The sequence below is a fragment of the Aliiglaciecola sp. 3_MG-2023 genome (assembly GCF_030548205.1).
GTDB lineage: Bacteria > Pseudomonadota > Gammaproteobacteria > Enterobacterales > Alteromonadaceae > Aliiglaciecola.
The window spans coordinates 230,686-346,028 of the sequence record NZ_JAUORV010000002.1; the positions used below are offsets into that span (position 1 = coordinate 230,686).

Consider the following 115,343-nt stretch of genomic DNA (forward strand, 5'->3'; position numbering starts at 1 on the left):
ATAAGCCTACCGCTTTAGCTAATACATCGGACAATATCGCCATCGCTTCTTTCGCTCCGAAACTTAATTTTGACGTCACTTTATTGCATTTAGAAAATCGAAAAATTGCAAAAGTTGCTGAAGAGTTTATTCCTTATTTAAAAGACACTATTGCCGGGGACTAAACCAATTACCATAGTGAACGTCATTTCCTATGAAAGATTGAGCAAGAATACATGGGTATAACTCAAGGTTATCCCACTAACAAGGATTACTAATATACCTAGTAACAGGCATACCTTATATTTTATTCAGAAATATTTCTGTTAGTTCACACCGCTTAGCGGGAAATAGCTTAACTTTAAATTAGATTTACAGAAGGAATCTGAAGATGTTCAGAAAGCAGAATATTGTTCAGCTAGCGATAAAAAATAACATACTGAATGATGAAGTAACCGCGATCGGCGTAACAGATTTCGAGCGTCTTAGGCAAACCGTTTCAGAACTACACTGCGCGTTTCCGCAACCTTTTATCCACACCTTTGCCGTTAAAGCAAATGCATTGGTCGATGTTTTAAAAGAATTAAAATCGTTGGGCATGGGAGCGGAGGTGGCAAGTCCAGGGGAGTTATTAATTGCCCAAAAAGCCGGTTTTGAGAACAGCGAAACTATTTTTGATTCGCCTGCAAAAACGCTATCTGATCTAACTCAATGTATCGAGCAAGGTATTTCCATAAACATTGATAATCTGCAAGAGCTAGAAAGAGTAGATCATTTAAAAGCAAAAAACCTGAATTCCACATCAATAATAGGATTTAGAATTAATCCTCAAAGCGGTTCCGGAAGCATATCCTCCACCAGTACAGCTACTGCCACATCGAAATTCGGCTACGCCCTTGCAGATGGTGATAATCGTAATCAACTCATTGAAATTTATAAACAACGACCTTGGTTGACGAGCCTGCATACCCACTCGGGTTCACAAGGGTGTGAGCTAGAATTGATGGCATTTGGCATAAAAGAACTACTGTCACTTGCCGAAGATATCAATCGTGAAGTGGGCTACCAGCAAATTCAGCAACTAGACATAGGTGGCGGTTTACCGGTTAATTTCGAAAGTGAAGAAGTCACTCCCAGTTTTCAGCAGTACGCTGATGTTCTAAAACAAACTGTACCTGCATTATTCGATGGAAAATACAGAGTTAAAACCGAATTTGGTCGGGCAATTACCGCTAAAAACGGTTTTATTTTAACACGGGTAGAGTACACCAAGTCTATGGGGGGGCGGCACATAGCCATTACACATGCTGGCGCTCAAATATTAACCAGAACTGCGTTTACCCCTAAATCTTGGCCCCTCAGGGTATCTTGCTTTACGCCTCAAGGAGAAGTGCGAAATGCTGAGAATACAGAAATAGTACAAACAGATGTAGCTGGTCCATGCTGTTTTGCTGGAGATTTAGTATGTAAAGACAAACCTTTACCTAAATTAGAAGCAAACGATTATGTATTAATCCACGATACTGGTGGTTACTATTTCAGTAACCACTTTGACTATAACAGTCTTCCTAGAGTGTCGGTTTATGCCGTAAAAGGTAACGACAATCACATAGATATCTCGTGTATTCGTAAACAAGATACACTAACCGAAGTAATGGCGCGTATGTAAGAGCCTGTATTCCTTTGACGACATATTGATAATACCAATATGTCGTCAATTCATGGCTCTGCTGATTATTAATCCTATGGAATAAGCTCAACTTGTATTTAACGGTGAGGTTATATTTTTCCCATGTAATCTAGGGTTTTATCCAGCGCTTTTTCTAAGATAAAGATTATTTCATCAATTTCACTTTTAGTCGTTATAAGCGGAGGGCAGAACGCTAAGGAGGTACCTCCCACAGCTCTGGTTATCATTCCCAGTTCTTGACAGGTATGCATAGCAAAAGTAACAACTTCACTAGTCTTCGCGGGTGATTCACAGGCTAGCAACTCAACTGCAGCAATCAAACCTTTACCTCTGACCTCGCCCACCAGTGGATGGTCTTGTATCCTTCGCAACTGACTTTGCAAGTAAGCACCAATGTGCCCCGCATGCTCAAAGACCTTATCCCGCTGATAAATTTCAAGGGTTTTTAATGCCACAGCACAACCAACTGGGTGGCCAGAATACGTGTAACCATGACCAAACACCCCGACCTTTTCGCTAGACTCTTTAATCTGGGTATACATATCACCGCTGATAACAGATGCACTAATAGGTATGTAGCCCGATGAGAGTTGTTTAGCGAAGGTAAGAATATCTGGTGATTGAATCCCCATGGCATTACTCCCAAAATCCTCCCCTAACCGACCAAAGCCAGTGATAACTTCATCAGCCCAAAATAAAATATTATATTTACTCAGTATCTGTTGTACTTTTTCATAGTAGCCCTTAGGCGGCACTATCACACCACTTGCGCCCGTCACCGGCTCTGCAATAAACGCTGCGATTGTATCTGGACCTTCTTCAACAATTAACTTTTCAAGATTGCCGGTAATTCGCTCCACAAAATCTGACTCTGATTCTCCGTCAAGTGCTCCATGATAATAGTGTGGTGCGTCGGTTCGCAGAATGCCTAATGCCGAAAAGGGCAGATCAAAATTAGTGTGATTTACCGGTAATCCAGTTAATGATGCGGAGGCAACGGTCACTCCGTGGTACGAGCGTTCTCTGGCAATAATTTTATATTTTTGAGGCTGCCCGATTGCGTTGTAGTAATAACGTAGTAATTTAATATTAGTGTCATTAGCGTCGCTGCCAGAATTTCCAAAAAACACTTTTGCATCTTTGGTTGGCACCATAGCACTTAGTTTTTCAGCCAAATCAATGCCCACCTGATGGGTTTTACCACCAAACATATGTGAGTATGAAAGTTTGCTTAATTGCTCACTCGCCGCATCAATCAACTCTTGATTGTTATAACCTAAGGATGTGCACCAAAGACCAGACATAGCTTCCAGGTATTTTTTACCCTTATTGTCGTATACATACACACCGTCGCCTTTTTCAATAACGAGATTAGGTTGGCTTTTAAGATTGCTGGCTGGATAAATAATACTGGTCATAGTGCCTCAGATTAACGTATTTGCGTTGATTCAAAGGCCTATTGAAACCTATTCATTGGCAATATTAAATATCAAACTTTCAACCCTTTGTTTTAATTTTTTAAAACATTAGGCCTAATCCATCTTGCCATAAGGATCCGCGAAGAATGTCTAAAACCAGTCAAATAGTTGGATAGCGACGAAATGCTTCTATGCATTTTTAGGAGAAAAGTGAATAACGATATAAAAGTAGTCGGAGGGGGGTTGTAGCAAGGAAACACATTATCGTTTCCTTGCTATAAGTTGACTAAGCTGACAACACAAAAATCACAAATTCTCTTCTGCAAATTCGGCTAAACGACTACGTACAACCCCATCCAAATTAATGGTAGCGCTGCCTGAGAAATCTTTAAATTTCTCCACCAAATAGGTTAAGCCAGAGGTCACTGCTGATAAGTAATTACTGTCAATTTGCGCGAGGTTTCCGCCACAAATTAGTTTAGTTCCTTCGCCACAACGAGTAATAATCGTTTTTAATTGGGAAGCCGTAAGATTCTGCGATTCATCTAAAATCACAATGGCATTTTGGATACTACGACCGCGCATAAAGTTAACTGATTTAAACTGTATATTGGCCTTCTCCATGATGTAACTCATAGAACCTTTGACGTTTTCATCGTTTTTATGCAATACCTCTAAAGAATCAGTAATGGCAGCTAACCAAGGTGCCATTTTTTCTTCTTCTGTGCCCGGTAAAAAGCCTATGGATTCGGCTATTTCTGGCGTACTTCTGGTGACGATAATTTTATCGTACATATTTTTTTCAATAACCATTTCCAGCGCCGCTGCCAAAGCAAGCAGGGTTTTACCGCTTCCCGCAGGTCCGGTCAAAATCACCAAATCAATATGTGGGTCAAGGAGTGCATGGAATGCCATTGCTTGGCCAATATTCTTCGGCGATATACCCCAGGCATTGCGCCCCATTAGTCGATCGTAACCTAAATCAAGGACCTCTAGCGTATCTTCTGTAATGTTTTCCACTAACCCGGCGAATTGCTCTTCCCCATCAATTAAAAATTCATTGATATAGGCTTCGGGAAGGGCTTTTTTATCAATAGTGTGAATGGTATCTCGGCCTTCGGTTCGGCTATCCACGGTTTTCACACACTCCCAAAAATCCCCGTTAAAGGTGTGATACCCCTTAGATAAATATTTGATATCACTGATTAATTGGTCTGTTCGATAGTCTTCAACATGGGCTAAGCCGGCTCCTTTTGCCTTCAAGCGCATATTGATATCTTTGGTCACCAAAACAACCTGTCTGGGTAGCTTGATTTTTTGTAAATGCAAAGCGGCATTGATGATGCGGTTGTCGTTATCATTACTGGTGAACACTTGCTGCTCAAAAGGAAGACCGTGATCAGCAAAAATAGATAGCTGGCCAGTAGGGGCTGACTCACCTGAGCCAAGTCCAGTCATTGCAACACCTTCTATCATTTGTTCCGGTGTCGCTTCATGGAGTAAGTCTTCCATTGCACGAATTGAGACTCTCGCATCCCGAGCTACGTCTTTTTTACTGTCTTTAATGTAATCCAGTTCTTCTAGAACCGTCATGGGGACAACTACATCGTGTTCTTTGAAAGAGAGAAAAGCGAGGGGTTCATGTAAGAGGATATTGGTATCGAGCACATAAAGTTTGGTATTCATTTCAGCTTTTTCTGGCATCCGCTACTCCGTTTAACTGCCCACATAGATAACATAGGCCCATGGCATGGTTTTGACTAAATCCATTCTTACCATAAACCACTTTTTCAGCACTTTCATCAACTTTTACAAAAGACTTTTAAAGTTATAAAAAACTCTATAAATATCAAAAGACTGCTTAAAGGCTATGGAATTTCCACAAACAAAATTAGGTCATTAATTAACCGTCACTGAAGGTCACTAGGGTGATTTTCGATTACTCTCTTCGAACCTTCAACTAATTTAATAGGGGGAGTGAGAACACACTGCAAAACTCCATTATAAGCGTTATAATCGCGCTCTTTATGATTTGGCGAAAGCCCTTAATTGGCAACATAGGCATACTTAGATTTGGCCTGTAACGCTCAAGAGATTTTCTACTATGACACAAACAAACAACTTTGCTCTAGGGCAACGTTGGCTTAGCAATACTGAGTCAGAACTTGGCCTGGGCACTATCATTGCCGTGAACAATAGAACGGTTGAAATACTTTTTCCTGCCATCGGTGAAACCCGCACTTATGCGCCGGCCTCAGCACCGCTAACCCGCGTTACATTTGATATAGGCGACAAGGTTACTAGCCATGCTAATTGGCAATTCATAGTAGAGCGCATAAGTGAACAAGCCAGCATGCTAACTTATCACGGTAAGCGCTTAGACACGGGGGAAGATGTTGATTTAAAAGAAACCTTTGTCGATCATCATTTTCAATTGAACCAACCACAGAAAAGACTTTTAGCGGGTCAGGTTGATGAACCTAAATGGTTCGACATTCGAGAAAAGTGTATTACCCAGCAGTACCAACATGATACGTCAGACTTATTAGGTTTCTTAGGTGCTCGTGTGGATATTATCCCTCACCAGTTGCACATTGCTTCAGAAGTAGGACGTCGTCATGCTCCACGGGTTTTATTAGCCGATGAAGTCGGTTTAGGTAAAACCATAGAGGCGGCGTTAATTATCCACCAACAATTGTTAACTGGGCGGGCACAAAGAATATTGATTGTGGTGCCAGATAGCCTTGTTCACCAATGGTTAGTGGAAATGTTAAGACGAGTTAATTTAGCATTTTCGATTTTTGATGAAGAACGCTGCAAGGCCATGGCGGAAGAAAGCGGTAACCCGTTCGAAGCAGAGCAATTAGTACTCTGTAGCCTAGATTTTCTGACTCACAATAGTCGCTATTTCCAACAAGCGTGTGAAGCCCCTTGGGACTTAATGGTCGTAGACGAAGCGCATCACCTAACCTGGTCTGAAGGCCAGCCTTCCCAGGAATATGAGGTGATTGAGCAGTTGGCTCAAGTTACAAAAGGCGTTCTACTATTGACCGCCACCCCTGACCAATTGGGTCACGAAAGTCATTTTGCACGCCTACGCATTTTGGATCCTGCTCGTTTCCATAGTTATCAAGAGTTTGTGCATGAAGAACAACAATATAGCCAGCTAGCCAAAGCCATCGAACCCTTATTAACAATAGCGGATACTAAGGTTACCCTGAGTCAAGAGTCGATACAAAGAATACAAGAGTTTGCCGGTGAAGATTTAGTTGCGAATTTAGACTTAACTGATACAGCTAGCATCGAGAAGCTAATTAACCAACTGCTAGACAGACACGGTACAGGACGAGTACTGTTTAGAAACAGTCGCTCAGGGGTTAGCGGTTTTCCAGCCCGTGAATTACTGTCCTACCCTTTGCAAATGCCCGAAGAGTATGAACATCATCTTGAAATTGAACTTGATTCTAGCCGATTGTTATCACCGGAACGGATCCCTGAATTAGTTGACAGCTGGACAGACTTTGACCCCAGAATAGATTGGTTTATTGACCATTTACAGACACTACGGGGCGAAAAAGTGTTGACCATATGTGCCAAAGCTTCCACAGCATTGATGTTGGCCGAGGCGGTACGCCGTAAGTCGGGTATCAGAGCTGGTGTGTTTCATGAAGGCTTGAGTATTGTTGAACGCGACCGCACAGCCAACTTTTTTGCCCAATCAGAAGACGGCGCTCAGGTGTTAATTTGTAGCGAAATTGGCAGTGAAGGGCGAAATTTCCAATTCGCTCATCATCTGGTGTTATTTGATTTACCACAAGTTCCAGATTTACTCGAACAGCGCATTGGTCGACTTGATCGAATTGGCCAAAAACACGACGTTAAATTGCACGTGCCGTTTTTTGTGAACTCTGCCCAACAAGTTATGTTGGAGTGGTATCACGATGGACTGAATGCTTTTGAACTAACCTGTCCTGCTGGCACTAGTGTCTACGAAGAAGTAGAAGAAATGCTACTCAGTTCACTACAAAATCCCCATGATGAGTTGGCCAAACGCAAACTCATTGAAGACACTCAAAGCATTTATGCCGAACTAAAAAGTAAATTAGAACAAGGCAGAGACAAACTACTAGAAATTAATTCTTCGGGCAAAGGTAAAATTCAACAACTTATTGAAGGTATTGAAGACTCGGATAATTCCCCGAAACTTGAACGCTTTATGACCCAATTGTTCGACACCATAGGTGTTTTACAGGAAGAGACGGACGAAGGCTGCTATTTACTCAAACAGACAGAGTCTATGCACACCCAACTTCCAGGGCTTGAAGAAGAAGGCATGACGATCACTTATGAGCGCGACACTGCCACAAAACTGGAACACGTACACTTTTTTAGTTGGGACCATCCCATGGTGCAACATGCTATGGATACCATTACTACCGATGTGCAAGGTAAAAGTGCCATAGCCATGAACAGAGATAAGTCTCTTCCACCTGGCTATTATTGGTTAGAATGTTTGTTTGTACTGTCAACAAAAGCCGAAAAGCACTTACAAGTTAATCGCTATATGCCTGCCACTCCGATTAAAATTACCGTCGATCCTAAAGGACAGCAAACAGATAGAGTGTTTTATATGCTCGATAGAGTGAAACCTAAAATGTCTGCTCAGTTGATTCATGCACTGCAATCAAAAATTGAAAACGCCATCCAACAAGCCACTGCTATGGCAACCGAAACTGCTGCAGAAATCAAACAACAATGTATCGACAGTATGCAGAATAATTTACAGGAAGAACTGAATCGTCTACAAAGTTTGAGTTTAGTTAATAAGTCCATTCGCGAAGAGGAATTAGACTTTATCCGTAATCAGTTAGATGCCCTAAACAACGCTCTAGAGAATGCGGAAGTGCATTTAGAAGCGGTTAGGTTAGTGGTCAATAATCATTAATGAAAATCATAAAATACAACGGAAATGCAGCTTAAATGGCAATTTTGAATTATGCCCCTAGCCGATATCCCTATTTCGATATCGTTTATCAAGATGAAAACATTTTGGTGTTAAATAAGCCTAGTGGCTTGTTAACTGTGCCAGGAAAGGCACTTGAACATAAGGATAGTTTACAGCTTAGAGTCCAGAGAGCCTTTCCAACGGCCACCATTGTTCACCGCTTAGACATGGCAACGTCGGGACTTATCGTCTTGGCATTGGATATGGATAGCCATCGGAGAATATCCAAAGCATTTGAATTACGTCAAACGGCTAAATCCTATGTTGCCAGAGTATTTGGTAAGCTAAGTGAAGAACAAGGTAGCATCGATTTACCGCTGATTTGTGACTGGCCTAACCGCCCAAAACAAATGGTAGATCACGAACGAGGGAAGAAAGCGCTAACTCACTGGAAGCGATTGGCCTGTGACGATCAAGAATCTCTTGTGGAACTCACACCGGTGACAGGACGCTCTCATCAATTAAGGGTACATATGTTGAGTATTGGACATCCAATATTAGGAGATAGGCTGTACGCCCATGAACAAGCCTTACAAGCTGCTAACCGTTTACAGTTACACGCCAAAACACTTAAATTCAACCACCCGTTATCTGATGAACCCATGGCATTTGAATGCCCAGTGCCGTTTTCATTCAAGTCTTCAAGGGGTCTTACCGATATAGACCATAGTGGGAATTAAATGAATTGTGAGCACTCGTGGTTAAATTATCATTAAGCAGAATACTCAGCTTGGTCATATTCATGATCAGCTATACTGCCCATGGTATACAATCCCCTGAAGCCGCTTTGAGTGATATTCAGCGCAGCCAATTTGACGATCAATTCGATGTCCTTCTGGTAGGTGAAAAACAAATACCGATTGTGATTTCTGAATCAAATACGCCACTGACCCGTGGCGTAGCTGTTATGGTCAGTGAATCAGGAAGAAACCCATTCAGTGTTCAAGGGTTGGCTCAACTTTCGACTTCCCTGAATAACGTTGGCTGGGTAACGATGATAATGCCGGCCCCTACGAGTGGCTTTTGGCCTACTCCCGATGAAAATCCTGTCGTCAACCCAGATGCTAATGCATCAAGCCAGCCCCCTGCTTCCGCTACCGCAGGAACAAACAACAACACCCTAAATAAAGCTGCAATGAGTCAAATAGAACAAAAAGCATTTGATCTTCATGAACAGCAAATTATCCAGCAAATGCAAGCTATCAAAGATAAAACCCGTCAATACAATGGGTTCTTCTTAGTCATAGCTCAGGGCACAAGCGCAGCGTGGCTAACCAAAATATATGCTGAGAAAAAATTAGAATACCCTGATGCTATGGTGTCAATCAGCCTTCAGTGGCCAGACCGTAGTTACAATCAACAGCTGCCTAAGTGGGTAGCAGAAACACCGATGCCTTACCTTGATGTATATTCTGCAGCGGATACATCATGGGCAAAAGCAACCGTGAGTCAACGTAAGATTCAATCAACCAAAACGTTGAAAATGATGTATCGACAAAGGGAACTCACTGGGCAAACGATGGACAGCCAGCAATTCGCCCGTTTAGGAAAAGAAATATATGGCTGGTTAACGTTTATGGGCTGGTAATTAAAGAAGGCTAATTTGGTGAATTAATTCTCCCCGCAACCAGTATTTTATATTTAGTGAATGTCTCAGTATTTCAATCAGATGAAAATTTTATTCGATTTCTTGGGAACATATATCGTATTTGCGGTCTATACTTCTTAGTATTCCACTAACCGGAGTCTCTCAAACTAGCCGTGAATATTAAGAACTTTATAAACAGTAAAGCTGGTCAACTCGCTTTTTTTGTCCGGGGGTATTGGTCCTATAAAATCCCCTATATAGAGTTAGACCTGTATTTTTGGGATACCCTTGAAGAATGGGCCCACGTCAAAAAAAGAGATGATGAACCATACTCCCAGAAAGAACGAGTATTCTGGCATTTGCTGCATCAATTAAACTATTGGCCAGAACAAAAGTTATTACACGATCAATATCTCCGTTCTGAACTAGAGGCCTGTATCAATTATTTAGAGGGTGAAGGACAATACCCCCTCGATTGTATCGGTATCCGACCGTAACTCTTCCAAACTTACCCCCATTGTGCTGCTTAACTAAAATAGATATTGAACTGTCAGGTCATACGTGATCCAATAACGCTTTTCCTAAGCGACTGAATCTCTGTGTCTGAAACCATAAAAAATACTCTTCTTTGTTACAAAGATAAGCGTTTGCTTTTTGTCTTTTTGTTCGGTATCGCCAGTGGTTTTCCTTGGGTGATGATTGGCTCAGCACTATCTGCTTGGCTGCAAGAAAGTGGCCTAAGCCGCTCTTCTATTGGCTTAATTGGCTCAATTACAATCGCTTACTCAATTAACTTTCTATGGTCACCTTTACTGGATAGGGTTCAACCTCCACTGTTAGGGCAACGGCGAGGCTGGATTGTCACTACCCAATTAATGATCATTATTGCTTGTGTGGCTATGGCTGTGGTACCCGCCCAGGAAAACCTGTTGATTATTGGTTTAGTGGGCTTTTCAATTGCCATATTTTCAGCCACCCAAGATATTGCAATTGATGCTTACCGAATCGATATAATTCACCCCCATGAAAAAGATAAACTTGCTGCAGCATCCTCGATGGCAACGGCAGGTTGGTGGACAGGTTACGGTGGCTTAGGTGCAATTCCCTTTTTTATAGCCGACATGGCAGGGTGGCAATGGTCGGATATTTACTTCATTCTTGCCGCTATTATGGCAGGACTCATGCTAATGGTCTTTTTTAGTGATGAGCCTGTCACTAGCCGTATTGAACAACAAGCGGCAGCCAGTGCACGCTACGCCAAAGCCATGGTGGGCGATCTTAAACTAAACGGTTCTCAGCGCTTAATTAACTGGTTGGCAGTAACACTAGTAGAGCCTTTTCGCGACTTTTTTAGTCGCAATAGCGTAAAACTGGCACTTTCCATTTTAGCATTCATCTTTTTATTCAAAATTGGTGAAGCCTTCTTAGGTCGCATGAGTATTGTTTTTTATAAAGAATTAGGTTTTAGCAACAGTGACATTGGCAGCTATTCAAAACTGTTGAACTGGTGGGTAACTATTGTTTTTGCTGTGTTAGGTGGAATGGTAAATGTTCGCTATGGTATATACAGAGGCTTAATGACCGGAGGCGTTGCCATGGCAGCAAGTAACCTCATGTTTGCGCTGATGTCAGTAGTGGGCCCTGATAAGGCACTCTTTGCCGCTACTATTTTTGTAGATGGTTTTACCGCAGCCTGGAGCTCAGTTGCATTGGTGGCGTTTATTTCTCTACTATGTAACCAAGCATTTTCAGCTTCTCAATATGCACTAATGGCTTCCTTAGGCACATTAAGTCGCACCCTTATGGCTTCTGCCAGTGGTTTCTTAGTTGATTGGATGGATGGCAATTGGGCGTTCTTTTTCATCCTCACTGCCATAATGGTGATGCCAAGTTTAGTTATATTATGGCTGATTAAAGATCACATTTATGCGCTAGAAAAACGTGATCAGAGATGAGTTTTTCAACTAAAGATGAAAGATACAAATAATTTTTTGCTAAAACTTGCTGACTCGGTTTCGTCCTTCCTTTTTAGATGTGTACAAAGCTTGGTCGGCTTTTTCTAACCAAGCCATATGATCTTGATAAGTCACTTTAAACTCTGCAATACCAATACTGACACTAAACGGTATTTCATTACCGTCATAAACCGGCAGTAAAGCTTCGCAACTACTCCTTATCCTTTCAGCCACTATCATCGAATTTTCGGCGTTAGTGTCGGGCAATAATATCGCAAACTCTTCTCCACCATAACGCCCAGCAAGATCGGTTTCTCGAATGGATTGTTGCACCACATTAGCCAAGGTTTTTATAATGTGATCGCCGGCAGGGTGACCATAGGTATCGTTCACTTTCTTAAAGTGGTCAATATCTAACATCAACACAGAAGCCGGCAAACCATTACGCACTATCCGTTTGTGTTCAAGGGAGAACTGCTCTTCCCAATAGCGGCGGTTAAATACTCCTGTGAGGCCATCAACTCGGCTAATTTGCTCTAATTGTTGGTTTAGGGCCTTGATGCCATTTTTATTCAATGCTTCATCAGTCACGTCATATACAACGATACAAATCTGCTCAACCACACCTTCTAATGATGTCAGTGGAAACAATGTGACATTTTGATACATAAAGTCTGAGGCTGAGGTTATGGGTCGACTGGTTTCAAATTTAAACAAATACGGTCGTTGTTCCCAAATAATAAACGCAGGGCTTTTAAGGCTAACAACAGGCTCGGTTTTTAATAAAAACCATTCTTTATCTATTTCAGGAAAAAATTCAAAAAGGTTCTTATACTTGATTTGACTAGGCAGAATACCGCTATTGTTTTCCATAAACTGATTCCACACCAGCACATTAAAATCGCGGTCTAGTACGGTGATCCCCACTTCAATTGAGCCAAGTAAATCAAACTGCCAATGCAGTGCATTAATGTCAGAGAAGTCGTCACTCATTATTTATCTGTTACCTTCTACCAGTTTTTCAAACATCAGATCGATTGATTTATCTGGAAATAACAAGAGTAAATCAAAGTTTATAGACTTCGCTTTTATTCCATAGCCGATCTCAATAGCTAACACTTTATTCCATCTCGACACATTATTTTTCAATAGTTCATCTAGACCACAGTGCTGTCCCAAAAGAATCGGGTGATTATGGGTAAAGGTTACATCTAATTGTTCTGACAGTGCCGTCAAACAAGCGCTTACAGCAATATTTGCCACATCCATCAATGCTTCTAACTCGATGGATTCGTTAATTTCAACGTGCTTGTAATTTAATAGCTCTACCATATTTGTGAAGTTTGAATCATTAAACATCATAATGGCTTCGCCATTAATACCCGCACTAATGAAACCTTGAGAAGTGGCCGACACGCTCTCATTATCACTAATTTCAGCGAGTGCCATATGTAACTCTGTAGTGTCAATCAAGTTAACGTTGGGGATGGGCAAATCAATAAACACATTGAGCAATTTGGCCAATTTCTCACCTGCTTGGCCCATTGCCACATTGGCCATTTCTCGATAGACGTCCAATTTTTCGGCCATAGTAAAATGCATAGAATGGGACAAAGTAGGCATTGCAGCTGGATTGATGTCATTGCTAGCCGTAGAGTCTGATTGCAAATCACTTTCTGTATAAAGACCATATTGGGTTAAAATTGTGGTTAGTTTTTCATTATCCACTGGCTTACTAATGAAATCTAACGCCCCCATTTGCTTCATGCGGGCACGGGCTTGAGGTTGCACATCGCCCGAGACCACAATCACAAGCGTGGGTAAGTCCTGTTCTTTGATCAGCTGCATGGTTTGATAACCATCCATAATAGGCATATTTAAATCTAAAAAAACCAAGTCAGCTTTACCAGCCTTGATCATTTCGATACCTTGCTTGCCATTTTCGGCGAAGCTTAAACTGATATCCCAGCCACGAGGTAAAGCACGCGCCATTTGCTTTCGTGCAAAACCAGAATCGTCGCATATCAATATATTAAAAGACACGGAAATTTCTCATCAGATTGCAACCGGCGCTTTGATATGTGGGTAGCATTCATAACCCACTAATTCAAAGTCATCAATCGTGAAATCGAATAGGCTTTTAACATCTGGGTTTAACTTCATTTTAGGCAGTGCTAGAGGCTCCCTGCTAAGTTGCAGTTTAGCTTGCTCTAAATGATTTGTATAAAGGTGAGCATCACCGAACGTGTGGATGAAATCGCCTAGTTCCAAATCACATACTTGTGCAACCATCATAGTTAACAAAGCATAACTGGCAATATTGAATGGCACCCCTAAAAAAATATCGCCACTTCGCTGATACAGTTGGCACGACAACTTATTATCAATAACGTAAAACTGGAACATGGTATGACATGGAGGAAGGGCTTGTTTACCTTGTTTAGCATTTTCTTTTGGCGATAATTTGCTATCGGGTAGCACAGTAGGATTCCATGCACTTAATAATAAGCGGCGAGAGTCAGGGTTGTGTTTTATTTGCTCTAGCAACTCGCTTAACTGATCCACCACAGTGCCATCAGTTCCTTGCCAGCTGCGCCATTGCTTACCGTAGACAGGCCCCAGTTCTCCTTCATCCGTGGCCCATTCGTCCCAGATACTGACGCCATTGTCTTTTAAATACGCAATATTGGTTTCACCTTTAATAAACCACAGTAGTTCGTGAATTATTGAGCGTAAATGGCATTTTTTCGTAGTGATTAACGGAAAACCATCGGCTAAATTGAAACGCATTTGGTATCCAAAGATACTTAATGTGCCCGTTCCTGTGCGATCTTCTTTTTTGCTGCCACTTTCCAATACATGACGCATTAGTGATAAATATTGCTGCATTTAAACTTTCTTACCTTTTTTTAATTTAGTGCTTTGAGGTTGATGTATTTGATTGCGTTTGTAAGCCCAAAAAAGCAATAAAATACCAATGATAATCATCGGTAAAGACAGCATTTGCCCGCGACTGAAGAAGCCTAAATACAAATCTAAATGACTATCCCATTGACGGAAAAATTCCACAAAGAACCTAAAACATCCATAACCTAACAAGAATACGCCACTTACGGCACCGATAGGACGGGGTTTCTTAGAATATAACCACAAAATAATGAACAACAAAACCCCTTCTAAAGCAAATTCGTAAAGCTGCGAAGGGTGGCGCGGTTCACTACCGGCATTCGGGAAAATGATCGCCCAGGGAACGTCGGTTGTACGCCCCCAGAGTTCAGAATTGATAAAGTTACCAATTCGCCCTGCACCTAGCCCAATCGGCACCAAAGGTGCAATAAAATCGCCAACCACTAAAAAAGGGACTTTTAAACGCCGAGCGCTTAGCCATAGCGCAGTTAAAACACCTAGCAATCCGCCATGGAAGGACATCCCACCTTCGTTAATTTTAAACAGGTACAATGGGTTGTCGAGAAATAAGTCAAATTGGTAGAACATTACATAACCGATGCGTCCCCCAAGAATCACCCCCAGAAACCCCCAAAATAACATATCGCTGAGCTGTTCTTTACTCCAGCCCGTGCGAGCTAAGCGACGATTAGCTAACCACCACGCCGCAACAAAACCGACTAAATACATCATTCCATACCATTTAGGACTTAAAAAACCCAAATTGAAAATGGCCGGATCTATTTCCGGAAGGGTGTAATAACTTTGCGACATAATTTCTATTATCCTAAGAACATTTGCAGACTGACTATCACTAAGAAAGCTGCAAATATTTGTTTTAAACGTTGTGTATTTAATCGGTGGCTAATTTTAGCCCCGGTTTGTGCTGTAAATATTGATGTTAAGACGATGCCCAATGCCGCTGGCAAATAAATATAGCCAAAAGAAGCCTCAGGTAAACCTTGTATATTCCAGCCCGCTAAAATAAAACTAAACGAACCAAATATGGCGATAACCATTCCACAGAAAGCGGCACAGCCAATGGCTTGTTTAATATCAACCCGGAACCAAACTAAAGCAGGCACCATAATCGCACCACCACCAATTCCCATAAAAGCTGAAATAACCCCTGTCATGCAGCCAATCGCCATCAACATGGGTTTAGAAATGTGACTTTTGACACTTTTCGGTTTTAGAAAAATCATTTGCAAGGCAATCGCTAAAACCATAAAAGCAAAAATAAGTTTTAAACTTTGTACGGGAATTCTCACAGCGATCTGAGGGCCAAGTAATGCGCCCAGAATAATACCAAGTGCGCACCAGATGACAATCTTTGAATTGATATGGCGTAAGCGAAAATGAGAAAAAGTGGAAGATAGCCCTGTGAGAATGATAGTTGATAACGACGTAGCAATGGCCATGGGTAAAGCGTGCTGTAAAGGCAAGCCCAAATAGCGTTCAAAAACAAACATCAAAACAGGGACAATAATTAAGCCGCCGCCGATTCCCAGCAACCCCGCGAGGAAGCCAACAACCGCTCCTAATAACAAATAAATAGCAAAAAGCATGGGTATTTCAGACAACTAAATACCTGCTCGAACTAATCCGCCCAAGCCAATTGACTCTAGATATTGGTTCACTTGTTCGCGCACTTCCCATGGGTCATCGCAGCTCAGAACACTGTCTAATAACAATTTAGATTGTTTGACGGTGACGCTTCTTACAACCCATTTTATCTTTAATAAGTTGTGGCTATTCATACTAAACTTACTGTATCCCATGGCGAGTAATAATATGATCCCGCCAGGTTCACCGGCCAACTCTCCACAAACGGTAATAGGGACATTATGTTCATTGGCTTGTTCAACAATACTTAATAGTGCCGCTAGCACTGCAGGGTGATAACTGTCGTACAAACCCGAAACGCGCGCGTTATTGCGGTCAACTGCCAGCAAATACTGAGTTAAATCGTTACTCCCGACCGAGAAAAAATCGACTTTTTTGGCCAATTGAGGAATTTGATAAATGACCGCTGGAACTTCCAGCATCACCCCAATTTTCGGCATTTCCAGGATTTTCCCGGTATCAGAAATTTCTTCCGAAACTTCATGATATGCCTGTTTTATTAAGCGTTTAGATTCATTAACCTCAGATACTGATGTCACCATAGGTAACATAATCTGTAAGTTGCCCAAACCGATGTTAGCCCGCAGCATAGCGCGTATCTGAACCAGAAATATTTCTGGATGATCGAGGGTAAGCCTAACTCCACGCCAGCCCAAGAATGGGTTTTCTTCACTAATTGGAAAATATGGCAGTGGTTTATCACCGCCTACATCTAACGTCCGCATGGTAATGGGCTTATGGGGATCAGATTCCAGCATTTCGCGATACAGAGTCATCTGCTCTTGCTCAGAAGGAAAACGTTCCCGGAGCATGAAAGGTACTTCAGTACGATATAGTCCTACGCCCTCACCATGGGTGAAATTGGTGTTCTCCATTTCAGCCGAAAGACCGGCATTAATAAACAGTGACACCGTATAATCGTCTTGTGTTACTGAAGGTAGGTGTGCTTTTTCCAGTATGCGGTCAGAGAGTTCTTGCTCCTCAGTCACGAGTATATTGAATTCTTGTCGCACACTTTCCGAAGGTGAAACAATCACCTCACCCGAATAACCATCAACCAGCAATTTTTTACCATCGAGCAAAGAAAGGGGTGCATCGGATAATCCCATAACTGCAGGCAGCCCCATGGCACGGGCTAAAATCGCGGCGTGTGAGTTACTAGATCCCCGTACGGATATAATTCCGCACAATTTCATAGTAGAAAACTCAGCAAGCATTGGAGCCGTTACTTCTTCAGCAACTAGAATCGCGTTTTGATTCACATCTAACGGGCGCTGATCCGGACTATCTGTGCCCAAAATATTGGCTAATATGCGGTTTGACAGATCTTCAATATCAACAGCCCGCTCTTGCATATATGGGTCACTCATATTGCGAAACTGTTGGATATAATTTTCAATAATATATTTTAATGAACTAGCCGCATCCCAGCCATCTTTTATTCGGCCTTCGACTTCATGACCAAGGCTATTGGCATCCAAAAGGTGGCTGTAAATTTGAAAAATAGCTTGTACATCACTTGGTACTTGCCCTTCAACACGATTAGACAACTCTTCTACTTGACTGCGGGTAATGTTTACCGCTTCGCGATAGCGGGCGATTTCTAGCTCTTTGTTTGCGGAGCGTTTAGCCACATGACTGGCCAAGCTGACTTTAAAATGTGGGACGAAGCCAATTCCCATCCCCAAACCTGCAGATCCCGGTACACCTGATATTTTCCGTTGCCACTTATCTCGATTATTATCGTCAACAAAAGACAAGAAACCCCGGGTTTCCGCGTGCACTATTTCTAAAGCTATTTGGGTAGATAGGGTAACTAAGAAAGCTTCTTCATCTTCACTGAAACGACGCTTTTTTTTCTGCTGTAAGGTTAATACCCCTAACACTTTACGTTGATGTATGATTGGCGTACCTAGAAACGCGTGATACTTTTCTTCTTTAACCTCGGGATAATGTTTGTAGCGGGGGTGAGACTGAGCGTCGAGTATATTTAAAGGTTCTTCGCGCTGACCGATTAAACCAATTAACCCTTCTGAGAAGCCAATGGCGACTTTACCGACAGCGCCAGAATCAAGACCGTCGGTAGCCATAAGCATAAAATGTTGTTTTTCATAATTAGCAAGATAAACCGAGCAAGAGTCTACTCCAATAGCCCCTTTAATACTGCTAGTCAGGTGCTTTAAAGCCTCCTCCAACACGGGGATTTTACTGACTTCCTGAACTATCCGTTTTAAGCTAGTTATCATGGGCCTTTAAAACTATCTCCGTCGTCTACGATTCCGTTGAGACTGATTGTTTTTTGTGTAAATCGGCATGGCAAAAGACACGAATTCTTTCATTACGCGCCGATATACATCACGTTTAAATGACACAACGTTTCTTACTGGATACCAAAAACTGACCCATCGCCAATCATCAAATTCAGGATGCCCGGAACTCAACACATCCACGTCTGACTCTTTGCATTCAAGTTGCAGCAAAAACCACTTCTGCTTTTGTCCAATACAAACTGGATTAGTTCCCTGCCTAATCAATCTTTTGGGTAATTTATATCTGACCCAATTTTTAGTCACTCCAAGAATTTTAACGTTTTCTGGTTTTAATCCAACTTCCTCATTTAACTCACGATACATAGCCTGTTCAGCAGTTTCACCTTGATCTATTCCGCCTTGTGGAAACTGCCATGAATGTTGTCCATAGCGCTTTGCCCAAAATACTTGCCCCATTCTATTGCAAATCACTATACCGACATTCGCGCGGAAACCTTCGGCATCAATCACTTTGACTCCCAGGGGGATTGATTTCTTTAATATTTTGCCATTCTTCCATAAACTAAGGGTCAAGCAAAGCAATATCATCGCCAAACCGGCGTAACAACGAATAAAAAATAGTAAAAAAGGTTAAATTTGATCAAGCCCGCTACCAATCCCCCAAAGACTATTGATGAGCTTGTCACTCGTGCTCAAGCGTTAGCTGGTCTAACGTTAGGCGAATTAGCCAATTGGGCAAATATACAAGTTCCGGCTAATTTTAAACGCGAAAAAGGCTGGACGGGACAGTTATTAGAACTGTTTTTAGGTGCTCAAGCTGGATCTAATCCCGAACAGGATTTTCCCGACTTAGGCGTAGAATTAAAAACCTTACCCATAGATTCACAGGGCTTGCCATTAGAAACAACCTATGTGTGTTTCGCACATTTACTTAACGTTTCTGGCGTTACCTGGGAGACTAGCAATGTTAGAAATAAACTCAATTGTGTTTTGTGGGTGCCTGTAGAAGGTAGCCGTGAACTATTACCAGCACAAAGAAGGATTGCCACACCAGTACTTTGGCAACCCAGTCAAGCTCAACTGGCAGTACTCAAACAAGACTGGGAAGAGTTAATGGACATGATTGTATTAGGTGGGGTAGAACACATCACTGCAAAACATGGGCAGGCATTACAAATTCGTCCTAAAGCGGCCGATGGTAAAGCATTAACGGACGCAATTGGTGCTGATGGACAAAGGGTAAAAACCCGGCCAAGAGGGTTTTATTTACGTAAACAATTTACTCAGCAAATACTCCTAGAGGCTTTTGTTGATTGATGCAGGCTAAAAATTAAAAAAGGGCCTAGCAGGCCCTTTAAATGATTTATTGGTTAAACTACTGCGGCGTTCTTAACACCATTAAGCGCAGTTCTGTCATATCTTCGATAGCATAGCGAATACCTTCACGCCCTAAGCCTGACTCCTTTACGCCACCATAAGGCATATTATCTACACGCCAACTCGGTACATCGCCAATCACAACGCCACCGACATCTAATACATCCCATGCTTTATGAGCTTTATAAATGTCGCGGGTAAACACACCGGCTTGCAAACCAAACTGGCTGTTATTTATTTCCTCAAGGGCATCGTCGTAATCTTGAAAAGGCGCGATAATTGATACTGGACCAAAAGCCTCATCAGCATTGATACTTGCGTCGCTAGGTACGTTTTCCATTACCGTTGCTTGCAGCATTGCGCCATCACGTTTACCACCACATAGAACACTGGCCCCTTTCGATTTAGCTTCAGCAATCCAATCATCAAGACGAGACGCTTCAGATTCGGAAATCATAGGGCCGATAAAAGTGTTTTCACTCAATGGATCGCCATGCACTAAATTCGACACTTTTTCCACATAACGCTGTTTAAATTCAGCATAGATGGATTCATGTATTAATACTCGCTGCACGCTAATACAACTTTGACCAGATTGATAATAAGCACCAAAAACAATACGTTCAATGGCATCATCTAAGTCTGTATCATGGTCAACAATGCAACCTGCATTACCACCAAGCTCTAAAATCACAGGCTTTTTGCCCGCTCGCGCTTTCAGATCCCAGCCCACATCAGGTGAACCAGTAAAGCTTAGTAATTTAAAGCGATCATCTGTGGTAAATAAGTCTGCACCATCACGACTACAGGGTAAAATTGAAAAGGCTCCCTCAGGCAAATCAGTTTCGGCTAAAATTTCACCAATAATTAAGGCTCCCAACGGCGTACGGCTGGCTGGTTTTAGTACAAAAGCACAACCAACGGCTAACGCAGGCGCGACTTTGTGCGCCGCCAAATTCAATGGAAAATTAAAGGGAGAAATAAAGGAACAAGGACCGATAGGTACTTTTTTATACATCCCCTGATAACCTTTGGCACGAGGTGTAATTTCCAAATTCATCACTTCACCGGTGATTCTAACCGACTCTTCAGCAGCAATTTTGAAGGTATCAATTAGGCGGGTCACTTCACCACGAGCATCTTTAATGGGTTTTCCGGCTTCAATACACAAGGCATAAGCTAATTCTTCAAAACGCTCTTCAAAACGTTTTACGCAATGATTTAAGATCTCTTGACGCTCGTAAGGTTTCATTGCTGTGAGCGCCGCTTGGCTTTTTTCTGCAGCGTCAATTGCTTGTTCAATCACGTCAGCTTTAGCCATCGCCACTGTGGTAGCATTCTCGCCAGTATATTTGTTCGTCACGACTAAATCTTGATTGGCATAGACCGCTTTATTCGCTAAGTAATATGGATAAGCTTTCTGTAACATAGTTGCTCCTATAGTTTTTGGCTAAGTTCGCGAATGGTTTTATTTAACGTCTGGTCATTCAAAGAATAATCAACTGGCACATCAATTAGATGCACAGCAGGTTCAGCTAAACAAGCTTCAACTCGTGGTAACAACTCTTCTGCAGAGTTAATTCGCCACCCCTTAGCACCATAACTTTCCGCATACTTAACGAAGTCGGGATTGCCATAATCTAAACCGAAATTATCAAACGACATATGCGCTTGTTTCCATTTAATCATGCCATAGGCGTCATCACGTAAAATAATGACGACTATATGTAAATCAAGACGCACCGCGGTTTCCATTTCTTGGCTGTTCATCATAAATCCGCCATCACCACATACGGTAATAACTGATTTCTCTGGATACACAATTTTAGCAGCCATGGCCGAAGGTAGGCCTGCACCCATGGTCGCTAGGGCGTTATCAAGTAATAGCGTGTTGGGAAGGTAAGCCGGATAATTTCGAGCAAACCAAATCTTATATACGCCGTTATCTAAGGTCACAATGCCATTTTTTGGCATGGCCGTGCGTATGTCTCGCACGAAACGCTCTGGTAAAATAGGAAAGCGATCATCATCTTCTGACACTTTGCGATGGGCAATATAGGCATCATGAACGTCACTGTAAAAATCAAGCTTCCAATTATTAGATGGAGTAATTTTTTGTTTAATTTGCCATATGCTATTGGCAATATCACCTACCACTTCTAATTGCGGGAAGTAAACAGGATCTACCGCAGCGGACGCAAAATTAACATGAATGACTTTTTTGCCATCATTACTCATGAAAAATGGCGGCTTTTCAACTACATCATGGCCCACGTTAATAATTAAATCAGCCCGTGAAATTACTCGGTGTACAAAGTCGCCATCAGACAATGCAGTGTTGCCCATAAATAGCTGACCACTTTCATCTAAAACGCCTTTGCCCATTTGTGTGGTTATGTATGGGATACCGGTCTTTTCAACGAACTCTTTGAGCATTTTTGCAGTCAGTTTGCGATTTGCTGCAGCACCAATAAGTAACACAGGTGATTTTGCTGATTCAATCATATCAACAGCACGATTGATGCTCTTATCTTCTGCAATTGGACGCCTTACTACACTCGCTTCAATTAACTGAGCATTGGTTTTTTCGGCAGCAATATCTTCAGGTAATTCGATGTGCACAGCACCAGGACGTTCTTCGTGGGCCAAACGAAATGCTTCACGAACGATAGAAGGAATCCGGTCACCACTTACTACCTGAGTGGTATATTTAGTTAATGGACGCATCATATCAACCGCATCTATCACTTGAAAACGACCTTGCTTACTCGTTTTAATGGGTTTTTGACCGGTGATCATTAACATCGGCATAGCACCAAGTTGTGCATAAGCTGCTGGGGTAACTAAGTTTGTAGCACCTGGACCAAGAGTCGATAAACAGACGCCAACTTTTCCGGTCAAACGACCATAGGTTGCAGCCATGAAACCAGCCCCTTGTTCATGTCTGGTAAGTATAAGCTTGATAGACGACTTTCTTAAAGACTCTAATAAATCGAGGTTTTCTTCGCCGGGAATACCAAATACATATTCGACTCCTTCGGCTTCTAATGCTTGTACAAATAAATCTGATGCTTTCATATTCTTCCCATTAGATTGTTGGCTAGAACTACTAATATAAACGTTTAAAGATAGTCCATAATTCCCATCAAGCTAAATGTTAAATATATTCTAGTAGAACTCGTTAAATGTTAGCTTTGGTTACCATGTCCAAAAACTAGATTGAGTGTACACAGAGTACCCATTGAATTTAAATGTTTAAAAGTGATTACTTTAATCGTTTAATTATATCAAAGCAGAAAACCGCTAATATAGTTTGCCAAGTTGATTATTTGGCTGTTTTTGGGGAACGCATTTTCACGTCTTCGGTGTTTTTCTTCTTATCTCGTTTACTCATCAAACCAATGTATTTTACAAACACATTGCTTAAGTATTTTTCAGAATTGAATCCTAGGCGTTTAGCTACGCTGGTGACTTTTTGATCCGTACGCATAAGTACTTTTTTAGCATATTCTAGTCGGTAGTGATAAACAAAAGCGCGGAAGTTTCGATTAAGCACAAACCGGGTTGCCAACGCTAGCGCCGCAGGTTCCACATTTGCCGCTTCGGCTACTTGCTTAATTCTAAGTCCTTTGCGTTTATAAGCCTTATGTTGAATGATGGCTTTTTCAGCCTGTTTTAAGGTAAACCTAAGGTGATCTTCGGAGTAGGCTTTTTTATCCATTTGAGCGTAAGCAAATGGCGTCGGAGAATATTTTCGGTTTTGAACTAACAATAAAAGTAAGTACAAAGTACCGGTGGCGTTTAGCATATTGACTAACGTCTGCCATTGCACAACAGCCGGTAACCAATCAAAAACAGCGAGTCCAATGATGCAAATGGATAAAAATGACGTGAACATGAGTACATAGCAGCCGTTGGCGGTGAATCGCATTTCAAAAATATCAATATCCACTACTTGATCAGACAAATAATAATGGTAAGAAGCGAGGTATTCAGCAGCGTGCACCGCAAAACTCAAAGTAACAATGGCGCTAAATAAATAGGTGGCATAATAGGGCCAGTTCACCAAAACGTCCCCAACTGGAGGGGAAAAGAGCATCCCCACCCTAGTGTCACTTGGCGTCAACCAAAGTGGCAATTGACCTGCCAGCAGCACTAAGCAAGGTATAAAAAACAAGACATTATTGTTAGCAAACTTAGTCAGTGTCAGTTTCCTAATGCTGAGCACTAAACAAGCGGCAATGATTGCACTAAAGATCTGCGAAGCGCCGACCAGGAAACTTAACTGGGATTCATAACCGGATAACTTCAGCCACTCATCTAAAAGTAAAAAAGGCCAGAGTAACAGAGCAACTAAAGCCAATTTGGCATGGGGAAATTGCCCATACCTTACCCAGATTAAAATGAGCCCAATGAACCACCCTACCAGCATAGAGCTGATTGCAATTTGATAGAGACTCATTTCATCCATTATGTGTTCACCAATATGTTTCCACTGTGGTTGCTACGCCTTTACTTAACTCTATAACGGACAAAAGACTGTTTTTCTTAACCTCACTCCATTGTAAAAGCTCAGATTTATCATCTACGTCAGAATCCAGTAGCTTAGTTTGAAAGACTTTAAGCTTGCGTAACTCTTGAATCCCCTCCAAAACATCCTGCCATGGATCTAAAAAGGGTTGACGCCGCGGGTTATCTAAACATGACCCAAGCAACAAGTCTGTATTCAAAGCACTGAGTAAATCTTTATACTGTTTTAAGTAATCTTCCATGCTACTCACATTCTCATTAATACTAGAAAACACGGTTTGCCATTTTTGCTGCAAAACCGCAACTGCGTGCTCCTTCAACGGCTTAGTATAGCCGTCGGATTTTTTCCGCCAGGGGCAGGTTACCAAAAGTCGCGATAAGCGCAGTTGCAATATGGAATTATCTTGATGGGTAATCAAATAATGAGGACGAGACAAATTTAGAGTGCCATCTTGCAAGCCCCGTAAATAACTCACCAGTGCATCGTGCTGAGTTAGACGTTTGCTATACATTCCGCGTTTTGAACGCAACGCTCGAATACTCTTGACCTGTTCAATCCAGGCCCATTTGTTTAAGCGTAAATTTAGCCCTCGGCTGACTTCATCCATCGCTTTGCATTTAAGCGGTTTAGAATATAAGCGAACACAATCGCGGGTTAGTCGCAAACCGATGTATATATCAATTAGATCGGCCACTTTTTTAGTTTGCATATAACGATATTCAGCTTGTTGCCAAAACGACAAGGCATACCCCAACCCTTTGATAAAACCAGACTCGCAATTTTCACTGTCCGATAGGCTAACATTGCTGATTTTTTTGGGGTATGGCGCCAGCGCATTGCGAGCGAGGGTAAAGCCCCTACCCGCTTTACTCAAATTACATAATTGGCTAGGGGCTAAGGTTGCCATTTTCTCAGCAATATCGAACAACACTGCAACATCACCATTTTTCAGCTCCAATTCCATTTCACAAATATCAGCACTATTATCTGTAGTACTAACGGCTCCCTTATCTAAAACCAACTCTACGTCAGTACCATCAGATAAGCGCAGGAAGAAAGCTTTCCGTTTAAAGTCCGTGTTAAAAATTGGAATGATCGTTTCTTGTAGTTCTGCCACCGAAATATCTTGCGGCCAAACGCTAGGCTCAAATAATTCCAACGAAGGGGACAATGAGTCTATGGAGACATTATATTCTGGACGTTGATGCAAACCACCAACACTTTTCCCTGCGGTTTTTACAGTCTGTTCAATGCCCTTATCGCTACTTCGAACGCGTAATCCGATGCTATTAGCGCTTAGCAACCAATCCGGCGTATCAAAGTATTGATTAAACAGCGTAAATTCTGACGTTTCAATATTCGCTGAAAATTTTCCTAAGGCGGATAATAAGTCAGATTCGTCAATACCATTGGGTAATAACAACTTTAGTTCAATTTCTTTTTCCATTAAAACTTATGTCCAATGAGAGGATAAATTAGCGGGTAATCAATGGCCTAAACAATACTCCTAAGAACAATCTAAGGCAATCAATCAAAGCTTCACTTGCCTTTGGCAATCCAAGGCCATACCATTTGTCTAAATTTGTATTAACATTGATGAATTATGGGCAAGCTTTCAACCACAATTTTATTTATTTTCGCGTTGGCAATTAGCAACGTAAGTGCACAACAAGAGCCTAATGATGGCTCAGGCGACATTCGTTATATTACCGATGACTTAACTGCTTTTATGCATACAGGTCCGAGTAGGAATTATCGCATCCTTGGCTCAGTTACAGCGGGTACTCGCATTACGGTTTTACAGGAAAACCAGGAAACCGGATTTATCGAGGTCATTGATGATAAGCAACGCACGGGCTGGGTAGAGTCGCAATATGTTAGTCGCGACCAGAGTATTCGCGTGCTCGTTCCGGGACTACAGCAAAGTGTCAAAGAATACAGTTCTCAAATTGCACAGCTGAACAAGTCCAATGATTTATTAAGTCAACAATTATCAGACTTAACCAGTCAAAACAAAGTGTTAGAAAAAGACTTGGAAAGTCAAACCAAGGAAACTCAAAAGCTGCAACGAGAGCTAGATATGCTAGATCAAAGTGCTCAAATGAAGTGGTTTACCCGTGGGGGTATTATTGCTTTAGTGAGTATTCTGCTTGGTGTCATCATTGCCTACTTACCGAAAAAACGTAAACGCAGTGACCAATGGATGTAATCTGACATTTGCGCAATGCACTTCATATATTGAGGTGCATTGCAATCTGAATTCCCCCCCTTGTACCCCTAATATCCTTTTTTCCATTTCTCGTCACTTCTTCTTCCAAACTAGTATAAATAGGTCTACTTTTGGACTGTATTTCTGCTAATTCAATCTATACACTCGCGCAATTAACACTGTCACAATTCTTAACGGAGAAACTGCATGCTATTTGAAGGTAATTTAGTTACTAGTTGTCCAATTCGACAAAAGATAAGAGATTTTTATCGCATTGACGAGAATTTGGCTGTAGACCATATTCTGCCTGATGCAGAAGTCTCTGTTAGTGCTCGAAGTCGAGCGTGGGAGCGAGCCAGAAAAATGGTTTTACGTATCCGTCGTGAACAAGAAGGGCACGGCGGTGTAGATGCGTTATTAAATGAATACTCACTGTCCACCGCAGAAGGCGTGGTATTGATGTGTTTAGCAGAAGCATTGTTGCGGGTACCAGACAAAAAATCACAAGATGCATTGATTCGCGACAAGCTATCTAAAGGGGCTTGGAGTACGCATTTAGGAACCAGTGACTCAATATTTGTCAATGCCTCTTCTTGGGGATTATTGCTCACAGGAAACATGGTTTCCTACACCGACCACCGTAAACGCAATAGTATTGGGCTTTTGAAGAAAACCTTAGGCAAAATGGGTGAACCCGTCATTCGTAAAGCCATGAACATTGCTATGAAAGTAATGGGTAAACAGTTTGTTATGGGTGAAAACATCAATGACGCCTTAGAGCGTGCAGCTGAAAAAGAACAGCAAGGTTATGTTTATTCCTATGACATGCTTGGTGAAGGGGCTCGCAACGCCAATGATGCTCAGGAATATTTCGAAGCATACGAAGAGGCGATTCATGCAATTGGTAAAGCAGCGAATAAAAAAGGGCCTAAGCGTAGCCCAGGTATTTCCGTTAAATTATCAGCTATTCATCCCCGCTATGAATTTACTAACCGCGAAGAAGTGTTGGACGTCATTCCAACGCTGTTAAAACAACTATGTATGTTATGTAAAGAGTATGACATTGGTTTAACGGTAGACGCAGAAGAAGCGGATCGTTTAGATATCTCATTAGATATCATCGAAAAGGTATTTTCCGATCCTGATTTGGGTAATTGGAGTGGCTTCGGTATAGCGGTTCAGGCCTATCAAAAGCGTTCTTTATACGTTCTAGATTGGTTAAGGGATTTAACCTTGAAAACTGAGCGAACCATGATGGTTCGGCTGGTCAAAGGAGCGTATTGGGATACGGAAATTAAGAATGCTCAGCAAGATGGCTTAGAGCACTTCCCGGTATTTACCCGTAAATCTTCCACAGATGTGTCCTATCACGCCTGCGCAAACCGTTTATTAGCCTATAAAGACACCATTTATCCGCAATTTGCCACCCATAACGCCTACACAGCTTCGGTCATTCTAGAATTGGCCGGAGATGACAAAGACGGTTTCGAATTCCAGTGTCTCCATGGCATGGGCGATAGTTTATATGACCAAATTGTAGTTGAAGAAAAAGTCCAATGTCGGGTTTATGCGCCCGTTGGTGAACACGAAGACTTGCTTGCTTATTTGGTGAGAAGATTGTTGGAAAATGGTGCCAACTCATCTTTTGTTAACGCCATTGTTGATGACACTAAACCGGTTGAAGATTTACTCGAAGACCCAGTCGAAAAAACCCAAAGATTAAAATATAAATACAATCAGCAAATACTCAAACCAATCGATTTATATGGCGATGAGCGAGCTAATTCGAAAGGTCTAGACCTAACCGATATTAATCACATTGCGCCACTTAAGCTTGCCCTAGATCGTTGGCAGTCAGAAAATTGCGGTGCCCAGCCGGCGGAAAATGAAAGCATCCATGTGGTACGTAATCCAGCCAATCAAGATGAAGCTATAGGGCATTTAACCTTTGATTCGCCAGCGCAAATAAAACACAAACTTGAGCTAGCAGAGCGTGCGTTCGATCAATGGTCAAACACGTCTGTTGAAGCCCGCGCAGATATATTAAGACATACGGCAGATGCCCTAGAACGCAATTCCGATGAATTAATCGCTTTGTGTTTAAAAGAAGCTGGAAAAATAGCTCAGGATGCCATTGATGAAATCCGTGAAGCGGTTGATTTTTGCCGTTATTATGCAGCAAGAGCCGAAGAATTATCGGAAGACAACCGCCTCAATCCAAGAGGGGTTGTTCTGTGCATTAGCCCGTGGAATTTCCCATTAGCCATTTTCTTAGGCCAAGTCGTTGCAGCACTGGTTACCGGTAACACTGTGCTTGCCAAACCTGCAGAGCAAACAAGTTTAATCGCCATTCGTGCGGTTGAATTGATGGAAAATGTTGGACTGCCAAAGGGCACATTACAGACAGTAGTGAATAGAGGTCCTGTGGTGGGAGATGCCCTATTACCCGATGAGAGAATTAAAGCCGTGATCTTTACCGGCTCAACCCAAACCGGTAGCTTAATTGCCAAAGAATTGGCCAATCGAGGAACGGAGCAAGTCCCCCTTATTGCTGAAACAGGTGGCCAAAACTGCATGATTGTCGATTCGACTGCACTACCTGAGCAAGTTATAGATGACGTCATCGCATCTGGCTTCCAAAGTGCGGGACAACGCTGTTCTGCATTGCGAGTATTGTTTTTACAAGAAGATATTGCCGATACCATTATTGAAATGTTAGTGGGTGCCATGCAGGAACTTAGAGTTGGCGACCCGGCCATGTTATCAACGGATATTGGCCCTGTTATTGACCAAAAAGCCCTTGATAGCTTGCAGCAACATGTCACTGATATGCAAGGCAAAGGCAAATTGTTATATGACGCTCCTGTGCCAGAAGATTGTCAAAATGGATTTTATTTCACACCAAAATTATACGAAATTGACAATATTGACGTATTGACCCGAGAAGTATTCGGTCCCTGTGTGCATATCGTCCGATTTAAGGAAAAAGACACACTTAAAGTGGTAGAACAAATCAACAGCACTGGTTTTGGTCTAACCATGGGCGTTCACTCTAGAATTGATGAAAAAGCCATGGAGCTAGGGCGCTTATCTCGCGCCGGTAATGTCTACATCAACCGCGATATGATTGGCGCAATTGTTGGCGTGCAACCTTTTGGTGGCCGCGGACTATCGGGCACCGGCCCTAAAGCAGGTGGACCTAACTATTTGCCGAGATTAATGATAGAAAAAGCTACGCCATCGAAAAGTCCAGCAAAAGATGAATTGCAAATTCAACAAGTCTTTGAAGCTGCTGGCGTTGATGAAAAAGGCGCGCTAAAGATCATGTCACATGCTGCTGACGCCGAATTTGATTGGCGTTCCACTAACCTTACCTCACGCATATCTTGGGTACGTCAATTACTCGCTAAGCTGGCTAGAGTCGATATTCTTGATGAACTGGCTGAAGATTTAGATCAAACTCTTGCGGTATCTAGAGCGCAGTTGATTAAAATTGAGAGAATGCTCAAAGCCCCTAAAGAATTGCCAGGTCCAACAGGTGAATCCAATACTCTCTATCTCGAGCCAAGGGGTGTTTTATTGTGTTACGCCGATGAACAGGTAACCTTTGAATATTGGGCTCTATCCATTGTAACCGCGTTGGCAACAGGTAATGTGGTTATCGCTGTTGTGTCTGACTTATTTTACGATGAAGCTACTGAGTTCGCGAATAAATGGCGCTCAAATGGAGCACCGGAAGCTGTCCTTCAGGTGGCTAAACTGTCTCATTTACACGCTTTATTAGAAGCCCCCCAACTTGCTGGGGTTGTGGTTGATAGTCAAAGTCACAGTAAAGCTTATTTCGCGAAAAAATTGGCCGAGCGTGAAGGGGCTATTTTGCCCGTTATCACTTCGGAATACTCAGATAACCTGATTCAACGCTTATTAACGGAAAAAACCATTAGTATTGATACCACAGCATCGGGTGGAAATACCAAGTTAATGACCTTAGAAGAGGCAGACGATTAGTTCCATGAGCTAACTCAATTATTCCATTTGTAACAGTACCGGAACCTGTGGGCATAGTCTTACAGGTTTCGAGTTTAAAAGTTTAGACAAATAGATTATTGGGTGAAGAAGAGCTTGCACGCAATCCGCGGCCATTGAGTTGTCGGTTAGTACTGGCTTTGACTGTGGATTCTCGGCATAATATTGTGATTGAAACCGTGGTGAGGGCAGACGAATATGAAATGGATCACATTAATTCTCGTGAGTTTATGCTTCTTGCTGCAATACCGTCTTTGGTTCGGCAAAAACAGTATTCCTGACTATATTGAAATTAAACACCTAGTTGAAGAACAAAAAGCGAGAAATGCGGATTTAATTCAACGCAATAATTTGCTTTTAGCCGATATTCACGACCTAAAAACAGGCGTGGAGGCTATGGAAGAGCGGGCGAGAAATGAGCTTGGATTAATTAAGCAAGGGGAAACCTTTTACCGCATACTGCCAGCACAAGATGAGCCACGTTAATCCGCTGCCCACGATAACAATTTATTGAATATAGACGTTGTTGATTTGAACGTTAAAGAATAGCCTTCAAATTCACGCCCAAAATAACAGCAAACGACCTAGGAATCCATGACTCAAGATACGCAAAGCTTTACCGTCATAGTACCTGCAGCAGGGGTTGGTAAGCGAATGAACGCCGATAGACCTAAGCAGTATCTGAAAATTGGTGATAAAACGGTGTTGGAACACACCGTTGAAAAGCTAATTACGCACCCCAAAATCTCCCATATTGTTATTGCACTTGATCCACAAGATCCATATTTTGAATCTCTGCCATTAAGTCAGGAGAAGTGGATAACCCGAGTAGATGGAGGCTCGCAAAGAGCAGATTCAGTGCTTGCCGGATTAGATACGGTCACCGATTCACATTGGGTTGCGGTCCATGATGCTGCCCGCCCCTGTGTCAACCATCACGATTTGGATCAGTTGTTTAGCTTATGCCATAAGAATAATGGTGGCGGCATACTAGCTATGACCGTTAAAGATACCATGAAGCGTGCTCAGCAAAACACATTGAACCGTGTTGCCAACACCGTTGATAGGGAAGGACTCTGGCATGCCTTAACCCCCCAACTTTTCCCCCTTGAACAGCTCAGAAGCGCACTGCACAAAGCGTTAGCGCAAGGGGTCACTATTACCGACGAAGCGTCGGCAATGGAATGGGCCGGGTGGCCGGTGAATTTAGTGGAAGGTAGTGAACGCAACATTAAGATTACCCGTCCCAATGATTTACCATTGGCGACCTTTTACTTATCTCAGGAAGAATAACAATGCGAATTGGTCATGGTTACGATGTACATAAGTTTGGTGGTGAAGGCCCCATAGTGATATGTGGTGCGCAGATAGAGTATGAATTGGGTTTAATTGCCCATTCAGATGGCGACGTTGCGTTACATGCCTTATGTGACGCATTGCTAGGAGCTTGTGCCTTAGGTGATATTGGTAAGCACTTTCCTGATACAGACTCTGCTTATGCAGGGGCAGATAGCCGACAGTTACTGAAACATGTATACCATTTAGTCCGTCAAAAAGGTTATCAATTAGCTAACTTAGATATGACCATTGTTGCCCAAGCGCCCAAAATGGCTCCGCATATTTCCACCATGAGGCAAAATATCTGTGACGATTTGCAAGTTGATATTGAGCAGGTGAATGTCAAAGCCACGACCACTGAAAAACTGGGCTTTGCCGGTCGAAAAGAAGGGATTGCATGCCATGCAGTCGTGTTACTTCAAGAAGCGAATTCATGATAGCGCTGAGCACCGAACATTGGCTTCACCAACAACCTGCACCCACCTCAACAGGTACGATTAAATCGAGTTATGCAGATTTCATCGTACGTGAAGAGTTAGGATACGAACTTACGGGTGAAGGCGAGCATATTCATTTGTGGATACAAAAAGAAGGGTTGAATACCGCTTTTGTGGCTGAACACTTAGCTAAGTTTTGTGGACTACCATTACGCGCGATTACCTATGCTGGTCGTAAAGATAAATACGCGTTAACTCAACAATGGTTTGGTGTGCATGCTCCGGGAAAACAAACCTTCGAATGGCAAAATTTACGCCTAGATGGCTTAAACATATTGGAATCTAAACGACACAATAAAAAACTGCGAGTAGGCGCTTTAAAAGGGAATCGCTTTGAGATGGTTGTACGTGGCGTATCAGATACCTCGCAGTTAGAGCAAAGGCTAGAGTATATTCAACAAAATGGTGTGCCAAATTACTTTGGGGCTCAACGTTTTGGTGAGTCTCGTCATCATCAAAGTGGTGGAAATTTATTGCTGGCGCAAACTATGTTAAATGGTGAAACCATTCGAAACCGCAATAAACGCTCTATGGCAATTTCAGCGTTACGTTCCTGGTTATTTAACGAATTTATCCATCAACGCCTTCAGCAACAAAACTACTCAACACCTCTTTCTGGCGAAGCCTGTATCTTAACTGGCAGCAATAGTTTTTTCATTGCCTCGCAAATTGATGCTGAAACTCAGTTACGCTTAACAAAAAATGATATCGTATTGTCAGCGCCTATGTGGGGAGCCGGCGATTTGGCCACACAAGGCGAAGTTAAAGAGTTGGAACAACAAATCGCAAAACAACACCTTAATGTGTGTCAATTACTAGAATCTTTAGGCCTAAAACAGGAGCGTCGCGCTATTTGCTTGAAACCACAAAACTTACAGTGGCAAATAAGTTCTGATACGCTAAATATACAATTTTCGTTGCCTGCAGGATGCTTTGCAACGTCAGTATTAAGAGAGTTAATTAATGCAAATACTGCTGAGCAATGATGACGGTTTTTTTGCCGAAGGGCTAGCAACCTTGTACAGCCACTTATGTGAACTTTATGATGTGACCGTAATTGCCCCTGAAGAAAACTGCAGCGCATTTAGTAATGCACTGTCCATACGTAAACCCTTGCGAATAGAAAAACAGAACAACGGATTTTACGCCGTCAATGGTACGCCATCAGATTGCGTCCATTTAGGTATAAATCAATTTTTAGATAACGATCCAACACTAGTGGTTTCTGGGATTAATCACGGCCCCAATTTAGGTGACGATGTTATCTATTCAGGTACAGTTGCAGCAGCAACAGAAGGCCGTTTCATGGGGTTACCGGCTATTGCAGTGTCATTAGCAAGTCATGATGGTAAACATTTTGAAACAGCCGCTAAAGTCGTGGTAGAGATTCTTCAGCGCTTACATAAACACCCTTTACCTGCAGATCAAATTCTCAATATTAATGTACCCGATATTCCCTACCAAGATTTAAAAGGTATCGAAGTGACCCGTCAAGGCCGTCGCCATCGAGCGGAAAGCATGGTAAAAGATAAAGACCCTCAGGGTCAGGATGTGTATTGGTATGGCGCAATCGGCCAAGAGCAAGATGCGGGACCAGGAACAGATTTTTACGCTGTGGCTCAAAACCGCTGTTCCGTCACGCCATTAAGTGTTGATATGACGGCTTATAATAGCCTAAATGACATGAAAGAATGGTTAAATATAGAAATCACATAACAATAAGATGAAGTACAAGGAATCACATGAAACGCGCCACTAGAAAAGGTCAAACTTTAGCTCAATTGATACATGCTGAAGGTATACAGGAACAGCGAGTATTAGGGGCTGTGGCCGCTACTCCTCGAGAGTTGTTTCTGCCAGATGTATTGCATCATAAAGCTTACGAAAACACGGCACTACCTATTGGCCAAGGGCAAACCATTTCCCAACCCTATATTGTCGCTAAGATGACAGAACTTTTACTCAATTCTGATGCTCCAAACCACTCTGTTTTAGAAATTGGTACAGGATCTGGATACCAAACGGCGATTTTGGCTCAACTATTTGATAACGTATTTAGTGTTGAGCGTATTAAAGCGTTGCAGTTCCAAGCGAAACGCAGAATGAACCAACTTGATCTGCATAACGTATCCATGAAGCATGGTGATGGCTGGAAAGGTTGGGCGAATAAAGGGCCATTTGACGGTATTATAGTCACCGCGGCGGCCAGCCACATGCCCACAGATCTATATCAGCAACTGAATGACGGGGGTATGTTGGTCATTCCGGTGGGCACTGATGAGCAAAAGCTCCATGTTGTTGTGCGCAACCAAGACGAGTTTAATACCACAATAGTAGAAGCCGTGCGTTTTGTTCCTTTGGTGGCAGGCGATATCATTTAAAGGCTTTAATTACAGGAAGTAAAAGTGAAACCAATTAAAAGAAACACCAAGCAATTTGTTAGCCTAGGGATTAAAGGAGCCTTGATGGGGGCAGCAGATGCCATTCCTGGCGTATCTGGCGGGACTATTGCTTTTATGACAGGTATTTATGAAGAACTCATATATTCCCTTAAGCAATGTGGTCCTGAAGCCTTAAGCGTACTATTTAAACAAGGTATTTTAGCTGCATGGAAACATATCAATGGTGCTTTTCTGGCTTGCGTATTTGCAGGAATTCTAGTCAGCGTAATTAGTGTTTCTCACATTGTTATATTTTTGCTCGACAGCTACCCCAGTTTACTCTGGTCGTTTTTCTTTGGTTTAATATTGGCTGCAGTTTGGTCTGTGGTGCGGCATATCGAAAAATGGCATCCGAGTATAATAGCGGCCTTTCTGTTGGGCGCGCTTTTGGCTTTTTATATCACCACTATTACTCCCACACATGTTGAAGCCACAAATATCATGATCTTCGTGTCGGGTATGATCGCAATATGCGCGATGATCCTTCCGGGCATTTCAGGCAGCTTCATCTTACTATTATTAGGTATGTATATGCCGATATTAAGTGCCGTAAAATCATTTCAGTTAGCAACTTTAACCTTATTTGCTTCAGGCTGTGTAGTGGGGTTACTTTCATTTTCGCGCATATTGCACTGGATGTTCGAAAAACATAAAACCATGACGTTAGCCTTACTGGGTGGCTTTATGTTGGGATCTTTAAATAAAGTCTGGCCATGGAAACTGGTTGTGGAAAGCGTGGTAAACCGTCATGGAAAAGTCATTCCGTTAGTTGAAAATAATGTTTTACCAGCTACATACGAAGCAGCCAGCGGATTGTCAGCCCAACTCTTACCCGCCATCGCCTTGATGTTTATTGGCGTGATGATGGTGTTTCTTTTAGAAAAGTTAGGCACTACACCGGATTAAAACAGATGCAAACGCTGACGAGGTTATGGACTAATACGATAAAACACAGTTTAATCTCGAAGCGAGGCTTGATATTGCTGTTAGTTTTAACCAGTATTTTTGTGGCTGCCTGTTCCAGTCGCTCTACCCCAGCCCCAGTAATCGAACTATATCAAGGTAGAGACTACCGCGACTTTCCAAAAGACCAATTCAAAGGCGATAAGTACATCGTCCAAAAAGGTGATACCCTATTTTCAATTGCTTGGTTTTCTGGCAATGATTATCGCGACATTGCCTCCATTAACAAAATCAAAAAGCCTTATTCCATATATCCAGGGCAAGAATTAGTCTTGAAATCAGCACCTAAACAGGTTAAAAACAGGATAAATAACCCACCTGGTCAGACCAGAAAAACAAAAACAAACAGGACAGTTGACCCGCCGCAAAAGCAAGCGTATGGTGAAAGTAACAAAGATGTTAACAAGCCTTACAAGCGGTCAGAAACCATTGAATTCCCTAGTAGAATAGAAAAATGGATATGGCCTGCAAAAGGACAATTAGCAACTAAGTTTTCTCTTTCAGAGCAAGGTAGCCGAGGTATTGAAATCAGTGGCTCGAGAGGCGACAAAGTCGTTGCTGCCGCTGGTGGTAAGGTTGTTTATACAGGTAATGCTTTGAGAGGTTATGGTCAGTTGATCATAATTAAGCACTCTGAATCGTTTTTGAGTGCTTATGCGCATAACGATACTGTGTTTGTTAAAGAGCAGCAGTGGGTTGCAGCGGGGCAAAAAATAGCCTCGATGGGTAGTACAGGTACCGACAAAATTAAGCTTCGTTTTGAAGTTAGGTACAGGGGTAAATCAGTTGATCCTTTAAAGTATCTACCTAGCAAATAATAACAATAAATAATAATTAGAAAGGCCTACAGGAGAAAAGTGGACTAAATAAAAATCTTTTAGGAGAATTATATGGGTGACAAAAATACCATCGTTGTAAATTTGGCTGAGCCGGTTGTAGACGAAAAAGAAATCGACTCTGAGTTAGCAAAAATTGAAGCCGATGATGAGAAAGATCCCATGGAAGAAATACTAGCAGGCCAAGATGAAATTCAAAAAAACTTGGATGCTACGCAGTTGTATTTAGGTGAAATAGGTTTTTCACCTTTGTTGTCTGCAGAAGAAGAAGTATATTTTGCAAGACGCGCTTTAAAGGGGGACGAAGCATCCCGCAAACGGATGATCGTCAGTAACTTGCGTTTGGTGGTCAAAATAGCACGACGTTACAATAATCGTGGATTGGCTTTATTAGACTTGATAGAGGAAGGAAATTTAGGCTTAATTCGAGCCGTTGAAAAGTATGACCCTGAGCGGGGATTTCGCTTCTCAACATACGCTACTTGGTGGATAAGACAAACCATCGAAAGAGCAATAATGAATCAAACCCGTACTATTCGATTACCAATCCACGTGGTGAAAGAATTGAACGTGTACCTTAGGGCTTCACGTGAACTCGCCCAAAAACTAGACCACGAGCCTACCGCAGAAGAGATTGCAGGTTCCCTCGACAGACCCGTAGAAGACGTCACTAAGATGCTGCGATTAAACGAGAGGATAACATCTGTAGATACCCCTATCGGAAGTGAAAATGATAAGGCACTGTTGGATATCATCGCGGACGAAAAAGGTTATGGCCCAGAAGAAGATCTACAGGATAAAGATATCAAATGTAGCATCGTTCGCTGGTTAGAAGAACTCAACCCAAAACAACGGGAAGTGTTGGCTCGTCGCTTTGGCTTAATGGGTTACGAACCATCTACTCTTGAAGACGTTGGCTCTGAAATTGGCCTCACCAGAGAAAGAGTTAGACAGATCCAAGTAGAAGCCTTGCGGCGGTTACGAGATATGTTAGGTCATCAAGGGTTAAACCTAGAAGCGCTGTTTAATAAAGAAGACTGACCGCTTAATAGGATCATCAAGAAGACGTCAATTGTGACGTCTTTTTTATTTTTGCAAACGTTGCGAAAGGCTAGCGACGATTTCATCCGGTCTTTGCGTTATATCAACCCAATAACCGTAGTCGGGTAATTCAAAGGTTTCTAGTTGTGAGTCGAGTAGATTGGGGTCGAAAAAATGTCCGCGCCTATCCTTAAGTCGCTCAAGGAGCAGTGCTCGTGGACCATTAAGTACTATCCACTTGACCTCTCCACTACATTTCCCTTGTAAGGTTTGCCGATACGACTCTTTCAAGCCGGAACAGGCTAGTACTGCGCCACCTTTGTTTTCCCAATTTGCTAGATTTAACGATAGATTTTCGAGCCAAGGCTGGCGATCACTATCATTAAGTGGGCTTCCATTTTTCATCTTCTGAAGATTAGATTGGGGATGAAAATCATCTGCATCGAAAAAAGGCAGATCTAACTCCAGGGCCAATTGATTGCCAATCGTTGACTTCCCTGTTCCACACACTCCGCACACAATCACTATCATTGCTTACTCCAAGTTAAATCAGTCAAGGCAAGTACAGCAGTGAATAACATGCCATTTGGCACGCTATGAATAACCAAAACACAAAAACTCACGTTAATCTCGCACCTAAAGTGAAAAAATCCCTTCCTTTGCAGGAAGAGACTTAATAGCTCATAAGCTCACTTGTTGTATTCTTAAATGGTAATCACTGCTCACAACGCAGAGAGGACAGCGTCGTAATCCGGTTCGTTAGTGGTTTCAGCCACTTGTTGAGTAAACATTACTGTGCCATCCGTATCTATAACCACGACCGCCCTTGATAGTAAACCAGACAAGGGCCCAGTTTTGAAAGTAACACCATAATCTTCACCAAAAGAACTGCGAAAACTCGATCCGTTTATGACATTGTCAATTCCTTCTGCACCACAAAATCTAGCGGCTGCGAAAGGCAGATCTTTTGACACACAAATAACCTTGGTATTTTCCAAACTTGCCGCTTTTTCATTAAACTTGCGGACTGAAGTAGCACAAGTAGCAGTATCAACGGACGGAAAGATATTCAGAATAAGGCGCGTTCCCGCATAATCAGACAGGCTAGCAGGTGACAAGTCAACTTTAACTAAGTTGAAGTCAGGCGCTTTACTTCCTACTGCAGGTAACTCTCCCACAGTTTCAAAAGAATTACCTTGTAATGTAACAGTTGCCATCTAACACTCCATTTATTGAGGATTAATTTCACAATAGACTACAGTATAGTTATCAAATGATGCAAAGGATCATTGTTATGAAATGGAAGTCGAAGATTAAAGGTCTAGTGAGGTAGTCAACTGAATTTCAGTTTGTTAATTACCTTTAATTTTAGCCTAAAACACAGGTTATTCATTAGTTTCACCCAAGCAAGGACAACTATGTCATCTAGATTACGTTTAGTGCTATCCGCTCTTATTTCCTTTGTATTTTATTTTGCTTGGACATATTGGGCAAACAATATGGTTTCAACGGATTCCGCCTTGGTGTTACGCTCAGCCATGGTTCAGGGCACGTTAAGTGCAACCATTACCTTAATGTTCACTTTTGCATTGGAAAAGTCCGTACAGAAATTTGGTCAAAGTAGTTTTTCCTTAATCTTTGTCGTACCCATTATCTGCACAGTACATTCAAAAACTACTCAAAATATCGCCATTTTCAAGACCTTTAATGCGGCATTAAATTTGTCGGCGCAAAAAGCCAGTGGCGCTGCTGTACCTGGAACACTTCTGGCTCCCCTTCTCCCTTTGCTGGTTCAAGCCAGTATTGCGATAACGGTGAATTGGTTAAATCACACCCCTAATCTATGGTTGACCGTTGCACCCAGTATCTTTTTTACCGGTGTGTATGGATACATTTATACATTCACATTACTCAAAGAAAGAAAAGATAGTTTGTAATTTCAACTTCAACAAAGAAGGTTCTGCATGCCTATATTTACTTTTAAGAAATGTTGAACCCTTTCAAAACCTATCGTAAGGTAGGGAAATGAATAGCGTAAATCCCACTAAAACTGCACTTTTGAATCTGGCGCAAGAATTGTTGCAAACCAAATCATTTTCAAGTGTTTCCTTCCAAACACTCGCGTCAGGTATTGGCATTAAAAAAGGCAGTGTTTATTATCATTTCAAAACTAAGGAAGATTTAGGCGAAGCCATCGTTGAGCGATTAACCACGATGCTGCAGCAGAGTTTGCTGGATATTCAACATGAACCCTCACAAATTCAATTAAAGATTTATCTAAGTTGGTTTGAAAAACATATTGAAGCTGCGCAAAAGCTGTGTCCTGCCGCTAGCTTTGCAGCCACTTGGGATGCAGTACCCGAGGGGACAAAATTAAAAGTACAAAAGTTATATAATCTGCATCAGAATTCATTAATCAGGATCATTCAAAACGGCAGAGACTCAGGAGAATTTGCACTTAGTAGTCAATCTCCCAAAGAACTCGCTGTGCTAGTGTTTGCTTTGCTGCAAGGAGGCTTAGTGTCTTCCCGAGTGTCGCAAACTAAATATGAGTTCGAGGCTTGCAAGGCACAAGCCTCACAGATGATTGTAAAAGGTTAGTACCAAGTTCACAGTTAATTTTCCAATAAAGCTAAAGACCCCTTAAGAACAAGGTTTATAGTAACGGTTTTTCGACAGTTCGATGGCTTCTTCAACCAATAAATTAGCTGCTGCTTGTTCACCTAAATTACTAAGGTTATCTAACCAACTGCGAAATAAGCGCTGATCAAATAACGCCAGATTCGTTGCCTTATTAAAAAGAACAATTGAATTTTCAAAGTGTTGTTCTCTTCTTAGCGCCAGTTCATCCAAAGCCAAATCATTCCCTTCAAGCTCATAAACTACCTCTTGATAAGCCATACCAATATTTTGCGTAATATTGGTTTTACCTTGAAGTTCCATGGTTTCCCCTAAAGATAAACAAAGCTGCAAGAACTCTTCGTCCTGTTTGGGCTTTTCCGTGCACAACCTAGAGATAATATTATAAAAGCTGGGCTGTGAAGCTGCAGCAGCAAAAGCAGAAAGGGCATTTTGGGTAAAGTTCTCATTTGGACGGCCTTGTAAGCTGTCAGTATAGAGTCGAATATACTCAGCAAAGCTCTCTTTAAATAGTGGCGATGTAGTGACTTGACGAAGGGCATTTTTAACCAAATCTGTGGCATTTCTACTGGCATAAAAGTTGGCTATGGCAAACCACATCCCACCATTATCGCCGCCAGCAGATATCGCCTGATCGACTAATTGCTGGTTGCAGCCCTGATGACTTTTCACTTCTGTACACAACCCTAACAGCTGCTCCAAGGCCAATGGGTTGCCGGGGAAAGTCTGGTTAAAGGATAATAACTTGTCTAATCGTGTGTTTTGTTCAGATACATCAGAGAAAAATGCATAAGCCAACTGTTTGTCCATCGAGGGGGAGGTCTCAAAGGTGGCAAAGACTTCTGAGTTGCTCAATTCTGCATAATCAGTAATTTGACCTAAATCACATTCTACAATGTAGTCTTGTATTGCCTCTGGTTCTGATCCATTTGAGTCTGCATCATTTTCACCCTCGCCGTCAAAACTTGGAGTTTGATTAAATAGCACAGATGGTGTTTTCGGGGGTGTCGCAGTATCAGACAATTTAGGTGTAGGGGATTGAGTCGAATCGTCCTTGTGCTTTCCTTGATTAAATAGTGAAAGTTGAATTAAATACACAGACAAAATAACCCCACAAATGAGTAAGGTTATTTTGCTAAAGGTATTCATCTAATTAAAACGATTATCAAACCAAAGTTAGGCACGACTAGTGAATTTTTGCTCGGCGGTATTGATCTTAATTTTCTCACCTGAGGCAATGTATTCTGGCACCTGAACAACGAGACCGGTTGAAAGCGTTGCAGGCTTGGTTCTAGCACTGGCTGACGCGCCTTTAATTGAAGGATCAGTTTCAGTAATAACAAGCTCCACAGATGGTGGTAACTCTATACCTACGGGCTTACCGTCAACAATTAGTATCTGTAAACCTTCGGTTTCTTCGGTGAAAAACAGTAATTCATCAGCAATAGTCTCTTTATCCAACGAAAACGGCGTGTAATCTTCATTATCCATAAAGACGTATTCGGTACCGTCAACGTAAGAGAACATCACTTTACGACGGAAAAACTCAGCAGTATTGATGATCTCATCCGCTTTAAAACTTTCGTCCGCCTTTGCCCCTGTCGAGACCTCATACAAACGCATTCGGTAAAGACTCGCGCCGGCGCGGCCACTGGGAGTGAGTTTGTTGATATCTTTTACAAGGTAAACTTTACCATTGTGTTCAATGGCTGCGTTCTTTTTTACTTCACTAGCTTTTGGCATTGTTTTGCTCAACTTAAAAATTGCGTGTTAATAAAGTACCACGAAGCGTAAAAACACAGAAGCAATTAGCGCGCTAAATTCCCCGGTTTTGACGTTACTGAGGTTTATTTTGCACGCCCATAATGTTTCATTTAACCTTCAATACGATCCAAAGTGAGAAATTGATAATTATACTTATTTTTCTCATCTGCAAGATGTGATTCAGTATCAACCAACTCCCATTTAGCAGACTTGTTGTAGTCGGGGAAATAGGTGTCACCCTCTACGTCTAACTCTATTTCAGTTAGATACAAACGCTGACATAAAGGTAAAAAATAGTTGTAGATAGTGCCGCCACCAATCACCATAAGTTCATCTACCTCACCTGCAGCACTAACGGCCTGCTCACAACTAGCCACAACCTTAGCATCACCCAGCTGATAATCAGGGTCACGACTAATAACGATGTTTAATCGGCCTGGGAGCGCTTTTCCGATAGACTCGTAGGTTTTCCTTCCCATTACAACGGGCTTACCCAAAGTCGTGCGTTTGAAGTGACCTAAGTCTGCGGGAAGGTGCCAAGGCATAGCGTTATCCGCCCCTATTACTCGATTTTTTGCCATGGCGGCGATCATTGATATCAACATATAAGCATTCAGCCTTAAAATAGGATTAATTTTAGAAAATGAATTAGAGCAATTGACCGAAAATTTAAAGGTTTTTTAAAATATCGATTTTCAAATACACAGTGGTAACTGTTATTTTGGATTATTCAGCATATTAACACTTTTAATCGTGAAAATGTCTGCCACAAAGCACTACTCAGGTTGCCAAGTTTAAATAGTGATACGCATGTTCTGGTCTATCAGGGGATCACCATTTTAAGACAGTATATTATGATACAAAAACGCCTGAAACTTGTTCAGGCGTAAGATCTAGGCTCGCTAGCGTTAACGATTAAACACTACTCTCGGGTATAAACCACTTCCACATCGTAATCATCGTCGTCGTCATCAAAGTCATCATCATCGTCTTCAAGGTGGTCATCTTGTTGTGTCTGACTATGATAAGCATCCCATTTGAAGTCAACTTCTTCCTTAGATTCTTCCAAGGCGTCCATTTCATTTGGTAATGTATCTAAGTAATTCATCACTTCACGACACAGTTCATCGGTATTTTTCTTCTGGAAGGCAGAAATTTGGAAACTTGGACCGTCCCATTCTAAGGCTTCAATGATGTTATCGCAGATTTCTTTAGCTTCATCTTCAAGTAGCAAATCAATCTTATTGAAAACCAACCAGCGCGGTTTCTCGGCTAATTTGGGACTGTATTTTTCAAGCTCACCAATAATCGCTTTAGCATTCTCCACAGGATCCGATTGATCCGCAGGCATTAAATCGATCAAATGCAATAGAATGCGGCAGCGCTCGAGATGTTTCAAAAAGCGTATGCCTAATCCAGCGCCATCAGCGGCACCTTCAATTAAACCAGGTATATCAGCGATCACAAAACTACGTTGGGCGTCTTGTCTTACTACGCCTAAGTTAGGTACTAGGGTAGTAAAGGGATAGTCGGCAACTTTGGGTTTTGCAGAAGATACTGAACGAATAAATGTGGATTTACCTGCATTAGGTAACCCCAATAAGCCCACATCAGCAAGCAACATTAATTCTAAACTTAACCACCGAATCTCACCTGGAGAGCCGTTGGACTTCTGTCTTGGAGCACGGTTGGTACTACTTTTAAATCGCGCATTACCAAGGCCATGGAATCCACCTTGAGCCACCTTCAAGCGCATACCATGCTTGGTGAGATCCCCAAGGGCCTCACCCGTATCTTTATCAGTTGCTCGGGTACCAACGGGCACTTTGAGCTCTAAATCTGCTCCTGCACGGCCGGTACAATCACTGCCTTGACCGTTCTTACCGCGCTCAGCGCGGTGAAACCGTTCAAAGCGAAAATCGATCAAGGTGTTAAGATTTTCATCTGCGACCAGATAAACGCTGCCGCCATCACCGCCATCACCACCATCGGGGCCTCCCCTAGGAACGTATTTTTCGCGGCGAAAACCGATAACGCCATTGCCGCCGTCTCCAGCTTCAACACGTATTTCAGCTTCATCTACAAATTTCATCTCACACCTCAATTAAGCATTCACAGGCTAAGTAATATATTACTCCGCCTCTACTTTTTTCTCTAGCAATAAAAAACCCCGCAAGAGCGGGGTTTTTTTGATTTATGTGTTAGCTCGTCTTACTCAGCAACGATGCTTACATATTTACGGTTCTTAGGACCTTTAACACCAAACTCCACTTTGCCATCAGACAATGCGAAAAGAGTGTGGTCTTTGCCGATACCCATATTATCTCCAGGGTGGAAACGTGTTCCACGCTGACGAACAATGATATTACCAGCTAATACAGACTCGCCACCGAAACGCTTAACACCTAAACGTTTACTTTCTGAGTCACGACCGTTATTAGTACTACCACCCGCCTTTTTATGTGCCATTAGTTCGTACTCCTATTAAGCGTTTATGCCAGTGATTTTCACTTCTGTGAACCACTGACGATGACCTTGGGTCTTACGAGAATGCTTACGACGACGGAATTTGACAATTTTAATTTTGTCACCACGGCCATGAGAAACTACTTCTGCAGTTACTTTGCCGCCATCAACATAAGGCATACCAATTTTTACATCTTCACCATTACTAACCATCAAGACATTATCGAACTCAACCGCTTCACCCGGTGCAACTTCGATTTTCTCTAGACGAACGGTTTGGCCTTCGGCCACACGGTGTTGTTTACCACCACTTTGGAAAACCGCGTACATATTTAACTCCGCTCTGCGCCCACGGCGCTACAATTCAAAAACAGGGCGCGAATTGTACGTGAACTGAGCTATCGTAGCAAGCCTAATTCTTAATTATTTTGGGAAAAGATCGCCTTTTTCTGTGAACACCCATAATATTCGGTTACTTGACTAGATAGATTTGTGTATTTATGTAGAATTGCACGCATATTAACAGACCAAAAAAATGAGCCAATTGACTTACAATGGACTTAAATAACATACACCGTCTTGCCGATCCTGACATGCAAGCTGTTAACGCCTTAATCCAGGCTCAAGTGAATTCAGATGTAGCCCTGATCAATCAGCTGGGATTCTACATTGTTAATAGCGGCGGGAAAAGAATACGCCCACTATTAACTGTGCTTGCAGCCCGCGCTTTAGGAATTGAAAACCAACAACATCATACACTAGCAGCCATTATTGAATTTATACATACTGCCACTTTATTACATGACGACGTTGTCGATGAGTCGACCATGCGTCGTGGAAAAGAGACTGCCAACGCGGTTTTTGGCAATCAAGCCAGTGTTTTAGTGGGTGATTTTTTGTATACGCGATCATTTCAAATGATGGTCGACTTAAAACGGATGAGAGTAATGGAAATTCTTTCATCGGCAACTAACGTCATCGCTGAAGGCGAAGTTATGCAATTAATGAATTGCAATGATCCCGAGACATCAGAAGAAAATTATATGGAGGTAATTTACAGCAAAACCGCACGGCTGTTTGAAGCTGCTACTTTATTAGCCGCAGTGATCACTGACCAAAGTCCCGAGATAGAGCAAGCAATGCAAGATTATGGACGCTATCTAGGAACCGCATTTCAGTTGGTTGATGATATTCTTGATTATGCTGCAGACAGTGATGAAATGGGTAAAAATGTTGGCGATGATCTGGCTGAAGGCAAACCCACATTGCCACTGCTATATGCCATGTGGAATGGAAATGAAGCACAATCAGCGCTGATCAAAGAAGCCATTGAGCTCAATAACGGTATGGAAAGCTTAGACGAAATATTAGCGGCAATGGAACAAACGGGTTCATTGGTCTACACCAAACAAAAAGCACAGGAAGCGTCGAAACAAGCCATTGACGCTCTTGCACCTTTACCTGACTCAGATTACAAGCAAGCACTGATTGGGCTGGCCCATATCTCTGTGGAACGCGCCGCTTAAACAGCGGCGACTGTCCTAGTAGTCGCTAAATCGTTAGCGACTAATTCAAGCCCATTTCTCTGGTCATATTTTCATTGCGATCGCGATGCACAATAATATTGTCTTCAATACGGATGCCGCCATAAGGTCTAAAAGCATCAATCACATCCCAGTTTAGGTATTTTGACTGTTCAGTGGCTCGCAAGTCCGCTAATAAACTATCAATAAAATACAACCCAGGCTCTATTGTAAACACTTGTCTCGATTCAATAATGCGCGTAGTACGCAAGAACGGATGCTCTTTCGGTGGCGGATTAGGTGTACCCCGATCATCTGCCACATGTCCGGCAACATCATGTACTTGTAATCCTAAAAAGTGACCAATACCATGGGGAAAAAATGTTTTTGTTATGCCATTTAGCACTATATCTTGTGCCGACAAGTTAACAATATTAAAGCGATTCAACAGCTCAGCAATATACCTATGTGCTGCTAAATGCACTTCAGTATAAGCCACGCCAGGCTTCAGTAGGTCGACCAGTTTGAGAGTGACCTCATCCATTGCTGTCACTAATTCAGCGAAACGACCATCTTGATGGCTATAGGTACGTGTAATATCCGCAGCATAACCGTGAAAACTTGCACCCGCATCAATCAAAAAAGAGCGAAATTTAGTAGGCGCACTGGTGTCTTGCTCCATGTAATGCAATATTGCCGCATTTTCATTAAGTGCAACTATATTGTTATAGGGAACTTGATTGTCACTTTGTTTCACCGCCTTTAAATAGGCTTGATTAATATTAAACTCAGACATGCCACTGCGAAAAGCCTGTTCAGCAGCCAAATGTCCTTTAATCGCCAGTTGATTTGCTTCGCGCATACATAACAATTCATAGTCGGTTTTATACGCGCGATAGTAATGCAAATAATGCAACACTCTGTCAGGGTTGACCATTTCGAAACCAAGAGCAGTAGCAACCTCCAAGTATTCACCAATGTAGGCATAGTTTTTCTTATCGTAGGGAAGGTGTTTTTCCACTGCATCGGCTTGAGTCAAAAATACAATATCAAATTCAGTCGCCCAAAAATCAGTCGGCTCTGGTGGAACTGTATGCCAAAAATCTTTAGGCCTATAAAATATTAACTTGGGTTTATCGATGCCATTTACAACCAACCAACAATTGGGATTATCAATGATCGGCAACCAGGCTTTAAATTGTGGGTTGACATGAAATGGGTAGTGATTATCATCCAAAAACATCCGTTTGCTTTGACCGGAATGGATAATCAAGCCATCAATGCCCTCACGCAGCAAGGCTTCTTTAGTGCGCTTTTGCATTTCAATTATGTGGCTTGGATATAAATCAGAAAATGTTTGCATAGTAATTATATGACTTCATTTGGATTAAACAGAATGGCGCTAGATTAACATATACCAATGGGAAGGGGTCAATAAAGGCACTGAAAGTTAATCCTTTTGCTGTAAATCAATTGAGCCATTTATAAGGTTTCTCCGCCCAACTGCATAGTTGCTAGCTCATTAAAAAGTGGAGAATCTTTACCCAATTGCATGGCATATATTTGCTGGTAGGCAAGTACTGCTTTTACATAATTACGGGTTTCTTTATAAGGTATGGTTTCAATCCAAACATCTATTGGCAAACTGCGATCTTTGGGTATCCATTTTTGCACCCGACGCCAACCAGCGTTGTATGATGCTGTTGCCAACACGGGATTGTTGTCCATTTTATCCATTAGATAGCGCAAATACTGAGTACCGTATCCAGCATTAATATTCGGATCAAAAAGCACATTTGTTTTGATCTGTTTTTTCGCTAAATAACGAGCCGTCCCCGGCAACAATTGCATTAATCCTTTGGCACCTGCACTAGAATTGGCATCCGACATAAACGAACTCTCTCTGCGGGCAACAGCGAAAGCCCAAGCAGGATCAACTTGATTCGCCTCAGATTGATTCACTAACTCTTCGCGATAGGCCATTGGAAAGCGCCGTTTGATATCATCTAGATAGCCCGTGTTGGAAAAGCCATAAATTGCGCGATCGTGCCACCCCCAGCTATCAGCCAAAACCGCTGACACTAATTTTTGCTGCTGATTAAGTTGTGATTGTAAATGAAACCACTCTCGCCTTGCCGAGGTAAACCGCTGTAACTGAAGAAACTCGTAAGCTCGCTTGGCTGCATCCATATTGGCAACAGTATTGAGGGTTTGTTGATCAAACTCCAGCGGGCGGTCGATGATGTGCGGCGTTTTGGCCAGCTTACCACTGGCCAAAAAGCCATAGTAATGTCGTTGTTTCGCCAACCACTGGTAATTTTGATTAGCACTATCAATGGCCTGCATTTGCTCCAAGGCACGGGCCTGCCAATATCGAGCGCTCAATTCCGCGCGGTTTTTTTCAGGCATCTGTTCAATCACTTCCAATGCATGTTGCCAGTTACCACTTTTTAGTACATGGGCTAAATGCCAGCGAAATAATTGCTCTTCAGCATTTTCATGGCTGGCTTTCTCCAGCCATTCATCGGCTTTATCATGTTCAGAAATAGCTAATGCCACTGCAAACTTGCCAGCAACATCATATTGCCGACGTTGCTCAACATTGAACTTGCTCAATACGGATTGCCAGGTTTTAATCGCCAATTCTTCATCACGCCATATCAGACGTCCTAGGCCATACTGGATAATGTCCAACTCTAATGTTGGATTCTTGTTTGGAAATTTAGATAGATTACTTACGTAATTCGGTGAACGACGCACCCGCAACCATAAGTCAGCTAAATATTGTTGCTCCCTCGGCAATAAGGTTTTTAAATAAGGGATAAGGGTGTGGCTACCACCATTACCAGCCAAAGCAACCCGTTTTAAGACTTTATCGTTAGTTCTGAAGCCCGCCTGTGTCCATGCTTCAAATACCTTATCGCATTCGTTTGGCTGCGACTTACCTACTACCCAAAGTTGCGATACTTTCTCGAATACACTTTCTCGATTTAGAGGGTCTTGCAACCGATAAGTTAAGTATTGGCAGGTGAGCTCAACGTTGGAAGTCGGCCGAAAATACTCCATGAATAAATCAGCATAATCTTTCTTTTTTAAATAGGTTAGCCATGCATAGCGAAGAGAGCGTCCTAACGGCGAGCCTTCATGCTGAGCTAAAAAAGATTTTATTTTTTGTTGATTGGCAAGATAAGGGTGAGCTTTGAGGGTTTTCTGCTCAATGTAAGGCTCTAGCGGATAACCTTTCAACTGCTCTCTTAAACGTCGATATTCCGGTGAATTAGGCTTAGCAACCATATTTTCTAGCGCTTTGAAGACATTCCGTTGATGGGCTAAAGCATCTTCACGGGCTATATCCAAGGGTTGTCCGTGTAAGCGGATGCTGAAGCTGCACAAAATTGTCAGCACCACAAAAGCGTTCCGGAAAAAATAGTTCATAAAAGCTGTTATAACTCCGAATAATAAAATATCTGAACAGCGTATCCACTAAGTCATTTCGTTCAGAAAATATTAATACATAAATAAATTGAATAATAGACATCCGACCACATGTTATTATTAGTCGCCTAAAGCTGAGAGTAATTATACTCTCGACAACAATTTACTGCTTTAGTGCAAAAAATTACACCTTTATATGTGAATAACCAAGAATTAAAACCAGATTAAAATAAATAACCCTACAACATGGCTCAGAGTATTTTAGATTTTTAGTTTACTTGATGAATGCCATTTATTCTGCCTTAAACTGAAGGAGATAACGATGATTTTTGAAGGCAAAAGCCTTTGTGCGAAATTACTGGACAACGGTCTCGCTGAACTCGTGTTTGATGCACACGGTTCCGTGAATAAATTTGACCAGCAAACCGTCAGTGAATTAGACCAAGCAACCCAAGCACTAGCCAGCTATGGTAACATTCAAGGTCTGCTAGTTCGTTCTGCCAAGTCTACTTTTATTGTTGGCGCAGACATCACCGAATTTACAGGTCTTTTTGATATGCCCCAAGAAAAAGTCCTCGATTGGGTCGCTCAAACTTCACAAGTGTTCGATCGATTCGAAGACTTACCTTTTCCCACAGTAGCAGCAATAAACGGCTTCGCTTTAGGTGGTGGCTGTGAAATGACGTTGATTTGTGACCTGCGTGTTGCCGACACGACTGCAAGCATAGGCTTACCAGAGGTAAAATTAGGTTTGATGCCTGGTTTTGGTGGCACAGTTCGTCTTCCAAGGCTGATTGGCTCAGATAATGCCCTTGAATGGATGACAACAGGACGTAACAGAAAAGCAGCGAAAGCTTTAGCAGAAGGGGCTGTTGATAGTGTAGTTGCCCCAGAACACTTAATTGAAGCCGGTAAAAGTATCTTATTAGACGCAATTGCTGGAAAATTTGACTGGCAAGCTCGTCGGGCGCAAAAGAAGGCTCCCCTGACCCTGGGTAAGAATGAAGCCATGATGAGTTTCTCAACCGCCAAAGCCATGGTCGCAGCTCAAGCAGGAAAGCACTACCCAGCACCACACTTGATGGTTGATACCGTTGCTAAAGCGGCAGGCCTTGACCGTGAAGGTGCATTGAAACTTGAAAATGAAGGTTTTACTCAGCTAGCAAAATCTGACGAAGCAAAAGCTCAAGTGGGGATTTTCCTCGCAGATCAGCTGGTCAAAAGCAAAGGCAAAAAGCAGGCGAAAGCTTCTAGCAAAGAAATCAAGCAAACAGCTGTTTTAGGCGCAGGTATTATGGGTGGTGGCATTGCTTACCAGTCAGCAGTAAAAGGCACACCTGTTGTTATGAAAGACATTGCCCAACCAGCTCTTGATCTGGGTTTAAATGAAGCAGCCAAGATCTTAGGTAAAGGCATGCAACGTGGCAAAGTGGATGCTGCAAAAATGGCTTCTACATTAAACAATATCGTCCCCACTCTGGAATACTCTGCGATTAAAGACGCTGATTTAGTCATAGAGGCGGTAGTGGAGAACCCGAAAGTCAAAGGCATTGTGTTGAAAGAAACAGAGCAAGCGGTAGCGGATGACGCGATCATCTGTTCTAACACTTCAACTATTTCCATCAATCAATTGGCTAAAAGCTTAGACAAGCCAGAGCGCTTCTGTGGCATGCATTTCTTTAATCCTGTGCATAAGATGCCGTTGGTGGAAATTATTCGTGGTGAAAAAACCTCTGAAGAAACCATTAATACAGTGGTGGCTGCTACCTTAAAAATGGGAAAAACCCCCATAGTGGTTAATGACTGCCCGGGCTTCTTAGTCAATCGTGTTTTATTCCCTTACTTTGCTGGCTTCAGCAAAATCGTGCTAGATGGCGCAGATTTTGTTGCAGTAGATAAAGTGATGGAAAAAATCTTCGGTTGGCCCATGGGTCCAGCATACTTGTTAGATGTTGTTGGTATGGATACCGCAGACCACGCTTCAAGTGTGATGTCCGACGGCATTCCAGAGCGCATGCAAAAAATTGGCGATGATCCGGTTACTGTTATGTACAAAGCCGAACGACTTGGCCAGAAAAACGGTAAAGGTTTCTATAATTTTGGTGTGGATAAACGCGGTCGTCCAAGCAAAACACCTGCACCGGAAGCCTATGATTTAATCAAGCCTATTTGTGCAGACACTAAAGAGTTTGATAAAGACGAAATCATTGCACGCTTAATGATCCCTATGGCAAATGAAATGATTCGTTGTTTAGAGGAAGGCATTGTAGGCAGTGCAGCTGAAGCGGATATGGCATTACTATACGGCCTGGGCTTCCCACCGTTTAGAGGGGGTGTGTTCCGCTACATTGAAACAATGGGATTGAGTAATTTTGTAGCCTTGGCGGATAAATATGCGCATTTAGGACCGATTTACCAAATTACAGATGGCGTGCGCGAAATGGCCGCTTCTGGTAAATCTTATTTTCAACTTTCAGCCTAAACAGACCCAAGGAGACTTAACATGAAAGACGTAGTTGTTATTGATTGCATTCGTACCCCTATGGGTCGTTCGAAAGGCGGTATTTTCCGTAACGTAAGAGCAGAAACCTTATCTGCTCATTTGATGACTAAATTGTTGGAACGCAACCCTGGTGTTGATCCAAGCGAAATTGAAGACATCATTTGGGGATGCGTTCAGCAAACCAAAGAACAGGGTTTTAACGTTGCTCGTAATGCCCAACTGCTAACTCAGATCCCCCGCTCCACAGCCGCCGTGACAGTTAACCGTTTATGCGGTTCATCTATGCAAGCCCTGCATGATGCTGCCAAAGGTATTATGACCGGTATGGGTGATGTGTATATGATTGGCGGAGTTGAGCACATGGGCCACGTGCCTATGACCTTCAACCTCGATTTTCACCCAGGATTAGCGAAATACACAGCGAAAGCATCAGGCAATATGGGAATGACCGCTGAGCTACTAGGTAGACAGAACGGTATTACCCGTGAAATGCAAGATGCCTTTGGCGCGCGTTCACACCAATTAGCCCATAAGGCTCACTTGGAAGGTCGCTGGAATGAGATTGTGCCTATTGAAGGCCATGATGCTAACGGCGTATTGAAGCTGATTGATGCAGATGAGGTGATTCGCCCAGATTCTACCATTGAAACCATGGCGGCGCTTCGTCCTGTATTTGATCCAGTAAATGGAACAGTCACTGCGGGTACTTCTTCAGCCATATCCGATGGTGCTTCTGCCATGCTATTAATGTCTGCTGAGCGCGCTAAGGCTCTTGGTTTAACCCCTAGAGCCAAAATTCGTTCTATGGCAGTTGCAGGCTGTGATGCCGCGATCATGGGCTTCGGTCCAGTTCCGGCAACTAAAAAGGCCCTTCAACGTGCAGGTATGACCATGGACGATATTGAGTTAGCAGAATTTAATGAAGCGTTTGCAGCTCAAGCATTGTCATGTATCAAACAGTTAGGCTGGTTCGATACATACGAAGACAAAGTAAACCTGAATGGCGGTGCAATCGCGCTAGGACATCCTCTAGGTTGTTCCGGTTCTCGAATTTCCACAACCTTGCTAAATCTAATGGAAGCTAACGACAAATCAGTTGGTCTAGCCACTATGTGTATTGGTCTTGGTCAAGGGATAGCAACCGTATTTGAACGAGTTTAAACTCACAATTATCAAAGCTAAGCTTTGATTTAAAAACACCTAATGAACTTTGGTTCATTAGGTGTTTTTTTTTCAGGTCCTTTAAATCATCTGTTTTGTAATAGTTTATAAACTCGATTACTGAATCAAGTTAACTTGCTGAGTCGCGGTGTCAGTTTGCAAACCAAAATGCCCTAAAACATAGGTGTAGCTAGCATCTTCATTCCAAATTCGACTACTATGCACGCCGCCAACGGAACAAACCCCTGTGCTGCATACAATCTGATCAATATTGCTTTTGATAGAATACACCTTGTCCCCTAAAGGCGTGCCGTAGAGACTATCCAGAAAAGGGCTTTGCACTGATAATCCATAATAACCGCAAGTCGAATTCCACACATTGTATGGGTACACACCACATGACCAAAGACCACGTAATGCACCAGCAATACCAACAAAAGTATCAACACTACTAGATACCGCTAACTTGGAAACCTGTTGCGCCGCTAATGTCACCCCCATGGAATGGCCAATAATATCAATTTTGCCGGTACAAGATTGTGCAATGGCATCGTTAATCCCTTGACGAACTGGCGTTTCTTCACTACCGGAGTGATTATTACAAACTGCACAGGACTTAGATCCCCAATCAGGCCGAAAAATCTCTGAAGGAGAATATCCCTCATCGATTAAAAGATCATAGGTGTTATCCCAGCTATTTGGCGATGCGGTATTGCCATGCACTAACACGACCGCATCTTTGCAGCTGTTTGCAAATGCATTAAAACTGACAGACGAAATTAACATAACCAACAAACTAAAAATAATTTTCATAATGAGAACTCTTGCTTTAGTAGAGACACTATTTTTAGTTAATGAAATGTTAATTGGCTATAGTACTTTAGTGCAGCACCTAAAAACTCCGATAAATGATAAGGCGACGGTGGGTTAGAACTTTGCTTCAAATCCCCACTTCTGAGCATCCTCCAGCCATAGAAATATCTATAAGACCAAACATTTTGTAAACTACACTTGACTTCAACCTAAAAGACACCTAACCTTGATATAAAGTAAAGTTTTATTTACTTTATATCAACCAAAGCAGACAAATGAGGAAAATCTATGAACGCCATTAATAACGATTCTCAAAACAAGAAGGGACGAGGGAAAACAGCTACTATACATCTAGCCGTTTGGACGTTTACTTGGGTATTCAGCTTAGCGTTATTCGCATTTGGCCCCAAGCTTTTATGGGATTATGATCCAACTTTCACGGTTATTGCTCTTTGCATCAACTTTGGATTTGGTTTCAAAATGATTATGGCCAACAAACACCATCTGAGCCGTATGGACGAAATGCAACGAAAAATACAATTAGAAGCGATGGCAATGTCTTTAGGTATAAGTATGGTCTTTGGCGCAGCTTATGGATTGATAGAGGCAACCCGTTTGTTATCCCATTCTCCAAATCCATCTAATATTTTGTTTGTTATGGGGATCAGTTATGGCGTTTCAGTGGCCATTGGTTCTAGGAGATACATGTGAAAAATCGACTAAAAGTGTTGCGGGCTGAACGTGACTGGACCCAAGCTGATTTAGCCGAAGCGCTAGAGGTATCTAGACAAACCATAAACGCAATTGAAAAAGGTAAATTTGATCCTAGTTTACCTTTGGCGTTTAAAGCAGCGAGGCTATTTCATATGCCCATTGAAGAAATATTTGATGATGAATATACAGACTAATACGACTAAGAGCTGTCAGCTCACATTCGGGTTATTATACTTTAATGACCCGATTCTAATAACCCGCAATTATCCCTTCAATAAGACACTTAATAAAGTGAGTGCTTACATACTCAAATTAACTTATACAATAGGAAATGAAGTTTCTTAACACTTATCCTTGATGAGTATTTGTTCACTCCCTTAATTAAGGGGAACGTTTAGATTTGGGACATAAACTTGTAATCTTGGGACAATAAAAAGCATAAAAATGGGACTTAAAATTGTAATTCTGGGACATTTTGTTTCTTTCCAAACAATAGTTACATCTTATCAACAGTCCGTTTACCAGAGTGTAAAGAGTCGTAAAGAAAGCGATACTTTAGCGTTCAATATTTCACCAGCACATACCGGCTACAACCTTTTAAGCTGAGCGAATTGCGGTACACTTGCGGCAAATTCTTGAACCACCATTGCGAAGAGGAAAACAACGAGTTATGCCATTCCCTACTCACCGATTCTACGAAGATGTGTTAGCACTTTTCAGTGCTGGTATATTCGTATCTCTAGGCGTCGTATTTTTCGGAACCGAGGGGATTTTAACCGGTGGTAGTGCAGGAATCGCCATTATAGGTACGCATTTTCTGCCGTACAGTTTTGGTACCGTATTCTTTGTTGTTAACATTCCATTTTATTTTTTGGCATGGACAAAACTGAGTAAACGTTTCACCATTAATACCTTCATCTCGGTCACTTTGGTTTCACTAATGACTGAGTATATGGATCGATTTATTGTCATTTCTGATCTTGACCCTGTGTTTGCTGCAACTGTGGGTGGCATGCTCATCGGTATTGGTATGCTGATCATGTTTAGACATAAATCAAGTCTCGGTGGACTGGGTATTTTAGCCCTGTATTTACAGAACAAATATAATCTTAGAGCGGGTAATATTGGGTTATTAGCAGATTGTACTATTCTAACCTCATCGTTATTAATGTTTGAGTTAGACATTGTACTATTGTCGGTATTAGGCGCAGTGACCCTGAATATTTTAATTGCAGTAAACCACATTCCGGGTCGCTACACTGCTACCAAGAAAGGCAAGAAAAACAGTCACAATAGCATAGTGACCAGCTCTTAGGGTTTCACTAAGGGTACTAGCCAAAGAATTTGCGTTATAAGCTAAACCCGTATTTAAGCCCAAATTGAACGCGAGTATTACTCTCATACGCTTCGAACTTTGTAAACCATTCTATTGGCCATTCGTCATTAAACCGCGATTTAAGTTCGAAGGCGACCCCGTGTCCAGTGGCCAGAAAATCCTCAATTAAAGCGGTGCGTTGACCAAATTCATCATTGACGTAGGCGTAATAACTAAACACTTCAGCAGTTTGATTAAATAGATTAAATTCTGTTTCAACACTCAACACTATTTTCTTGGCTGAAGTATCTAAGCGGTTAATCAATTCGAATGCATAAGTGGTTTGCTTATTTCCCTCGTAGCGCAGTTCTCCTCGTACAAAATTTTGCTGTAACACCCTATCAGCACTGATCTCATAATTGAGTGGCCCATCAAAGGAGCTGGAATATTCTACCTCAGCGTAATTAAGTTCATTGATGTCTGCAAATGCCTCTTCAGCTTGGGTAGTATCTAAATCACCCACAACTACCTCAAATCGACCATTTTGCATCCCCACAACTTGACGAATACCCGCAATAAAACCATCTTTAGACAAACCAGTAGAAGACACTCGCCCTTTATAAGTGGGGATTACACCAAATTCAGTTTTATTTTGTCCCTTCTCATACCGCAAGTACAAACGTCTCAAATAGAAGTGATCCCCAGTGCCATCATCTAAAGTATTATGGCTAGAAGAGAACTCCTCACCAGTAACCGCAAACGCGTTAACACTCCAATATTGGTCCTCATCCAACATAACGTGAGGATAGACGCGAACACGATATTGATACCTTTGTGGTTTTTGCGAACGATCATCAAATCTGATTTCACTCTCTACCTTCGCGCCTAACTGGCTTGCCTGAGCGTAAAAACTCAACAAGCATAAAGGTATACAAGCGGCTATTCTGAGCATAATTTGGCCGATGTTTTTAAACAGCGAACAATTGTTGTAAGTCATTAAATGCCTTAAATTCTAATGCATTCCCACTAGGATCTAGAAAGAACATGGTTGCCTGTTCTCCAGCTTGGCCAGCGAATCGAACATAAGGCTCTATAACAAATTCTGTATTATGCTGCTGCATTCGCTCAGCCAAAATGCGCCAATCAGGCATGCTTAAAACCACGCCAAAATGGGGCACAGGAACATATTTAGCGTCGACCTGATTTGGCGTCGGTGTTAACGGCATTTTATCAACTAAGTGAGTGACGAGTTGGTGACCATAAAAGTTCCAGTCAATCCATTGTTCACTTTGCCGACCTTTGGAGCAGCCAAGCACCTCACCATAAAACCATTCTGCTTTTGGTAAATTATCTACTGGAATAGCCAAGTGAAATGGGCGAATCTCACAATTTTCCATTACAGAATCCTCTTTAGTAGCGACAATTTTAATTTGTTAAACGGGGGGTAACGCAAACTCACATCAAACTTGAAACTACGTTCCATTACCGTTTTTAAATGGCTTAGTCCATCGAAGCCAGCACGACCGTGATAGCTGCCCATACCACTATTGCCCACACCGCCAAAAGGTAGGTTAGGGTTCGTCATGAACATAAAGCCATCATTAATACATACGTTACCTGCCGAGGTTTGGAGTAAAACTTTTTTCTTATATTCGTCATTATTAGAGTAGAGATACAAAGCCAAAGGTTTTGAGCGCTCATTGATGAAGGGTATAGCTTGATGCATAGAATCTAAGGTGATGATGGGTAAGATTGGTCCAAATATTTCTTGTTGCATCAGATCGCTATCTAGTGGCGGATTTAAAACCAAGGTGGGCTCAAAATAACCCGTTTGAATATTTTGCCTGCCGCCAAAAACTACTTTTTGATCTTCTAAATAATTCGCTAACCGTTGAAAATGTCGTTGGTTTATAACTTTGCCATAGTCTTTACTCGCTTCAGTTGACTCGCCATAAAAAGCAGTTATTTTATTCTCAATCGCCACCAGCAATTGGTCAGCAATGCTCTTATCAACCAGAACATAGTCGGGTGCTACGCAGGTTTGGCCGGCATTCATCCATTTACTCCACACAATTCGAGCTGCAGTGACATCAATACTTGCAGTGCTATCTACAATACATGGGCTTTTGCCACCCAACTCGAGTGTAACTGGTGTGAGGTGTTTAGCTGCAGCTGCCATCACGATTTTACCAACGGCTTCACCGCCAGTATAAAAAATGTGGTCAAATCGCTGGGCTAATAACTCTGTGGTTTCATCAACAGCCCCTTCCACCACCGCAAAAGCGTTATTATCTAAATACTCTGGAATAACCTCAGATAGCAATTTAGACATGTTCTCGGCTAATTCCGATGGTTTTAATACTGCACAGTTACCCGCGGCTATTGCTGCCACTAAAGGTGCAAGTAGTAACTGAAACGGGTAATTCCATGCCCCAATAATTAACACCGTACCCAAGGGTTCTGGAAGAACATAGCTTTTGCCTGGCTGTGCGCCCATAGGCGTCGAGGTCTTACGGGGTTTCATCCATTTTTTTAAATGCTTTAGGGTGTGTTTTATATCACTTAACACAAAACCCAACTCAGATATCCATGCTTCGGTTTTACACTTTCCTAAATCTGCAGCTAGGGCTTCTAGTAACACGCCTTGTTTTTCATGGATCAGCAATTCCAATTGTTTAAGTTGCTCTACGCGCCAGGCATATTCTTTAGTGTATCCACTGGCAAATACTTCGCGTATGGCCATGACCTTATCCCCAATTGGAGATAATTGCTCTTTTGCAGCCGCGTTTGGATTGACAGCATTCATAAACACCCCTTAAAAAGTTTTACATCCCTACTAGTACACATATAGTTATAACCTAAATATACAATGCTTTTTGTGAAATATTGCTCGGATTTAACCTATAAAAAAAGCCGCTAATAAGCGGCTTCCATGGATAACAACAGAGGTTAGGCAGAAAATGGATGATTCAAAACAATAGTTTCATTTCTGTCAGGACCCGTTGAAATAATATCAATGGGGACACCCGTTAGCTCTTCTAGACGTTTGATGTAATTTTTAGCCGCTTGAGGCAACCCATCATAACTAGTTACACCGTAAGAGTTTTCGCTCCATCCGGGCATAGTCTCGTAAACAGGCTTGATTAGGTCGTAGTCGTCAGCTGCCATAGGTGGAACATCTTTTATGCTGCCATCTGCATGCTGATACCCAGTACAAATGTTCAACTCTTCCAAGCCATCTAGCACGTCAAGTTTGGTTAGACAGAACCCCGTAATGGAGTTGATTTGGACTGCGCGTTTCATTGCAACGGCATCAAACCATCCTGTGCGGCGCTTACGACCGGTAGTCGCACCAAATTCGTGTCCTTTCACGCCTAAATGTTGGCCTACTTCACAATCTAATTCAGTAGGAAAAGGACCAGAACCCACTCGAGTGGTATAGGCTTTTACAATACCGAGCACATAATCTAAGTTAAGAGGACCAAAACCAGCGCCAGTAGCAACACCACCTACAGTCGTATTTGAAGAGGTAACATAAGGGTAAGTACCGTGGTCGATATCTAACAAAGTACCCTGGGCACCTTCAAACATAATGGCATCACCACGTAATCGGGCTTTATCCAATACGTCGGTCACATCCACCACCATGGCTTTCAAGATGTCAGCCACCGCAAGAGCATCTTTCAATACGGTTTCATAATCTACAGGGTCTACTTTGTAATAATTAGTCAATACAAAGTTGTGGTACTCAAGAATTTCTTTCAATTTAACCGCAAAATCTTCTGCGTTAAATAAGTCACCGACTCGCAGTCCACGTCGAGAAACCTTGTCTTCGTATGCGGGACCAATACCACGACCAGTCGTACCTATTGCTTTAGCACCACGCGCTTCTTCCCGTGCCATATCTAAGGCAATATGATAGGGAAGTATTAAAGGACAAGCTTCACTAATAACCAAACGCTCTTTGACCGGTATACCGCGATCTTGGAGCATTTTCATTTCTTTTAATAAAGCCTCTGGGCTTAACACCACACCATTACCTATGACGCAGGTAACGTTGTCACGCAAAACACCTGAAGGAATTAAATGCAGGACGGTTTTTTCACCATCGATTACCAGTGTATGACCCGCATTGTGTCCGCCTTGATAACGGACCACATAGGTCGCTTGATCTGTGAGTAAATCTACTACTTTACCTTTACCCTCGTCACCCCATTGGGTACCGAGCACTACAACATTTTTAGCCATTGAAGAAAACTGTCAGGAAATTAGGCGTGGATTCTACCAAAATTTGTGCTGATAAATCATCCGTTTTTTCAATTTCTGAGGGGTTTATTGCGAACTTATGACAATTTTTTTATTAAAAACCGAGTTGAAAGGGGTAAATCAATAGATTTGTGCATTATTAGGGGATTATTTTCCGACTAAAAAGAATAAGCTAATTGCACCTACAATTACCATCACACCGCCAATAGTGCGAAGCTGTTCACTTGGTTGAGTGGCGATTTGATATATGTAACTTTTCCACCGCTTGGGGAACAACATAGGCCCAAGCCCCTCAATTACGAGTACAATGGAAAAAGCGATAAGTAGAGTACTGCCCAAAGTCACTTCCCAATAAATATAGTTGATGTTTAAAAACTGAGAGTATACAGATTTTTTAACCCTCAGAGAATAACAGTGTCAATAATTTGCGACAGTGAGTATGCCTTATATTGGTAAGAATAGGACAAAGTCATTATATTAAATTGGAATTAAAGTTACTCACCTTATGCATGCACATCAACTATTTGCGGTGAGTTTGTGTACCCCTTCAGGGTTAAATTTGTAGCCCACTCCCCAAACAGTCTGCACAATCAGCGGTGAAGTTGCATCTTGTTCTATCTTAGCGCGAAGACGATTTATGTGGGAATTAACCGTATGTTCATAACCACTATGATGATATCCCCATACAGATTCAAGTAATTGGCTGCGACTGAATACTTGATTCGGGTGACTGGCTAAATGCAGCAACAACTCAAATTCAGTCGCCGTGAGATCCAAAGGACTGTTGTCAAACAGCACTAAGTGATTTTTTTGATTGATCACTAAACTACCAATAGACAGTGGTTTTTCATTTTCAGATTCGGTTTTACGACCAGCATCCGCCAAAAGAGCAACTTTTCTGAGCTGTGAACGCACCCTAGCTTGTAATTCCCTGACACTGAAAGGTTTGGTCATGTAATCGTCGGCACCTAGCTCAAGACCCAGCACCCGATCAGTTTCAGAATTCTTTGCAGTCAACATGATTATGGCTTGTTGGGGTTTCTTATCCCTAACCTGACGGCAAATATCTAAGCCACTAATTTGAGGCAACATAACATCTAAAATCATCAATGAATAATCATCATTTAATGCTGACTCTAAAGCAGCCTTGCCGTTATCAATATGGGTGGTTTCAATACCTAATTCAGATAAATTGAGTCGAATTAAGTTTGCGATATCTTTATCGTCTTCTACCAAAAGCACATTATCTGTCATCGTAAATTACCTAAAAAGTCAGTTAACTTTAGCGAGGCTCGATTAACTAAAGTTAACTGATTATCGCTTTACTATTCGATCCGAGTCACACTAATGGTTATAACCGGGTTGTCGAATTTATGTTGTGAGTCCAACACTGAAGAAGCTAAGTTGTCTGAAGACGTTACTACACCTGGGTGTGCGGCGACATAATCTACGTCATCGCGGGCATCTTCAAAACCAACACCGCCATCAGCCGGGCCAGGAATTGTTCCAGCCGCTTCCGAGTTCCCCTCAGTTCCCGCATCATAAGCAGACATTGAGCGTTTCCACGAATCTCCGACCGCTAATTCAGACAAGTCCCAAGCATTAAGACCGGTAAAAGCATCATTTGTGTTCACTAACATTGTAGCAACAGTTAACTTGGCATCCGTTATATCTTCAATCGTCACCTCAAAGGTTTCACTTCCACCAGGGCCAATGGGTGCTTCTCCAGAAGCAGAGGCTAAAACCATAGGTAATCCGAGCAAGCCTGAATTGTCTCCAGATTCAGCCATGGTTTCCAGCTCAACGGATGCTGACTCACCAATCATCCAGAAATTGTCATCAGCGTGCAACATGACCGCCACTGGTGATAATGGCTGTCCATTGGTTAGGTTAGTTACGGTAACTTGATATGTCACATCCACAACCTCAGGTACAACTGGCGTTTCCGGATCATCGTCGTCATTACAAGCGGCGAGTCCTAAAGTCAGGGACGCAACAATTGCTAATCGTAGTGGCTTATTTTTAAATAATTCCAACATTACAGCCTCCTAGTTTACGGTTACTGTTACTTTGGCAACTGGGTTCAACCAACGGTGAATACTATTCACCATGTCACTGGTTCCACCGCTAGCTTCATCATCCCCTATATTCCCGCGATGAATATGAACAGTCGCATTCGATTCTTCACTGGTAACCCCGGAGCCGTCGCTACCTAATAGCGGATCAAGTGGAGGAGGGACAGGCATACTAGTACGCAATTCATCATTTGCTTCAGTGCCTGCATCGTATGCGTTCAAATAGAAAGTATAGGTTCCTGCTTCACTTGGAATTGACCAATTGTCCAGTCCAACAAAACCATCATTTGAAGGTAATATCATCGCTGTGATAGATAACACGGTATTAGAATCATCTGTCATAAGCGCAGTGCTAGTCGACATTGATGGGGCAAGTAAGCCACCAGCAGGGTCTGCAACCATATCAGCATTTACAGATGTGCCAATGGTCATTAATCCATCCAAACTGCCCATTTCGGCCATAGCTTCTATTTCCGCAGAGGCAGTTTCACCTAATTCAAACAAGCTCGCATCTGGAGTGTGTGCAGCCACAAGTATGGGAGTGAAGTATATGCCCTGGGTAAGGTTTTGGATTTCCACGCTAAGATCAGCAGACCATGCTGGTTGCATAGCGACAGTAAGTAAACTAGCAGTCAATATTTTAGTACTTGATTTCATAAATTTTCCTCGACAATTGGATTAGTTGACGAGAAGAATTGTGGACTCAAGTTATCCCAAAATTATCACGAAATAATGACGAAACCTTAAAATAGACTGCAAATATGAGAAATTTCCAATGAATTGGCGAACTTTATACTAACCCGGTTTTATTCAAACCAATTAGTTCGTTTATTTTGCAAACACCAGTCAATCATATCTTCAACGGCTATTGGACGGCAGACATGATATCCCTGAACCCAATCACACCCCCATTCTTTTAGTAATTCAAGACTCTGTTGATTTTCTACCCCTTCAGCAATTACCCCCAATTGAAAATTATGGGCTAACTCCAAAATGGTCTGCACAATTTGCTGGTCGCTGCTTTGGTCCACTAAGTTGAGTACAAAGCTTTTATCTATCTTTAATTCAGAAACCGGTAATTGTTTTAAATAGGCTAAAGATGAGTAACCTGTTCCGAAGTCGTCGATGGCGAGAGAAAAACCGACGTCTCTAAATTTATTTAATTCCACCACCGCTTTTTGCGGATCGGCGACTAAATCACTTTCTGTAATTTCAAAGGATAAACAACTCGCACTCACTCCGTAATTCTTTAAATGTTGTTCGATAGTCTCTAACAGATTAGGGTTAAGAATGTCTTTTGCCGATAAATTAATCGCAATACAAATATGTAAACCACTGTCTATTACTTTTTTGGCGTCGACAATGGCTGAGCGAATAACAAAGTCGGTTACTTGGCCAATTAGACCCGCTTGCTCCGCTATCCCAATAAACTCATCAGGAGGCACAAACCCCAGAGCCGCACTATTCCAACGAATCAATGCCTCTGCATGAGTAATTTGACCTGAACTTAAATCTAATTTCGGTTGATACACCATTTTCAGTTCAGAGTGATTTGATATTAATGCATGTTTAAGCTCAGAGATTATGGCTAGTCTGCGGGTATAACGGTTTTCAAAATCTTGGTGATAACTGACTATCAAACTAGGCGAAGTACGAGCTTCATCCAGTAAGATATTCAAGCGCTTAAAAACACTTTCTGCATCTTCACAATTTTCGGGACAAGAGATAATACCTAGGGCCAACCTGATGTTCATAACCACATCATCGATCATAATGGGCGATTCAATCTCTTTTTGGATATCGGTTAAATTTTCCATGGAAATAGGTGATTCAGGGATCCATAAAAACTCACCGCCATTTAATCTTGCGCTTTGTCCTCCTAGTTGCCTGATTCTGCTCGCAACCGCTTGCAGACAGCTATCCCCATTTTGGAATCCAAAGGTATCATTAACACCACGAAAACCAAGAATATTAGCGCCAACCACCTGGAAATGTTGCTTCTTTGCAAACAACTCCGATATGACTTCTCGAATTTGATATCTGTTTTGCAAATCGGTCAACATATCATGACTTGCTTGATAACTAATTTGCTTTTGACGTTCGTGCACATTAGCCTGCATGGTCTTAAATGAACTGGTTAACGCATCTATTTCAAGAGTATTGCTCTTAATATCTATTGGCTGTTCATAATTCCCTGCCGCAATCTTGCGGGCTACAAAGGATAATTGACCTAAGGGCTTGGATAATCTTCGAGCGACTATTGCCCCAAAAAATAGCGCTAACAGCACACTTAACAAGGCAATTAGCGTAACTTTAATTTGTAATTGATTAAATTCGCCAAACAAGCGTTCAGAGTCTTCCGTCATCATTGCCCATATTTGACCGTTTTCTCGTTCTTTCAATAAAAAAGACTTAGAGATAAATTGCAGCTCTGGCGTGAAAGATAATTTAAACCAAGAAAGATCTTGGTTTTCGAGCATAACATTAGTGTCAAAATGTGCTTCTTTTAACGTTGATACCTGAAACACTTTTTGTTGGTTTTTCAAAACTCTAATGGTGGTATCTAACTGGGTAATAATCTTCATGGATTCAAGTAGGCTTCTATCTATTTCGAAACCCACCAGCGCTAAAGTTGGAACGCCTGGCACCCTAGCGTCCATTAATATCGCTTGATATAGCTTGTCGTTTATCAACAATATTTCACTGATAAAAAGCTCATATTTAATTTGTTCAACCAATTGCGGAAAGGGGAAGCTACTGCCTAAAGCTAAGCGGTCTGATGTGCTGTTAGTGATTATTCCCTCTGGCGATATAAGCGCCATTAAATCAGCCGATATACGATTGCCGTGATTAACCAACACACTACCAATAGTGCGACTATCTTGTTCGCCGATAGCTTCCTTAAACCCATAATCTGAGATAAGCACTTTGGTTGAGCTAATTAACTGAGCCTCTCTGGCATCAAGCACTTGGGTAAATACTGATTCGGCCACTTTAAGATTATTAGCTAATTGCAACTTTGCTTGATCAATAGATGATATCCAGACATTCGCCAAAATGGCGATGGCACAGGGCAAAACCAATACACTCGATAACCTAAAAATATGTTGCTTTAGTGACTTAGCCGACATCAATTAACCATTTTTCCAAAAAACTCGTGGTTGAGCCTCAAAACTTCAAATATTCCCTCAGTTTACACAATAAATACAAAGCAACAATAAGCAACTTGGTCGCAGAATGATTTGTTTAGACTAAAGATTAATATTACAACAGAATGGCAAGTACCAAGACGTTAGGTCAATTGACATCTAATCAGTCTTACCATTTTTCCCTAACAAATATTCCTCACCAGGGTTGACAACTAAACGTCCACTCATGGCTTCTCGGCCGAGTAACATCAAGTAGGTCATTTCCGAACGATCAGTAAGGGTTAAATGAATTTTCCAAGATGCGCCCGCCATTTCAATGCGTGTTTCAATTAAGTAGCGGCGTTCACGGGTCGCAGTAGAGCTTTTTACTTTGCGTACGGCCGTCACTTTCGCTTCACGCCGAACCGTTTCATTGACATCATGTATATCTGGATGAATATTGAAACTTACCCAGGTTTCGCCATCTTTTGCAAACTCTTCAATGTCATCAACATGCAAAGATGATGTGGTCGCTCCGGTATCAACTCGAACATTCAAGTTCTGAATGGTTAATTCAGGTAAGTTACATAACTCTAAGGCACCTATCACTGGCATATTTTGGTATGTTTGCATCTTATATTTTTCCAACTAATAAACCATCGGCACTTCACCGAGTACCAAATTATCTTGCAGCATTTCTACATTTTCAGCCACCGTATCTGGCTTTTTAAAATAGGCGATGTGATACATGGCTTCACCTTCTTGAGCCAGCGGAATATTTTGTTTTCCAATCACAATACCTTCTGCTGGACACACAAGCATACCCAATTCATTGCCAAAGGGGTCGGCGATTCGAGCTAAGGGATCGCCTTTTTCCACATGATCACCTAATTGCGCAATATGCTGAACAAAACCACTTTCATGGGCCCTCACCCACCCACTTTGGCGTGCGATAAATTGCTCAATGGCATGTTCTTTTTTGGAGCTGCTTTTGTTCAACATGCCAATGTCTCGCATAATGTTAATGATACCTTTGACCCCAGCACGAATGGAAAACTCATCGTAACGAAGGGCTTGTCCGGCCTCATACAACACAACTTTCACGCCCAAATCAGCAGCAGCCTGACGTAAAGAGCCATCCCGGATGTCTGCATTGAGCATTACTGGCAAACCAAATGCTTTGGCCATTTTTAGCGTCTCCTGGTCATCCAGGTTTGCTCTGACTTGCGGCAAGTTACTGCGATGTATAGCGCCAGTATGGAGATCAATTCCCACATCACATTTACTAACAATCTCTTTTAAAAAAGTGTGTGCGATACGCCCAGCCAATGAGCCTTTTTTACTGCCGGGAAAACTGCGGTTCAAGTCACGTCTATCGGGTAAATAACGGCTTTGATTCAGTACCCCATACACATTTACCATGGGCACAGCAATCAATGTACCTCGTAAATTTTTAATTGAACGGTTTCTGATTAAACGCCCAACAATTTCAATCCCATTTAACTCATCACCATGAATTGCGGCGCTTACAAAGATAGTAGGCCCTGGCCTTCTACCCCGTTGCACGTAGACAGGAATCGACATATTAGTATCGGTATAAAGCGGAGGCATTTCGATATGCACATGCTTTTTCTCTCCAGCTCGTATAGCAACACCACCAATTATCAGCTCTTCCATCAGCCTTTACCTTTGGTTTTAGTACGATTGGGCTTTGCATTGTTTTCCAGAAAGGTAATTATCATACCCGCAACATCTTTATTGGTAGCCTTCTCAATACCTTCTAACCCAGGAGATGAGTTAACCTCCATTACCACCGGCCCATTGTTGGAACGCAATAAATCTACGCCGCACATGTTCAAGCCCATGGTTTTTGCTGCATCTACCGCCGTTTTGCGCTCTTCTGGTGAGAGTCTAACAATGGTTGCAGTGCCTCCTCTGTGCAGGTTTGAACGAAATTCACCATCTGCTGCCTGGCGTTTCATGGCTGCGATAACCTTTCCACCAACCACTAAACAGCGAATATCTGAACCGCCGGCTTCTTTTATAAATTCTTGAACTAGAATACTGGCGTTAAGCCCCATAAAAGCTTCAATAATAGATTCCGCTGCTTTTTGTGTTTCAGCCAACACCACCCCGATACCTTGAGTTCCTTCTAATAATTTAATCACCACAGGGGCGCCACCCACGTTTTTAATCAAATCATCGATTCGGTCAGGATGATTAGCGAAACCAGTACGTGGCATGCCAATACCTTTACGGGACAACAATTGTAGGGAGCGCAACTTATCTCTAGAACGACTAATAGCAACGGATTCATTTATGGAAAACGTCCCCATCATTTCAAATTGCCTTACAACAGAAGTGCCATAAAACGTAACTGAAGCACCAATTCGTGGTATCACGGCATCATACTTTGGCAATGCGCGACCTTTGTAGCGCACTGATGGCCGACTACTGGTAACGTCCATATAACAATGCATGGTATCGACAATATCGACAGTATGTCCCCGCGACTCCCCGGCTTCCTTTAGCCTTTTGGTCGAATAGAGGTTAGGATTTCGCGATAATATTGCGATGCGCATTGTAAAACTCCGTATAATAAAGTGTGCCTATAGTACTTAGCTTTATCTAAACTACAAAGCACTATTAATGGGCTTATGATGTGATTTAAATGTGATGTTGCCGTTGTAAAAGAATAGTCGCTAAAAGACCTAAATACATCCTAAATTTGAATGTCTATTTGTCCACGTCAAAAATGCCACCAATAAACGTTTTGTACTAGCCTCCAGTGTCATGTAGCCTAGCAATCAAAACATCGTTAGTCTTGCAATCTGTAAATTGTATTAACCAAGGACAATCCACTCTTAACATGATCGAATTGATTTACCAGTATCGTTTAATTTCCACTTTGGCGGTTGCCATTGTGATGATTTCGTTCAAATATTTGCTCGTCAGCTTAGTGCGTAAAAGAGCAAAGAAAAAAGGCCAAGATAAGCGCTATCTAGTCAGCAATATTAAAAACCTACTGAATTTTATTTTAATTGTTTTGTTACTTAGTTTTTGGATAAATGAAATTCAAAATTTTGCCCTTTCAATCGCGGCATTTGCGGTGGCGATTGTGATTGCCACCAGAGAGTTTATTCAATGCATTATCGGGTTCTTTTACGTGATGTCTACTCGCCCTTTTAGAATTGGCGATTGGATTCAAGTTGACGGTTTCGCTGGTGAGGTATCGGCCATCGACTGGGTGAAAACGACCATGTTAGAAGTAGATATTGACCGCTATCAATACTCAGGTAAAACTCTTTATGTACCGAATAACAAATTAATTAGTAGCCCAATCAAAAACTTAAACTTTTTAAAGCGCTATGTAACCCATCACTTCACGATTACTCGCGATGAAGATATTAATCCGTACCTAATCATTGATAATTTGCGGGAAAAAGCCAAACACCAATGCGCAGATTTTTATGATGTCGCCACCCGTTACAATCAAATCATTGAACGACGCTTGGATGTATCAATACCAGGTCCAGAGCCTGTGATTGAAGTGTCTACAAATAACGTGGGGCATACCGAAATTCGCTGTACTATTTTTTGTCCGACCGAGAGAGCCATAGAAATAGAGCAAAAGATTATGCAGGAATTCATGGAGCTGTGGTTTATTGAATTTAATAAACTTCAACCATCAAGTCGTTAGCCTGATGGCGCAAATTCGCGGCGGGCGATATAACTATATAACCAACAATCTGAATCAATTAATGCTGATTTCTACTTGTTGGTTAAAAACTTATAGCCAACCCTTGTGGCGTAATATCAACATCTTTTGGCGCAATGTCACCAATCCCCATTTTAAGCTGATTGAAATCCACCAGCATAATCTCCGGTAAATTGCGGCCAATGGTTTGTTTAATCGTTCGGACTGCATGTTTACTGTCTTCCAGTTGATTTTCGAGCAAGATGAAATCTTTGAGAATGGGTTTTTCAATTCTAAGCAATCGATTCAAAGGGTCATAATCAAATTTTCCCTCAATAGTGCCACGGGCAATAACCAATTTACCATCTTGTAAGGCCCTTATGCTTGTTGTGATATCGACGGTTTTATCCAACGCATCTAATTTCACCTTAGGGTCGTAAAACGTTGTTTCTATGCCCTGATATTCGCGAATAATTGGGAAACTAAGCAACAACACGGCATTTAGTTGCTTTTCTGACACAGTAAAAACAAAGGCATGACTTTTCAGCGAGGCAATAACCGCCATTACACCTAATATCATCATCAATCTTACTTTCACGGCCCTTCCTTTAAACTTATTTTAATCTGTTTTTTGTTAAGTGTTTTGCTCATTTGTAATGCTTATGCAGGAGGGTTTACGCAACCTTGATAATGTATTGTCAAATAGTCTCTTAAGATCGCAACTAAAGCCACAATATATATTGTTATTATATTCGTAATAGATGATGATCCCGCGACTATAATCAAGTGATGGATCCCTAGTCATTGTCATAAAGACTAAAACAGGGTGCCATTTGATATCCACTAATATTGATTCAATATAGGCAAGAAAACACCCAACTAACATATGCTCCATTAAATAAGCTGTACTGCGACGCAAAAGCTAACAAGGGCGAAAAGGAAACCGAAAGATGTCTAACGACAATTCACTTGATTCATCACAAACTAGTCTTATCTGGTCACTCTTTGTTGATGAAAAAGGGGGGAGTGGTGAAGGAAAAATTGCGGACATTTTCAATCCAGGTATCACCTCAGGCTATAACTGGGTTCATTTACAAGCAGATACCGAGGATGCTTGGGAGACCATGAAAAAGCTGGGTTTGTCGGATGTAATTTGTGACTCTTTATCGGCCTTAGAAACTCGTCCTAGAGCATTGCTGCAAAACGATGGCGTGTTAATTTATCTACGTGGAATAAATTACAATCCAGACTCAGATTTAGAGGACATGGTGTCGTTACGGATTTGGTTTAATGAACACCATGTCATCACCGCCCGTCGCAAGGATCGCAAGTTATTTTCTGTCCAAGATACCAGAAATATGATTGAAAGCGGTGATGCACCAACCGACACCGCCGATTTCATATTATTGCTCATTGGCAAAATTGCCAGCCGAATTAGTGAGGTAGTAGAGGCATTAGATGACGAACTTTCAACTTTTGAGTCTGAAGGCGGCCTGGAAAGTAGTGACCGATATACGTTGAGTTTAATACGCAGAAAGTCAGCTGCCGTTAGACGATATCTTGCGCCGCAACGAGATGCCCTAGATAGCTTATTTAGAATGGCTAAATTCTTTAGTCAAGAGCAGGCTTTCGAATTAAGGGATTTAACCGATCGAATGGCGCGTTATGTTGAAGATCTCGATCTAGCTAAAGAGCGCGCAATGGTTTTGCAAGATGAGCTCCGTAACCGTATTGCTGAGCAACAAGGAATGCGCATGTATGTATTGTCACTAGTGACCGCAATTTTCCTACCCTTGTCATTTTTAACGGGTATATTTGGAATGAATGTTGCTGGTTTACCCGGTACAGAGGATCCAGAAGCATTCAACTATTTGGCAACTTCAATGCTAGTCCTAGCAATCATTATGCTGGCAGCCATGCTGTGGAAAAAATGGTTATAAATTAAGGTAGAAGTAAAATGGCAGAACAAATTTCCGATTTAATCCACGAAGCCGTCAATTTAGATGATGACGCTGATAGTGAGTTACTGCACAGTAAAATAGCCGTTCAAGACGAAGCTGATATTGCACTGCTATTAGAATCCTTACCTTTAGAACAGCGCCTTAGTGCCTGGCATGCTTTACCTCGACATAAACAAATTGATGTACTGGTAGAGATGCGCGGTGATCCCAGAGAGACTTTGCTAGAGGCCACTCCTTATGAGGAATTAGAGGACCTGTTTACCGATGTTGACGCAGAAAGCCTACTTGAATTATCTGACTCTTTGCATAGCCGTTTATTAGACCTTGCCCTAGAGGCCATGGATAAGAAACAACGGCAACTGTACGAGGGGGCGAATCAATATCCAGAAGAACAAATTGGTCATTGGCGTAATTCAGAGAATTTAATTTTACCTTTATCCGCCAAAGTCAGCGATGCCAAACGCTTTCTGCGCAGGGAAGTACCGGATTATGCAGACTGTATTTACTTGGTCAACAGAGCCGGACAATATTCCGAGGCCGTAAAACTTTTCAAAATTTACTCGACACCAGAGCACACCCCTTTAGCAGATATTGCAGAGGACGATATCACCATTGTTAAAGCCAATGATGATTGTAATAGCGCTGCGTTAAGTGTGCAGCGTTCGGGCTATACCAGCTTGCCACTAGTTGATGAAAACTTTAAGTTTTTAGGGCGTGTAGATATTGGTGCCGCCTGCGAATTGCTCAACGAGTCTTATGAACGCCAATTAATGGCCAGTGCCGGTATGGATGAAGATGAAGATCTTTTTTCTTCCGTACAAAAAAGTGCTAAAAATCGTGCATTGTGGCTAGGGATTAATTTACTGACTGCCTTTTTAGCATCATGGTTTATTGGTTTATTTGAAGCAACCTTGCAACAGGTTGTTGCCCTAGCGGTTTTGATGCCAGTAGTAGCAAGTATGGGAGGCATAGCGGGAAGCCAAACCTTAACTCTGATTATTCGAGGCTTGGCATTAAAACAAGTCAATGCAGCGAACTTAAAAGCACTATTAATAAAAGAGCTAAAAGTGGGTGGTTTAAATGGCGTAATTTGGGCTATCGTCATCGCCTCAGTTGCTTCTTATTGGTTTAGCAGTGCAATGTTAGGACTGGTTATCGGCTGTGCAATTCTAGTCAACATATGCGTGGCTGCATTGGCGGGTGTTGGAGTCCCGGTACTCTTAGATAAATTAAAACTAGACCCCGCATTATCTGGCTCAGTGATTTTAACAACTGTCACGGATATAGTCGGGTTTGTGTCTTTTCTTGGTTTAGGCGCACTCTTTTTACTATGATAATTTGAATTTGAAGTGAGTTGTTAGCTTAATTGCTGATGAAATTGTCACGAATTTTACCTAAGCTTGTCACGAATTTTGCTTAACCATAGTTTTGAAAATGACTAAATTATTTTTTCAGTCATGAAGTCTTATCAATTGGATTATTTATTTAGTGTTTAAAAAATTTAAAAATGCCTGGTTTTTGAGCTTATGTTTGACTTTCAGCAGTGGACAAGCTTTAGGAATTGACGTGAATTTAAAGGGAGCAGAAGATGGCGATTTGGAAACTAACATCGCCGCTCACCTAAGCACGCTCTCGGCTCCAGGCGATTGTAGTTTATCCATAGACGAAAAAATCACCATTGAAAATAAAGTGACCGAAGCTGGCAGAGCCTTTGGTTATTATAACCTGTCAATTGAATCTATAGATTTAAATTCGACAGAGAAGTGCAGCTCACTTGAACTCTCCATCAAATCGGGCCCGCAGGTAAAAATTACCCAAGTCGATGTCATAGTTACCGGTGAAGGTAAAGACGACGAGGTTTTCAAATCAATTATTAATAAGTTTCCAATTAAAAAAGGAGACAAGTTAATTCATAGCAAATATAAAGCGGCTAAATCCAAATTCGACTCGGCAGCTTTGAATCGCGGCTTTTTTGATAGCAAGTTTATCACCAGTGAAATAAAGGTGGATGTGGAAACCAATAGTGCACAAATCCGTATCGAATACCAGACAGGTCCGCGCTATCAGTTTGGTAAATTAAAAATACCAGACGATGAAAGAGCGTCTGAACTCATTACCCAAGTTTTACCCTTTAAAGAAGGTGATCCCTACCTAGCTTCAACCTTAGGCGAATTTAATCAAAGTTTGGGGCAAACTGACTATTTCAAGCAAGTGGTCGCCCGCCCATTATTAGACGAAGCGGAACAATATAAAGTGCCTATTGAAGTGGTTGCAGTAAGCCGTCCAAGAGACATTTTTGATGTGGGCTTGGGGGGTGCGACAGATACAGGGCCTAGAGTTACTCTAGGCTGGCAACGACCATGGGTGAATAGCCGCGGTCATAGTATGAGCGCCAATATATACGTGTCTGAACCGAAACAAACCGCGACCGTTAAATATAAGATCCCCGTTGAAGATCCGTTGAACAACTATGTATCCGCTCAATTCGGTGTACAGTCCATATATGATAATGATACCAACAGTGACACCATTTCATTGGCACTACAGCGACATTGGACAGGTGAAGATAACGAGTGGAATAAAATTGCCTTTGTTCGTCTGGAACAATCACGCTTCCAACAAGCTGAAACGCCTCAACAAACCACGACTTTATTAATTCCAGGTTTTACTCTTTCACGCCATCGTAGTAGAGGCGGATTAGATGTGAATTGGGGAGACATGCAGCAATTGACCATAGAAACGGCGAGTGATGCTGTTATTTCAGATATTAATTTAGCCAGAGTCACCTTTCAAACCAAGTGGTTAAGAAGTTTTGGTGAACATCGATTTTTACTGCGCGCAGAAGTGGGTGCCCTATCAACCAACGACTTTGAACAAGTACCATCAGATCTACGCTATTTTACCGGTGGCGATCAGAGTGTAAGAGGCTTTGCATATCAATCTTTAGCGCCAAGACAAATCGATGAAGATGGAGAAGAGGGAGAACTCCTGGGGGCAAAATACTTAAATGTTGCCAGTTTGGAATACAGTTACCCGGTTGCCGATGATTGGCGAGCAGCGATTTTCACTGATGTGGGTGGTGCCAGCAATGATCCCTTAGAGGAGTTGGCTTATAGTATAGGTGTTGGCGCAAGTTGGATGTCACCCGTTGGCCCCATACGCGTTTATCTCGCCAGTGGCCATGGCGATTACGGCAATTCAATACGGTTGCATTTAGCTATGGGGCCTGCTTTATGATGTGGTTAAAACGAACTGGAAAGTGGATAACATTTATACTGTTGTTTTTGATTGTCTTAATGGTTTTTCTATTCACGCCTTGGGGAGCCTCAACCATCATTGCCATTGCTAATGGTACAGTTGATGGTTTGTCCATTAAGCATAAATCCGGTGGTTTATTAGGTACCCTTGAACTGCAAAAAATCGAGTACCAGTCAGCCACAATTAATATTGAAGCGACCAATTTCAAAACCAATATCGATTGGTCTTGCAGTATGTTGCTGCAAGCTTGTTTGAGCGAGTTGTATTTAGACAATGCCACTATTACTCTAGCCCAATCTGAGCCTTCTGACAGTCAAGACCCCGTTGAGAAAATCACCCTGCCTATGGCCGTATTCGCGCCAAACATCCAGCTCAACAATGTATCAATTGAATTAGAAAACGTCGCCGATATATCCTGGCAGTCATTAATTGCCAATTTGAATATGCACGATGTTTTAAATATAGAAACCTTGGAAATTCGTCAGCCTAAGGTTCATTTAGTCAGTAATCAGACACCTGAGCAACCAATTGACAACCAATCAACTCCAATTGATATTGCCAAAATTTCTAACTGGCAGTATCAACCCATTGAGTTACCGCCATTGATGATCCCCATTGATTTGGATGCTAAAAATATAGAGATCAGCTCTGCCCGCCTCCTGCAAAATGATGATTTGCTATTTGAATTCAATAATCTAACTACTGGCGTTACCATCGACGATAGCAATCTTTCGGTGAATAAGTTTGAATTGCAACATCCATTGCTCCATCTACAAATGGAGCTATCTTTAACCGAAGATTATGTTTTAGGATTTTCCGGGGCGGCACAAACAAGCGCCGATAACCCGGAACAATTTAGACTTCAGGCCTCCGTCAATGGAGACTTAAGTGCATTGGAGTTTGAAACTCAGGTGACTGGCGATATTGAAGGAACCGCTAAAGGTTCAGTAACCCTGGGCTCGCCTAAATTACCATTAGATGTCGCAATCAACTGGCAACCTTTTAGCCTTCCACTGGAGCAAGCAATGCATGTCTCTTCAGGCAGCCTTCGTTTGTCTGGTGATTTAGAAAATTATCAATTGGAGCTAGGGACTAGCCTATCGGCGAGTAATATTCCTGACACTCAAGTGCATGTCAAAGCACAGGGTAATAATCAAAAAATACAGCTTAGTAAAGGACAACTTAACACCCTTGGTGGCAGTATTAGTAGCACTGCTGAAATTATCTTAAGGGAACAAGCACGCTGGCAAAGTACCACCCAGGTCAGTCAGATTCAGCCCGCTTTATTCTGGCCGGATTTAGAAGGGAATATTAACGCAACCTTGCAACACAATGGCGTATATGGCCCCGAAACCCTGCAAGCAAGATTAGAAAAACTGACCGCAGATGGTAATTGGTTAGGTTACCCCCTCAATGCTAACGGCCAGGCTTCTTTCGATAAAAATACAGGCCTTGAGGTGCCACAACTACTCTTGTCCAGTGGAGATAATACCCTCACCATTAAAGGAAAGTTAGATAATAAGAAGACCTTGGAAGCGGCGATTAACCTTGACGGCAAAGCATTAACCCAACTCTATCCTGATCTACTCGGAAACGCGGGGTTAGACGCCACTATTTCAGGCACCTTAACTGAACCGACTATTGATTACGAGTTATCTGCCTCGCAAATTGAATTTCAAACCATGTCATTACAACGCTTAGCATCGACAGGCCAGATAGAATGGAATAAAGACAAACAGTTTACGATCCAAACAGATCTTGAACAGCTCATCGTCAATCAGCAAACAATTAATAGCATTCAATTCGAACTCATTGGGGATGCCGAGCAACATGCGCTCATCACCCAAGTCGATAGCCAAGCCTTTCAAATCGACTCTAAGATTGAAGGACACCTTGAAGAGTCTAAATGGACAGGACGTTGGACAAAAGGAAATTTCTCCAGTCAATGGGGCAAATATTCATTAGAACAACAAAAACCTCAGCTTGTTGTAGATTGGCAAAACCAACATTATCAAATAGACCCTCACTGCTGGAACGATCAGGAAGCTGAACTATGCGTTAATCAAGCAAGGTTTAAAGATCAAATTGCAACCTTCGATGTTCACGGTAATCAACTAGAATTATTGCAAGTAGTGGGGCAATTTGTGCCACAACTACGGGACATATCCACAGATACCCAATTCTATTTCACCGCTAAAGGAAAATGGTTGGCTGACGCTTTACCCGTAGCCAATATTGCAGGACACTTTTCCCCTAGCAGCTTAAGTATAAAGGGCTTAAAAAAACCAGTTCAGATGCAAGCTTTGTCATTTGATATGTCTGTTGATGGTCAACAACTGAAATCTCATTTTAACTTCCAAACTGAAAGCTCCGGCGCCATTGATTTAGACCTAACTATTAATGAACTCGAACAACAACGCAGCTTACAAGGGCAATTGACGTTAACCGAAATTCTGGTTAAACCTTACCAAGAATTAGTTCCCCAATTAACTGAGTTATCAGGCTCAGTGAATGGCAATTTGGCGTTAACAGGGGATTTAAAAACGCCACTTTTAGACGGTAAATTACAACTCAAAAACTTCAACTTTGCTGGTGAATCAATTCCTGGGCGCGTTTCAGATTGGAACCAAGAAATGGAATTTGGTGGCCAAAGTGCCAAATTAAAAGGCGACTTTAAATTTGGCAACGGCATAGGAAGTAGTTCCGGAACGCTAGACTGGACGGATCAACTTATCGGTGACTTTAACCTCAAAGGGGATACCTTTGAGTTAGAGTATCGGGACATTGTGAGAACTCGTTTCTCGCCAAATCTACAAATAAATATGACACAGAATGCCATTAATGTAAGCGGTAATGCAGATGTTTTATATGCACGAATTAAAGTAAAAGATTTACCAGAAAGTGCGCAATCTCCCTCAGAAGACACAATTATTATCAATCAACCAGTTGAGGAAAAAACCGCGACACGAGACCTCAACATGGTGTTTAGCGTCAACATAGATCCGCAGAAAACGGATGACGTAAAACTCGAAGCCTTTGGTCTAAAAACCGATCTTCGCGGTACATTAGAATTGAAACAAACAAACCAAAAACTAACCGGTAACGGTAGCCTCAGTTTAATCAATGGTACTTATAAGGCCTACGGGCAAGACTTAGTGATTCAAAAAGGTAATATTTTATTTTCAGGCCCTATGGACAATCCTCGTATAGACATAAAAGCCATACGTGATGAAACCCAAACTGAGGATAACGTTATTGCAGGTGTTAAAGTAACAGGCGCTGCCGAGCAACCTTCAGTGGAGATATTTTCTGAACCGACAATGGTACAAAGTGAAGCCTTATCTTATTTATTACTAGGTCGAAGCTTAAGTAGTGAAAGTCAGGCGTCTAATGATCAGGCGCTGGCTGCAGCCCTGCTAAGTCAGGGGCTTAAGAGCAGCGAAAACAAAGTAGATCAATTAGGTCGAAAACTCGGTATCGAAGACTTAGCCTTAGGTGCAAATAGCGACGATGACGGTACCCAGATTTCGCTATCAGGCAATATAGCACCTGGCGTGCAGTTAAGTTACGGTGTGAATGTGTTCGATTCGTCTACAGAAGTTGCTTTGCGTTATCAGATATTACCTAAACTCTTTTTGAAGGCGACCAGCGGAGTGGAGCAAGCTCTGGATGTGTACTACCAGTTCAGTTTAGGTTCTCAATCTAGTTCCGATGACGACTAAGTATATTGCGATAATCGGACTAGATTTTTTAGGCAGTTGTTAGAGTATTTGAGCTAAGTTCGTTAGCGTTAAATTTATTGATTTGGTAGTCTGAAGTAATTTTGTGCAAATCAATTAGAATACTAAACAATTTATAAAACGATGATTTTAACCAGGATGTGGGAGCGAGCTATTCTGGGGCTTGAATTCCACCAACTTGAAGTAAGGGGGCGGCATCAATATCCTCAGCATTCATCATTAAAGCCATTCGTTCCATAGTTGCAAGCATTTGCGATTGTTCCCATTCCTCCATGGCTTCAAAACGTGCGATAAAATGCTGCTGTAATAAGGTGGGAGAGCCTTTAATTGCCTCTTTTCCTTCCGCTGTGAGATGAATTTCCACTTTACGCTTGTCAATTGCAGAGCGCTCACGGATCACAAACCCTCGACTTTCCAGTCGATCAAGAATACTGGTGACAGTGGCTGAGCTTAAATTAATACTGTTTGCTATATCCTTTACCATCACCCCATCGCTGAAGGAAATATGCTGTAAGACAATAAGTTGCGGAGCCGTTAAGCCTGTTTCTTTACTCAATTTTTTTGAATATAAGTCAATTGCGCGGATAACTTTACGCAGAGAAACTAAAAGGGATTCGTATTTTTTCATAATGCTATTTACCTAATTATTTGCATTGAACTCTACCAAATAAAGCAGATAGCGCAATAAAAAAGCGTTTTAATATAATAATTTACAATTAATTATATCGTCTCGAATGAATAAATATTCACTTCATATAAATATAAATTCACATACTGATGATTAGGGTAAATAGCTATCCATCAAGATCATTATATTAACATTTCCCATGGCTTGCCCAGATACCCCACCGTTGCTTATTTGAGCAAAAAAAGGGATAATATAGTTCGTACACTAATTAATTCAATACGATTAATTGGTTTGAATAATATTATTAATAGTAACTAAGCAGGAAAAATGAATACGTTTAATTGGAAACGAATCGTAATTAAAGTGGGAAGCGCACTTATTGCTCCTAAAAATCAAGGATGCAGTTCACACTTTCTATTGGGAATCGCACAATTTATTGTTAAATGTCGCGCTAAAGGAATTGAAGTAGTTTTGGTTTCTTCTGGTTCAGTGGCTGCAGGTCGTCACCTTTTTAAAGGTGAAACCGAGAACATTGCAATTAAAAAAGCAATGGCTGCAGCAGGACAAACTGAAATGATGGCGACATGGGACCGTTTGTTCGACTTTCCATCTGCACAAATTTTACTGACCCACGGCGACCTTCGGGATAGAGAGCGCTATGTGAGCATTCGAGAAACTATTTTTTCCTTACTCGAAAATGGCATCATTCCTATCATCAACGAAAACGATACAGTAACTACCGATAACTTGCGTGTAGGTGACAATGATAACCTCGCTGCAATGGTAGCAGGCGCTGCCGATGCTGATTCATTAATTATCTGTTCTGACATCGATGGTTTATATGACAAAAATCCACACACTCATGATGATGCGAAGCTTTTATCTTGGGTTTCTGTGATCGATGAAGATATTTACAACATGGCTGGAGGCGCTACCAGTGCCACGGGCACAGGCGGAATGCGCACCAAAATTGAAGCTGCGGAAAAAGCCGTTTCCCATGGAATAGACACATTCATCGTCAACGGGTTTACCGAAATAACCTTTAATATGCTGTTAGAAGGCAAAAATCCAGGTACTCACTTCCAACCTCATGAAACACCGATGAAAGAACACGAACATTGGATGAAACATACTTCTAAAGAACAAGGTGTTGTAGTGGTTGACAACGATGTTGATATTTCTTCTCTTGACGATGATGAAGCCTTAACCAGTGATGAAATCCTCGAAATTAAAGGTAGCTTTTCAGTTGGTGACACAGTACTTGTGCGCAAAGATGACGGCACTCGTTTAGCAAAAGCACGGTCAAACTACAGTAGCTGTCTGTTGACTTTTATTACTGAGCAGACTGATCAAGATTTTGCCAACGAATTTCAGCGTCAGACGGGCCCAATAATATCTGACAAAAATATTGCACTACTGGAGAAACAATGAGTTTAATTAGAGACCTATCTCTACAGGCTGCAAAGGCAGCCAGAACATTAGCGGTATTAGATACCGAAAAGAAAAACCATGTATTACGAGACATGGCTAAAGCCTTGAGAAATGGCGAACAACATATATTGAAAGCGAACCAAGTGGATTTAGATAATGCGAAACAAGCTGAATTATCTGATGCCATGATGGACCGACTCACTTTGAATACTCAGCGAATAGAAGATATGGCAGTGGGGATTGAAACCATTGTTGATTTGGCTGACCCTGTGGGTATCCAACGTGAATTAGGACAACGTCCAAACGGATTAGAAATTAGTAAAATGCGCGTCCCTCTTGGGGTTGTTTGCATGATTTACGAAGCTCGTCCAAATGTAACTGCAGACGCTGGGGCATTATGCTTTAAATCGGGCAATGCAGTTATATTAAGAGGTGGTAAAGAAGCCTTAGCCTCAAGTAAGGCAATTTCAGAAATACTGCAAAATGTACTGGTTGAGCATGGTTTACCCCCTGAACTCATTACGGTAGTTCCTAACCCTGATCGGAAATTGATGCAGGAATTGTTAGAGCAACGTGACTTTATTGACGTGGTCATCCCTCGTGGTGGTGAAGGTCTGATCAATTACGTAACTGAAAACAGTAAAATCCCGGTTATTCAGCATTTCAAAGGCGTTTGTCATTTGTACTTTGACGCTGACGCAGACTTTGAAACTGCAATTCAGTTATTGATAAACGGTAAAACTCAACGTACTGGCGTATGTAACGCAATAGAAGGTTTGATCATTCACCAAGACATTGCAGAGCAAATCCTGCCCATCGTAAGTGATGTTCTGCTGCGTCACTCGGTGACCATTAATGCCTGTGAGCGCTCTGCAAAGTATATCGACCGCTGCAATGTCATTGCAGATGAAGACTTTGGTGAGGAATACTTAGATCTGGAAATTGCGATAAAAACAGTAGATAGCATGGATGATGCTATGGATCACATTGCTAGATTCGGCAGCAACCATACTGAAGTTATTTGTACCCAAAACGAAGTTTCAGCAAAACGCTTCCAGCGCAGTGTTGATGCCTCTGTCGTCATGGTTAACGCATCTTCACGTTTCTCTGATGGCAGTCAATTAGGCTTAGGTGCTGAGATTGGCATCGCAACAACTAAATTGCATGCTTATGGTCCCATGGGGTTAGAGTCATTAACTACAGAAAAATACTTAGTTAATGGCAGTGGCCAAGTACGGGCTTAACAAAGTCTGGGTTAGTATCCCGCCTATATACCAACACTTAAACATAAATGCGAAAGCTGCAGTCAGCTTTCGCATTTTTTTGGATGGCTATTTGTGTCCTCCGCCCCTCCAGAGAAATGAGATTACAGGCTTTCGTGACTAAAATAAGTTAGCACACACCAACCTGACAAACAGCTCGCTGCAGTAACAAAAGTCCCCCAAGCCCAATCTTTTAGTGTTATTCCTAGGGGCCAGCCCTCTAATATTGCGTAATTAGTGAGATTATAAGCACCGTAAGCCGCCATCCCTAAAATAGCGCCGTCTAAACAGGCCTGCCACCATTGTGCATCTTGGTTTTTTAGCACCACTAAATAGACAGCCGCAGCGCAATACAATAAATAAAAGGTTACCCAAGGTGCAACTGGATAAGACTCTCGCAACATCCCTTGCATCGCTTCCAGATAACTATTCTTAGCGATTAACCCCAACCAAATACCATCCAATATCAGATAACATACTGCAACCCCCAAATATGCAACTAGAAATGACTTCATATTTAACTCCCTGTGTTTGCTGATTATGTACTTTAAGTATTTATACCCTTGAAGTCTGAAAAAGATACATTTGTGCTGTAATTATTTCCGTAACATGGGGGGCAGCAACAACTCCAGATTAATTCACAAAGTAAAATTACCTATACAATTCAGATCCTTACCTCATTCTTGGCGATGTGGCATTAAGTTCGCAACATGACGTTTAGTTGAGTCCAATTTAATCAAATTACATGTTAGTAAGGAGAAAACGATGGAAATTTTTGAAGCTATCCGTAAAGACCACGAGAAGCAAAGACTATTAATGAAAATACTAGTGGAAACCTCTGGCGATTCAGAGAGTCGTCGCGATTTTTATGAGGAGCTCAAGCAAGCATTAGTAGATCATGCTATCGCAGAGGAACGCTATTTTTACTCTCCGTTGATGAAGTCTGACCAAACGATTGAACAATCCAGACACGCCATAGCGGAACACCATGAGATTGATGAGCTACTTGAAAAATTAGATGACACTGACATGTCATCTCCTGGATGGTTAGCAACCATGAAAAAGCTGAAACATTTAGTTGAACATCATTTGCAAGAAGAAGAGCAGGAGTTCTTCCAACAAGCGGGAAAAGTATTGTCAGCGTCTCAGAAAGACAACCTTGCTGACAAGTACCAAAGTGAAATGAAGGCTCCTCACTAAATATTGATTCCTCTCCCCTTACAAAGGGTTCTGTTGCTCTGACTAAACCTAGAGCAAACCGCCGTCCTCATCACTACTGGGGCCGGTGGTTTTTTTTGGTGTATTCTTTGACTTTGGTTATTAGTAGAAGCTGATTAAGTGCAAATGAAGATAACCGAAACTGAAATAACAAACCTAGACTTTACTGGCAATAAAGAGTGAAAACCGACTTATTGTTTACCAACACAGCGCCCCCTCTGGCTAAAATAACCTAAGTTCGAAGAAAAACAGGATTAATTAAGAGAAAATTACCTTTTGTGCTTTTAAAAAGGAATGAATAATGGAAAGATCGCTGCACTTACTTCATCAGAGCAACAACTTCATGGCATTTTTAAAACAAAGGATAGTGAATTTTGTCTGTCTAATTAGCCTATTTAGCTGTCAATTTACTATGGCCCAAGCCATTAGTGATGCGGAATTAGAAGCAAAACCAGAGGAGAACGAGAAAACCTTAACGGATAAACGCGATGCCTCTGATGAATTGGCATTAAAAATTCCCTTCGCCATAACCCAGTATAAAACCAATTATATTTTGCCGGTATCTTACATAAAAGATCCAAACACCATAGGTGTCACAGAACTAGATTCAGAAAACGTTGATAACCTAGAAGCTAAATACCAAATTAGTGTAAAACTGCCTATCCACATAAATGACGACGCCTTATCCGGCGTATATGCAGGCTTTAGTGTCACTTCATTCTGGCAAGTATATAACGATGAAGCTTCGAAGCCCTTTAGAGAAACGAACTACGAACCAGAGATTTTCTATTTTTGGAAAACTCAGTATCGTTTTCTGGGAATTAAATTCGATCAAATTCACTTAGGCCTGAATCATAACTCTAATGGCCAAAGTGGTCTAAAATCAAGAAGCTGGAACCGCTTGTACGCTTCAGCTTTGTTTAGCGATGTAGATTCGGTTTACTATTTAAAAGCTTGGTATCGCATCCCTGAAGATGAAAAGGAAACAGTAAATAGTCCTGATGGTGATGATAATCCTGACATTACCGATTATTTAGGTCATTTTGAGATTGGCTATGGCAAAAAAGTGGGGAATTTCAATTTTCTCACTTTCGTGAGAAACAATTTGAAGTCAGATAATAAAGGCAGTATTGAACTCAATATTACCTACCCCCTGAATGATAGATACGACGTCGTTTTTCAGTATTTCAATGGTTATGGCGACTCGTTGATTGACTACAATCGTCATCAACAACGTTACGGAATAGGTATTCAGCTCAAGTATTTGTAAGGCTTAATTCTGCTGGTTATACGAATGCAGACAGAGCAATGTAAAAACTACTAAATCACCTGTAGTTATTGCGATCAAAATTGCTCGCAGAAAGGTTTTATTTTATTTTTATATGCAAATCAAGACGTTAAAAAACAATAAGGTTGGCACGTAGTTCGCTTTACTTTGTCGAGTAGATTCAGTTTTCGAAATAGGTGAAGTATGTTTATTATAAAATACTATGGGCTGGGTGGATTATTTTCTTTAGCACTGGCGTTGCTGGTAGAGAGTTTTCTGCTCAAAGTGTTATTTATCTGGATTGGCTTTTCTCTTGTCATTGTCACCTTTGCCTACGCCCTTCAGTCACCATCAATTTTCCGTAAAAAAATTGATGGTTCTATCCCTTTTTACGTAAAGTGGTTATTTATTCCCTTCTTTTTTGGTGTGCAGTTATACAATGCCTGGGCACGCAAGAACGATAGCGTACCGCCCATTCAAAAAATTCGAGAAAACCTATTTCTAGCTTGTCGGCTTTTTCCTTCAGACATGCCAGAGCTTAATCATTTGAACGTTAAAGCCGTTTTGGATGTAACTGCGGAATTTGACGGCCTTGATGTATCGGCACAAGGTGAAAATATGGATTATTTAAATGTCCCAGTGCTAGATCACCAGAGCCCTTCTAAAGAGGATCTTTTACAAGCCATTAATTGGTTAGATAACCATATAAAGGATGGCAAAGCCGCGGTAGTGCATTGTGCCCTAGGTAGAGGACGTTCAGTGTTAGTGATGGCGGCCTACTTATTACGCAAAAGTCCAGACTTGACGGTTGAAGAGGCTATCCAAGAAATTAACCAAACACGCTCTACCGCTCGATTGAATAAACATCAACTTAAAAAGTTGAAAGATTTGCACAAACAAGGGGTGTTGACTCAGAAAAACCGCCTAGCCATAGTTGCAAACCCTGTAGCTGGCGGAGGTAAATGGCAGGATAGCAAAGACGAAATCATTCAACGCTTATCACCCCACTATGACCTTGAAATATACCAAACAACACCAGAACTTGATGGCAAAGAAATGGCCCAGAAAGCCATTCAACAAGGCGCTAAATACGTAGTTGCTTGTGGTGGAGATGGCACTTTAACGGAAGTCGCTTCGCAAATCGTCAATACGGACTTAACCTTGGGTATTATGCCCATGGGTACAGCCAATGCCCTTGGCCATGCCTTGTATGGCCCTGCGTCTAAGGTGTCCCCGGTAACCGTTGCTTGTAACGCTATTGTAGAGGGTAACGAAAAATTAATTGATACAGCCATATGCAATGATGAACTTGTTCTCCTTGTTGTCGGAATTGGCTTTGAACAAAAAATGATTGAAAAAGCGGATCGCGATGAAAAGAATAACAGTGGTCAGTTAGCCTATATCGGAGCCTTGTACGACGCAATAGAAGTTAATAATAGCGCGAATTTAACGATTCAAATTGACGATAACGAACCCCAAACCATTCGGACAGGCAGTCTAGTGATCGCTAATGCCGCTCCCGCTACCACAGTGCTAGCACAAGGAGGTGGACTACCAGATTTTACTGATGGCTTATTAGATATAACTTGGCTTACCAGAACATCAACAGCAAGTGAAAATTACCTCAAACTTGCCCAGTTAGCATTGCGCACTTTATTTGAAAGTGATGACGATGACACCATTCAACACGTCACAGCCAAACGCATAACAGTAAAAGCAGAAGGCAAGTTAAAGTACGTTGTGGATGGAGAAAATCGAGAAGCAGATAGTATTCAGGTAATGCAAAAACCAAAGTCCCTAAAAGTTTTCACCCAATTAGATCATTAGCTTTAGCAGAAAAGTAGCACCTAAAAATAGCAAATTTCCACTCAAACAATCATCTTCGAATGTTTGAGTGGAGTTGTTAAACCTACAAGTTGGTCTAACATTATTATGTAATATTTACTCACCACAAATACACTTCACGTTCGAAAAGTTAAAAAATCATTAATATTCAACATGTTAACCAATGGCATGAATACTGAATAAGGTAATACTGGTAAGGTTGGTAAGACCGGTAAGATTGATAAGCTTTAAAAATAGATATTTAAGGTGAGAAATCCCAAGCACCTAATAACCTATATAAGCGCTTTAAGGAGTTGGAAATGTCAGAGACTAACAATGGCAACGGGGAACAACGAGAAGCAAATCGAGCACTTCTCAAAGCGGTCATCCAAATGTGTCGGTTAGGAGGCGATTTTTATAACCTCATAGGGCAAAGTATCAAGCATTATGCCGTCAAACAAGTGTGCTTTGATATGGCAAAGAGTTATTTCAATCAGATCCCTGCGCTGGTTGAAATTGGTAAAGATCACTACAACTTACCTGAGCAGGAAACTATGACCTCCACTTCCATAGAAGATTATTATCAAAATATATTAAGTAAACAGATCACTCTAAGCCCACCAGATCTTGTACATCATTTAATTGAAGTTGAAGAGCAACACCTGGGCCAATTAAATGATGCGGTTAATGCCACCAGCGAACTTGAAGTCAAAGCTGCAATTGCCAACTTAGTCGCTCAAATTGTTGTCACTTATCAAAAATTGACAGAACTCACTTCGACAATCTCAGATAAAGAAGCGTAGTAAAGATGCAGGTATTCAACATGGAACTCATTGAAATAGACAAATTTTGGAACTTAATTCACGACAAATTAGAAGGCTGGTTGGAATCGGGCGTCAAACATTTACCTAATTTTGTTGTCGCCATTCTCCTTGCCATCTTGTTCGGTATTATCGCTAAATTTGTGGGCAGAGGCGTTCGGAATGTATTACGAAGAACCCTAGAATCAAAGCAAATTGCTGACTTGTTGGCGTCGATTATAAAAACTTTAGTGCTTGTAGCAGGGTTATTTATAGCCTTAGATTTCCTTGGATTGACTGGCACGGTAACCTCTTTACTAGCGGGTGCGGGAATTGTCGGCTTGGCCCTAGGTTTTGCTTTCCAAGATATGGCTGAAAATCTCATCGCAGGGATTGCCATGGGTATCCGAAAACCTTTTCAGATTGGTGATGTAATAGAGGCAGACAAAGTGTTTGGCACGGTACAGACTATCAACCTGCGAAATACCTTAGTAGAAACCTTCTTTGGCCAGATTGAAGTCATACCGAACAAAATCCTTTTTAGAAATATTCTAACCAACTATTCATCCACCGGTCGGCGGCGGATTGAGGTCCCTGTCGGAATCTCTTATGGGGACGATCCTGAACAAGCCGCTGAAAAGCTAGTAGAGGTGATTAATCAATGTGATTTCGTGATCAATAAGGAAGACACTGCTGTTTTTGCTGAAGGTTTTGGCGCTAGCAGTGTGGATTTATTGGTATGGTTCTGGATTAAATATCCTGGCCAGAAAGGGTTTATGCAGGCAAGGCACGAAGCCGTAGTAAAAATTAAAAAAGCGTTAGAAGACGCAGATATTTTGATCCCTTTCCCAATCAGAACACTCGATTTTGGTGCCAAAGGCGGTGAAAAATTAAATACCATGTTAAGCAGTGAACGTAGTAACAAGCAAAGTCATAACGCTAATAGCGACGCAGAAGCGAATTCTCAATCCACAAGCAATTCTAATCTAGAACCGGACTGATATTTGATTCATTACCCGTTCCAATGGAGTAGGGATAATTAGGAAATATTACTATAGCTTAAAGATTTCCAGCTAATGAGAATTAGCTGGATTCGCCTTTCTCTCCAAACTTCGTGAAAAATGTTCCAAAAACAGTTTTAATACATACAGCATAAAACCCTAAATACCCGGATGTTCATCCTTGAGGCGATTCACATAGGAAATAAACACTCTAGCTCCTTGAATCAAACCCGTAACGTCGTTAACCAAACCAAGATTCCTATTGGATCGTCTTTGATTTAGACTAATATTCAATATCGATTTATCAATTTTAAACGGATAATAGACAGATATTTGTACTTCACCTTTAAGATTCTCTATGCTGTTAACACTTCATAGGCAGTGAGCCATAGATGAAGGGAATTGAGAATACTAACTCATGAATAGGATTGACTTCCCCATGACGGTTAAAATGAAAGAACGCTCACTAGAAGATATAATTCTTTTAGCTATTACCGGATCCGCAACATTAATCTTATTTCCATTTTTTATTTTGAGTTTGCAAAGTGACGATGAGGCGCACATTTTGGTGGACCTTGTTGCGGTTAGTGGAATTTTCATAATATTTCTTGGGGTGTGGTTTACCAGTAAAATTAAATTATTTAGCGGACTGTTTGCCATAGTTGCGCAAGTCACCATCATATTAGGCATTCATTTCAAAGGCGTTGGGTTAATTTACTGGGTTTTCCCCATCATCATTGCAAGCTTTTATTTATTACCGACCCTAGTTGCATGCTTATTCAACCTCCTGTTAATCAGTATAATTTGCCTGCTTACATATGAACAATTTGACAGTTTTACCTTACCTCGCATTATCGCTGCGTTTATCGTAACCAATGCTTTTTCGTTAATATTCTCGGTTTTTATGCAGAACAAAAACCGACAATTACTAGCAAAGGACAAAATTAACCAACTGAACAATACTATCTTAGAGTTGATCGTCAAATCGAATAACCTGTCTAAAGTATTGCCTGCCATCACCCAAGGTATTGAGAACGAGATCCCAGAAGCAATGTGTGGCATTTTATTAATCGATGAAAAAGGCAAAACGTTAATATTGGGAGCAGGGCCAAAGCTCCCCGCTTTTTATAATGACGGCATAGATGGTTCACCAATAGGCCTTGGAATGGGGCCTTGCAGTGAAGCGGCTTATACAGGTAAACGAGTGATGGTGTCTGATGTATCATCACAAGCCAATAAGTGGGCAAAATTGGCAATAAAAGCGGGGTTAGCCTCCTGCTGGTCCGAACCAATCATAGGTAATCAAGGAAATCTACTTGGTACTTTGTGCATATATTACCGCAAAGCTACCTCCCTAAAAAATTCAGACTTTAAGCTCATTGAGCAATTTGTGAATCTTGCTCGTATCGCAATAGAGCGGCAAAAAACGGATCAAATCATATGGCAACAAGCCCACTATGACAGCTTAACCAATTTACCCAATCGTAATTTATTGCACGAACATTTAGCTTCGTCTATCGCCAATGCCAAACGGGATAACAAACAACTTGCTATCGCTATGTTAGATCTAGATAACTTTAAAAACGTAAACGATACCTTAGGTCATGAAGCCGGAGACACAGTACTGATTGAGTGTGCCAAACGTATAACAAGCTGTATTCGAAATAATGACATTGCCGCTCGCTTAGGTGGAGATGAATTTATTGTGGTGTTTATCGGCACTTCATTACCTAAAGATGTTGAACAGGTTGCTAAAAAACTATCAGAAACTCTAGCTCAACCATACCAGCTCAAAGGACAAGAAGTTTTTTGTACCGCCAGTATCGGAATTGCCTTGTTTCCTAAAGATGCACAGAGTGTTGACGCCCTTTTCAGAAATGCTGATCAAGCTATGTATACCGCTAAAACTCAAGGCCGCAATGCAATTCACTACTTCAATACAGACATGGAAGCAGTTAAAAACTGAGTTGGTACCAATCTTACCAATCCACCAGCCCTAAGCTTTCACGCAATTTTAAAATGTGATCTGGGGCGCCTTCTCGGTCGAAGTTGTCGTGCCAACGCCAGTAGTTAGTGTGGGTGAATAAACGGGGATATCTTTTAGGATACGCGGCTTCTACATCAATATCTAAAATCGGCGAGTCTGGTTGTTCTTCAGACACTAAGTCTTTTGAAATTTGCGGGTTAGCAAAAGCTCTACTCACAGGACCAGAAATTAAATCACCATAGAAAATATTAAAGGGTTTAGAGTAGATATTGGTCCATCGTACTAAACTAAAGACGGCGCCATGATGCAAAAATTTATTATCGGCTGTTTGATAATAATAGTGTTCGTTCTCTTTCACTGGAGGCGATGTTGGGTATTCTCGGTCTAACTTTCTATCCACGAAATCCATCTTATTCTCAAACAGTAGAAAATCTGCATAGGTCAATGGACTGCCAATAGTGACCAAATCAGATACTAGCCACTGGGAGGTTTCGCCATTTTCACTGTGCGCTTCAGTGTCGAGTTTTAACTGCTTGAATAGTTGACGTTGTAGTTTACGGTATTCCTCCCCTCTAGGTAGATGGTCTATATCTTCCATCGCATGAATCAACTCTAATGCATCACCGGACAGTGGTAAGGATTCACCAGCAGCATTTTTGAATTTGTTCTTACGTGCCCAATATTGGGTTAAAACATCGTAAGCAATAATTGACCCTAAGCTATGACCAACCAGTACAATGCGATCGTACTTTCCAGTTTTAGCAATACTTTCCAGTAATTTAACGCCACCATCTCTAATCTCTTTCCTGACTTTAATATTCGATGGTGTAGCGGTAATGTATCTGGCTACATCACCTAAATAGCTGACGATTTTAGCCACGGCGATGCCCAAGATAAAGAGTAAAACGGGGCTAATATAGTTCTCGTAAATTTTATGCAGACTTGTCCCTCCTTGCTCAGCATCTGCAGGCTCGAAAAAATTGATGGTGATTAAAATAACACCTATGGTAATGATTAAGGCCCACAATAAATAGATCATTGGTTTCAATGCAGAAGGATAATCACTTGGTTTGCGACTTAATACGGAAAACACCCACCCGCGAAGATGTTCGAGTGTGGTTCCAACCGTATGATGGGCCCAGTAATATTCAAAAAAGTCCACTCGCGATGTAGTGCCTTTGTCGGGGTTATTTTTGATAGTCGCGTAATCAGTGGTCAGCCGGCGATGTTCGAACGAACCAGATACTTCACTGGGCTTATTCCAAAATCGAGTATTTTCTAAATTGGTATCTTTCACCCAAACTGACTTTACGAATTCTCTCACCGTTTCCATTGGCCGCTGTTCGCCAATACCATGCACTAACACTACCGCTTGTTTTTTTGTTGTCGACATCAAGATTCCCTCCCTTTTCTAACAACAGTATAAACTTTGAGCGATTTTTCGCTAACTAATATTTAAACTTTACACCAATTTCATTTTTCTAGGTGGCTACAGATACTGATGATAGTCAATAATCGAAGAAAATTGCTTTCAATTTAAGATTAAACAGGTAAATCAGTCATTCCCTTCCTTAGTTACATATTGCAAGCGCTGTGGGATAATACGACTTCGTGCACCCCTGAACCTCATCTAAAATAATTTGATTGATAGTGTACATACCCTTTACCTGTATCAACCTTAGGGATTTGACGCGTTTTGAAAAAGATAACCCATTGATAAACTCCAATTCTCATATTAAAAAAAATATGGCACTTGCGTGGCCACTGGCTTTTAATGCCTTGTTGGTCCAATCCATGCTGATGATCGATACTTTATTAGTTGCACCTTTAGGTGAACTGCCGGTCGCCGCAATGGGAATTGCAACGACTATTGTTGCCTTTGTGCTGGGAATTGAAATCGCCATAGGTAATGGTATTCAACTTCTTGTTGGTCGAGCATTTGGCTCTAAGAGCCAAGCCGAACTAGCTATTGCATATTGGTCAGGACTCATTATCAATCTATCCACCGCATTGGTTTTTATGCTGGTTCTTACTTTTTTTAGTTCACAATTAGTTGGGAGTATTACTGATAATCCCGAACTGGCCAAACTAACCGAATCCTATATTTCAATAACAAAATACATCGTTTTAATCACCGCCTATACACAAGTCTGTACTGCATTTTGTAATGGTATAGGCAATACAAAGGTTCCTCTTAAAGGGTTTTTGATCGAGTTACCTATCAACGCCCTTTTAAGTTACTTCCTAATAAATGGCGTCGCAAGTTATGGAGGAATGGGTCTAGAAGGGGCAGCCTGGGGGAGTTTAGTATCCGTATTTTTAAGAGCAGGATTTCTGTTTTTAGCGCTTAAATTCAATAATAAAGTGGATATTACCTATCCTGCGAATAGACCTTTGTTCAGCGAAATTCGCCCTCAATTTGCAGAGATATACCCAATTGCCGCAAACTTTTTTGTCCTTTTTATCGGCGCTACGGTTTATCAATTATTATTTGCTCAGTTGGATCTATTCGCATTTGTCGCCATTACCCTTATCTTTCCTTGGATACGCGCTGGCACACAGTTTCCAAACGCATGGGCGCAAGCATCCGCAATCAGTATCAGTCAGGCTTTAGGTCAAATAGGCAAACAAGAACTGAACGCTTTCATTTCTAGATGTATAAAAATAGGCATGGTCATTTCAATTTTTATCGCTTTGCTATTTTTAATCCTTAGTCAAAATATCCAATTTATTTATCCGGATATTGAAGTTGAAGTTCACCAGGCGCTCATAGTCATAGCGCCGTTATACGCCATTCTTCCAATTATCAGAGCTTATAATACTGTTAGCGGAAATATTCTTCGTGCCCTGGGAAATAGCAATCTTGTGCTTAAAATTCACTTTATCACTCAATGGGCGATTTCGTTGCCAATATGCGCACTGTTGATTTTGTACTTTGAGGTTTCAATATTTTGGGCTTTTGCAATGATCCCGTTAGAGGAGCTCCTTAAAGTGATTCCGTTTCATCGTTACAAAGAGTTTTATGTAAAGCGCTTAATTGCTCCATAAAAAAAGCGCCAAAGGCGCTTTTTGATTATGAAATTATTAAGTTTCGCTGCTGTTATTTACCAATAGTAAGGTTTGAAACAACATTTTTTACATCATCAGTATTTTCCGCGATGGTAACCGCTAACTCACGCTCAGCATTTGAATCTAACTCTCCGGTGAGCGTCACAATACCGTCTTCAACTTCTACTTCGATATCAGTACCGCTAACTTCTGACTCAAAGAGTAATCGCGTTTTGACGACTGACTCGACTTTAGAGTCTTTTAGTGTCTGCATGATTTGCGCAGTATCAGAGTCTTCTGAGTTTTCATTATCTGTGATAACGGTTAGTTGATTATCGACGTCTTCTACGCCATCTAGGGATATCATCAACTCTTCTGCTAATGCTTTATCTACTTCGGTATCGACTTTGCCGGTTAAAACAATAACGCCATCATTTACGTCTGTATTAATATCGAAAGAATCTAGATTGCCATTAAACAATAAAGTGGTTTCAGCTTTACCATCAATCCATGCATCTTTTGCGTTATCTGACCAGTCGTTTTCTGCGTTAGCACTCATTGAAGCAGTTGATAAAGCAGCGGCTATAATTAGTGAACAAGTAGTACGTTTCATATCAGTCTCTCCTTTTTGTTTAGACACATTTAACAATGCCAATTCAATGCCAACTCGTAACTCACTGTTTTTATTATAATATTTTATTTATAACCTACTATTCCCAACTAATCCTATGTAGATTCGAAATACTGAAATGTAATTTCTACAGCATGAAAAATAACAATAGTTAACCGTTAACAGCTGTTAAACCTGGTGGGTCCCCGGACAAAGTTAACTTTCAATGATAGTTAATAAGCTTATTGGCAAAGGAAATTGAGATGGTTGAAGTTGCAAGATTGGAGACTGAAATCAGGAGCTGATGACAGTCAATATACTGTTATGGATGCATATCGGGGTCAGCCAATCTGTCTAGTGACCGTTTATGACAGTCGAACTGCTAGCTATTCAAACGTCATGATTGAAAAGGTTTGGTTTTAAGCTGGTTTTTAACTTTAAGCGCGCTTTGAATGAAATCCTCAGTATCCTTATCAGTGTATTGAACATGTAGTTTTCCTTGTTCAATAGCCTGTAATTGTCGGTGGATAACTAAGTAAATGTCCGATTTATCAGTTATCGATGCAATCCGGAATAAACTTTCGAGTAGACGAATACTTACCGCCACAGAGCTAACAGAGTATTGTCGAATCTGATCAAACGCAGAATTTGCTAAGCCTTCAAAATCATAGGGATTGCGGGACAATCTTAAAATACCATGTTGATCATAATATTTTCCTGAATGTAAATCCTGCTGTGCGATGTTACAAAGCACCATACATAACTTATCTATGCAGGTAATCGCCGTATAAGGATCGTTAACCCCCGGAGACAAGGCACGCACAGCAATTTCTACCATTTGATGAATAGCGTATTCTGGATCTTGAATCGGTGTTCGATTGCTGCCGATAACACAACATTGATTAATTACCTTAGTTAGGGAGTCCTCAATGGGTTTTAAACTATTCAAAGTCGCCAGCTTTGCATCTTTATTTATTAGGTGTCCCGGACGCCAATGAAATTCAATAAAGAGATCATGTTCGCTGGCAATATCCAGTAATTTATCATTACTCAAAAGCTGCAAATAACCGCTTTGTTCAGCATAGATGGTTAAAGTATAAGAAAAATTTCGCCTTGTTTCGGCACTCAAATTAGTGCTCAGTTCATCGCATAATAAGGGTTCGATGGCGTGGTTAATTTCGTCGCAGAGTTCTTTAATGACATTATCTGCTTGAATTGAACGTGAAACGTGGTGAATAAAATAGATAAGAACTATCACACTAAAAAGGGTAGCTAAAAGACACCAGATAATAGCTAAGCCCATTTTGATACCCTGATTGGAGTCCAGGCTCATGGAATAAATCAGTACTACACAGTAGGAAAATATTGATATAAAGGTGCCCAATACGACTTGAGTTCCTCTGTCATCCATAAAATTACGAATTAAACGGGGGCCGAATTGAGAGGAGGCTAACGTTAAGGTCACGATTGTGATGGAAAAAGCGATGCTAGTTACCGTGATCATTGAAGCGGCTATAGTATTAAGTAAAGAAAGTAGCGTGCTTTGTTCTGTTTCATATAAAAAAGGTAACCAATCGAGTTTTCCCCAAGCTTGAGCGTGATCAATCCAAACCATTAACCAAGCAGAAGAAATGGAGGTCACAACCATTAACAGTGGAACAAACCAGAAACTAGTCTTTATGGAGTCAAAAAGCTTATCTAGACTGGCTAGGTTGATCATTCACAGCTCCTTTAAAAGCCAATTCCACTGAATTGGTGAAGGTCAGCCTTTCCTTAAAACAGCAAGGAAGGCTTATAAGTCGATTTATTTTTTAGAATTTTTCTTGGCAAACAGTAGCATGCTAATGACTAGTATAATCATAAATAAGCCAAAAGAAGCTAAGAAGGTGTAAATCGGGCTGCCACCAGAAAGTCCTGTGGATGTTACAAAAAAGCCTACACTAATAACTAATGCGATAATAATTAATTTAATGTCCATAAATCACCTCATCTAAAAATACAAAAGGGCTCTAAGAGCCCTTTCAGTTTGCTTGATAAGCCGTTAATCTTTTAAAAATTAACAGTCTTTATCTTCGGCATTTGCGCCTTCTTTTACATCTTCACAAGCATCTTCAAGAGCATTACCTGCATCGGTAACCATTTCGTCAACACTTTCACCAGCCTCTTCTGCAGGTCCTTGCTCACAAGCTGCAATAGCAAATACTGAACCGGCAATGAATAGTGCTTTAAGAGTAAGTTTAAAATTTGTCATGTGTTTCTCCGTTTATTTAATGTTTTTATAAATTGATTTGCATGGTTTTAATAAAGGTCGCTAAACTTTCGGACCTTTACCGCGTAGTGCATTCGCGATAAGGGAAATCACAAGTAAAACTACGAATACAAAAAATATGATTTTAGCGATACCAGCTGCAGTTCCAGCAATTCCACCAAAACCAAATACAGCTGCGATAATTGCGATAACTAAAAATGTTAGTGCCCAGCTCAACATAATATTCTCCTTTTGTTTGTGTTCGATATTTGTAATGCGCTTTACATGCCAACTTAAAACAAAATTATAACCAATTGAATTTTAACAATAATATTGAAAGTGGGAGCATTTAAACGAATTCCGGATAAGGTTTCATTTGCAAAAAGTACACTGGATCTAGAAACTTTTTCACATTTACTGAGTGATTACTCTGGTACGAAAGGACTGAGCTGGTATTTCACTAAAAGGGATAGCTAAAATTCGTTTAGGGCTGTTACTTTTTTCACAGCACCCCATCACATTTAGTTCTTATTATAGTTAAACAAGCGATTTAAAAATTAAAGGCTAAAATTGACCAGGGTGGATTAGCACCACTAAGGAAAAGTGGTGCTGGTAGTAGAGTGGCTTAGCGAATAGTTACCTTGCCAGTATCTGCGCAGCCTGCTTGGCAAAGTAGGTCAATATGCCATTGGCTCCGGCTCGTTTAAAAGCCAGCAATGATTCCATAATCACGGCTTCTTCATTTAACCAACCCTTATCAAAGGCAGCTTTATGCATGGCGTATTCACCACTGACTTGATAGGCGAAAGTAGGTACCTGGAAGGTATCTTTACAGCGTCTAACGATATCTAGATAGGGCATGCCAGGCTTGACCATAACCATGTCAGCGCCCTCTTTTAGATCAAGTCCAATTTCGTGAAGTGCTTCATCGGAATTAGCCGGATCCATTTGGTAACTATGCTTATTTCCACCTTTGATATTGCCAGCAGAGCCGACAGCATCACGAAACGGACCATAGTAATTAGACGCATATTTTGCTGAATACGCCATGATACAGGTATTGATATAACCATGCTGTTCCAGTGCCTGGCGAATAATACCAATACGCCCATCCATCATATCCGAAGGAGCCACTATATCTGCACCGGCTTCAGCGTGGGATAAAGCTTGTTTGACTAGTACTTCACAAGTTTCATCATTTAACACATACCCAGACTCATCAAGTAAACCGTCTTGCCCGTGAGACGTAAAAGGATCAAGAGCCACATCAGTTAACACGGCAATATCTGGCGTATTCTGTTTGAGTGCTCTTACCGCTCGCTGTGCTAAACCTTGGGGGTTGAATGCTTCACTGGCACACTCTGTCTTAATATCAAGCGGTGTAACTGGGAAAATCGCTATGGCCGGAATACCGAGTTCGATTAGTTCTTTGGCTTCTTCCACCAGTAAATCTATTGATAAACGCTCAACACCAGGCATAGAAGGCACTGGGACACGTTGCTGTGTTCCATCGACAACAAACATAGGGTAGATGAGATCCTTCACGGATAAGGTATTTTCTGCCATCATCTCACGGGTAAAACCATGTCTGCGCATTCTTCTCATACGATTAGCAGGAAACTTTTGTTCGAACATAAAAACCTGTACCTCTTTAAATTTTAAACTCTTAAACAATATCGCGGGGATGTAAATGAATACTTCTGACCCTGTTTCGACCATCTCGTTTGGCTTGGTATAAGGCCTTGTCGGCACTTTCTAGCAGGCTTTTTTCATCATCTACCCCATTTACAATAGTAGAAGCAACACCCGCACTAATCGTCACTTTCAGTTGTAAATCATCCACCTCAGTGACTGTGTTCTCGATAGACTCTCTCAGCTTTTCCCCTAAGGCTTTAGCGCCATCAAAATCGGTATTGGGTAAAATAAGCGCGAATTCTTCACCACCGTACCGGCAAGCATCGTCAGTGGTACGTTTTAGATTTTGTTTTAGCACTTTGGCGACTTTTTTAATAACTTCATCACCAACAACGTGACCATAAGTATCATTAATATTCTTAAAATGATCGATGTCTAACATGATTAAGGATAAATCTGAGCGTTCACGTCGGCAACGTCGAGCTTCGGCTTGGAATTTTTTATCAAAATGTTGACGATTGCGAATTCCGGTGAGGCTATCTGTGCGTGTTTGCTGCTCTAATTCATTATTTGTTTCAGATAATTCTCGCAATGCTATTTCTAGCTCAAGCGTTCGTTCTTGAACACTGTATTCTAGACTCTCTTGTGCTTCTTCTTTTAACTTTAGCGCCTCTTCTTGGGCTTTTCTTGCCATCTGCTCTTCGAGTAAAGCAAGCTCTTGGTTTTGATATTGCTCATCACGTTGATTGGTATATGAGATAACTAAGACGAACGCTAACATAAAGGTTTTAATCGCCGCGCCTAGCATAACAAAATATTGTGCTGGAATGTTGATATCGAGTACATTCGCACTTTCTAATCCAGCTAAAAAACCTGCCACAATTAAAACCGACCACGCGAGCAAATATAAACGGGCGAGTTTAAGACCACGCAGCATCAATAATGACGACACAATAAAAACCAAAATGGATGACAGGCACAAGGCCACAAGAAAGTACATGATATAGTAGTAATAAGGAACAATCAGGCTGGCAAGCAACGAGAGAGTCAACCACCAAACGGCATATTTCAGTACTTTGTCTAGGTTTTGACTATGTTTGTACACATCCAGCAATTGTCGGGTACATACACACGCAAACAAAATGGTGAGGGTGGCAAAAATACCAACGCTGCGACCTTGTAGCCACACCCAATCAGGCCAAATGTATTTGAATCCTACGCCATGCATGGTGGCTAGGGTTAATGCAACAGAGATGACATACAAACTATAACTGAGAAAACTGCGATTTCTGGTGGAAACGTAGAAAAATAAATTGCTCAGGGCCATTGCCACCATAAAACCAAAAAACAATCCTAAAAGCAGGTTTTGCTCGGAGGAATAGATTAAATACTGTTTCTCCTCCCACACGCGCAAAGGCAGCTTTACTGTACCGGTAGTTTCAACTTTAACAATCACTGAAACTCTTTTCTGAGAGTCTGGAATGGGAAAGAGTAACTTTTCACTTTCTATCTGGCGAGATTTAAAGGGATAACTGTCCCCTTCGTGATACTCGGAAATTAACTTGCCATTACTGAAAAACCAAACATCCACTTTGTCGAGCATGACATAATTAACTTCTAATAAGGTAGGATGACTACTTAAATTATTTGGCAAGAAAAACTTAAACCAATAAGGATTTTTGCTCATGCCATAGGCTAAAACCTCAGATGTTTCTTGGTTCCATTGGGCGTTCTGAAAGTTTTGTAACTGCTTTATTGAAAGGGAGTTTGTGGTGTCTTCGAGGTAAAGAGTACCTCTGTTTATCTCTAATAAATAATCGCTGGCCGAGCCAAGCTTTGCAATCGCAAATATACTGATTAAGCCCAGTAGAATAACCAATCCAACATACCAAGTTTTGTGCGTCCTCACTTGGTTCTTAATCGTTTTCAAAATTTGCGCCTATTGCAAATAAATCCATAGTATTTTGCCAACAGCTTTGCTGCAAGTCCTGAAGTTCCTGATTGCGTAAATTCGCAATAAATTCGGCAATATGCGGGATATTTGCAGGTTGATTATTACGTGATTTTGCTTTTAACGTTTTTGGAAATAAATAGGGTGAATCAGTTTCAAGTAACATTCTATCTGACGGTAACCTTAACACCGCTTCTCTTAACGATTCTCCGCGCTTGGGATCGCACACCCAACCTGTTATGCCAATATAAAACCCTAATTCTAAATAGGCTTCCATTTGTTCAATGCTTCCCGTAAAACAATGCACCACGCCGCCGACTAATCTAGATGAATAAGTTTTTAACAAGCGAAGTTGTTCAGTAAAAGCATCGCGTTCATGCAAATAGACTGGCAGTTGTAACTCACAAGCTAACTCTAGTTGCTGTTCAAAAATGCGTAATTGTGTTGCCGGGGGAGAGAAATTACGATTGAAATCCAATCCACATTCACCGATTGCAACAATCTTGTTGTTTGACGCCAATTGGCTTAACTGCTGTATATAGTCAGACGGAGCATCTTTTGCGTTGTGGGGGTGTATTCCCGCGGTGGAAAACAGAGTTTTCGGGAATTGTTGAGCGATGGAGTGAGCCTCTATGCTTTGCTGAACATCTGTTCCAATTAAGATGATTCCCGTTACGTCTTTACTAACGGCGTGCTCAATAACGTCTGGCAATGACAAACGCTTGTCAGGTAAATTGATACCAATGTCAAACCAATGTGGCAAACTACTAATCCTTAGTCAGTATAAAATTACCAATAGATTTACTGGAATTTTAGACAGCTTATCAATAGCACCTTTGTTAAAACAATTGCTCAATCCAGTAATCTTGGGTTAGATCCAAGTGAACAAATTTATAAAGGTAAGTTTAAATATTTGTAGTGGTGAAACCCAAGGTGACTTCCTTTATCCAATAGCCACCTTGGTTATCCTAATATTAGTTAATCCGTTTTACTCTAATTCGGCGATTTTGACTGTCTTTTCCTAGATGGTAAGAGCCCAAAGCTCCTCGTTCAATGTAGATAACTTCATTGGCCTTCACTTTAAAGTTAGTAGCTTCTTGTTCTCGCCAAAGATGTCCATTATCCAATTTGAAGATAGCGCGCTTCTTCCCATCTTTGGTGACACTCACTACAGTCGCATAAATTTTGTCATCAGTGTTTTCCGGCAGTTTAGCCTGTCTACCAAATTCAGCATTGCGTTGTGTCTGATTAACATTGTCAGAATTAACGTTTTGCTGTGTTGGCGGCTTGTTAGCAGGTAAAGGAGCGGGTACCTGCATCAAATCCTGTACGCCACCGTAACTATTCAATTGATTAACGATTTTGTCATAACATACGAGACGTTTTAGACTATTTTGCACCTGCCCACAGTTTTTAAGTGCATCACCAATGGTTTCAGCCTGAACAGATACACTGGTTGCATAAACACTGATTGATAGTAATAAGGTGATTAATTTGTTCATGATACTTCCTGGTTATTTTTTTCTTCTTCTTTTTCATCTTCGTCTTCATCATCTGCTTTGGGTGAGTACAAAGCACCAATCATGATGCCAATTTCAAACAGTATCCACATGGGAACCGCTAATAATGATTGAGATATAATATCTGGCGGAGTCAATAACATCCCCACCACAAATACACCCACAATGACGTAAGGCCGCTTTGCTCTCAAAGAAGCAGCGTCAGTAATGCCAACCCAACACATTAAAATAACAGCGATGGGGATTTCAAATGCGAGACCAAAGGCAAAAAACAGTTTTAATACAAAGGTAAGATAACTACTAATATCAGTTGTAAAGGCAACACCGCTAATTTCGATACCTGCAAAAAAGGCAAAAATAACGGGGAAGACCACAAAATAAGCAAACGCAATTCCTGCATAAAAAAGTAGCGTACTGGAAAGCAGTAGAGGTGCAATTAACTTTTTTTCATTGCGATATAAACCTGGCGCGATAAACCCCCAAACCTGATAAAGCACAAAGGGTATTGCAAGAAAGAAAGACAGCACTAAGGTTAATTTGAAGGGTGCAAAAAAAGGTGCGCCAACGTCGGTAGCGATCATTTGAGAATTATTAGGCATAGCGTTTAACAACGGGGTAGCCAGCAAATGATACAAATCTTGAGCGAAAAAAGCCAAAGGCACAAATATCACCAATATACTTAAAACCGCTTTTAACAAGCGACTGCGCAACTCAATTAAATGAGATATAAAACTATTTGGATCAGACATTTAAGATTTATCTTTATCATAAGGCTTGTTGACAGATTCTGCAGATGCTTTTAACTCATCAACGGTTTTTTGCAGATCAGGAGATAGATTTTCTAGACCTTGCCGTTCTGCTTTTTTGAGGTTTTCATGTAACTCGTGGACGCGTAATTGCTCTTCCACTTCCTGTTTAAACCCCGAAGCCATTGAACGCACACTGCGAAATGTTTTAGCCACGCTCCGCATTGCGCCTGGCAATCTTTCAGGACCAAGCACTAACAGAGCGAGAATACCCACAACTAGTATTTCTAAGAATCCAATATCAAACATAAGTTAGTTTTTCTTTTCAACTATTCCGTTTTCTGATGTTGCTTTTCAGCTTCACTTTGCTGCTGCACATTTTGTTCTTTGGACTCAATTTTTTCGTCAGATTTTTTTGCCGATTCTTCTTCGAAGTCTGCATCTTTATCCGATACGGCTTTCTTAAAACCTTTCACTGCGGAGCCTAAATCGCCGCCTAAGGAACGTAACTTTTTGGTACCAAATAAAAGTAAAACGATAACCAAAACAATCAACAATTGCGCCCAACCAATATTACCCATTTGAAAACTCCTATAAATTTAGTAAGGCTATTATACGTAGCTAATTTGAAACGTCACTGGATTTGATACATAGAAAAAAAAAGAGCATGATTTATAGACCCCATTTGGAGCAGTAAGTTTGCCTAATTATAGAATTATTGCATTATTTTTTCTAAGCTTGCATTTTAGCAAAGCCATATCAGCCCAAGAAGAACAAGCTGTGTGGCTAGATTCAATGCACAAAAATATTTCTGAATCAGTTTTGGATACTGCCCAATGGTTTGACAACTTTTTTGCCAATGAAAACCTGCAAGAAGACCAAAAAGCGCTTGGGGAAGTCCGTCTTAGGCTTGGAATTGAACCCCGTTCAAGAAATTTAGAAGAATTTGAAGCCCGATTAAAGGTGAGAGTTAAGCTTCCTAACCTAAAAAATCGTGTCGATCTGATCCTGACTGATTTTGATGAAGACCAAGACGACAAAATAGCTAGCAGTGGAGGCAGTCGAAGTGATCGGGAAGATAGTATTAACTTAGCTTTACGCTATAAAGTTTCACCGGATAGCGGTTTGTCCCATAGAATTGGCTTTGGTCGCAGGTTTCAGTATTACGCAAAATCAAGATACCGAGATGCATTAAGCCTAAGTAATTCTTTGGAGATGCGCTACGACGCTTCCATTTTCTATTATAATCGAGACAAATTCGGTACTTCCCTCAGTCTTACGTTCGACTATGACTATACCAATAGTCTGTTACTTAGATACCACAACCGCTTTGAATATAGAGATAAAAGCAACGACTGGTTGTGGCAACATAGTTGGCAAGGGTTTAAACAAATTAATGATAAAAGTGCTGTCATTTATGGTTATTACATCGAAGGGGTCACTCGCCCTAGCTACCGTCTTGAAGAGCATTTAGTCAGTGTTAAATTGCGCGAACAGACGAAGAGAAATTGGTTATTTTACGAAGTTGAACCTTTTATCTTATGGCACCGTGACGAACATTTTTCAGCTTCCTATGGTTTAGCTTTACGTATAGAAGGTTATTTTGGCGAGCGATGAATGCCATTTCCATAGCATCGTCCATTATTTATACTATCCTAATGTATCAAAACTGACTATTGGACTTTTTGCATCATCTTAGAAGGGGGAATACATGGGACTGCTGGTAGATGGCAAGTGGGTTGATCAATGGTACGATACCAAATCCAGTGGCGGCAAGTTTGAAAGACAAGCGTCACAATTCAGAGAACAAATATCCAGTCAACCAGACGCGAAATTTAAGCCTGAATCAGGTCGTTATCATCTTTACGTGGCACTTGCCTGCCCTTGGGCACATAGAGCCCTCATTTTCAGAAAGTTAAAAGGGTTAGAACCTCACATAGAGGTTTCAGTAGTTGCTCCGGACATGTTAGAAAATGGTTGGGAGTTTTCCGAATTTCCCGACGCAACTGGAGATAAACTATTCGCTTTCGATTATATGCATCAGGTATACACTAAGGCACACAAAGATATTACCACTCGCGTGACAATTCCTGTGCTGTGGGATAAGAAAACCGATTCAATAGTGAACAATGAATCTGCAGAAATAATTCGAATTTTCAATTCTCAGTTTAATTCAATTACCAACAACCACACTGATTATTATCCTCAGCCTTTGCGAGCCCAGATAGATGAAATAAATGAACGTATTTACAACACGGTTAATAACGGTGTGTATAAAGCAGGTTTTGCGACTAATCAAATGGCTTACGAAGATGCGGTAATTCCATTATTTGAAACCCTTGACTGGCTGGATGAAAGACTAGGGAAACAACGCTATTTGGTTGGTCAACAAATGACTGAAGCTGATTGGCGGTTATTTACCACCTTAATAAGATTCGATGCTGTTTATGTGGGACATTTTAAATGCAATATCCGCCGCATAGCAGACTATCCGAATTTATCAGGCTATTTGCGAGAACTATATCAATACCCCAAAGTAGCCGAAACTGTCAATTTTGTGCACATCAAGCGACACTACTATTTCAGCCATACCCAATACAACCCCACTCAGGTAATCCCAGCTGGGCCGATAATGGATTTATGGGAACCCCATAATCGTGATGCATTATCATAAACCACTTTCATGACAAACAAAGTACCCGTTATATTAACGCCTACTTTGCTTGCCACTAAAAAGCCACTATCAACCTGACAGTAGGATAAAGATAAGCGCTGGGTTAAACCTCAGCGCTAACAACTATAAAGTGACGACAACCCGTCCTCGAACATTGCCCTTGAGCAGTTCCTCAGCGGTGCTAACCACTTCGTTCAGAGTAATATTATTCGCAATATCGTCAAATGAGGTTGGATCCAGCAACTCTCCTAAACGTTGCCAAGCTTCAATGCGATCTTCCAAAGGACGCATTACACTATCAATTCCAGCAAGGGTAATACCACGCAGAATAAAAGGCGCTACTGATGCAGGGAAATCCATACCTTGAGCTAAGCCACAGGCTGCCACTGTACCGCCATATTTAAGACCCGCACAGATATTTGCCAGAGTATGACTTCCAACCGAATCAACGGCCCCCGCCCATTGCTCTTTGCCTAGAGGTCGGCCCGCCTCAGATAGTGTTGCGCGGTCAATGATCTCGCTAGCACCCAGTTTTTCCAAATATTCAGCTTGTTCAGGACGACCCGTTGAGGCGACAACCTGATAACCTAACTTAGCTAAAAGACTTATGGCAAAACTCCCTACTCCACCATTGGCACCTGTTACTAGTACTGGACCTTTATCTGGTGTTACACCATTTTTTTCAAGGGCAATCACACACAACATCGCCGTATAACCAGCAGTACCAATAGCCATTGCCTGACTTGCAGTAAAAGCATCAGGCAAGGGTATTAGCCATTCACTTTTTAGACGGGCTTTTTGCGCCAATCCACCACAGTGCACTTCACCTACCCCAAAACCATTAAGTAGTACTTTGTCACCTACTTTGAACTTGTCAGTGTCCGAATGCTCAACAACACCCGCCAAATCAATTCCTGGCACCATGGGAAACTTTCTAACAACGGGACTTTTACCAGTGATCGCCAAGCCATCTTTGTAATTCAATGTACTGTGGGTCACCTTAACCGTCACATCGCCTTCTGGCAGAATACTGTCATCCAATTCTTTTAATTCAACCTGATAGCCGTTGTCGTCTTTGTTAATTAATATACCTTGAAACATATTTCCTCCGAATATAGACCAGTCGTCTATAAATAGTTAAAATAAAAACCAAGTTATTATCTTGGTAATCCGTCGATAAACTGTAATAAAAAATTATCAAGGGGCCGAGCGTCTTGAGACAATCTAGCGCGACTCACGGCTCCTTCCCATCCTACCCAAAAAAATTCAGCTAAGCGCTGACAGTTGGCCTTTTTAGCAATTAAATTTTGCTGTTGCGCCTCAAGTAAGCAGGCTTCTATTCGCCCTTGCCAATCAATGAAGATATCGAGTAACAACTGTCGATAACTTTCAGGCAAAACATCCACTTCTTGGCCAAGATTACCCACTAAACAACCACGCTTAAACTGATGTTTGCGCATGCCTGATTTAGCGTCTTCGACAAAATGGCAAATTCGTTGAATAGGGTCGAAATTTGTATTTAACAGGTGGCTGTCTAATTTATTAGCAAAGTAACTTGCATAGTTTTCTATCACTGCACGGCCAAACGCTTCTTTACTGGCAAAGTAATGATAAAAAGAGCCTTTCGGGACCCCCACTTTTTTGAGTATTTTATCAATACCCGAAGCGAAGAACCCTTGCTCGGTCAAAAGCTCTAAACCACTGCGAATGAGTTCAGCTCGTGTATCCTGATTTTCACGGGCCACTTTTGGTGGTCTTCCCCGTCTTGGCGTTTGTAATTTTGAAATGCTCATGGAAGTATAATAGACCGATCGTCTAGTAAAATGCAAATTAAAGTTTAAAATAACGCGAAGGGATACAATAGATGGAAAGATTGATGTGCTCTAATTTGACAGATTTTAGGTATCGTTTTGCCGTCAGATGCGCAGAAATTACTGTCTTAACCACGCATATAGCCATGCACCTAAACCACTTCCCGCAACCAGTATGCTGGGGATATAACTGGAAACATAAAGGGGAAATATTCCTGCCAGAATCAGTAACGTAGAGCCAGTAAGAACGTAAAACAGGTTTTTCTGTGCCCGACGTTGCTGCAATTGCTGTTGCTCAAAATGTTTCTGTTGTAACGCGGGAAGCTGTTTAACTTGTTTCAAACTATCGTAGATTAAATCAGGGATCTCGGGCAGCTTTTCTGACCAGAAGGGCAAGTTCGCATTAATTTTTTTCAGCATCGCCGCTACACCGATCTGTTCTTTCATCCACTGTTCCAAAAATGGCTTAGCGGTTTGCCAAAGATCTAGCTGGGGATAAAGCAATCGCCCTAAACCTTCCACATACAGTAAGGTTTTTTGTAATAGTACCAATTGCGGCTGCACCACCATATTGAAACGTCTGGCAGTATTGAACAGTTGCAACAACACATTGCTAAAAGAAATCTCCGCCAATGGCTTCTGAAAAATGGGTTCACAAACGGTACGAATAGACACTTCAAAGGCTTCAATGTCTGTATCTGCAGGTACCCAACCAGAATCCACATGTAATTCGGCGACTTTGCGATAATCGCGATTAAAAAAGGCAATAAAATTTTCGGCTAAATAGCGTTTATCATCTCTGTTCAGAGTCCCTACGATACCAAAATCAATGGCTATGTATTGGGGATTATCGGGATTCATTTTCGAAACAAAAATATTGCCAGGATGCATGTCGGCATGAAAGAAGCTATCACGAAATACTTGGGTAAAGAAAACCTCTACGCCACGCTCGGCAAGCAATCTCATGTTGGTATTTTGCGCTTCTAGTGCTTGGATATTGGAAATGGGAATACCATAAATACGCTCCATAACCATAACATTGGTAGAGCAATAGTCACTGTATATTTCTGGAATGTATAGTGACTCCGCGCCTTCAAAATTACGCTTTAATTGGATCCCATTCGCCGCTTCTCTGGCTAAATCTAACTCTTCGACAATGGTTTTTCGATACTCATCAACCACTTCCACTGGTCTCAGGCGTTTACCGTCAGGCAATAACTTTTGTACCGCAAATGCCAAGGAATGCATCAATTCAATATCAGCATGAATCGTTCCCGCAATATCCGGACGGATGACTTTTACGATAACTTCTTTTTGGTTACTTTTTAATACTGCACTGTGAACTTGTGCAATGGACGCTGAGGCCAATGGCGAAATTTCAAACTGGGAAAACAGCTCATTCAATTCAGATATATTCAGTGAGCGCTTAATTATATCTACTGCCACATCACTATCGAAAGGTTCGACTTTATCTTGCAAAATGGCTAGTTCATCTGCGATCTCTGCAGGCAATAAATCTCGACGGGTAGACAGCATCTGCCCAAATTTGATAAACACCGGTCCAAGGGTTTGCAGTGCTAAGCGAATTCGCACCCCTAGGGATTTATCAGGATGTTGATTACGCAACCAAAATTGACACGCCCTCCCCAACTTTGCGTACCACGGCAGCCAATGATCGGGAATTAACTCGTCCAAACCATGTTGCAACATCACTTTGTTAATTTTGTATAGGCGAAGGGTACGCATTGATTTAATTGCTCTGCTTATTAGGTGAGAGGGTGGATTGACTCTCCAACCGACTTATCTTTGCTGAAAGTCGATCGGTAGCGCTGCGTAACTCATTTACTTGGTCACAAAAATCAACGACTAAAATTGCGGGAGCGGCAATGCGTTTTTCTTCGATGGCTGCATCCCCTAAGGTGGTAGCTAATCGATTGGCCTTAGCTTTGGCGCTGTGAATGAGCTTTTTGCCTAGCCTAAACGTGTTGTGAGCAAGTAGGTCACCGGTATATTTCGATAACAGCTCTTCCCAATCAATATCTAATTCAGTGATTAACTGACTAAATTGTTGGGCAATGGCCACATCACCTTCCAGCACTAACTCACCATTTTGAATTAAACGAGTAATTTGGCTGGTGTCTTTTAGTTTTTGCAACGTAGACAGAGATAACGCCAAATGACAATCGCTTAGCAGCTCTTCATCAGGCATCACAGTCAACACATCCACTTGATCCGAGAAACTAAACTTGAATATCCAAGGTAATTCATGAATATCAACGCTAAGTTGTTTATTGCTCAATTTTTGCAACAGCAAAACTGAACTAGCATCCAGTTTCAGTAGTTGATTAATAATACGTTCAATGCCAGATGACACTAATTGAGCGGCTGGCATTAAAATTTAAACCCTCTATGCAGCGCCACTATTCCACCGGTGAGATTGTGAAAGGTGGTTTGTTCGAAGCCCACTGATTCCATCATAGCTTTTAAGGTTTCTTGATCTGGGTGCATTCTAATGGACTCAGCCAAGTACTGATAACTTTCACTATCATTGGCCACTAATTTCCCCATTTTGGGCAGTAAATGGAAAGAATATAAATCATAGGCTTTGCTTAACATTTCACTTTGCGGTTTAGAAAACTCTAATACCAGTAGGCGGCCACCGGGTTTTAATACACGATACATTGAAGCTAAAGCTTTGTCTTTATCGGTAACATTACGCAGTCCAAAAGCAATGGTAATGACGTCAAAATAGTTGTCGGGAAAGGGCAACATTTCAGCGTTGGCTTGAACATACTCCAAATTGCCAACCACGCCTTTATTGCGCAGTTTATCGCGCCCAACTTTTAACATCGCGTTATTGATATCGGCTAATACGACTTGACCTTTTTCACCCACAATTTTAGAAAACTTTGCCGCTAAATCACCGGTTCCACCCGCTAGGTCTAAGACTTTATGCCCAGCCCTTACGCCACTGCAATCTATGGTGAAGCGTTTCCATAAGCGATGAATACCCATGGACATCATGTCATTCATAATGTCATATTTGGCTGCTACAGAATGAAATACATCTGCCACCATGGAGGCTTTTTTGGTCTTATCAACTTGTTTAAAACCGAAGTGAGTTTGAGAGTCGTCTTCTCCCGTGCCAGTTGGTTCTTGCGGTATAGGAGGGATGTTTGAAGAATCCGCGTCCTTGGTTTTATGTTCAGACTGGGGGACTTGACTGTTGCTCATGGTATTTCCTTTTAAACTAATCTCGTCAGTTTACCGAAAATCTTCAAACATGACTATTAAAGCTGATACTAGAGTTAGTATTCAACTTGAACATGATTATCACCCACACTGTAAGAAATTATTTGGCTAATTTCCTGCAGTGAAAGATTACTTTGCTGATGAAAATCATTAAATGCTTGTTGAATCGCCGTCAAACTGCGTTTAGATGAAGCGGAACCGCTGATAAGGTCGCGTTGACTGAAATAAGCCACAACATCTTGGCTCAAAATAAAAGTGTCTTTGCCAATAGCACGCAAAGCATAAGGACCCGTATTTCCACCTAAACGCGCGCCATGCTTTTTAAGGTATGCCCATAAGCCAACGATATCGTGATTAGGCCACTGAGCAACAAAGTTAGCAAAGCTACCTTTCTCCTGCTGCACGGCTTGGATCATTAATGCATTTTCGCGGATCGTTTTTACTTTGTTGTAATTGCGAATAATGCTCGGATCCTGTGCTTTTTTTTCAAGCATTTCATCTGGCATTAAAATCACTTTATCGATCTCAAAATTGAAAAATGCTTGTTCAAAATTAGGCCATTTATTGCGCACTACTCGCCACACAAATCCCGACTGAAAAACCTTTTTACTGAATTCGGCTAAGAAACGATCATCACCAATCTGTTGGATTTTTTTAGGCGGTAGAGGCTTTGACAACAATAAGCCTAAGTTTTTAGGACCACCTTTACGCTCACAGGCGCGTTGGTAAAGGTGGTCAAAGGTTTCTAAAGTCGGCAAAAGATATTGACCCTATTTGTAGATGTTTAAGCCGCTATGCCCGAATGGCGTAATAATGCGTCAACTTCAGGCTCTCGTCCGCGAAACGCGACAAATAACGCCATAGGCTCTTTACTTCCGCCCATTTCCAATACGTTATGTAAAAAGTCTGAGCCCACTTGGGGATTAAAAATACCTTCTTCTTCAAAGCGACTAAAAGCATCTGAACTCAATACTTCAGCCCATTTATAACTGTAATAACCGGCCGCGTAGCCACCAGCGAAAATATGCCCGAAACTATTTTGAAAACGATTAAATTCAGGCGCTTTGAGGACCGACACTTTTTCCCGTACTTTTTCAATAAAGCTTTGCACATTAACTGGGTTTTGCTGTTGGTATTGCTCATGTAAGCTGAAATCAAACAAGCTGAATTCCAACTGACGCATCATTTGCATCGCAGATTGGAAATTACGGGCTGCTAACATTTTATCTAGCAAATCTTTTGGTAGTGCTTCACCCGTTTCGAAATGCCCTGAGATAAACGCTAGCGCCTCAGGTTGCCAGCACCAATTTTCTAAAAATTGACTAGGTAATTCCACGGCATCCCAAGGTACTCCATTGATCCCGGAAACACCCGCCACATCAACCTTAGTTAACATGTGGTGAATACCATGGCCAAATTCATGGAACAAGGTTATAACTTCATCATGGGTAAATAGTGCGGGTTTGTTTCCCACTGGCCCGTTAAAATTACAGGTAAGATAGGCCACCGGATATTGTAATTGACCATCCACTCGGGTTCTACGAACCTGGCACTCATCCATCCATGCGCCGCCACGCTTGCGAGGTCTGGCATAAAGATCTAAATAAAAGCTTCCGCGCAATTCACCGTCGCTATCAACAATATCGTAGAATTTTACGTCTTTATGCCATACATCGACGTTTTCACGCTGCACAATGTCCACTTTGTATAAACGTTTGACGACTTCAAAGAGGCCAGAAACCACTTGTTTTTCAGGAAAGTAAGGACGTAATTGTTCATCGGAAATAGAATATTGCTGCTGCTTTAGTTTTTCACTGTAATAGGCAAGATCCCATGCTTGCAGGTCTGCAACTTGGAAGTGTTTTTTTGCGAATTCAGTGACATCTTGCAAATCTTTTTGGGCTTGAGGTTTTGAGCGTTTGGCTAAATCTTCTAAAAATCCTGTTACCTGCTGGGTAGATTCCGCCATTTTCGTTGCTAATGATCGTTCTGCATAGTTCTCAAAGCCCATAAGTTGCGCCAATTCATGACGCAACGCTAAGGTTTCTTCAATTATTTTCGTATTGTCGAATTCGCCCCCATTAGGGCCTAGTTCTGAGGCTCGGGTAGTGTATGCGCGATACATTTCTTCACGCAACGCACGGCTATCGGCATAGGTCATTACAGGTAAATAGCTTGGAATATCTAGGGTAAATAACCAACCTTCTAGCTCTTTGCTTTCAGCCAATTGTTTTGCGGCTTCTAACGCTGAGTCGGGTAATCCAGCCAACTCTGCTTTATCAGTAATATGTTTTTGCCATGCCAAAGTCGCATCCATGACATTATTACTAAAGGTCGAAGATAAATCTGAAAGTCGGCTTTTAATCTCACCGTATCGTTGTTTTTTACTGTCTTCCAGGGCAACCCCTGACAGTGTGAAATCACGGATACCATTGTCGATCACTTTTTGCTGGGCAACCGTTAAGCTAGCAAATTCCGCTGAATTTTTAATCTGCATATAAGCGTCATAAAGACCTTTATGCTGGCCAACCCAAGTTCCATAAGAAGACAATAAAGGTAAACAAGCATCATGGGCTTCACGTAATTCATCATTACTCACTACAGAGTTCATATGTGACACTGGTGACCAAAGTTTCCCTAAAAGATCATCTATTTCGTCAATTGGTTGAATAACATTTTGCCAACTCACGGTCTCTTGCTCTAATACCCGATTAATGGTGTTTTTACAGTTGCTAATGGCCTCTTCTATTGAGTCTTTAATTTCAGCAATGTTAATTTGGCTAAATTGTGGCAAAGACTTGATATCTGATTGAGAATGTTGAGAGGCAATTTGATTCATAACTGTATCCAATAATATTTTAAGGGTTGGAACTTTGTAGGTGAGGCCTCATTAAGGTAATTACAAGAGATAAACAAAGATTTTTATTCCCTTCATGAACTTTTTGTTTGAAATTTGAATCTGCAGGCTTTGTACTTTTTGTTCATCTACAATAACCTAATGAAAATAACTAACTTCAGGATAAAACATGGCAGATTTTGATTATATATGTATCGGCGGAGGCAGTGGTGGTATTGCTTCAGCCAATCGCGCGGCTAGATATGGCAAGAAAGTAGCAATCATAGAAGCAACTGCCGTTGGTGGTACTTGTGTTAATGTGGGTTGCGTCCCTAAAAAAGTAATGTGGTTTGGTGCCCATGTCGCTGAAGCAATTAACTTATATGCGCCAGACTATGGTTTCGATGTCACCATCAATAAATTCGACTGGAAAACCTTAGTAGCAAGCAGAGAAGCCTACATTAAGCGGATCCATGGTAGTTATAGCAGCGGCTTTGAAAAAAATGGTGTGACCTTAATCTCTGGTTTTGCCACTTTTGTTGATAAGAACACCGTTGAAGTAAATGGTAAACACTACACCGCGGATCATATTCTAATAGCCACTGGTGGCCGTCCCACCATTCCCAATATACCGGGTGCCGAATTAGGCATTGACTCTAACGGCTTTTTTGAATTAAACGAACAACCCAAACGCGCAGTGGTAATTGGCGCAGGATATATTGCTGTTGAACTAGCTGGGGTAATGCATGCCTTAGGTACGAAAACGGATTTAGCCGTGCGTAAACATGCTCCATTACGTAACTTTGATACCATGTTATCTGAAACCTTAGTGGAATTAATGGCCCAAGATGGCCCCACTCTGCACACCCATGCTACACCAACACAAGTGGTCAAAAATGCGGATAACTCATTAACCATTGAGTTTGAAAACGGAACAAAAATTGAGACCGATTGTGTGGTTTGGGCCATTGGACGTGAACCTGCTAATGATAAAATTGGCTTGGAAAATACCGGTGTAGAACTCACCGACCGTGGATACATCAAAGTCGACAAATTCCAAAACACCAATGTAGATGGTATTTATGCGGTAGGTGATAATATTGGCTATGTTGAACTTACTCCTGTTGCAGTGAAATCAGGACGTTTGTTGTCGGAGCGCTTATTCAATGGTCAAACAAATGCACAAATGGATTATTCTTTAATTCCAACTGTAGTATTTAGTCATCCGCCTATTGGCACTATAGGTTTGAGTGAAGACGAAGCAAAAGCACAATACGGCGAAGACAATATCAAAGTTTATACTTCTGGATTCGCGGCAATGTACACGGCAGTGACAAAACACCGTCAAATGACGCGGATGAAATTAGTCTGTGCAGGGAAAGAAGAAAAAGTCGTTGGCCTGCATGGTATAGGGGCTGGAATGGATGAAATACTGCAAGGATTTGGTGTAGCCATGAAAATGGGAGCAACTAAAGCTGATTTTGATGCCTGCGTTGCCATTCATCCGACTTCGGGCGAAGAATACGTGACTATGTAAACAAGCCAACTTAATTTTGAATGATGGCGTTTAACTCTAACTTTGGCGTATTTTCTAGCTAAAAATTAGAGTTGCCATCATTTTTTCGCTTTAGTTAAAAATCACTGAAATTATTCACTTTCGTTTAAATGCTTATTAATAAGACCAACGAAAATGTCATATTCCTGTTCCATTTTAACTAATAAACTATCAATCGCTGTAAAATTTGTTTTCAAGGCTTCAAGCTCTATATTGCCGAATATTCCATGCAATCTCATCCCCCCAAGATCACCGCTAACCCCTTTAAGTGAATGGCTTAATTGACTGGTTTGTTCTGCATCGCGATTAGCAACGCTTTCTCTAAGTGTTTGTATCTTTCCAGCCGAACTTTCTAAAAATATTCTGCAAATTTTGTTTAACAGAGTTTGATTATTCATCAATCGGGTAAGCGCCCCATCTTTATCCCACACTTCGCAAGTTGAGGCAGGGTGCTCTGTAGATAATCGATTCTCTTCACCTTCATCTATGACTTTAACGTCTGGTGTAAACACCGACAATACCCAACTAGTGAGTTTACTTATCAACTTTTCAGCAGAAATAGGTTTAGTCACATAGTCATTCATTCCTGCATCCAGACACTTCTGCCTTTCCCCTAGCATGGCATTTGCAGTCATAGCGATAATCGGAATATGACGATATTCTTCACCGGCTTCACCGTTTCGAATTTGTGTTGTTGCTTCATATCCATTCAACACTGGCATTTGACAATCCATTAGTACACAGTGAATAGCTTTCCCGTTAATCACCGATGCCTGAAGTTTTTGTATCGCCTCTTGGCCATTGGCGGCTCGCACAGTTTCGACTGTTGTCGGTTTTAAAATGCCAACGGCTACTTCTACATTTATTTCATTATCGTCAACGACCAACACACGAGCGCCAGTCAATTTACTACCAGAATAGACGTCAAGGTTTAACATCTTATTTCTTTGTTGTTCAGTAACATCGCCTGATGTTTGGTGTTTTTTATCTACGTACTTTAATAAAAACTCGGAAACTGAAACGGGTTTGGAAAGGTAAATAGGCTTCAAACGTTTAAACATTGTTTTCGCGTCAACAGCATTGAAAAGCATGACGACCTTTTCAGTATTCTTCGTTCCCTCATTAAGTTCTTCCCAGCGATGTTCTAGCAATTGTGCACGCGGATCAACTTGGTCAACGATGACGATATCCGGCAACTGTTTGGGTATCTCAGCTTTTGATTCTAAATATTCACTAAGATCAGAATCAGGTAGCACAGTCGCCCCTAATTTATTGACTAAATTACTAAGGCTTTGATGGAGTTTCGAATTTTCTACTAAAATTGAAACAAATTGACCATTAAGGTATTTCTCGGCATTTTTAAAGGTCACATTGGCGTTTGGAATCTTTACTTCAAAACAAAAGGTACTGCCTTTACCCTTTTCAGATTCGAAGGTCACTTGGCCATTAAGCAAGTGACTTAACTGTTTACATATGGACAGACCAAGACCTGTCCCACCGTATTTCGAAGCCGTGCCACTATCTTCTTGAGAAAATGCATTGAATAAGCGTTGCTGATTTTCTTTAGCAATGCCAATTCCGGTATCAGATACTGAACATTCAAGAAGACAAAAACGACCATTCACTTGTTTTGATTTAGCTGTAACTAGGATATGCCCTTGTTCAGTAAACTTAATGGCATTGTTTAAAATATTAGTGACTATTTGTGCATAGCGATGGGGGTCACTTACAATGGATTCACACTCAATATCAATACTATCCAGTATAAATTCAAGCCCTTTTTCCTGGGCTTTGACCGCCATACTTCCACATAAACTTTCAATTAACTTACTCGGATTAAACGC

Annotated in this window: 104 protein-coding genes (2 of these 104 only partly in view); 44 read left to right on the plus strand and 60 right to left on the minus strand. The window is 41.4% G+C overall.

The genetic code is table 11. From position 1 onward, the window contains the following. Both Q4574_RS03025 and Q4574_RS03030 read left to right on the plus strand, forming a co-directional pair. Positions 1-164 carry the end of a LysR family transcriptional regulator gene (locus Q4574_RS03025; protein ID WP_303471322.1) on the plus strand. 721 nt of this gene lie to the left of the window's left edge, so the window shows 164 of its 885 coding nt (coding positions 722-885); its start codon lies off the left edge, out of view; its stop codon occupies positions 162-164. 206 nt (positions 165-370) lie between these two features. Continuing rightward, positions 371-1,648 (plus strand): diaminopimelate decarboxylase, encoded by a 1,278-nt coding sequence (locus Q4574_RS03030; RefSeq protein WP_303471323.1) that lies wholly within the window; start codon positions 371-373, stop codon positions 1,646-1,648. 110 nt (positions 1,649-1,758) lie between these two features. Here the strand turns inward: Q4574_RS03030 and Q4574_RS03035 are convergent, their stop codons facing one another. Together Q4574_RS03035 and Q4574_RS03040 are read right to left on the minus strand one after the other, a co-directional pair. Beyond that, positions 1,759-3,087, minus strand: coding sequence for an aminotransferase (locus Q4574_RS03035; protein ID WP_303471325.1), 1,329 nt, complete (start codon positions 3,085-3,087; stop codon positions 1,759-1,761). 306 nt (positions 3,088-3,393) lie between these two features. Further along, complete coding sequence (locus tag Q4574_RS03040) at positions 3,394-4,791, minus strand: PhoH family protein (protein ID WP_303471328.1); 1,398 nt, start codon at positions 4,789-4,791, stop codon at positions 3,394-3,396. 400 nt (positions 4,792-5,191) lie between these two features. Here Q4574_RS03040 and rapA point away from each other — a divergent pair, with 400 nt between their 5' ends. The 5 genes from rapA (at position 5,192) to Q4574_RS03065 (ending at position 11,635) form a co-directional block, all read left to right on the plus strand. After that, positions 5,192-8,032 (plus strand): RNA polymerase-associated protein RapA, encoded by a 2,841-nt coding sequence (gene rapA, locus Q4574_RS03045; protein ID WP_303471329.1) that lies wholly within the window; start codon positions 5,192-5,194, stop codon positions 8,030-8,032. Between the two features lie 35 nt (positions 8,033-8,067). After that, positions 8,068-8,772: an RluA family pseudouridine synthase gene (locus Q4574_RS03050; RefSeq protein ID WP_303471332.1), complete on the plus strand. Its 705-nt coding sequence runs from the start codon at positions 8,068-8,070 to the stop codon at positions 8,770-8,772. A gap of 62 nt (positions 8,773-8,834) precedes the next feature. Beyond that, positions 8,835-9,680, plus strand: coding sequence for a DUF3530 family protein (locus tag Q4574_RS03055; RefSeq protein WP_303471334.1), 846 nt, complete (start codon positions 8,835-8,837; stop codon positions 9,678-9,680). Positions 9,681-9,853: 173 nt separating this feature from the next. Then, a complete protein-coding gene (locus Q4574_RS03060) occupies positions 9,854-10,177 on the plus strand; it encodes a hypothetical protein (RefSeq protein ID WP_303471336.1) in 324 nt (107 codons plus the stop codon). A gap of 96 nt (positions 10,178-10,273) precedes the next feature. Next, positions 10,274-11,635, plus strand: a complete 1,362-nt coding sequence (locus Q4574_RS03065; protein WP_303471675.1) for an MFS transporter — start codon at positions 10,274-10,276, stop codon at positions 11,633-11,635. A gap of 39 nt (positions 11,636-11,674) precedes the next feature. Here Q4574_RS03065 and Q4574_RS03070 read toward each other — a convergent pair whose 3' ends face one another. The 7 genes from Q4574_RS03070 to rppH are packed head-to-tail and all read right to left on the minus strand — an operon-like array spanning position 11,675 to position 18,987. Continuing rightward, on the minus strand, positions 11,675-12,628 hold the full coding sequence (locus Q4574_RS03070; RefSeq protein ID WP_303471338.1) for a sensor domain-containing diguanylate cyclase: 954 nt from the start codon (positions 12,626-12,628) through the stop codon (positions 11,675-11,677). A 3-nt stretch (positions 12,629-12,631) separates the two neighbouring features. After that, the gene (locus tag Q4574_RS03075; protein ID WP_303471340.1) at positions 12,632-13,678 is read right to left on the minus strand and encodes a response regulator; all 1,047 of its coding nucleotides are present in this window, start codon (positions 13,676-13,678) and stop codon (positions 12,632-12,634) included. Positions 13,679-13,690: 12 nt separating this feature from the next. After that, the gene (locus Q4574_RS03080; RefSeq protein WP_303471342.1) at positions 13,691-14,524 is read right to left on the minus strand and encodes a thymidylate synthase; all 834 of its coding nucleotides are present in this window, start codon (positions 14,522-14,524) and stop codon (positions 13,691-13,693) included. Beyond that, the gene (gene lgt, locus Q4574_RS03085) at positions 14,525-15,355 is read right to left on the minus strand and encodes a prolipoprotein diacylglyceryl transferase (RefSeq protein ID WP_303471344.1); all 831 of its coding nucleotides are present in this window, start codon (positions 15,353-15,355) and stop codon (positions 14,525-14,527) included. An 8-nt stretch (positions 15,356-15,363) separates the two neighbouring features. Then, the gene (locus Q4574_RS03090; protein WP_303471678.1) at positions 15,364-16,149 is read right to left on the minus strand and encodes a sulfite exporter TauE/SafE family protein; all 786 of its coding nucleotides are present in this window, start codon (positions 16,147-16,149) and stop codon (positions 15,364-15,366) included. 15 nt (positions 16,150-16,164) lie between these two features. Further along, positions 16,165-18,453 carry a phosphoenolpyruvate--protein phosphotransferase gene (gene ptsP, locus Q4574_RS03095; RefSeq protein ID WP_303471345.1) on the minus strand — a complete coding sequence of 763 codons (2,289 nt, stop codon included), beginning with the start codon at positions 18,451-18,453 and terminating at the stop codon, positions 16,165-16,167. A 12-nt stretch (positions 18,454-18,465) separates the two neighbouring features. Then, positions 18,466-18,987, minus strand: a complete 522-nt coding sequence (rppH, locus tag Q4574_RS03100; RefSeq protein WP_303471346.1) for an RNA pyrophosphohydrolase — start codon at positions 18,985-18,987, stop codon at positions 18,466-18,468. A gap of 129 nt (positions 18,988-19,116) precedes the next feature. On the opposite strand from rppH, the gene mutH reads away from it, so the two are divergent. Continuing rightward, positions 19,117-19,794 carry a DNA mismatch repair endonuclease MutH gene (gene mutH / locus Q4574_RS03105; protein ID WP_303471680.1) on the plus strand — a complete coding sequence of 226 codons (678 nt, stop codon included), beginning with the start codon at positions 19,117-19,119 and terminating at the stop codon, positions 19,792-19,794. A gap of 58 nt (positions 19,795-19,852) precedes the next feature. Here mutH and Q4574_RS03110 read toward each other — a convergent pair whose 3' ends face one another. From Q4574_RS03110 to Q4574_RS03125, 4 genes are all read right to left on the minus strand, one after another. Then, positions 19,853-21,283 carry an aldehyde dehydrogenase family protein gene (locus Q4574_RS03110; RefSeq protein ID WP_303471349.1) on the minus strand — a complete coding sequence of 477 codons (1,431 nt, stop codon included), beginning with the start codon at positions 21,281-21,283 and terminating at the stop codon, positions 19,853-19,855. Between the two features lie 8 nt (positions 21,284-21,291). Further along, entirely contained in the window at positions 21,292-22,932 is a 1,641-nt protein-coding gene (locus Q4574_RS03115; protein ID WP_303471352.1) for an acetolactate synthase large subunit, read from the minus strand. A 247-nt stretch (positions 22,933-23,179) separates the two neighbouring features. After that, positions 23,180-24,325: a helix-turn-helix transcriptional regulator gene (locus tag Q4574_RS03120; protein ID WP_303471355.1), complete on the minus strand. Its 1,146-nt coding sequence runs from the start codon at positions 24,323-24,325 to the stop codon at positions 23,180-23,182. Between the two features lie 7 nt (positions 24,326-24,332). Beyond that, complete coding sequence (locus Q4574_RS03125; protein ID WP_303471358.1) at positions 24,333-25,832, minus strand: inorganic triphosphatase; 1,500 nt, start codon at positions 25,830-25,832, stop codon at positions 24,333-24,335. 156 nt (positions 25,833-25,988) lie between these two features. On the opposite strand from Q4574_RS03125, the gene Q4574_RS03130 reads away from it, so the two are divergent. From Q4574_RS03130 to rpoS, 11 genes are all read left to right on the plus strand, one after another. Then, complete coding sequence (locus Q4574_RS03130) at positions 25,989-26,594, plus strand: TIGR04211 family SH3 domain-containing protein (protein WP_303471359.1); 606 nt, start codon at positions 25,989-25,991, stop codon at positions 26,592-26,594. A 207-nt stretch (positions 26,595-26,801) separates the two neighbouring features. Next, the gene (gene putA / locus Q4574_RS03135; protein ID WP_303471362.1) at positions 26,802-30,602 is read left to right on the plus strand and encodes a bifunctional proline dehydrogenase/L-glutamate gamma-semialdehyde dehydrogenase PutA; all 3,801 of its coding nucleotides are present in this window, start codon (positions 26,802-26,804) and stop codon (positions 30,600-30,602) included. 216 nt (positions 30,603-30,818) lie between these two features. Continuing rightward, a complete protein-coding gene (ftsB, locus tag Q4574_RS03140; RefSeq protein ID WP_303471365.1) occupies positions 30,819-31,106 on the plus strand; it encodes a cell division protein FtsB in 288 nt (95 codons plus the stop codon). A 108-nt stretch (positions 31,107-31,214) separates the two neighbouring features. Next, the gene (ispD, locus tag Q4574_RS03145) at positions 31,215-31,913 is read left to right on the plus strand and encodes a 2-C-methyl-D-erythritol 4-phosphate cytidylyltransferase (protein ID WP_303471367.1); all 699 of its coding nucleotides are present in this window, start codon (positions 31,215-31,217) and stop codon (positions 31,911-31,913) included. Between the two features lie 2 nt (positions 31,914-31,915). Next, the gene (ispF, locus tag Q4574_RS03150) at positions 31,916-32,395 is read left to right on the plus strand and encodes a 2-C-methyl-D-erythritol 2,4-cyclodiphosphate synthase (protein ID WP_303471369.1); all 480 of its coding nucleotides are present in this window, start codon (positions 31,916-31,918) and stop codon (positions 32,393-32,395) included. Next, complete coding sequence (gene truD / locus Q4574_RS03155) at positions 32,392-33,441, plus strand: tRNA pseudouridine(13) synthase TruD (RefSeq protein ID WP_303471372.1); 1,050 nt, start codon at positions 32,392-32,394, stop codon at positions 33,439-33,441. The genes ispF and truD overlap by 4 nt, the downstream gene beginning before the upstream one ends. Next, entirely contained in the window at positions 33,419-34,171 is a 753-nt protein-coding gene (surE, locus tag Q4574_RS03160) for a 5'/3'-nucleotidase SurE (RefSeq protein ID WP_303471374.1), read from the plus strand. The genes truD and surE overlap by 23 nt, the downstream gene beginning before the upstream one ends. A 26-nt stretch (positions 34,172-34,197) precedes the next feature. Further along, the gene (locus Q4574_RS03165; protein WP_303471377.1) at positions 34,198-34,836 is read left to right on the plus strand and encodes a protein-L-isoaspartate(D-aspartate) O-methyltransferase; all 639 of its coding nucleotides are present in this window, start codon (positions 34,198-34,200) and stop codon (positions 34,834-34,836) included. A gap of 24 nt (positions 34,837-34,860) precedes the next feature. Next, positions 34,861-35,802 (plus strand): DUF368 domain-containing protein, encoded by a 942-nt coding sequence (locus Q4574_RS03170; RefSeq protein WP_303471381.1) that lies wholly within the window; start codon positions 34,861-34,863, stop codon positions 35,800-35,802. A 74-nt stretch (positions 35,803-35,876) separates the two neighbouring features. Continuing rightward, on the plus strand, positions 35,877-36,677 hold the full coding sequence (locus tag Q4574_RS03175; RefSeq protein WP_303471384.1) for a peptidoglycan DD-metalloendopeptidase family protein: 801 nt from the start codon (positions 35,877-35,879) through the stop codon (positions 36,675-36,677). Between the two features lie 72 nt (positions 36,678-36,749). Further along, positions 36,750-37,736: an RNA polymerase sigma factor RpoS gene (gene rpoS, locus Q4574_RS03180; RefSeq protein WP_303471417.1), complete on the plus strand. Its 987-nt coding sequence runs from the start codon at positions 36,750-36,752 to the stop codon at positions 37,734-37,736. 45 nt (positions 37,737-37,781) lie between these two features. Here the strand turns inward: rpoS and Q4574_RS03185 are convergent, their stop codons facing one another. Further along, complete coding sequence (locus Q4574_RS03185) at positions 37,782-38,267, minus strand: gluconokinase (RefSeq protein ID WP_303471419.1); 486 nt, start codon at positions 38,265-38,267, stop codon at positions 37,782-37,784. A 191-nt stretch (positions 38,268-38,458) separates the two neighbouring features. Continuing rightward, complete coding sequence (gene tpx / locus Q4574_RS03190) at positions 38,459-38,953, minus strand: thiol peroxidase (RefSeq protein WP_303471421.1); 495 nt, start codon at positions 38,951-38,953, stop codon at positions 38,459-38,461. A gap of 201 nt (positions 38,954-39,154) precedes the next feature. Between tpx and Q4574_RS03195 the strand changes: the two genes are divergently transcribed. Further along, positions 39,155-39,673, plus strand: a complete 519-nt coding sequence (locus tag Q4574_RS03195; protein WP_303471423.1) for a hypothetical protein — start codon at positions 39,155-39,157, stop codon at positions 39,671-39,673. 88 nt (positions 39,674-39,761) lie between these two features. Then, a complete protein-coding gene (locus tag Q4574_RS03200) occupies positions 39,762-40,337 on the plus strand; it encodes a TetR/AcrR family transcriptional regulator (protein ID WP_303471424.1) in 576 nt (191 codons plus the stop codon). A 42-nt stretch (positions 40,338-40,379) separates the two neighbouring features. Here Q4574_RS03200 and Q4574_RS03205 read toward each other — a convergent pair whose 3' ends face one another. The 6 genes from Q4574_RS03205 to rplU all read right to left on the minus strand — a co-directional run bounded on the left by Q4574_RS03205 (position 40,380) and on the right by rplU (position 44,936). Then, the gene (locus Q4574_RS03205) at positions 40,380-41,480 is read right to left on the minus strand and encodes a hypothetical protein (RefSeq protein ID WP_303471425.1); all 1,101 of its coding nucleotides are present in this window, start codon (positions 41,478-41,480) and stop codon (positions 40,380-40,382) included. Positions 41,481-41,552: 72 nt separating this feature from the next. Further along, entirely contained in the window at positions 41,553-42,119 is a 567-nt protein-coding gene (gene yeiP / locus Q4574_RS03210) for an elongation factor P-like protein YeiP (protein WP_303471426.1), read from the minus strand. Positions 42,120-42,250: 131 nt separating this feature from the next. Next, positions 42,251-42,745 carry a type 3 dihydrofolate reductase gene (folA, locus tag Q4574_RS03215; RefSeq protein ID WP_368411630.1) on the minus strand — a complete coding sequence of 165 codons (495 nt, stop codon included), beginning with the start codon at positions 42,743-42,745 and terminating at the stop codon, positions 42,251-42,253. Between the two features lie 317 nt (positions 42,746-43,062). Then, positions 43,063-44,232 carry an Obg family GTPase CgtA gene (cgtA, locus tag Q4574_RS03220; RefSeq protein WP_303471428.1) on the minus strand — a complete coding sequence of 390 codons (1,170 nt, stop codon included), beginning with the start codon at positions 44,230-44,232 and terminating at the stop codon, positions 43,063-43,065. Positions 44,233-44,351: 119 nt separating this feature from the next. Next, on the minus strand, positions 44,352-44,609 hold the full coding sequence (gene rpmA / locus Q4574_RS03225) for a 50S ribosomal protein L27 (protein ID WP_216049065.1): 258 nt from the start codon (positions 44,607-44,609) through the stop codon (positions 44,352-44,354). Between the two features lie 15 nt (positions 44,610-44,624). After that, positions 44,625-44,936, minus strand: coding sequence for a 50S ribosomal protein L21 (gene rplU, locus Q4574_RS03230; RefSeq protein ID WP_303471432.1), 312 nt, complete (start codon positions 44,934-44,936; stop codon positions 44,625-44,627). A 224-nt stretch (positions 44,937-45,160) separates the two neighbouring features. Here rplU and ispB point away from each other — a divergent pair, with 224 nt between their 5' ends. Next, positions 45,161-46,132 (plus strand): octaprenyl diphosphate synthase, encoded by a 972-nt coding sequence (ispB, locus tag Q4574_RS03235; protein WP_303471435.1) that lies wholly within the window; start codon positions 45,161-45,163, stop codon positions 46,130-46,132. Positions 46,133-46,172: 40 nt separating this feature from the next. Here the strand turns inward: ispB and pepQ are convergent, their stop codons facing one another. Then, on the minus strand, positions 46,173-47,492 hold the full coding sequence (gene pepQ, locus Q4574_RS03240) for a Xaa-Pro dipeptidase (protein WP_303471436.1): 1,320 nt from the start codon (positions 47,490-47,492) through the stop codon (positions 46,173-46,175). A gap of 119 nt (positions 47,493-47,611) precedes the next feature. Continuing rightward, a complete protein-coding gene (locus Q4574_RS03245) occupies positions 47,612-49,486 on the minus strand; it encodes a lytic transglycosylase domain-containing protein (RefSeq protein WP_303471438.1) in 1,875 nt (624 codons plus the stop codon). Between the two features lie 400 nt (positions 49,487-49,886). Here Q4574_RS03245 and fadB point away from each other — a divergent pair, with 400 nt between their 5' ends. After that, positions 49,887-52,046, plus strand: a complete 2,160-nt coding sequence (fadB, locus tag Q4574_RS03250) for a fatty acid oxidation complex subunit alpha FadB (protein WP_303471441.1) — start codon at positions 49,887-49,889, stop codon at positions 52,044-52,046. A gap of 21 nt (positions 52,047-52,067) precedes the next feature. Beyond that, the gene (fadA, locus tag Q4574_RS03255) at positions 52,068-53,228 is read left to right on the plus strand and encodes an acetyl-CoA C-acyltransferase FadA (protein WP_303471442.1); all 1,161 of its coding nucleotides are present in this window, start codon (positions 52,068-52,070) and stop codon (positions 53,226-53,228) included. A 117-nt stretch (positions 53,229-53,345) separates the two neighbouring features. On the opposite strand, the gene Q4574_RS03260 is transcribed toward fadA, so the two are convergent. Continuing rightward, positions 53,346-54,041, minus strand: coding sequence for a triacylglycerol lipase (locus Q4574_RS03260; RefSeq protein ID WP_303471445.1), 696 nt, complete (start codon positions 54,039-54,041; stop codon positions 53,346-53,348). Positions 54,042-54,329: 288 nt separating this feature from the next. On the opposite strand from Q4574_RS03260, the gene Q4574_RS03265 reads away from it, so the two are divergent. The 3 genes from Q4574_RS03265 to Q4574_RS03275 all read left to right on the plus strand — a co-directional run bounded on the left by Q4574_RS03265 (position 54,330) and on the right by Q4574_RS03275 (position 56,070). Continuing rightward, on the plus strand, positions 54,330-54,752 hold the full coding sequence (locus Q4574_RS03265; RefSeq protein ID WP_303471446.1) for a DUF1420 family protein: 423 nt from the start codon (positions 54,330-54,332) through the stop codon (positions 54,750-54,752). After that, positions 54,749-54,949, plus strand: coding sequence for a helix-turn-helix transcriptional regulator (locus Q4574_RS03270; RefSeq protein ID WP_303471448.1), 201 nt, complete (start codon positions 54,749-54,751; stop codon positions 54,947-54,949). Before Q4574_RS03265 ends, Q4574_RS03270 begins: the two co-directional genes overlap by 4 nt. 476 nt (positions 54,950-55,425) lie before the next feature. Then, the gene (locus Q4574_RS03275) at positions 55,426-56,070 is read left to right on the plus strand and encodes a YitT family protein (protein ID WP_303471451.1); all 645 of its coding nucleotides are present in this window, start codon (positions 55,426-55,428) and stop codon (positions 56,068-56,070) included. Positions 56,071-56,104: 34 nt separating this feature from the next. On the opposite strand, the gene Q4574_RS03280 is transcribed toward Q4574_RS03275, so the two are convergent. The 12 genes from Q4574_RS03280 to rimK form a co-directional block, all read right to left on the minus strand. After that, on the minus strand, positions 56,105-57,067 hold the full coding sequence (locus tag Q4574_RS03280) for a hypothetical protein (protein WP_303471453.1): 963 nt from the start codon (positions 57,065-57,067) through the stop codon (positions 56,105-56,107). Continuing rightward, on the minus strand, positions 57,039-57,467 hold the full coding sequence (locus Q4574_RS03285) for a VOC family protein (protein ID WP_303471455.1): 429 nt from the start codon (positions 57,465-57,467) through the stop codon (positions 57,039-57,041). The genes Q4574_RS03280 and Q4574_RS03285 overlap by 29 nt, the downstream gene beginning before the upstream one ends. Beyond that, positions 57,467-58,876 (minus strand): aldehyde dehydrogenase family protein, encoded by a 1,410-nt coding sequence (locus Q4574_RS03290; RefSeq protein WP_303471458.1) that lies wholly within the window; start codon positions 58,874-58,876, stop codon positions 57,467-57,469. The genes Q4574_RS03285 and Q4574_RS03290 overlap by 1 nt, the downstream gene beginning before the upstream one ends. Positions 58,877-59,019: 143 nt before the next feature. After that, a complete protein-coding gene (locus tag Q4574_RS03295) occupies positions 59,020-60,318 on the minus strand; it encodes an adenylosuccinate synthase (RefSeq protein WP_303471459.1) in 1,299 nt (432 codons plus the stop codon). A gap of 165 nt (positions 60,319-60,483) precedes the next feature. After that, the gene (locus tag Q4574_RS03300) at positions 60,484-60,675 is read right to left on the minus strand and encodes a DUF2065 domain-containing protein (protein WP_303471461.1); all 192 of its coding nucleotides are present in this window, start codon (positions 60,673-60,675) and stop codon (positions 60,484-60,486) included. 177 nt (positions 60,676-60,852) lie between these two features. After that, on the minus strand, positions 60,853-61,590 hold the full coding sequence (locus Q4574_RS03305; protein ID WP_303471462.1) for a response regulator transcription factor: 738 nt from the start codon (positions 61,588-61,590) through the stop codon (positions 60,853-60,855). Positions 61,591-61,661: 71 nt separating this feature from the next. After that, a complete protein-coding gene (locus tag Q4574_RS03310; RefSeq protein ID WP_303471465.1) occupies positions 61,662-62,375 on the minus strand; it encodes a spondin domain-containing protein in 714 nt (237 codons plus the stop codon). 9 nt (positions 62,376-62,384) lie between these two features. Then, complete coding sequence (locus Q4574_RS03315; RefSeq protein WP_303471468.1) at positions 62,385-63,068, minus strand: spondin domain-containing protein; 684 nt, start codon at positions 63,066-63,068, stop codon at positions 62,385-62,387. A gap of 149 nt (positions 63,069-63,217) precedes the next feature. Beyond that, entirely contained in the window at positions 63,218-65,542 is a 2,325-nt protein-coding gene (locus tag Q4574_RS03320) for an EAL domain-containing protein (protein ID WP_303471470.1), read from the minus strand. Positions 65,543-65,719: 177 nt separating this feature from the next. Continuing rightward, complete coding sequence (locus Q4574_RS03325; protein WP_303471472.1) at positions 65,720-66,172, minus strand: ATP-dependent zinc protease; 453 nt, start codon at positions 66,170-66,172, stop codon at positions 65,720-65,722. 15 nt (positions 66,173-66,187) lie between these two features. Next, positions 66,188-67,216: a succinylglutamate desuccinylase/aspartoacylase family protein gene (locus Q4574_RS03330; RefSeq protein WP_303471475.1), complete on the minus strand. Its 1,029-nt coding sequence runs from the start codon at positions 67,214-67,216 to the stop codon at positions 66,188-66,190. After that, on the minus strand, positions 67,216-68,121 hold the full coding sequence (gene rimK, locus Q4574_RS03335; RefSeq protein ID WP_303471478.1) for a 30S ribosomal protein S6--L-glutamate ligase: 906 nt from the start codon (positions 68,119-68,121) through the stop codon (positions 67,216-67,218). The genes Q4574_RS03330 and rimK overlap by 1 nt, the downstream gene beginning before the upstream one ends. Positions 68,122-68,408: 287 nt before the next feature. Here rimK and Q4574_RS03340 point away from each other — a divergent pair, with 287 nt between their 5' ends. Further along, entirely contained in the window at positions 68,409-69,239 is an 831-nt protein-coding gene (locus tag Q4574_RS03340; RefSeq protein ID WP_303471480.1) for a mechanosensitive ion channel family protein, read from the plus strand. An 82-nt stretch (positions 69,240-69,321) separates the two neighbouring features. Here the strand turns inward: Q4574_RS03340 and Q4574_RS03345 are convergent, their stop codons facing one another. Continuing rightward, complete coding sequence (locus tag Q4574_RS03345) at positions 69,322-69,834, minus strand: hypothetical protein (protein ID WP_303471482.1); 513 nt, start codon at positions 69,832-69,834, stop codon at positions 69,322-69,324. Between the two features lie 352 nt (positions 69,835-70,186). On the opposite strand from Q4574_RS03345, the gene Q4574_RS03350 reads away from it, so the two are divergent. The 4 genes from Q4574_RS03350 to Q4574_RS03365 all read left to right on the plus strand — a co-directional run bounded on the left by Q4574_RS03350 (position 70,187) and on the right by Q4574_RS03365 (position 78,177). Continuing rightward, positions 70,187-71,176: a zinc transporter ZntB gene (locus Q4574_RS03350; RefSeq protein ID WP_303471484.1), complete on the plus strand. Its 990-nt coding sequence runs from the start codon at positions 70,187-70,189 to the stop codon at positions 71,174-71,176. Between the two features lie 17 nt (positions 71,177-71,193). Then, positions 71,194-72,531, plus strand: coding sequence for a magnesium transporter (locus tag Q4574_RS03355; RefSeq protein WP_303471485.1), 1,338 nt, complete (start codon positions 71,194-71,196; stop codon positions 72,529-72,531). 232 nt (positions 72,532-72,763) lie between these two features. Further along, complete coding sequence (locus tag Q4574_RS03360) at positions 72,764-74,434, plus strand: autotransporter assembly complex family protein (protein ID WP_303471488.1); 1,671 nt, start codon at positions 72,764-72,766, stop codon at positions 74,432-74,434. Continuing rightward, on the plus strand, positions 74,431-78,177 hold the full coding sequence (locus Q4574_RS03365) for a translocation/assembly module TamB domain-containing protein (protein WP_303471491.1): 3,747 nt from the start codon (positions 74,431-74,433) through the stop codon (positions 78,175-78,177). The genes Q4574_RS03360 and Q4574_RS03365 overlap by 4 nt, the downstream gene beginning before the upstream one ends. A gap of 169 nt (positions 78,178-78,346) precedes the next feature. Here Q4574_RS03365 and Q4574_RS03370 read toward each other — a convergent pair whose 3' ends face one another. Further along, entirely contained in the window at positions 78,347-78,823 is a 477-nt protein-coding gene (locus Q4574_RS03370; protein ID WP_303471493.1) for a MarR family winged helix-turn-helix transcriptional regulator, read from the minus strand. 327 nt (positions 78,824-79,150) lie between these two features. Here Q4574_RS03370 and proB point away from each other — a divergent pair, with 327 nt between their 5' ends. After that, positions 79,151-80,254, plus strand: coding sequence for a glutamate 5-kinase (proB, locus tag Q4574_RS03375; protein ID WP_303471496.1), 1,104 nt, complete (start codon positions 79,151-79,153; stop codon positions 80,252-80,254). Further along, entirely contained in the window at positions 80,251-81,498 is a 1,248-nt protein-coding gene (locus Q4574_RS03380) for a glutamate-5-semialdehyde dehydrogenase (RefSeq protein ID WP_303471498.1), read from the plus strand. Before proB ends, Q4574_RS03380 begins: the two co-directional genes overlap by 4 nt. Before the next feature lie 122 nt (positions 81,499-81,620). Here Q4574_RS03380 and Q4574_RS03385 read toward each other — a convergent pair whose 3' ends face one another. Next, the gene (locus Q4574_RS03385; protein ID WP_303471500.1) at positions 81,621-82,031 is read right to left on the minus strand and encodes a DUF2177 family protein; all 411 of its coding nucleotides are present in this window, start codon (positions 82,029-82,031) and stop codon (positions 81,621-81,623) included. Positions 82,032-82,281: 250 nt separating this feature from the next. Here Q4574_RS03385 and Q4574_RS03390 point away from each other — a divergent pair, with 250 nt between their 5' ends. From Q4574_RS03390 to Q4574_RS03415, 6 genes are all read left to right on the plus strand, one after another. Next, complete coding sequence (locus tag Q4574_RS03390) at positions 82,282-82,716, plus strand: hemerythrin domain-containing protein (RefSeq protein WP_303471502.1); 435 nt, start codon at positions 82,282-82,284, stop codon at positions 82,714-82,716. Between the two features lie 319 nt (positions 82,717-83,035). After that, positions 83,036-84,004, plus strand: coding sequence for a phospholipase A (locus Q4574_RS03395; protein WP_303471504.1), 969 nt, complete (start codon positions 83,036-83,038; stop codon positions 84,002-84,004). Between the two features lie 201 nt (positions 84,005-84,205). Next, entirely contained in the window at positions 84,206-85,828 is a 1,623-nt protein-coding gene (locus Q4574_RS03400; RefSeq protein WP_303471506.1) for a diacylglycerol kinase family protein, read from the plus strand. Positions 85,829-86,145: 317 nt separating this feature from the next. Beyond that, a complete protein-coding gene (locus tag Q4574_RS03405; RefSeq protein WP_303471508.1) occupies positions 86,146-86,628 on the plus strand; it encodes a hypothetical protein in 483 nt (160 codons plus the stop codon). 20 nt (positions 86,629-86,648) lie between these two features. Beyond that, the gene (locus Q4574_RS03410) at positions 86,649-87,626 is read left to right on the plus strand and encodes a mechanosensitive ion channel family protein (RefSeq protein ID WP_303471510.1); all 978 of its coding nucleotides are present in this window, start codon (positions 86,649-86,651) and stop codon (positions 87,624-87,626) included. Positions 87,627-88,044: 418 nt separating this feature from the next. Next, the gene (locus Q4574_RS03415) at positions 88,045-89,592 is read left to right on the plus strand and encodes a sensor domain-containing diguanylate cyclase (RefSeq protein WP_303471512.1); all 1,548 of its coding nucleotides are present in this window, start codon (positions 88,045-88,047) and stop codon (positions 89,590-89,592) included. Between the two features lie 13 nt (positions 89,593-89,605). Here the strand turns inward: Q4574_RS03415 and Q4574_RS03420 are convergent, their stop codons facing one another. Beyond that, positions 89,606-91,006, minus strand: coding sequence for a hypothetical protein (locus tag Q4574_RS03420; protein WP_303471515.1), 1,401 nt, complete (start codon positions 91,004-91,006; stop codon positions 89,606-89,608). A gap of 353 nt (positions 91,007-91,359) precedes the next feature. Between Q4574_RS03420 and Q4574_RS03425 the strand changes: the two genes are divergently transcribed. Continuing rightward, positions 91,360-92,661 carry an MATE family efflux transporter gene (locus Q4574_RS03425; protein WP_303471517.1) on the plus strand — a complete coding sequence of 434 codons (1,302 nt, stop codon included), beginning with the start codon at positions 91,360-91,362 and terminating at the stop codon, positions 92,659-92,661. Between the two features lie 52 nt (positions 92,662-92,713). On the opposite strand, the gene Q4574_RS03430 is transcribed toward Q4574_RS03425, so the two are convergent. From Q4574_RS03430 to tatA, 12 genes are all read right to left on the minus strand, one after another. Beyond that, positions 92,714-93,274, minus strand: a complete 561-nt coding sequence (locus Q4574_RS03430; RefSeq protein ID WP_303471518.1) for a BON domain-containing protein — start codon at positions 93,272-93,274, stop codon at positions 92,714-92,716. A 394-nt stretch (positions 93,275-93,668) separates the two neighbouring features. After that, on the minus strand, positions 93,669-94,991 hold the full coding sequence (locus tag Q4574_RS03435) for a DUF2254 domain-containing protein (protein ID WP_303471521.1): 1,323 nt from the start codon (positions 94,989-94,991) through the stop codon (positions 93,669-93,671). 84 nt (positions 94,992-95,075) lie between these two features. After that, entirely contained in the window at positions 95,076-95,249 is a 174-nt protein-coding gene (locus tag Q4574_RS03440; protein ID WP_303471524.1) for a hypothetical protein, read from the minus strand. 78 nt (positions 95,250-95,327) lie between these two features. After that, a complete protein-coding gene (locus tag Q4574_RS03445; RefSeq protein WP_303471527.1) occupies positions 95,328-95,522 on the minus strand; it encodes a hypothetical protein in 195 nt (64 codons plus the stop codon). Between the two features lie 60 nt (positions 95,523-95,582). Next, on the minus strand, positions 95,583-95,759 hold the full coding sequence (locus tag Q4574_RS03450) for a DUF1328 domain-containing protein (RefSeq protein ID WP_303471529.1): 177 nt from the start codon (positions 95,757-95,759) through the stop codon (positions 95,583-95,585). Positions 95,760-96,155: 396 nt separating this feature from the next. Then, positions 96,156-97,154 carry a porphobilinogen synthase gene (gene hemB, locus Q4574_RS03455; RefSeq protein ID WP_303471531.1) on the minus strand — a complete coding sequence of 333 codons (999 nt, stop codon included), beginning with the start codon at positions 97,152-97,154 and terminating at the stop codon, positions 96,156-96,158. A 31-nt stretch (positions 97,155-97,185) separates the two neighbouring features. Beyond that, complete coding sequence (locus tag Q4574_RS03460; protein ID WP_303471533.1) at positions 97,186-99,084, minus strand: diguanylate cyclase; 1,899 nt, start codon at positions 99,082-99,084, stop codon at positions 97,186-97,188. Next, positions 99,071-99,868, minus strand: a complete 798-nt coding sequence (locus Q4574_RS03465; RefSeq protein ID WP_303471535.1) for a TatD family hydrolase — start codon at positions 99,866-99,868, stop codon at positions 99,071-99,073. The genes Q4574_RS03460 and Q4574_RS03465 overlap by 14 nt, the downstream gene beginning before the upstream one ends. A gap of 211 nt (positions 99,869-100,079) precedes the next feature. Further along, a complete protein-coding gene (locus Q4574_RS03470; RefSeq protein ID WP_303471538.1) occupies positions 100,080-100,607 on the minus strand; it encodes a hypothetical protein in 528 nt (175 codons plus the stop codon). Continuing rightward, positions 100,604-101,374 carry a twin-arginine translocase subunit TatC gene (gene tatC, locus Q4574_RS03475; RefSeq protein ID WP_303471539.1) on the minus strand — a complete coding sequence of 257 codons (771 nt, stop codon included), beginning with the start codon at positions 101,372-101,374 and terminating at the stop codon, positions 100,604-100,606. The genes Q4574_RS03470 and tatC overlap by 4 nt, the downstream gene beginning before the upstream one ends. After that, positions 101,375-101,680: a Sec-independent protein translocase protein TatB gene (gene tatB, locus Q4574_RS03480; protein ID WP_303471541.1), complete on the minus strand. Its 306-nt coding sequence runs from the start codon at positions 101,678-101,680 to the stop codon at positions 101,375-101,377. A gap of 20 nt (positions 101,681-101,700) precedes the next feature. Then, positions 101,701-101,952, minus strand: coding sequence for a twin-arginine translocase TatA/TatE family subunit (gene tatA, locus Q4574_RS03485; RefSeq protein WP_303471543.1), 252 nt, complete (start codon positions 101,950-101,952; stop codon positions 101,701-101,703). 118 nt (positions 101,953-102,070) lie between these two features. Here tatA and Q4574_RS03490 point away from each other — a divergent pair, with 118 nt between their 5' ends. Continuing rightward, positions 102,071-102,988, plus strand: coding sequence for a hypothetical protein (locus tag Q4574_RS03490; protein WP_303471545.1), 918 nt, complete (start codon positions 102,071-102,073; stop codon positions 102,986-102,988). Positions 102,989-103,082: 94 nt separating this feature from the next. Further along, positions 103,083-104,045 carry a glutathione S-transferase family protein gene (locus tag Q4574_RS03495; RefSeq protein WP_303471547.1) on the plus strand — a complete coding sequence of 321 codons (963 nt, stop codon included), beginning with the start codon at positions 103,083-103,085 and terminating at the stop codon, positions 104,043-104,045. A 123-nt stretch (positions 104,046-104,168) separates the two neighbouring features. Here the strand turns inward: Q4574_RS03495 and Q4574_RS03500 are convergent, their stop codons facing one another. The 7 genes from Q4574_RS03500 to prlC all read right to left on the minus strand — a co-directional run bounded on the left by Q4574_RS03500 (position 104,169) and on the right by prlC (position 111,947). Next, entirely contained in the window at positions 104,169-105,146 is a 978-nt protein-coding gene (locus Q4574_RS03500; protein ID WP_303471548.1) for an MDR family oxidoreductase, read from the minus strand. 56 nt (positions 105,147-105,202) lie between these two features. Further along, the gene (locus tag Q4574_RS03505; RefSeq protein WP_303471549.1) at positions 105,203-105,838 is read right to left on the minus strand and encodes a TetR/AcrR family transcriptional regulator; all 636 of its coding nucleotides are present in this window, start codon (positions 105,836-105,838) and stop codon (positions 105,203-105,205) included. A 138-nt stretch (positions 105,839-105,976) separates the two neighbouring features. Beyond that, entirely contained in the window at positions 105,977-107,602 is a 1,626-nt protein-coding gene (gene ubiB, locus Q4574_RS03510; RefSeq protein WP_303471551.1) for a ubiquinone biosynthesis regulatory protein kinase UbiB, read from the minus strand. Between the two features lie 4 nt (positions 107,603-107,606). Then, positions 107,607-108,248 (minus strand): SCP2 domain-containing protein, encoded by a 642-nt coding sequence (locus tag Q4574_RS03515; protein WP_303471553.1) that lies wholly within the window; start codon positions 108,246-108,248, stop codon positions 107,607-107,609. Then, entirely contained in the window at positions 108,248-109,090 is an 843-nt protein-coding gene (ubiE, locus tag Q4574_RS03520; protein ID WP_303471555.1) for a bifunctional demethylmenaquinone methyltransferase/2-methoxy-6-polyprenyl-1,4-benzoquinol methylase UbiE, read from the minus strand. The genes Q4574_RS03515 and ubiE overlap by 1 nt, the downstream gene beginning before the upstream one ends. Positions 109,091-109,164: 74 nt before the next feature. Beyond that, positions 109,165-109,866, minus strand: coding sequence for a DNA-3-methyladenine glycosylase I (locus Q4574_RS03525; RefSeq protein WP_303471557.1), 702 nt, complete (start codon positions 109,864-109,866; stop codon positions 109,165-109,167). Positions 109,867-109,892: 26 nt separating this feature from the next. Then, complete coding sequence (gene prlC / locus Q4574_RS03530) at positions 109,893-111,947, minus strand: oligopeptidase A (protein ID WP_303471559.1); 2,055 nt, start codon at positions 111,945-111,947, stop codon at positions 109,893-109,895. A 187-nt stretch (positions 111,948-112,134) separates the two neighbouring features. Here prlC and gorA point away from each other — a divergent pair, with 187 nt between their 5' ends. Further along, positions 112,135-113,481 (plus strand): glutathione-disulfide reductase, encoded by a 1,347-nt coding sequence (gorA, locus tag Q4574_RS03535; protein ID WP_303471561.1) that lies wholly within the window; start codon positions 112,135-112,137, stop codon positions 113,479-113,481. Positions 113,482-113,591: 110 nt separating this feature from the next. Here gorA and Q4574_RS03540 read toward each other — a convergent pair whose 3' ends face one another. Then, positions 113,592-115,343 carry the 3' portion of an ATP-binding protein gene (locus Q4574_RS03540; protein ID WP_303471563.1) on the minus strand. 1,746 nt of this gene lie beyond the right edge of the window, so the window shows 1,752 of its 3,498 coding nt (coding positions 1,747-3,498); its start codon lies off the right edge, out of view; the stop codon is at positions 113,592-113,594.

Bases quoted from the DNA above. Each gene is read 5' to 3' on its own strand.
- Q4574_RS03030 (WP_303471323.1), top strand. From the start codon at position 371: ATGTTCAGAAAGCAGAATATTGTTCAGCTAGCGATAAAAAATAACATA.
- Q4574_RS03035 (WP_303471325.1), bottom strand. From the start codon at position 3,087: ATGACCAGTATTATTTATCCAGCCAGCAATCTTAAAAGCCAACCTAAT.
- Q4574_RS03040 (WP_303471328.1), bottom strand. From the start codon at position 4,791: ATGCCAGAAAAAGCTGAAATGAATACCAAACTTTATGTGCTCGATACC.
- rapA (WP_303471329.1), top strand. From the start codon at position 5,192: ATGACACAAACAAACAACTTTGCTCTAGGGCAACGTTGGCTTAGCAAT.
- Q4574_RS03050 (WP_303471332.1), top strand. From the start codon at position 8,068: ATGGCAATTTTGAATTATGCCCCTAGCCGATATCCCTATTTCGATATC.
- Q4574_RS03055 (WP_303471334.1), top strand. From the start codon at position 8,835: ATGATCAGCTATACTGCCCATGGTATACAATCCCCTGAAGCCGCTTTG.
- Q4574_RS03070 (WP_303471338.1), bottom strand. From the start codon at position 12,628: ATGAGTGACGACTTCTCTGACATTAATGCACTGCATTGGCAGTTTGAT.
- Q4574_RS03080 (WP_303471342.1), bottom strand. From the start codon at position 14,524: ATGCAGCAATATTTATCACTAATGCGTCATGTATTGGAAAGTGGCAGC.
- lgt (WP_303471344.1), bottom strand. From the start codon at position 15,355: ATGTCGCAAAGTTATTACACCCTTCCGGAAATAGATCCGGCCATTTTC.
- Q4574_RS03090 (WP_303471678.1), bottom strand. From the start codon at position 16,149: ATGCTTTTTGCTATTTATTTGTTATTAGGAGCGGTTGTTGGCTTCCTC.
- ptsP (WP_303471345.1), bottom strand. From the start codon at position 18,453: ATGATAACTAGCTTAAAACGGATAGTTCAGGAAGTCAGTAAAATCCCC.
- Q4574_RS03110 (WP_303471349.1), bottom strand. From the start codon at position 21,283: ATGTTACAGAAAGCTTATCCATATTACTTAGCGAATAAAGCGGTCTAT.
- Q4574_RS03115 (WP_303471352.1), bottom strand. From the start codon at position 22,932: ATGAAAGCATCAGATTTATTTGTACAAGCATTAGAAGCCGAAGGAGTC.
- Q4574_RS03120 (WP_303471355.1), bottom strand. From the start codon at position 24,325: ATGGATGAAATGAGTCTCTATCAAATTGCAATCAGCTCTATGCTGGTA.
- Q4574_RS03125 (WP_303471358.1), bottom strand. From the start codon at position 25,832: ATGGAAAAAGAAATTGAACTAAAGTTGTTATTACCCAATGGTATTGAC.
- Q4574_RS03130 (WP_303471359.1), top strand. From the start codon at position 25,989: ATGGGCAAGCTTTCAACCACAATTTTATTTATTTTCGCGTTGGCAATT.
- putA (WP_303471362.1), top strand. From the start codon at position 26,802: ATGCTATTTGAAGGTAATTTAGTTACTAGTTGTCCAATTCGACAAAAG.
- ftsB (WP_303471365.1), top strand. From the start codon at position 30,819: ATGAAATGGATCACATTAATTCTCGTGAGTTTATGCTTCTTGCTGCAA.
- ispD (WP_303471367.1), top strand. From the start codon at position 31,215: ATGACTCAAGATACGCAAAGCTTTACCGTCATAGTACCTGCAGCAGGG.
- ispF (WP_303471369.1), top strand. From the start codon at position 31,916: ATGCGAATTGGTCATGGTTACGATGTACATAAGTTTGGTGGTGAAGGC.
- truD (WP_303471372.1), top strand. From the start codon at position 32,392: ATGATAGCGCTGAGCACCGAACATTGGCTTCACCAACAACCTGCACCC.
- surE (WP_303471374.1), top strand. From the start codon at position 33,419: ATGCAAATACTGCTGAGCAATGATGACGGTTTTTTTGCCGAAGGGCTA.
- Q4574_RS03165 (WP_303471377.1), top strand. From the start codon at position 34,198: ATGAAACGCGCCACTAGAAAAGGTCAAACTTTAGCTCAATTGATACAT.
- rpoS (WP_303471417.1), top strand. From the start codon at position 36,750: ATGGGTGACAAAAATACCATCGTTGTAAATTTGGCTGAGCCGGTTGTA.
- Q4574_RS03185 (WP_303471419.1), bottom strand. From the start codon at position 38,267: ATGATAGTGATTGTGTGCGGAGTGTGTGGAACAGGGAAGTCAACGATT.
- tpx (WP_303471421.1), bottom strand. From the start codon at position 38,953: ATGGCAACTGTTACATTACAAGGTAATTCTTTTGAAACTGTGGGAGAG.
- Q4574_RS03195 (WP_303471423.1), top strand. From the start codon at position 39,155: ATGTCATCTAGATTACGTTTAGTGCTATCCGCTCTTATTTCCTTTGTA.
- Q4574_RS03200 (WP_303471424.1), top strand. From the start codon at position 39,762: ATGAATAGCGTAAATCCCACTAAAACTGCACTTTTGAATCTGGCGCAA.
- yeiP (WP_303471426.1), bottom strand. From the start codon at position 42,119: ATGCCAAAAGCTAGTGAAGTAAAAAAGAACGCAGCCATTGAACACAAT.
- folA (WP_368411630.1), bottom strand. From the start codon at position 42,745: ATGTTGATATCAATGATCGCCGCCATGGCAAAAAATCGAGTAATAGGG.
- cgtA (WP_303471428.1), bottom strand. From the start codon at position 44,232: ATGAAATTTGTAGATGAAGCTGAAATACGTGTTGAAGCTGGAGACGGC.
- rpmA (WP_216049065.1), bottom strand. From the start codon at position 44,609: ATGGCACATAAAAAGGCGGGTGGTAGTACTAATAACGGTCGTGACTCA.
- rplU (WP_303471432.1), bottom strand. From the start codon at position 44,936: ATGTACGCGGTTTTCCAAAGTGGTGGTAAACAACACCGTGTGGCCGAA.
- ispB (WP_303471435.1), top strand. From the start codon at position 45,161: ATGGACTTAAATAACATACACCGTCTTGCCGATCCTGACATGCAAGCT.
- pepQ (WP_303471436.1), bottom strand. From the start codon at position 47,492: ATGCAAACATTTTCTGATTTATATCCAAGCCACATAATTGAAATGCAA.
- fadB (WP_303471441.1), top strand. From the start codon at position 49,887: ATGATTTTTGAAGGCAAAAGCCTTTGTGCGAAATTACTGGACAACGGT.
- fadA (WP_303471442.1), top strand. From the start codon at position 52,068: ATGAAAGACGTAGTTGTTATTGATTGCATTCGTACCCCTATGGGTCGT.
- Q4574_RS03260 (WP_303471445.1), bottom strand. From the start codon at position 54,041: ATGAAAATTATTTTTAGTTTGTTGGTTATGTTAATTTCGTCTGTCAGT.
- Q4574_RS03265 (WP_303471446.1), top strand. From the start codon at position 54,330: ATGAACGCCATTAATAACGATTCTCAAAACAAGAAGGGACGAGGGAAA.
- Q4574_RS03275 (WP_303471451.1), top strand. From the start codon at position 55,426: ATGCCATTCCCTACTCACCGATTCTACGAAGATGTGTTAGCACTTTTC.
- Q4574_RS03280 (WP_303471453.1), bottom strand. From the start codon at position 57,067: ATGACTTACAACAATTGTTCGCTGTTTAAAAACATCGGCCAAATTATG.
- Q4574_RS03285 (WP_303471455.1), bottom strand. From the start codon at position 57,467: ATGGAAAATTGTGAGATTCGCCCATTTCACTTGGCTATTCCAGTAGAT.
- Q4574_RS03290 (WP_303471458.1), bottom strand. From the start codon at position 58,876: ATGAATGCTGTCAATCCAAACGCGGCTGCAAAAGAGCAATTATCTCCA.
- Q4574_RS03295 (WP_303471459.1), bottom strand. From the start codon at position 60,318: ATGGCTAAAAATGTTGTAGTGCTCGGTACCCAATGGGGTGACGAGGGT.
- Q4574_RS03305 (WP_303471462.1), bottom strand. From the start codon at position 61,590: ATGACAGATAATGTGCTTTTGGTAGAAGACGATAAAGATATCGCAAAC.
- Q4574_RS03310 (WP_303471465.1), bottom strand. From the start codon at position 62,375: ATGTTGGAATTATTTAAAAATAAGCCACTACGATTAGCAATTGTTGCG.
- Q4574_RS03315 (WP_303471468.1), bottom strand. From the start codon at position 63,068: ATGAAATCAAGTACTAAAATATTGACTGCTAGTTTACTTACTGTCGCT.
- Q4574_RS03320 (WP_303471470.1), bottom strand. From the start codon at position 65,542: ATGTCGGCTAAGTCACTAAAGCAACATATTTTTAGGTTATCGAGTGTA.
- Q4574_RS03325 (WP_303471472.1), bottom strand. From the start codon at position 66,172: ATGCAAACATACCAAAATATGCCAGTGATAGGTGCCTTAGAGTTATGT.
- Q4574_RS03330 (WP_303471475.1), bottom strand. From the start codon at position 67,216: ATGGAAGAGCTGATAATTGGTGGTGTTGCTATACGAGCTGGAGAGAAA.
- rimK (WP_303471478.1), bottom strand. From the start codon at position 68,121: ATGCGCATCGCAATATTATCGCGAAATCCTAACCTCTATTCGACCAAA.
- Q4574_RS03340 (WP_303471480.1), top strand. From the start codon at position 68,409: ATGATCGAATTGATTTACCAGTATCGTTTAATTTCCACTTTGGCGGTT.
- Q4574_RS03350 (WP_303471484.1), top strand. From the start codon at position 70,187: ATGTCTAACGACAATTCACTTGATTCATCACAAACTAGTCTTATCTGG.
- Q4574_RS03355 (WP_303471485.1), top strand. From the start codon at position 71,194: ATGGCAGAACAAATTTCCGATTTAATCCACGAAGCCGTCAATTTAGAT.
- Q4574_RS03365 (WP_303471491.1), top strand. From the start codon at position 74,431: ATGATGTGGTTAAAACGAACTGGAAAGTGGATAACATTTATACTGTTG.
- Q4574_RS03370 (WP_303471493.1), bottom strand. From the start codon at position 78,823: ATGAAAAAATACGAATCCCTTTTAGTTTCTCTGCGTAAAGTTATCCGC.
- proB (WP_303471496.1), top strand. From the start codon at position 79,151: ATGAATACGTTTAATTGGAAACGAATCGTAATTAAAGTGGGAAGCGCA.
- Q4574_RS03380 (WP_303471498.1), top strand. From the start codon at position 80,251: ATGAGTTTAATTAGAGACCTATCTCTACAGGCTGCAAAGGCAGCCAGA.
- Q4574_RS03385 (WP_303471500.1), bottom strand. From the start codon at position 82,031: ATGAAGTCATTTCTAGTTGCATATTTGGGGGTTGCAGTATGTTATCTG.
- Q4574_RS03390 (WP_303471502.1), top strand. From the start codon at position 82,282: ATGGAAATTTTTGAAGCTATCCGTAAAGACCACGAGAAGCAAAGACTA.
- Q4574_RS03395 (WP_303471504.1), top strand. From the start codon at position 83,036: ATGGAAAGATCGCTGCACTTACTTCATCAGAGCAACAACTTCATGGCA.
- Q4574_RS03400 (WP_303471506.1), top strand. From the start codon at position 84,206: ATGTTTATTATAAAATACTATGGGCTGGGTGGATTATTTTCTTTAGCA.
- Q4574_RS03405 (WP_303471508.1), top strand. From the start codon at position 86,146: ATGTCAGAGACTAACAATGGCAACGGGGAACAACGAGAAGCAAATCGA.
- Q4574_RS03410 (WP_303471510.1), top strand. From the start codon at position 86,649: ATGGAACTCATTGAAATAGACAAATTTTGGAACTTAATTCACGACAAA.
- Q4574_RS03415 (WP_303471512.1), top strand. From the start codon at position 88,045: ATGAATAGGATTGACTTCCCCATGACGGTTAAAATGAAAGAACGCTCA.
- Q4574_RS03420 (WP_303471515.1), bottom strand. From the start codon at position 91,006: ATGTCGACAACAAAAAAACAAGCGGTAGTGTTAGTGCATGGTATTGGC.
- Q4574_RS03425 (WP_303471517.1), top strand. From the start codon at position 91,360: ATGGCACTTGCGTGGCCACTGGCTTTTAATGCCTTGTTGGTCCAATCC.
- Q4574_RS03430 (WP_303471518.1), bottom strand. From the start codon at position 93,274: ATGAAACGTACTACTTGTTCACTAATTATAGCCGCTGCTTTATCAACT.
- Q4574_RS03435 (WP_303471521.1), bottom strand. From the start codon at position 94,991: ATGATCAACCTAGCCAGTCTAGATAAGCTTTTTGACTCCATAAAGACT.
- Q4574_RS03440 (WP_303471524.1), bottom strand. From the start codon at position 95,249: ATGGACATTAAATTAATTATTATCGCATTAGTTATTAGTGTAGGCTTT.
- Q4574_RS03445 (WP_303471527.1), bottom strand. From the start codon at position 95,522: ATGACAAATTTTAAACTTACTCTTAAAGCACTATTCATTGCCGGTTCA.
- Q4574_RS03450 (WP_303471529.1), bottom strand. From the start codon at position 95,759: ATGTTGAGCTGGGCACTAACATTTTTAGTTATCGCAATTATCGCAGCT.
- hemB (WP_303471531.1), bottom strand. From the start codon at position 97,154: ATGTTCGAACAAAAGTTTCCTGCTAATCGTATGAGAAGAATGCGCAGA.
- Q4574_RS03470 (WP_303471538.1), bottom strand. From the start codon at position 100,607: ATGAACAAATTAATCACCTTATTACTATCAATCAGTGTTTATGCAACC.
- tatC (WP_303471539.1), bottom strand. From the start codon at position 101,374: ATGTCTGATCCAAATAGTTTTATATCTCATTTAATTGAGTTGCGCAGT.
- tatB (WP_303471541.1), bottom strand. From the start codon at position 101,680: ATGTTTGATATTGGATTCTTAGAAATACTAGTTGTGGGTATTCTCGCT.
- tatA (WP_303471543.1), bottom strand. From the start codon at position 101,952: ATGGGTAATATTGGTTGGGCGCAATTGTTGATTGTTTTGGTTATCGTT.
- Q4574_RS03495 (WP_303471547.1), top strand. From the start codon at position 103,083: ATGGGACTGCTGGTAGATGGCAAGTGGGTTGATCAATGGTACGATACC.
- Q4574_RS03500 (WP_303471548.1), bottom strand. From the start codon at position 105,146: ATGTTTCAAGGTATATTAATTAACAAAGACGACAACGGCTATCAGGTT.
- Q4574_RS03505 (WP_303471549.1), bottom strand. From the start codon at position 105,838: ATGAGCATTTCAAAATTACAAACGCCAAGACGGGGAAGACCACCAAAA.
- ubiB (WP_303471551.1), bottom strand. From the start codon at position 107,602: ATGCGTACCCTTCGCCTATACAAAATTAACAAAGTGATGTTGCAACAT.
- Q4574_RS03515 (WP_303471553.1), bottom strand. From the start codon at position 108,248: ATGCCAGCCGCTCAATTAGTGTCATCTGGCATTGAACGTATTATTAAT.
- ubiE (WP_303471555.1), bottom strand. From the start codon at position 109,090: ATGAGCAACAGTCAAGTCCCCCAGTCTGAACATAAAACCAAGGACGCG.
- prlC (WP_303471559.1), bottom strand. From the start codon at position 111,947: ATGAATCAAATTGCCTCTCAACATTCTCAATCAGATATCAAGTCTTTG.
- gorA (WP_303471561.1), top strand. From the start codon at position 112,135: ATGGCAGATTTTGATTATATATGTATCGGCGGAGGCAGTGGTGGTATT.